We start from the raw sequence: 115,343 nt of genomic DNA on the forward strand, positions 1-115,343 counted from the left end.
GGGCAAAGCCGCTCAACTCGGCCTGGCCGCTACGCCCGGCGAAATCTACCAGCAAAGAGGCCCATTCGAAATGGTGGCCGGGCTCGGTCCATGACCCTTTCTCGCCGGTGGAGGGTTTCCATTCGGCATCGAAATACTCGCCAAGCGTCCAGCTTTCCGGATCGAAGAAATGACTGCGGAAGAGGTCGATGATACGTGCCGCGCGCCGCAGATGGGCGCGCTCGCCGGTCGCCTGGTGCCAGGCGAGAAAGGCCTCGAGCAGGTGCATATGCGGGTTGGAGCGGCGCTCGCCTTTGCCGTCCGATGTCTCAAGAAAGCCGGTCATGCGGCTGTCTTCGAGATGCGCATCGAGAAAGGCGAAGGTTTCCTCGCCGAGGCGCAAGGCGTCGGGATTGCCTGACATATGCGCATGCGCCAGTGCCAGGAGCACGCAGGAATGATCGTAGGCATCCTCGGTGGCGTCGGCGACCGAACCGTCGACATTCAGCGTGCGAACCCAGCCGCCTTTGTCGGTGCGGCCCTTGCCGGCCATGAAGGCGATGCCGTGGCTGATCAACCGATCGGCCGGGCCGTCCCAGCCGCGCGCCCGGGCGACGGCGAAAGCATAGACCTGTCTTGCCATGGTGCGCATGCGCTTGGGCTTCATCAACGGCGAGGCGTCCAGGCCGAGCGCTTCGTGAAAGCCGCCATGGCGTTCGTCGACCCCCGATGTCGACCACAGCGGCAAGGTCTCCTGAAACAGCCAGTGATGCACGCGCCGGCGCCAGGCGCCGCTTTCGATGACGCGGTCATGCGCCGGCGTGAACCTGGTTTCCAGGCGACCCGATTTTTCGAGCTGCTCGACGATCTTCTTGACGTGTTGACTGTGGCTGACCGGGGCAACGAAGGTGGCATCCGATGTCGAAACGATGGCGATGTCCTTCATGCCGATCGCCGACAGCAGGCGGCCGTCACTGCGAATGTAGGAATTCTCGCAATCGATAGCGACGACATCGCCGATGATGACATTGCCCCGGTCGTCGGCGGGGCCGACATCGAGCAGCGACTGCCACGAGCCGAGATCGTTCCAGCGGAAGCCGGCCGGCACCATGGCGATGTCTTTTGCCCGCTCCATGATGGCGTAGTCGATCGAATTCGACGGAATGGCGGCGTAGAGTTCCAGCGGCATGTAAAGGCCGGACAGATCCGATGTCGCTGCCTTGTAGGCTGCTTCGGTGGCCTGCCAGATATCCGGCTGCAACGCTATGAAGGCGTCACGCATGGTGCGGGCGCGAAACAGGAAGATGCCGGTGTTCCAGTAGAAATTTCCGGCCTTGAGATAGCTCTGCGCAGTCGCAATATCCGGCTTTTCGACGAAGCGCGACACGTCGAAGGTGCCGCCGCTTTCGGCCGCGACCTCGATATAGCCGTAGCCGGTCTCTGGTTGCGTCGGCTTGATGCCGAACACCACCAGCCTGCCCTCGCGTGCTGCCTCGGTGCCGGCTTCTACGCTCTGCCAGAATTGGCTTGCGGTGGATATTTCGTGATCCGATGGCACCACCAGCACCAGGCTATCGCCGAATTCGGACAGTGTGCGCAGCGTCGCCAGTGCGACGGCGGCGGCTGTGTTGCGCCCGGTCGGCTCGAACAGCGGACCGCCGCCGGCGAGGTCGAGACCAGCAAGATCGGCGTGAACGCGATCAGCATGGCGCTCCGCGGCGATCAGGAAGATCGGCGTTCCGCCTTCCAGCCGGGCGGTCAGCCGACGCAAGGTCTTGGCCAGCATCGAGCCGTCGCCGGACAGATCGTGGAACTGCTTGGGGTTGTCCTCGCGCGACAGCGGCCACAGCCGCGAGCCGACGCCACCGCTCATGACAAAACTGACGATCCGCTCGGTCATTCAACTACCATTCAAAAGGTCTGGTTGTAGGCGCCCACCTCGGAGCTGCGGCGCAGCACGGCGTCGACAGCCTCGAACATCTCCCGTCGACGCTGCGACGACACCGGGCTTTCGACCACCACGACCAGTTCCGGTTTGTTCGACGAGGCGCGCACCAGCCCCCAGGTGCCGTCGTCGGCGACGACGCGCACGCCGTTGACGGTGATGAGGTCTGCGATCTTCTGCCCAGCGAAAACCCTTCCATCCCGCTTCATGGCCTGAAAATCGGCAACCACCCGTTCGACCACACCATACTTCACCTCGTCCGCGCAGTGCGGCGACATGGTCGGCGTGCCAAAGGTCAGCGGCAGCGCGCGATAAAGATCGGCCATCGAACTGCCCGGGCTGCGATCCAGCATCTGGCAGATGGCGATGGCGGTGACCAGGCCGTCGTCATATCCGCGCCCGATCGGCGGATTGAAAAAGAAATGACCCGACTTTTCGAAACCGGCGACAGCACCGAGTTCGGCGACGCGGCGCTTGATGTAGGAATGGCCGGTTTTCCAATAGTCAGTGACGGCGCCATTGGCGCGCAGCATTGCGTCGGTATGGAACAGGCCGGTCGATTTGACGTCGACGACGAAGGTCGAGTTGGGATGCTGGCTGGAAATATCCCTTGCCAGCATCACACCGACCTTGTCGGCAAAAATTTCATTGCCTTCATTGTCGACGACACCGCAGCGGTCGCCATCGCCGTCGAAGCCAAGGCCCATGTCGGCGCCTGATGCCAGCACCTTGTCCCGGATGGCATGCAGCATCCGCATGTCCTCGGGATTGGGATTGTAGCGCGGAAATGTATGGTCGAGCTCGACGTCGAGCGCGATGACCTCGCAGCCGATGCGCTGCAGCGCTTGCGGCGCGAAGGCGCCGGCGGTGCCGTTGCCGCAGGCGGCGACCACTTTCAGCTTTCGCGTGATGCGCTTGTCGCGGGTCAAATCGTCGAGATAAGTGGCGCGAAAATCGCGGACGAAATCGTAGGAGCCGCCGCCGACGAGATCGAAATCACCAGCCAGCACGATCGCCTTCAGCGCGCTCATCTCTTCCGGTCCGAAAGTCAGCGGCCGCGCCGCGCCCATCTTGACGCCGGTCCAGCCATTCTCGTTATGCGAGGCGGTGACCATGGCGACCGAAGGCACGTCCAGTGCGAACTGGGCGAAATAGGCCATCGGCGATAACGCCAGTCCGATGTCCCTCACCCGTGCGCCTGCTGCCATCAAACCGGACACCAGCGCCAGTTTGATCGACAGCGAATAGGAGCGGAAATCATGCCCGGTGACGATATCGGGACCGGCACCGACACGGCGAATCAGCGTGCCAAGCCCCATGCCGAGCGCCTGGACGCCGATCAGATTGAGCTCCGGCAGTTGCGCGGAACCGGGATGGCCGAACCACCAGCGCGCATCATATTCGCGAAAGCCGGACGCCTTGATCAGCGCTTCGGTTTCGAATTCGAAACTGTTGGGCCGGGCGTCGCCAACGATGCTGAAGGACAAGACTGGAAAACTCCGAGTGACGGAAATTACGAGTTGTCGAGGACTGCGGCTTAGCACAGAAGGCTTTAAGCCACGTTTATCCCAGGAGGGAATCCGAGCCTTTAGGGCTATGCTCGACGAAAGCCTACGAAATGCGACAGAAGTGCCGCCATGCCGCTTGCAGGAACGAAGTGTGGCGGCTATAAGCCCGCGGTCTGGTCACGGAGTGTAGCGCAGCCTGGTAGCGCACCTCGTTCGGGACGAGGGGGTCGCAGGTTCAAATCCTGCCACTCCGACCAGAAAAAACAAAGAGTTAGCGCATCCCGACTTCGGCGCTCCACCTGCCCCTCAAGCGAGATTACTCTCGTCCCCCGTCAGTCGGATGGGCGAATTTTTATTCGCGTGCCCGGCTGACAGCGATGCTGTTGCACTGGACAGTAACCAGACGGCCTCAACCGGCCGCCTGATGCTTTCGTGCGTGCGCTTCGCGGACAGATTCCGGAAAACATCCCGACTGGCACGCGCGTCCGCTCAGCGGAGGCCAAAAAAGCTCAAGATCGCTATCACGATGACCACAGCTCCGACGAGCCAAATGATATTGTTCATGATCTCTCTCCTGTTGCCTGGGGGAGCCCGCGCCTCTGGTAGAGAACGCGGGCCGACCAGCCTTTGCCGACTGATCTGCAGCAGACACCAAATCGTGATCCTGGCTGCGAGAAATAAACCGTCAGGCACGCCTAATGTTCCGTCGTGGCGTTCTATGATCATGGGCGCCGGCATCATCACCACGACAGCGCTGCCGTGACGGGCTCCGTCCTAACCCATCGGCACCATCCCGCGGTGATCGAACGACGGGTACTAACGCAGGGATCCGGCCCCGATTCTTGATGGGAGTCGAGTTTGGATGGGAGTGGGGCCACGAGAGGCCTCTTGGCACGCGTCCCGATCATGTGCCCACGACCAGACTTAGGTCCGGCCCTTGCCCGACCGAAGTCCAGGTTGGAAACGCTTGCCCTTGCCCCAAATTCGGGTGGCGGGCAAAAAATGGTCAATGAAACTAAGAGCAGCAGCATGTCGAACCGTGAGACCAAAAGATCCCATGCCCTGAGCATGCGCATGACAGAGATCAAAGCCAGGATGCAGGAAGCCCAGATTACCGAAGACGAGATGAAGACCTTCCAGAAGGTCGCGGCCATCATGGAGGGTCGCGAGGGGCGAATCGAGGTTGACGACCTGATTGCCGCGTCATTCCTCACCGACACGCAGCTGAACAGCCAGAAGCGTTAAGCGACCATGCCGACGATTAGCAGACTTTTTGATTCCCCCGCCGATGCGGCGCGGGTTGCCAGCGACTTGGTGGCGGCCGGAATTCCTCGCGTACAGATCGCGATCATCGGGCCTTACAATGACGAGGCGGGATCTCTTCGGGTTTCCGCTTTGGGATCGTTATTTGGCGCTGCCGCCGGCGGGTTGGTCTGCCTGAGTGCCGTTGCGGCCTATGGCATCAATCCTGTTGCTGCGGGCGTATTGCCAACAGCGGTGGCTGGCGCGTTCTGTGGCGGCGTTGCCGGCGGTCTGTTTGGAACATTCGCCATAGCCGCCATAAAAGCGGATGATCAGGAGGTTGCCGAGGGGGTGGTTCTGGTGACGGCGCATGTCGATGAAAATGACGCCGACATCGCTCAGACAGTGCTCGGCGGTCGCCCCCCGTCGACGCTCGTGGCCGAAGCAGCGTAGGAGCCGAAGCAGCGTAGGAAAGGCGTCACGACGTCCCCGGAACTCTTCCTTTGCCAGAGATTGAGCCCAACACTCGGCAGATAGCAATTCGAGTGACTGAAATGTTCCTGCGTCGACCGAAAGGTCGGCCCCAGTGGCAGGTTCGCGGCCGCATATTTTGACGAAAAGGTGCGTCGGCTTTAGGGTCGATGGACCTGATGAAAGACTGAAACGGCGGGCCGAGTGCGACATGAATTTGAATTCAACCACAATCCCGCCCTTGATCCTTGTGATGACGCTGGTTCTCGTCGCTGGCTGTTCATCGCTCGGAAGAACCGTCGATCCAGCGAAATACGATTCGATGACGTGCACCGACCTCAACAGTGCGATGGGAGACGTCGCCCGTGACATCTCGCAAACGGCAATCACGCGCGGCAAGGTCACCAACACCAATGTTCCACGCTGGCTGCTCGGCGGCTCACGCGTGAAGACCGCGGTGGCCAACCGCGAAACAGCCAGGATCGACCGGCTTAAGCAGCAACAGGATGCCATTGCCGCTGTGCGAGCGCGCAAGTGCCCGAGGTCCGCGAATTGAGCGGACAGCCAATGCCTTGGTGCGGAGCCCGGTTCAGGCGCTCAGCCGAAATCGCGTCACGTCGATCGCGGCCGCCATCAGCGTCTGCGTGTAGGCGTGCTGCGGATTGCTGAAGATCGCCTCGGTCGGCCCTTCCTCGACGATCTTGCCCTGTTTCATGACGATGATGTAGTCGGCCATGGCGCGCACGACCGACAGATCATGGCTGATGAAAAGATAGGACAATTCGTGGTCCGCCTGCAGCTTGCGCAGCAGTTCGACGATCTGTTTCTGCACAGAGCGATCGAGCGCCGAGGTCGGCTCATCCAAGACCACCAGCCTGGGCTTCAGGATCATGGCGCGAGCAATGGCGATGCGCTGCCGCTGGCCGCCCGAGAATTCGTGCGGGTAGCGATTACGTGCGTTGTGGTCGAGGCCGACCTCGCGCAAGGCCTCGACCGCGCGTTGATCACGCTGCTTGCCTGAAAGATCAGGCTCATGCACCAGAAGTCCTTCAGTGATGACCTGGCCAACGGTCATGCGCGGCGACAGCGAGCCGAACGGGTCCTGGAAGACGAGCTGCATCTGGCGCCGCAGCGGCCGCATCGCCTGCCGGTCGGCTTGGGAAATGTCGCGATCGCCGAAACGGATGAGCCCGTCGCTCGGCAACAGCCGCAGCAAGGCGCGGCCGAGGGTCGACTTGCCCGAGCCGGATTCACCGACGATGCCGATGGTCTGGTTGCGCTGCAGCCGGATGGAGATGTGATCGACGGCACGCAGCATCAGCGGTTCACCAGCAAGAAACCCGCCGCCGATCCTGAACGTCACTTCGACATTCCTGCCTTCGAGCAGCACCGGGGCATTGGCGGGCGGCGGCGCCTTGCTGCCGGTCGGCTCGGCCGCCAGCAGCATTTTCGTGTAGGCATGCTGTGGGTTGGCGAAGATCGCCTCCGCCTCCCCCTCCTCGACAACCTCGCCCTGGCGCATGACATAGACCCGGTCGGCAAAACGGCGGACGATGCCAAGATCGTGGGTGATGAAGATGATCGCCATGCCGAGCTTGCGCTGCAATTCGGCCAGAAGCACCAGGATCTGCGCCTGTATGGTCACGTCGAGCGCCGTCGTCGGCTCGTCGGCGATCAATATGTCAGGGTCGTTGGCGAGCGCCATCGCGATCATCACACGCTGGCGCTGGCCACCGGACATTTCGTGCGGATAGGATTTCATCCGCCGCTCGGGATCGGGAATATGCACCAGCCGCAGCAGTTTGAGCGCCTCTTCACGCGCCTCGGCGACATTCAGGCCCCGATGCCGGCGGATCGGTTCGATCAACTGATTGCCGATCGAATAGAGCGGATCGAGCGAAGTCATCGGCTCCTGGAAGATCATGCTGATCTTGCGGCCACGGACCTTGTTGAGCTCGGACTTGCTGAGCGTCAGCAGATTGCGGCCGCGATAGTCGACGTGACCTGTCGCCTCGCCGTTCGATGCCAGCAGGCTCATCGCCGCCATCATCGTCTGGCTTTTGCCGGACCCGGATTCGCCAACCACGGCAACGGTCTCGCCAGATTTGACATGGATGTTGATGCCCTTGACTGCTTCGACGGCGCCGTCAAGCGTGCGGAAGCGGACACGCAGATCCTTGACGCTGAGGATCGTTTCGGAAGCAGCCATCTCGGCGATCCCCATCTTAGCGATCCCTTGGGTCAAGTGCGTCGCGCAGGCCGTCGCCGACGAAATTCAGCGCGAACAGCGTCGAGACGAGGAAGAAGGCGGGGAACAGGAGCAGCCAGTTGGCGGTGCCGATGTTCTTGGCGCCGACCGAGATCAGCACGCCCCAGCTGGTCATCGGCTCCTGCACGCCGAGGCCGAGAAACGACAGGAAGCTTTCCAGGATGATGACCTGAGGCACCAGCAGCGTCATGTAGATCACCACCGGGCCGAGCAGGTTGGGGATGACGTGGCGCAGCAGGATGCCGCGCTGGCCGACGCCCATGGCTTCCGCCGCCTGGACATATTCCTGCCGGCGGATCGACAGCGCCTGGCCGCGCACGATGCGCGCCATGTCGAGCCACAGCACGGCGCCGACCGCCAGGAACATCAGCACGAAGTTGCGGCCGAAGAACACCACCAGCATGATGACGAAGAAGATGAAGGGCAAGGAATAGAGCACGTCGACGATGCGCATCATCACCTCGTCGACCTTGCCGCCGGCAAAGCCTGCAGCGGCCCCGTAGACCACGCCGATCATCACCGCCACGACGCCCGCGAGCAGGCCGATGGCCAGCGATATGCGCCCGGCCATCAGCGTGCGCGAGAGAAGATCGCGGCCCGTGTTATCGGTGCCGAACAGGAAATATTGCTGCTTGATCGAGGCGCTCATCGTCACTTCGAGACCGTCAGGCGACTTGCTCTCGATCTTGGTGCCGTCAAAGGCATCGGAACGGTCGAGATAACGGATGTTGCGATCGTCGATCGGCCTGGTCGACTTGACGGTGACGAAGACCTGGTTGCCTTCCTGCCGCCACTCCTTGATGTCGACCCGCATGCGCTTGATCGCTTCGGTAAGCGCCGTCTCGACCATGTCGGCCTTCGGATAGGCTGACAGGCTTGGCGGCATGCGCACATAGTCGGCATAGATGGTAGTGTATTGATGTGGCACGAACCACGGCCCGAACACGCTGACGACACCGATCAGGGCAAGGTAGTACAGGCTGAACATGGCGGCGCGATTGGCCTTGAGACGCGCCCAGGCATCCCCCCAGAGTGAACGGCCGATGACGGCGGGGGCTGTGGCTGCGATGTCAGTCATAGCGCACCCTCGGATCGACGACCGCGTACATGACGTCGACGATCAGGTTGAAGACAATGGTAAAGATGGCGATCACCACCACCGTTCCCATCACCAGCGTGTAGTCACGATTGAGCGCGGCATCGACGAAATAGCGGCCAACGCCTGGAATGGAGAAGATCGTCTCGACAATGACCGAGCCGGTCAGCAATGCCGCCGCCGCCGGACCGGTGAAGGAGACGATCGGCAGGATGGCGCCGCGCAGCGCGTGCTTGACCACCACCGACCAATCGGACAGGCCGAGCGCGCGCGCCGTGCGGATGTGATGGGACCGTAAGGATTCGATCATCGAGCCACGCATCAGCCGGGCGACGATGGCGATCTGCGGCAGAGCGAGCGTCAACACCGGACCGACCTTGTTGATGAAAGCGCCATCGCCCCACCCACCGATCGGCAGCAGCCTCCAGGTCAGCCCGAACAGGAGTTGGATCACCGGCGCGATGACGAAGGTTGGGATGGTGCTGCCGGCCGTCGCCAGCGCGATCACCGTATAGTCGCCAAGCTTGTTCTGGTTAAGCGCCGCAATGGTGCCGAGCACACAACCGAGCAGCAGCGCCAGGACGAGCGCCGAGGCGCCGAGCTGAACCGATATAGGCAGGCCCTTGGCGAAGAGTTCGGTGACGGTGAAGTCCGGCATGTTGTAGCTCGGGCCGAAATTGCCGCGCAGCAGATTGCCGAGATAATGGACGAATTGCAGCCAGAGCGGGTCGTTGAGGCCGAACTGGGCTTCGAGATTGGCCTTGATCTCGGGGCTCAGCCCCCGCTCTTGGTTGAATGGGCCGCCCGGCGCGACGCGCATCAGGAAAAACGCCATGGTCACGATGACGAACAGCGTCGGGATGGCGGTCAGAAGCCGCCGTAATACGTATCGCAGCATCGGTGCCCCGCTTGATCCAGAGCAACGCGCGTCCAGCCGGACGGTTGCGCTCTAGCCTTCAAATCTTCGCACCGACATACCGAAAATCGATTCCGGTTTCCGGACCGATGCGATGGCAAACCAGCACCGCCGCGCATTGAGTTGCGCGGCGGCCCGGCTAAGGATCAGTCCTTACTGATGAAGCGGGACGGATGGATATCCATCACATTGTCGTCGAAGCCATGCAGCTTCGAGGAAACGATGTCGTGGAAGCTGTAGTAGAGAAGCGGAATGTTACCGACGTCATCGACAAGGATGCGCTCGGCCTCAGCGAGGTCCTTCATGCGCTCTTCCGGCTTACCGCCGGCAGCCGCCGCCTTGTCCATGGCCGCTTCATATGCCGGGCTGACATAGCTCGAATAGTTGTTGCCGCTGGCCTTGCGGGTGATGCCGAGGAAGGTCTCCGGATCCTTGTAGTCGGCGATCCAGGCGGCACGCGCCACGTCGTAGTCGCCCTTCTGCTCGAGGAAGGAGTAGTGGGTCTTGGTGTCGGTGTTGACGAGCGAGACGTCGACGCCGAGCGGCTTCAACTGTTCCTGGATGGCGACGGCCGTGTTCTTGTGGTTTTCCGACGTGTTGTAGCGGATCTCCATCTTCAAGGGATGCTCGGGCGTATAGCCGAGTTTCTCGAGGGTCTTCTTGGCAGCGTCCTCGCGGTCGATCTGCGACATGTCGGCGTATTTGGCCGTTGCCGGCGAGTAGCCCGCGATGCCCGGAGGCACCATCGAATAGCCAGGCAGCATTGAGTTCTGCCAGACCTTCTCGGCGAGGAAGTCGCGGTCGATCGCCATCGAGATGGCGTTGCGCAGTTCGACATTGTCCCACGGCGCCTTGTCGGTCTTGATCGCATAATAATAGGTGCCGAGATAAGGTCCGACGCGGACCTGGTCGCCGAACTTGGTCTTGAGGTCAGCGAGCTGTTCGGTCGGCAGGTCGCCGTAGCTGTCGAGTTCGCCGGCCTCGAAGCGCTTCATCGCCGATGAGCGGTCTTCGGTCGGGATATAGTTGACGACGTCCATCTTGACGGTCGCGGCGTCCCAGAATTTCGGATTCTTGACCAGCTTCATGTGGTCGTTGGGAATCCACTCGGCCAGCGTATAGGCGCCGTTCGAAACGAGATTACCCGCCTTGATCCAGTCGGCGCCGAGCTTGTCGATCGAAGCCTTGTTGACCGGATAGGTGGCCTGATGGGTCAGCATCTCCAGGAAGTAAGGCGTCGGCGCCTTCAGCGTGACTTCGAGGGTATTTGCATCAATCGCTTTGACACCCATATCCTCCGGCTTGCCCTTCTTGGTGTTGACGTCCTCCGCACCCTTCACCGGGTACAGCATCGAGGCGTATTCGGCAGCGGTGGCCGGGTCTTCCAGCCGACGAAACGAATAGACGAAGTCGTCCGCCGTCACCGGGCTGCCATCCGACCAGAGGCCATCCTTGCGCAGCTTGAAGGTGTAGACAGTGCCGTCGTCGGACACTGTCCAGCTTTCGGCCGCGCCCGGAATGAGGTTCGTCTTCTGGTCATGCATGACCAGGCCCTGGAACAGGTCGCGTATGATATCGGCTTCGTAGACTGTCGAGGTCTTGTGCGGATCGACCGTCTCCGCTTCGGCGGCGCTGCCTCTGTTATAGACGGTCTCGGCGAAAGCCGGCGTGTAGAACGTGCCGGCGGCCAGCGCCATGGTCGTGGCGAGCACCGTCGCCTTCAGCATGTTTTTCAGCATGAAGTTCTCCCTGTCGGCGCTGCCGTTGGCGCGCCTATTAAGTGTTGACGCCCTGGAGCCGATATCTGACCCCTTTGAGCGCGCCGCTGGTTCCCGTCCTGCGGCTCGTGCCCAGACACTAACGCGGAGAATTTTTATTTCAACAGACTCTCTGGGTCACCCAAAGTAAGGCGGACGAAAGCTATGGCGTGGCCGCTGAAACACCAGCCGAAACCAGAAGCTTGACTTGGTTTCTTCACCTCGACGCCATTTTTCACCGCGAATCGGAGCCACGCCAGTTTGCCGGAATGTCTTAATGCGTTCTTAAGCAACCACAGGTTACATTACGATTGCCTTCTATACAGTTCGATCTCAGACGCGTGGCGGCTATGAGCAACGGAGCAAGTAAATTGCCCAAAGTCTTTCAATTGGTGCGAAAATTTCAAGAAGAACGTGGAACTTCTGCGGTTGAATTTGCCTTACTCTCGCCGATCTTCATTCTTCTTCTACTCGGAATGGTTGCATACGGTATATATTTCGGCGCCGCCAACTCGATCCAGCAGATAGCGGCGGATGCGGCCCGCACGGCCATTGCCGGGCTGAACCAGACCGAGCGCCAGACGCTCGTGGCCAGCTTCGTCACCAACAATGCCGGCGGATATCCCTTCGTGGATGTCAGCAAGTTGACCTACCAGGCCAACGACAGCGCGGCCGATGGAAGCCAGTTCGTGGTGGCCATCCAGTACGATGCCCGCAACCTGCCGATCTGGAACCTTTTCCCGGGCATAGCCATGCCCGGGACCACCATCAAGCGCCAGTCAACGATTAGGGTCGGGGGCATTTAAATGCTGCTGCATGCGTGCAATGGGATCGGTCGGCTTGCCCGGTTGATGCTGAGTGACAGGAAAGCGAACTTCACCGTCATGGCGGCATTGAGCGCGCCGGTGGCGCTGGCGCTGGCCGCGGTGGCCATCGACGAAGCCTCGATCTACACCGAGCGCCGCGAAGCACAGGCAATGGTGGATCTGGCGGCGATCACCGCCGCCTCGAACATGACCAAAGTCAACACAGCGGTTGTCACCACGCTGACCGACAACGGCATGCCAGGGGTTGTCGTTCAAAGCTCGGGACAGACGATCGAGCCGGCGGCCGGCAAAACCGTCGTGACGGTCACACCCGGGCGATATGTGGCATCCGGCGCCAATGTGGGCCAGCGTTTCCAGGCCAGCGTAACACCCTACAATGCCGTCCGCGTCACCCTGAAGAAGATCCCTGCCCGCTATTTCGCGAGTTCGCTGATCCCCACTCCCGTCATCGGCACCCAAGCCACCGCCAGCATGACGCCGCAGGCGACGTTCTCGGTCGGATCGAGGCTCGCCAGCCTCAATGGCGGCATCCTCAACGCGCTTCTCGGCGGACTTCTCGGCAGCAACATCTCGCTCAGCGTCATGGACTACAACGCGCTGATCTCGGCGGATGTGAGCGTGCTCTCCTTCGTCGACGGCGTTGCCACACAGCTGAACCTGACCGGCGTGTCGTATTCGGATGTGCTGGCATCGAAGGCGACCGTCGGCCAGATCGCCACGGCCATGGCCAATGTGCCCGGGCTTGGCAACACGGCCAAGGTCGCCCTGCAGACGATCGCGTCCAAGTCGACCAGCACGGTCAAGATCCCGCTCAGTCATCTGGTCGATCTCGGCTCCGTCGGCAAATTGGGCCTCGGGCAAAGGCCCGCCGGCCTCGGCGTCGATGCCAGCGCCTTGGGAATGCTGACGGCCGCTGCCGGACTGGCAAACGGTTCGAAGCAGGTCGACGTCGCCCTCGGCGCCACCATTCCCGGGGTGCTGTCGACCACGCTCGCCATCGCCATCGGCGAACCGCCGCAATCCTCGCCATGGCTGGCGGTTGGAGAAGCCGGCACCGTGGTGCGCACCGCGCAAACGCGCATCAAGCTGCTGGTCACGGTCGGCGTCGGCAATCCAAACCTGGGCGGCGGCATCAGCCTGCTGTCGGTCAAGCTGCCGCTGAATGTCGAAGTGGCCTACGCCGAGGCCAAGCTGACCGACATCAGCTGCCCGACCGGCCCCGACAGCCTGAAGGTTACCATTGCCGCGAAGCCCGGCGTCGCCGCGGTGAACCTTGCCGCCAGCGACGCCGATAACAGCCCCACCGCTTTCGCCGATTTCAGCAACCCGCAGTCGTTCTCCGACGCCAACATAGCGAATGTCAGCCTCAATCTGTTGCTGCTAAAAATCCCGCTAATACTGGTGAAGGGGTCGGCGGGTGCCGATATCACCAACGTCAGCCCGACCAACCTGGTCTTCAACAAAACCGAGATCGCCGCCAAAACCATCAAGACGACGCCGACACGGGACCTGACTCAGACGCTGACAACATCACTGGTCGACAAGTTGTCACTCTCCGTCAACGCGCTGGGTATCCTCGGGCTTGACGTAACCGCCCTGCTCGGCGCAGTGAAACCTGCGGTGACGACGCTCTTGAAAACCGTGACCGCACCAGTCGACACATTGCTTTACAATCTGCTCGATACGCTCGGCGTGCATCTCGGCGAAGCCGATGTCCGGGTCACCGGCGCGACATGCGGACGTGCGGTGCTGGTGCAGTAACGGTCCGGGTATCAGTCGAGCCTGCCAACAAAGGCTCCGAGCGCTGGCAGCAAAAGCTCGGTCTCGACGACCGCGGCATTGCCATCCAGCTGTACAACCGCTCCGATATCCCCCGGCAACGGCCAACTGGCCGGTCCCTCGGCGAAATTGAAGACACAGAGCAGTCTTTCGCCGCCGCCCTCGCGGATGAAAGCCAGCACGTCACCCTCGGCGTCGAGAAAGCGGATCGAGCCTGATACCAGCGCCTCATGCTCCCCGCGCAAGGCCAGCGTGGTCCGATAGGACTTCAGCACCGAGGCCGTGTCGGCATTCTGGGCGTCGACCGCGCGGGTGCGATGGCTGGCCGGTATCGGCAGCCAGGGCTTGGCCGTGGAGAAGCCTGCATTGTCGGCGCCGGCCTCCCAGACCATTGGCGTGCGACACCCATCCCTGCCCTTGACGCCTGGCCAGAAGCGGATGCCGACGGGATCGCGCAGATCCTCATAGGCCAGCTCCGCCTCCTCCAGGCCCAGCTCTTCGCCCTCATAGAGGCAGATTGAGCCGCGCAGGCAGGCGAGCAGCATGATCGAGAATCTTGCGACCGCGTCGGGATCGCTGCCCGGCCTTGTCCAGCGGCTGACATGGCGCACCACGTCATGGTTGGAGAACGCCCAGCAGACCCAGCCGTCGGAGACGGCCGCTTCGAAGGCTTCGACACAGCCACGCACATGCGCGGCCGAGAACTGCGGACCGAGCAGGTCGAAGGTGTAACACATATGCAGCTTGTCGCCGCCTGAGGTGTAAGCGGCGAGCGTCTGCAGCGAGCGGCCTTCATCGCCGATTTCGCCAACCGCGGCGCGGTCGGCGTATTCGTCGAGCAGCGCCCTGAAGCGGCGCAGGAACGCCAGGTTTTCCGGCCGCGTCTTGTCGAACAGATGCTCCTGGTAGAGGTAGGTGTTGGTCTCGCCGTTGGTGCCGGCGACGCTCGACGCCAGCGGCGGATTGCTGCGCAGCCAGCGGTCGTGGACATAGTAATTGACCGTATCGAGCCGAAAACCGTCGACGCCGCGCTCCAGCCAGAAGCGCACCGTGTCGAGAAGCGCGTCCTGGACATCCGGATTGTGGAAATTCAGATCGGGCTGCGAGGCAAGGAAATTGTGCATGTAATACTGCCGGCGGGTCGAATCCCATTCCCAGGCAGGGCCACCGAAGACGGAGAGCCAGTTGTTGGGCGCGCCGCCATCGGGCTTGGTATCGGCCCAAATGTACCAGTCGGCCTTGGGGTTATCGCGGCTGGCGCGGCTTTCGACAAACCAGTCGTGCTTGTCGGACGAATGCGACAGCACCTGGTCGATGACGATCTTCAGGCCGAGACGATGCGCCTCGGCGACCAGCGCATCGAAATCCTCGAGCGTGCCGAACATCGGATCGACATCGCAGTAATCCGACACGTCGTAGCCCATATCGGCCATCGGCGACTTGAAGAAAGGCGACAGCCAGACCGCGTCGACACCAAGAGAGGCGACATGGGCGAGCCTCGATGTGATGCCTCTGAGGTCGCCGCTGCCGTCGCCGGTGGTGTCCTGGAAGGAGCGCGGATAGATCTGGTAGATGACGCAACCGCGCCACCATCCGGTCCTGTCACCTGCCGCCATTGCGCTTCTCCCCTGTGCCGGCTTGCGCTCGTTCGATCATGAAGATCACCGCCCGTCCCGATATCGGTCGCGAACTGTCCGCCGCATCCGGCGCTTTGATGGCTGGAGCCCAGAAGAAGCCGTCTCGCTCAGGCAAGGTGAACATGCAGGCCCGGCGATCGCCGTTGATGATGACGGCAAGGCGGCTGACGCCACCCAGGATCATGACGAGGCGGTACCGCTGCGGGTCCTGCCAGCACTGTTCATTGAGCGGCGCGCCTGTCTCGGTCAGCCATGCGACGTCCGGCATCCCCGAACCTGCCTGCGGCTGGCCAGTTAGGAAGCTTGTATCGAAGAGCGCCGGCATCGACCGGCGCAGCCTCGAGAGTTCCACCGTGTAGCGCTCCAGCGCCTGGTCACGGCCGGCCCAGACGAGCCAGGTGATCTCGTTGTCCTGCGCATAGGCGTTGTTGTTGCCTTGCTGGGTGCGGCCGAATTCGTCGCCCGCGGTCAGCATGATGGTGCCGCGTGAGGCAAACAGCGTGGCGAGCAGCGCGCGCTGATCGTTCAGGCGAGCAGTTGGTACGGCCGGATCGTCCGCATCCCCTTCGACGCCGTTGTTCCAGGACAGGTTTTCATTGTGGCCGTCGCGGTTCTGCTCGCCATTGGCTTCGTTGTGCTTGCGCTCGTAGCGCACGATATCGGCGAGCGTCATGCCGTCATGGGCGGCGATGAAATTGACGGTCCGACTGGCGTTTTGCCTGTCCGTTGCGAACACATCGGACGAACCGGCAAGCCGGGTCGCCAGCGCACCGACCATGCCGGCGTCGCCGCGCCAAAAGCGTCTGACATCGTCGCGATACTTGTCGTTCCATTCGAGGAAGGGCGGCGGGAAATTACCGAGCTGATAGCCGTCGGAACCGATGTCCCACGGCTCGGCGATCAACACCCGATCGGCCAGCAGCGGGTCGTCGCGCATCGCTCTCAGCAGCGGCGCCTCGGCATCGAATGTTCCCTCGACCCGCCCCAGAATGGGAGCGAGATCGAAGCGGAAGCCGTCGACGCCGGCATCCCTGACGAAATGGCGAAGCGTGTCGAGGACCATCTCCTGGACGACAGGATGGTCGCAAGCGATCGTGTTGCCGGTGCCGGTGTCGTTGGCCAGCCTACCGTCAGGCGTGTGCCGGTAGTACGCCTGGTTGTCGAGGCCGCGCAGCGACAGCGTCGGGCCAAGCCAGTCGCTCTCGCCGGTGTGGTTGAAGACGAGGTCGAGGATGACGCCGATGCCAGCCTCGCGCAGCACGGCGACCGTGTTTCGCAACTCCATGACGCCGCCCGGCGCCAAACGCGGATCGAGGGCCATGAAAGTCACGGGATTGTAGCCCCAGGCATTGCGCAGCCCGAGCGGCGGCAAATGTCGCTCGTCCATCGACGCGGTCACCGGCATCAGTTCGACCGCGCCAACCCCCAGTTTTTTCAGATGCTCGATAACCGCCGGGTGAGCAAGTGCGGCGACTGTTCCGCGCAATTTTTCGGGAATGTCCGGATGCAGCATGGTGAAGGCGCGCACCGGCACTTCGTAAATAAGGCCGCCCGGCTGGAACAGCGGCGGGGCAGCCTGCACCGGCTTCGGCAGCGCAGCGGCAATCGCCTTGGGCATCAGCGGTGCGGTATCAGCGCCCTCGCCCCGGCGCTGGGCCAGCCGCCAGTCATAGACATAGGACCTGTCGATCTCGACGGCATAAGGATCGGTCAGGAGCTTGGCGGGATCGAACCACAGTCCGCGTTCCGGCGCGTAGTCGCCATCGGCGCGAAAGCCGTAGCGGATGCCCTGGCCAAGGCCCGCAACGAACAGCGCATGGACGCCCTCACCTTCCGGCTGCAGTTCGAGCCGTTCGATCTCCCGGTTGCCCCGCTCGTCGAAGATCGAGACCCAAAGCCGACGGGCGGCCTGCGACCAAGCGGCAAAGCGGATGCCGCCCTCCGAGACAAGTCCGCCAAATCGCGACCGATCAGCGGCCGGCATCGCAGATTTCATCAAGTAATTACGCTTGGCTTGGGGCGGCCGGTATGGCTGTGAATCCCGGCAATATCATCGGCCGCGGCTATCAGATCGGCAAGGGCGGCCTGGGTGTCGAGGTCGTGCCTCGACTTGTCCGACTCGTAGCGCTCGATATAGACGCGCAGCGTGGCACCTGACGTGCCGGTGCCGGACAGCCGAAAGACCACCCGCGAACCACCTTCAAACAGCACCCTGATACCCTGATGCTCGCTGATCGAACCGTCGACGGGATCGTGATAGGCAAAGTCGTCGGCGCTGGCGATTGTCATGCCGCGCACGCTGGCACCCGGCAGCGCGCCGAGCTTGGCGCGCAGTTCGTCGACCAATGCGTTGGCGCGGTCGCTCTCAACCTCTTCATAATCGTGCCGCGAATAGTAGTTGCGACCGTAGTTCGCCCAGTGCTCGGCGACGATCTGCTTGCAGCTTTCGCCCCGCGCGGCAAGGATGTTGAGCCACAAAAGCACCGCCCAAAGGCCGTCCTTTTCGCGGACGTGGTTGGAACCGGTGCCGGCACTTTCCTCGCCGCAGATCGTCGCCATGTCGGCGTCGAGCAGATTGCCGAAGAACTTCCAGCCTGTCGGCGTCTCATAGAGGGCGATGCCGAGTTTTTCGGCGACGCGGTCGGCAGCGCCACTGGTCGGCATCGAGCGGGCGATGCCCTTCAGCCCGCCCTTGTAGCCGGGCGCCAGGCGGGCGTTGGCGGCAAGCATGGCAACCGAGTCCGACGGGGTGACGAAAATGCCCTTGCCGATGATCAGATTGCGGTCGCCGTCGCCATCCGAGGCAGCGCCGAAATCCGGCGCGTCTGGTCCCATCATCTCGTCATAGAGGTGCTTGGCATGGACGAGGTTCGGGTCCGGGTGATGGCCGCCGAAATCCGGCAGCGGCTTGAAATTGCGGCAGGTACCGATGGGCGCGCCGAGTCGGTTTTCCAGGATCTCCTTGGCGTAGGGGCCGGTCACCGCGTGCATGGCGTCGAAGCGCATGCGGAAGCCGGATTTGAACAGTTTGCGCAAGGCATCGAAATCGAACAGGCTTTCCATCAGTTCGGCATAGTCGGCGACCGGGTCGATGATCTCGACCGTCATGCCGGCGGCCTTGACCGTGCCTGTTGTGTCGATGTCGATCGGATCGATGTCGGCGATCTTGAAGCTCGAAATCGCCCTGGTCTTTTCGAAGATCACGTCGGTCAGCTTTTCCGGCGCCGGGCCGCCATTGCCGGCATTGTACTTGATGCCGAAATCCTCATGCGGACCGCCCGGATTGTGGCTGGCCGACAGGATGATGCCGCCAAAGGTCTTGTATTTGCGGATGACATGCGAGGCGGCCGGCGTCGACAGGATACCGCCCTGCCCGACCATCACCTTGCCGAAGCCGTTGGCGGCTGCCATGGCGATGGCCTTCTGGATGACCTCGCGGTTGTAGAAGCGGCCATCGCCGCCGATCACCAGGGTCTTGCCCTTGAAACCGTCGAGCGCGTCGAAGATCGACTGGATGAAATTCTCGGCATAGTGCTCCTGCTGAAAGACAGGCACCTTCTTGCGCAGGCCCGACGTGCCGGGCTTCTGGTCGGAATAAGGCTTGGTGGGGACGGTGCGTATCATGCTTCAGGCAACCCTTTTCGAAAGCAGAGAGCGATAGAGTTCAACATATTTGTCCGCGCTCTTGTCCCATGACACATCGGCCTTCATGCCCTGGCGCTGCAACGATTCCCAGACCGCCGGACTGGCATGGGCGTCGACGAGGCGGCGGATGGCATGCAGCAAGGCACCGCCATTGTTGGGCGCGAACTGGAAGCCGGTGGCGACGCCGGCAGAGACGGCGGCCTCATTGGCGTCGATGACCGTATCGGCCAGACCGCCGGTGCGCGCGACCACGGGCACGCAGCCATAGCGCAGGCCGTAAAGCTGCGTCAGCCCGCACGGTTCGAAGCGCGAGGGAATGACGATGGCGTCGCAGCCGCCTTGCATGATGTGCGACAGCCCCTCGTCGTAGCCGACGACGACCCCAATGCGGCCGCGATGCCGGGCGGCGGCGGCGAGCAGCGCGCCTTCGAGGCCGGCATCGCCCGAGCCGAGGATGGCCAGGCGCGCGCCGGTCGCAACAATGCCGTCGACCGCTGTCGCCAAGGTATCCATGCCCTTTTGCCAGGTCAGGCGGCTGACGACGCAGACGATCGGGCTGTCGTCGCGCTCAAGGCTGAAGCGGTCTTCCACGGCAACCCTGTTGGGCGCGCGCGCCTTCAGCGTGCTAGCCGTATAGGTGGACACCAGGTGCTTGTCGGTTTCCGGATCCCAGATGTCGGTGTCGATGCCGTTGACTATGCCATAGAGATCGCTGGAGCGCATGTTGATGAGGCCGTCGAGGCCCATGCCGAATTCCGCCGAGCGGATCTCCTGCGCGTAGGTCGGACTGACCGTGGTGATCGCCCAGGCGGCCTGCAGGCCGGCCTTGAGGAAGCCGACACCGCCATAATATTCGACGCCGTCGAGCGCCATCGCCGCTGCCGGCAGGCCGAGTTCGCCAAAGATGGCGGCGCCGAACTGGCCCTGGAAAGCGAGGTTGTGGACAGTCATCATCGATGGCACGCCGACCGCCTTGCCGTAGCGCATATAGGCCAGCGTCATCGCCGACTGCCAGTCATGGGCGTGGACGATGTCGGGCTGGTAGCCCGAGATGGCGCCACCGGCAATGTCGCCGCCGACCTGGCTCAACGCCGCGAAACGCCGCCAATTGTCTGGCCAGTCCACGCCGGTGGCGTTGCCGTAGGGACCGCCGGGACGGTCGAACAGATGCGGCGCATCGAGCACGAACAGTTCGAGCCCGGCGAGTTGGACTGAATGGACGGAGGCCTTGCCGCCCTGCAGCAAGGGATATTGCAGAACCGCCCGCTTCTTCTTGAAGGCGGCCATGACGGTCGGAAACCCTGGGATGAGCGTGCGCATGGTCACGCCCTTGGCCGCCAGTGCGATGGGCAGCGCGCCGGTCACGTCGGCAAGCCCACCGGTCTTGATCAGCGGGAAAATTTCCGGCGTAACCGACAGAACCTGCATGCGTTAGAGCCCCAGCTTGTCGATCATGTCCTGGGTGACCAGGCAGATGCCCTTTTCGGAAACGCGGAAGCGCTTGGCGTCGAGAATAGGATCTTCGCCGACCACCAGCCCTTCCGGTATCCTAACACCATGGTCGATGACCACACGCTTCAACTTTGCGTTCCGGCCGACATGAACGTCGGGCAGCATGACGACTTCTTCCAGCGTCGAATAGGAATTGATGCGCGCGCCGGTGAAGATCAGGCTTTTTTTCAGCGAAGCCCCCGAGACGATGCAGTCACCCGAGACAAGCGAGGAGATGGCCGAACCGCGGCGGCCGTCCTCGTCATGCACGAACTTTGCCGGCGGCTTCAACTCGGCATAGGTCCAGATCGGCCAGTCGCGGTCGTAGAGGTCGAGCTCAGGCGTGATATCCGTGAGGTCGATATTGGCTTCCCAATAGGCATCGACCGTTCCGACGTCGCGCCAGTAGGCCTCGTTCTCGGCGGTCGAGCGGACGCAGGACTTGGCGAAGCGGTGCGCGATCGCCTTACCGTGCTGGACGATATAGGGAATGATGTCCTTGCCGAAGTCACGGCTCGAGCCCGGCTCGGCCGAATCGCGGCGCAACTGCTCCATCAGGAACTTGGTCTTGAAGACGTAGATGCCCATCGAGGCCAAAGCGAACTCCGGCTTGTCGGGAATGCCGGGCGGATCGGCGGGCTTTTCGACGAAGGCGATGATGTTGTCCTTGCCATCGACATGCATGACGCCGAAGCCGGTGGCTTCCATGCGCGGCACTTCGAGGCAGCCGACGGTGACGTCGGCATTGGCGTCGACGTGCTGGCGAAGCATCATCTCGTAGTCCATCTTGTAGATGTGGTCGCCGGCCAGGATGACCATGTATTCGGGCCCGTAGGCTTCGATGATGTCGATGTTCTGGTAGACGGCGTCGGCCGTGCCTTCGTACCACTGCGTTTCCGAGACGCGCTGGCTGGCCGGCAGGATGTCGAAACTCTCGTTTCGCTCGGGCCGCAGGAAGTTCCAGCCGCGCTGCAGATGGCGGATCAGCGAATGTGCCTTGTACTGGGTGGCGACGCCGAGGCGTCGAATGCCGGAGTTAAGCGCGTTGGAAAGCGCGAAATCGATGATGCGCGTCTTGCCCCCGAAATAGACGGCCGGCTTGGCGCGCCGATCGGTCAGTTCCTTGAGGCGGCTGCCACGGCCGCCGGCCAATACATAGGCCATGGCATCGCGCGCCAGCGGCTGGGTCCGTTTCAAGTCTGCCATTTCTACCCTCCCAAGTTACTCGATCTCGACATGTTACTCAGTGTCGATGGGTTCAGTCGGCGACGAGCTCGAGCATGATCGTGGACAGCGGCGGCAAAAGCATCGTCGCGGAGATGCTTCCTTCCTCCGCCCGCGCCTCGACCATGCCGCCATTGCCCTTGCCGGAACCGCCATATTCAGAAGCGTCGGTGTTGATGATCTCGCGCCATTTTCCGGCCGTCGGCAACGGCACGCGATAATTATCGCGCGGCACCGGCGTGAAATTGGAAATGACGGCCACCGGGCTGCCGCCCGGCGCGCTGCGCAGCCAGGCAAAAACCGAATTCTGGCTGTCGTCGACGATCAGCCAGGAGAACCCTTCCGGTTCGCAGTCGCGGCCATGCAGCGCCGGACGCGAACGGTAGAGATAGTTGAGATCGCGCACCGTCTGCCACACGCCGCGATGCGGCCGGAACTCCAGCAGGTTCCAGTCCAGCGCGCGCGCCTCGCTCCATTCGCGGCGCTGCGCGAACTCCTGTCCCATGAACAGCAGCTTCTTGCCGGGATAGCCCCACATGAAAGCGTAGTAAGCGCGCAATGTCGCGAATTTCTGCCAGTCGTCACCGGCCATCTTGCCCAGCAGCGTGCCTTTGCCGTGCACGACCTCGTCATGCGAGAGCGGCAGCACGAAATTCTCCGAGAAGGCGTAGGTCAGGCCGAAGGTGAGGTCGTTGTGGTGGTGCTTTCGGAAGATCGGTTCCTTGGAGAAATACTCCAGCGTGTCGTGCATGAAGCCCATATTCCACTTGAAGCCGAAGCCCAGCCCGCCTTCATGCACCGGTGCCGAGACCTTCGGCCAAGAGGTCGATTCCTCGGCGATGGTCATCACGCCCGGATGGTGGCCGTAGACCTCCTTGTTCATCTTCTGCAGGAAGCTGACCGCCTCAAGGTTCTCGCGGCCGCCTTTCTCGTTGGGGATCCATTCGCCGGCCTTGCGCGAATAGTCGAGGTACAGCATCGAGGCGACCGCATCGACGCGAAGTCCGTCGACATGGTATTTCTCGGCCCAGAACAACGCATTGTTGACCAGGAACGACACCACCTCGCGGCGGCCGAAATTGTAGATCGCGGTGTTCCAGTCGGGATGAAACCCCTTGCGCGGATCGGCATGTTCATAGAGCGCGGTGCCATCGAAATTGGCCAGGCCGTGCTCATCGACCGGGAAATGCGCCGGCACCCAGTCGAGAATAACGCCGACGCCGGCACGGTGGGCGCCGTCGACGAAGCGGGCAAAGCCGTCCGGATCGCCAAAGCGGGCCGATGGCGCGTAGAGCCCGGTCGTCTGGTAGCCCCAGGACGGGTCATAGGGATGTTCAGAGATCGGCATGAATTCGATATGGGTGAAGCCGGTCTCGACCACATAGGGGATGAGCCGGTCGGCCAGTTCGTCCCATGACAGGAACGTACCGTCGTCGCGAAGCTGCCAGGAGCCGGCATGGACCTCGTAGATCGAAATGGCTTCGCGCCGGTGATCGGCATTGCGCCAGAAATTGCGATGCGCCTCATCGCCCCACTCATGCGCCGGCGGCACAGCAACGACCGAAGCGGTGGCCGGACGCAGTTCGGATTTGAAGGCGAACGGATCGGCCTTCAGCGGCAGCCTGACGCCGTCGGGGCCGATGATCTCGTATTTGTAGGGCCGGCCAGCACCGATATCGGGAATGAACACCTCCCAGATGCCGGTGTCGCGGCGGTCGCGCATCGAGTGCCGGCGGCCGTCCCATTCGTTGAAATCGCCGACCACAGAGACACGCCGCGCATTGGGAGCCCAGACGGCGAAATGCACGCCCGTGGCGCCTTCGTGCTCGATCACATGGGCGCCGAGCTTGTCGAATAGCCTGAGATGCGATCCCTCGGCGATGTAGTAGTCGTCCATCGGCCCGAGCACCGGACCGAACGAATAGGGATCGGTCAGCCACCAGTCGCCGCCGGCATTGCGCGCGTGATAGCGAAGCGGTTGCCGCTTCTTGATCGAGAGCTTGCCTTCGAAAAAGCCGCCATCGTCGCGCCTGGACAATTCACCCGCGATGGTGCCGGTCAGCGTATAAGCGGTGACGAATTCGGCATTCGGAACAAAGCAGCGGGCCACAAAACCCTTCCCAGCCTCCTGAACACCGAGAACGGCAAACGGATCGCCATGCGTGCCCGCAACAATCGCCGCAACATCGCTGGCTGCCGCCAGTCCGTCCGGCCCGCTTGTCGCAGCGGTCGCGCGCGGCTTCTTCATCAGGCAGTGTCCCTCCCCAGGCACCGAGTGTTTGTTTCTAGTGGTGTGATCCGACCTTTAAGTTCACACCACCGGGACCACATTGTTTGCGGCCTCATGCAATCACATCAGGCAGGCACGTTCCAGATTTCTTTCGCATATTGGCGGATCGTGCGATCGGAGGAGAACCAGCCGACACGCGCCACATTGCGGATTGCCCTGGCGTACCAGTCGGGACTGTTGCGCCAGACCGCATCGACCTCGCGCTGGGCGGCGGCATAGGCATCGAAATCCGCTGCGACCATGAACCAGTCGCTGTTGTAGAGACCGTTGATGAGGTCGCGGTAACGCTCCGGATCGTCCGGCGAGAAGACGCCTGACGAAACAGCCGCGACCGCTTGCGCCAGCTCGGGCGATCCTTCGATGACGGCGCGCGGATCGTAGCCGTTGTTGCGCCGCTCGGCGACCTCGGCGGTGGTCAGGCCGAAGATGAAGATGTTGTCGTCGCCGACGCATTCCTTGATCTCGACATTGGCACCGTCGAGCGTGCCGATGGTCAGCGCACCGTTCAGTGCGAACTTCATGTTGCCGGTGCCCGATGCTTCCATCCCGGCGGTCGAGATCTGCTCGGACAAGTCAGCGGCCGGCATCATGATCTCGGCAAGGCTGACATTGTAGTTCGGCACGAACACCACCTTCAGCAGACCGCGCACGGCCGGATCGCGGTTGATGACTTTTGCGACATCGTTGGCGAGTTTGATGATCAGCTTGGCATTGTGGTAGCTGGGCGCCGCCTTGCCGCCGAAGAATTTCACGCGCGGCATCCAGTCGCGCTCGGGGTGCGAGCGGATCTGGTCATAGAGGGCGATTGCCTCGAGGATGTTCAGAAGCTGGCGCTTGTATTCGTGGATGCGTTTGATCTGGATGTCGAAAAGCGCCGAAGGATCGACCTTGATGCCGAGCCGGTCGGCGACGAGGTTGGCCAATCGCGCCTTGTTGGCGCGCTTGACGGCTGCGAACTTGTCGCGAAAGACGGCATCGCCGGCGAAACCGTCGAGATCCTTAATGGCGTCGATGTCATCGAGAAAACGGTCGCCGATCGCCTCGCGGGCGAGCGACGTCAGTCCGGGATTGCATTGGATCAGCCAGCGCCGCGGCGTGATGCCGTTGGTCTTGTTGTTGATACGATCGGGATAGAGCTTGTGCAGGTCGGCGAACACCGTCTCCTTCATCAGGTCGGTGTGAAGAGCCGAAACGCCGTTGATGGAATGCGAGCCGACAAAGGCCAGATTGCCCATGCGCACCCGGCGGTCGCCATTTTCCTGGATCAGCGAGATGCGGCCAATCTGCTCGTCCGAGAACTGGTTGGAAGCACGCGCCTCCAGAAGCACTTCAGCGTTGATGGCATAGACGATCTGCATGTGGCGCGGCAAAAGCCGCTCGAACAGCGGCACCGGCCAGCTTTCCAGCGCCTCGGGCAGCAGTGTGTGGTTGGTGTAGCCGAAGGTGCGCTGGGTGATATCCCAGGCCTGGTCGAAGTCCATGCCGTGGACGTCCATCAACAGGCGCATCAACTCCGGCACGGCGATGGCGGGATGGGTGTCGTTCAAGTGGATCGCAGCCTTGTCGGGCAGCGACTTCAGGTCGCCATATTGGCTCAGATGGCGCTGCACGATGTCCTGCAGCGAGGCGGTGGAGAAGAAATACTCCTGCCGAAGCCGCAGTTCCTGCCCGGCCTTGTGGGAATCGGCGGGGTAGAGCACGCGCGACAAGGCATCGGCCTTGTTGCTTTCGGCTAGCGCGCCGATGTGGTCGCCGGCATTGAATTTGTCTAGCAGGATCGGATCGACCGGCATCCCCGACCAGAGCCGCAGCGTGTTGACGCGGTTGGCCCGCCAGCCGACGACGGGCGTGTCATAGGCGACGGCCAGCACATGCTCGGTCGGTTTCCAGACATGGCGTTCGAGGCGCCCGTCCTTGGAGGTGATCGATTCCACCGAACCGCCGAAACCAACCTCGAAGGAGCGTTCGCGACGTTCGAATTCCCACGGGTTACCGTGATCAAGCCAGGTCTCTGGCAGTTCGACCTGCCAGCCGTCGTGAATCTCCTGCCGGAACATGCCATTGGCATAGCGGATGCCGTAGCCATGCGCCGGAATGTCGACGGTCGCCATGCTTTCCATGAAGCAGGCCGCGAGCCGGCCGAGGCCGCCATTGCCGAGCGCCGCATCGGGCTCGAGTGCTGCAATCAAGTCGAGGTCGACACCCAGCGACGACAGCGCCTCGCGCATGTTGTCCATCAGGCCCAGATTGGAGAAGGCATCACGCATCAGGCGGCCGATGAGGAATTCCAGCGACAGATAATAGACGCGCTTTTCCTTCTGGTCGTAAGCCTCTCTCGTCGCCTGCATCCAGTGATCGACGATCCGGTCGCGCACGACCTTGATCGAGGCGGTCAGCCAGTCGTACTGGGTCGCAACGGTGGTGTCCTTGCCGACCCTGTATTTGAGGGCCACCAAGACTTCACGTGCGAGTGTCTTTGGATCAGGATTTTCGAGCAGTGGCGGAAGGGGTTCGGATGTCATCGCGCTCGTCATGATGCCTCTCGTGCGGTTGCCATGATCATACCGGCTTTCATCGCTCCTCCCAGCCCATGCTAGCTGATACCGCCATATATTCAATCGATTTAAACAGGTTCGATCCGGCTTGCCCCCTGCGGCAATTTGGCAATTCTGAAGTGTGACGCGTCAAGACGGCCCGCGCGACGCGCTTCAAATTCCTGTTCCGTGCTTGCCGCTGTTGCCAAGCACCAGCCACTTTGGGCGACATGTATCAAGCCGCCAGCGCCGCCTCCGGCGGGGCCTTGGCTCCTGTCATGAAGGCGACGGCATCGGACATCGTATATTGCTTGGGGTCGATGACGGCGAGGCGACGGCCCAGCCGATGGATGTGAATGCGATCGGCCACTTCGAAGACATGCGGCATGTTGTGCGAGATCAGCACGATCGGGAGGCCGCGCTTCTTGACGTCGAGGATCAATTCGAGCACGCGGCGGCTTTCCTTGACGCCAAGCGCGGCCGTCGGTTCGTCCATGATCACCACCCGACTGCCGAAGGCGGCCGCACGTGCCACGGCAACGCCCTGTCTTTGGCCGCCCGAGAGCGTCTCCACAGCCTGGCTGATGTTCTGGATGGTCATCAGGCCAAGTTCGGTAAGTTTGTCGCGGGCGCGCTTTTCCATCGCCGGGCGATCGAGCATGCGAAGCCAATCGCCCAGAAAACCCGGTTTACGGATTTCGCGGCCAAGGAACATGTTGTCGGCGATCGACAGCGCGGGCGACAGCGCCAGGTTCTGGTAGACGGTCTCGATGCCGGCTTCGCGGGCCTCCATCGGCGATTTGAAGGAGACGGGTTTTCCTTCAAGCCGGATCTCGCCTTCATCGGGCACGGCAGCGCCGGAAATCGCCTTGATGAGCGACGATTTGCCGGCGCCATTGTCACCGATGACCGCAAGGATTTCGCCGGGGTAAAGGTCGAAGTCGGCGTTGTCGAGGGCGGTGACGCGGCCGTAGCGCTTGACCAGGCCACGCGCGGTGAGAATGGGTTCCTGGGTCGTGGTCATGCCGAAACCTTTCTGATCCATTGGTCGACTGCCACGGCGCCGATGATCAGCACACCGGTGAGCAGCACCTTCCATTGCGGATCGGCGCCCAGCATGTTGAGGCCCATGGAGACGACGCCGACGATCATCGCGCCGAACAGCGTACCCAGGATCGAGCCACGTCCGCCGAACAGGGAAATACCGCCGATCACCGTCGCGGTGATCGCCTGGAGATTGTAGTCGGTGACGGCGGCCGACGGCGAGATCGAGCCGTTGCGGCCGATGGAGACCCAGGCAGCGAAAGCGGCGATCAGCCCGGCAAGGGTGTAGACCGTCATCAGCACCTTCTTGGTCTGGATGCCCGACAGCTTCGCCGCCTCCTGATCATCGCCAACGGCGTAGACATGGCGGCCCCATGCCGTGTGATTGAGCACGTACCAGAGGATCATCACGAGCACGACCGTGGCAATGACGCCGAGCGTCAGCACCGCCGTGCCGACCTTGAAGCTGATGGCAAAGAGATGCAGCAGCGGCGCCTGGGTGTCGACATCGGTGTCGCGGATCGTCTCGTTGGCCGAATAGATGAAGTTAGTGGCCATGACGATGTTCCAGGTGCCAAGCGTCACGATGAAGGGCGGCAGCTTCATGTAGGCGACAAGCACCCCGTTGAGCAGCCCGCAGGCCGCGCCGGCGGCAAGCCCGATCGCCACGGCGAGCGCGCTCGGCATGCCATAGCTGACCGCGCAATTGCCCATGATCACCGCTGAAATCACCATGATCACGCCAATCGACAGGTCGATGCCGGCGGTCAGGATGACCAATGTCTGCGCAGCACCCAGAATGCCGATGATGGCGATCTGCTGCAGGATCAGCGTCAGTGTGTAGGACGAAAAGAACCGCCCTCCGATGGTGATGCCGAAGACGATGATCGCCAGAACCAGCACGATCAGCGGCACCGCGGCCGGCGTCGAATGCAGGAAATGCTGGATGCGCTTGACGGCCGATTTGTGCTCGTCAAAAGCGGCAACGCTTGTATCGCTGCTCGAGAGAACCTTCTCGAATTCCTGAGCTTGAGCCATGTTTACTCCCCGTAGGCTTCAGCCAAACGCCGACGCCAGTCCACGCCTTTCCGGTCTGCTGCCGGGATTGTTCGCGGTCACGCGAGCCATCGTCCACCCGAAGCGGCCGGGGATCAAGCCCCGGCCGCTCAGGTTCCCTGGATGCCTGTCAGACCGGGATCAGCCCCAGCACTTGGCGAGGCCTTCCTTGGTGTCGATGGACTTCACGCCGGTGGCCGGCTTGTCGGTCACCAGGTTGACGCCGGTGTCGAAGAAGTTCTTGCCTTCGGTCGGCTTCGGCTTGGTTCCGTCCTTGGCGAAGGCGGCGATCGCCTCGATGCCGAGCGCTGCCATCTGCAGCGGATATTGCTGCGACGTGGCGCCGATGACACCTTCGGCCACCGACTTCACGCCGGGGCAGCCGCCGTCGACGGAGACGATCAGCACCTGGCTTTCGAGGCCGACAGCCTTGAGCGCCTGGTAGGCGCCGACAGCAGCAGGCTCGTTGATGGTGTGGATGACGTTGATGGTGTTGTCCTTCTGCAGGAGGTTCTCCATCGCCTTGCGGCCGCCCTCTTCATTGCCGTTGGTGACGTCGTGGCCGACGATGCGCGCATCGTCCTCATCGCCGATCTTGTTGGGATCCTTCACGTCGATGCCGTAGCCCATCATGAAGCCCTGGTCGCGAAGCACGTCGACGGTCGGCTGCGAAGGCGTCAGGTCGAGGAAGCCGATCTTGGCGTCCTTGGCCTTGTCGCCGAGCGTGGCGGCTGCCCAGGCACCGATCAGCTTGCCGGCTTCGAGATTGTCCGTTGCAAAGGTCGCGTCGGCGGCGTCGATCGGATCGAGCGGCGTGTCGAGCGCGATCACCAGCAGGCCCGCATCGCGCGCCTTCTTCACGGTAGGCACGATGCCCTTGGTGTCGGATGCAGTGATCAGGATACCCTTGGCGCCGTCGGCGATGCAACTCTCGATGGCCGCGACCTGGCTCTCGCTGTCGCCGTCGATCTTGCCGGCATAGGTCTTGAGGTCGACGCCGAGTTCCTTGGCCTTCGCGGTGGCGCCCTCCTTCATCTTGACGAAGAAGGGATTGGTGTCAGTCTTGGTGATCAGGCAGGCACCGACACCAGCCGCGGATGCGGACGACGCAGACGCCATCAGCCCCAGAGCCGCGGCGGCAAACACGGTCGATTTCAACAGTTTTGTATTGGTCACGATTTCCTCCCAGTGGAACTATCCGGATGCCGGCCAACCGGCACCTGCAGCGCGTCCAACGAAATTCTCCCAGCGTGGACGCCGTCTCAACAGACACCAGCACGAAGCCCCTGTCAATAATTAAATCACTCTTATTTATTATTGACAGCCTTGCTTCGTTCACCCATTCTGGCCCAAAAGCATTGAGGGGAAACGACGGGAGGAACAGGGTGGAAACGGCCATTGCGAGGCACGGTTCGCCCGAGGTGAATGACAGTCTCATTCACCGCGGCACCAACCAGAGCGGCATGCGCGACCACAACGAGCGGTTGGTGCTGTCGCTGGTGCGCCAGCACGGCAGCCTGGCAAAATCCGACATCGCCCGCATGACCGGCCTTTCGGCGCAGACGGTTTCGGTCATCATGCGCGAGTTGGAGGAAGAAAGCCTCCTGCTGCGCCAGGCGCCGTTGCGCGGCAAGATCGGCCAGCCTTCCATCCCGATGGCGCTCAACCCCGAAGGCGCTTTCTTCATTGGCCTGAAGATCGGCCGCCGCAGCGCTGAACTGGTATTGATAGATTTCCTTGGCCATGTCCGTTCGATGCTGCAGCATTCCTATCGCTACCCGGCGCCGCGCGAGACGGTGGACTTCGTCACCAACGGCATGCGGCAGATGCGCGGCGAGCTGACGCCCGCGCAAGACAAGCGCATCGCCGGGCTCGGCATCGCCATGCCGTTCGAATTGTGGAACTGGGCCGATACCGCCGGCGCCCCGCGCGATGTCATGGACGAATGGCGTCACCGCGATATCAGGGCCGACATCCAGGCGCAATGCGATTTTCCGGTCTATTTGCAGAACGATGCCACGTCGGCCTGCGGCGCCGAGCTCGTCTTCGGCCAGGCTGGCGCCGCGCGTGACTTCGTCTATTTCTATATCGGCGCCTTTGCCGGTGGCGGCATCGTGCTGAATGGCCGGCTTTTTGGCGGCCCGACCGGCAATGCCGGAGCGCTCGGCTCCATGCCGGTGCCCGGGCCGGACGGCAAGCCGGCCCAACTGATCGATGTCGCTTCCATCGCCATGCTCGAAAAGGCGCTCAATGCGCGCGGCATCGAGGCCTCGCATCTGTGGACCTCGCCGGAAGACTGGGGCGAGATCGGATCCGAACTCGACGACTGGATCGCCAGCGCCTCAAGGGCGCTCGCTTACGCCATCGTCGCCGCATCCTCGATCATCGATTTCGAAGCGGCGGTGATCGACGGCTGGATGCCGAAGGCGGTGCGTCGCCGGCTGGTCGACGCCATCATCGCGGCAATCGCCACGATCGATGGCGAAGGCTTGAAGCTGCCCGCCATTCGCGAGGGAACCGTCGGCATACATGCCCGGGCGCTCGGCGGCGCCAGCCTGCCACTTTCCGAACGCTTCCTGATCGGCTCGACGACGATTTCCAGGAGCGCCTGATGCTGATCGGAATTCCGGCGCTGCTCGGCCCGGAGCTTCTGGCGATCCTGCGCGGCATGGGGCATGGCGACGAAATCGCCCTTGTCGACGGAAACTATCCGGCGGAACAGCAGGCAACCCGGCTGGTACGCGCCGATGGCCACCCTCTTATCCCCGTACTCGACGCGATATTGAGTGTCCTGCCTGTCGATGACGCCGTGCCGGAGGCGCTGTTTCGCGCCTCGGTCAAGGGCGATCCCTCGCTTGCCGATCCCGTCCATCATGAGATCGAGGCGATCTGCGCCAAACGGGCGCCAGGCCGCAAGGTGGTTGCGCTGGCCGGCGCCGACTTCTATGCACGGGTCAAATCGGCGCACGCCATCGTCGCGACAAGCGAGCCGCGGCTCTACGCCAACATCATCATCCGCAAGGGTGTGATCCATCCGCCGGAGACCAGGAAGCCATGATCCTCTGCTGCGGCGAAGCCCTGATCGACATGCTGCCGCGCACGACGACAGCGGGTGAGCCGGCCTTCGCGCCTTATGTCGGCGGCGCGGTGTTCAACACGGCGATCGCGCTTGGCCGGCTCGGCGCGCCGGCAGGCTTCTTTTCGGGCCTATCGTCGGATCTGTTCGGCGGCCAATTCCGGGATGCGCTGGGGGCAAGCAAGGTCAGCTCCACCTATGCGCACACCTCACCACGGCCAACGACGCTGGCCTTCGTCAAGCTCACCAACGGCCAGGCGACCTACACTTTCTATGACGAGAACACCGCCGGCCGCATGCTGACCGTCGACGACCTGCCGCAGCTTGGCAGCGAGATCGAAGCCATGCTATTCGGTGCCATCAGCCTGATTTCGGAGCCCGCCGGCAGTGCCTATGAGGAATTCATGCGGCGCGAGCATGAAAGTCGAGTCATGATGCTCGATCCCAACATCCGGCCGAACTTCATCCCGGACAAGGCCAAGCACCTCAGGCGCATCCGCGCCATGATGGCGATGGCCGACATCGTGAAACTGTCGGACGAAGATCTGAACTGGTTCGGCGAGGCCGGCTCGCACGAGGATGTCATCCGCAACTGGCTGGATCGAGGCCCGAAGCTGATCGTCGTCACCCATGGCAGCGAAGGCGCCGTCGGCTATACCAGGGAACATGCCGTCACCGTCATGCCGGAAAAGGTCGAGGTGGTCGACACGGTCGGTGCCGGCGATACCTTCAACGCCGGCATCCTCGCCTCCTTGCATGAGCAGGGCCTGCTGACCAAGGCGGCGATTTCCGGCTTGTCGAAAGACGCCATCCACAAGGCGCTGGCGCTCGGCGCGAAGGCGGCGGCAGTGACCGTGTCGCGGGCCGGCGCCAATCCACCCTGGCGACATGAAATCGCCTGAGCAACGCTCAACATAAGCTGAGCCCAATCGATCACTTTATGTTTCGCAGGGGCTCTTTCCAGGGCTATGAGGGCGGGATGGCGCCCGACGAAGCCCGGGTTTCCGGCATCTGGCTGACATTCGCCGGGAAATACTGGTAACGGACTGCGACACTTGGGCAATTTAGGGCTCCGCCTGCCCGGCTTTCTCGGCAAGCGCAACTCTGGTACCAGCGGCCGATTATCTGGCTAACCCGTTTTGAGGCCGACATGCAGTTCATCGATCTTGGCGCGCAGCGCGAACGAATCCGCGACCGGCTGAAGGCCGCGATCGACCGTGTCGTCGACGAAGGCCGTTATATTCTTGGCCCGCAAGTCACCGAATTCGAGAATAAGCTTGCCGCCTATATCGGCACCAAGCATGTCGTGGCCTGCGCCAACGGCACCGACGCGCTGCTGTTGCCGCTGTTTGCGGCCGGCATCGGCCCGGGTGACGCGGTGTTCGTGCCGAGCTTCACTTTCGCCGCCACCGCCGAAGTGGTGGCACTGGCCAAGGCCGAGCCGGTGTTCGTCGATGTCGACCCGCATAGCTACAACATCGACATTGCCAGCCTCGAAGCGGCCATCGCCATGATCAAGAAGCAAGGCCGGCTGAAGCCGAAGGCAATCATTCCCGTCGATCTGTTCGGCCTTGCCGCCGATTACGAGGCGATCATGGCGATCGCCAACCGCGAAGGGCTGATGGTGATCGAGGATGCCGCCCAGTCGATGGGCGGTTCGCTCGACGGCAAGATGTGCGGTGCTTTCGGCCATGTCGGATCGACCAGCTTCTATCCGGCCAAGCCGCTTGGCTGCTACGGCGACGGCGGCGCGATGTTCACCAATGACGATGCTTTGGCCGAGCAGCTTCGCTCCTTCGCCTTCCATGGCAAGGGCGAGACGCAATACGACAATGTCCGCGTTGGCATCAATTCGCGACTCGACACGCTGCAGGCGGCGATCCTGATCGAGAAGCTGGCCATCCTGGAAGACGAGATGATCGCCCGGCAGGTGGTGGCAAAACGCTATGCCGAAGGGCTTGGCGACATCGTCACCGCCGCCCGCAATCTGGACGGCACCCGTTCGGCCTGGGCGCAATACGCCATCGAGACTCCCAAGCGCGACGGGCTGAGGGCGCATCTCGGCGAAAAGGGCATTCCGTCTGTCATTTACTACGTGAAGCCGCTGCATGCCCAAGTCGCTTATCGCGACTACCCACGCACGCCGAGCGGCCTTGCCGTTTCGGAAGACCTGCCGAAGCGCATACTCTGTCTGCCGATGCACCCTTATCTCAGCGAAGCCGACCAGGACCGCATCATCGAGACGATCCGCAACTATATCGGCTCGAATTCGGCGCAGGCCGCGGCGGAGTAAGCTGCCGAGCCTTTCTCAGCCGGGGCCCGCCGCCCTGCCGCTGGCAATGAAATGCGGATTGGCAAAATCCTCGTCGTCGCTTTGCCTGCGCTTGCCATAAACCAGAGGCTGGCCATCGAGCGTGCGCGTCATGCCGCCGGCGGCGCGCAGGATGGCGTCGCCCGCCGCTGTGTCCCATTCCATGGTGCGGCCGAAGCGCGGATAGACATCGGCCTCGGCACTGGCGAGAAGGCAGAATTTCAAGGACGAACCGACCGAAACGATTTCGGCGGCACCCAGGTCGCGAATATAGGCCTCGGTTTCCGGTGTGTTGTGAGACCGACTGGCGACGACGGCCAGCGGCGTCGCGGCCGTTCTCACCGCGATCGACCGGCGGCCGATGATCTGGTAATCGCCGTCGATTTCGAGTGATTCCGCCCTGCCCGGCTGGCCGGAAAAGAAGCGCCCCGTACAGGGCGCAAAGACGACGCCGACTTCCGGCACTCCATCGCGAACCAGCGCGATGTTGACGGTGAAATCGGTGCGGCGGTTAACGAACTCCTTGGTCCCATCGAGCGGATCGATCAGAAAAAAAGCCCCGTCCAGGTCGGGCGGCACGATCCCGGCGGAAGCTTCTTCTTCGGCCACGCAGGGGATATCGGGAAATGCGGCACGCAGTCCGGCGAGAATGATCTTTTCGCTCTCGCGGTCCGCCTCGGTCACCGGCGAGGCGTCGGACTTGCGGTCAACCGCACAGCCGGCGTGGAACACGCGCATCACCTCACGCCCAGCCGCCAGGGCCAGGCGCTCGAAGATTTCAAGCATCAGCCTGTCGTCAGATGCCGCCGCCGCTATCGTATTGGTCTTCGGCAATGTCGCGCTCGTTCAGCCAGTGTTCCAGGGCGTCGACCATCTCTTCGGCCGATTTGCCGAGTGTCTTGAGATGGATTTCCGGGTCTTCCGGCGCTTCGTAGGGAGAATCGACGCCGGTGAAATTCTTGATCTCGCCATTCAATGCGCGCGCATAGAGGCCCTTCGGATCGCGCCTGGCGCATTCCTCGAAGGGCGTATCGACGAACACCTCGATGAACTCTCCGTCGGCCATCAATTCGCGAGCCATGCGCCGCTCGGCGCTGAACGGCGAAATGAACGAAACAATGACGATCAACCCGGCATCGGCCATCAAACGCGCCACTTCGGCAACGCGGCGGATATTCTCGACGCGATCGGCGTCGGTGAAGCCAAGATCGCGATTGAGACCGTGACGGACGTTGTCGCCGTCCAGGATATAAGTGTGGCGGCCGGTGGCGAACAGCTTCTTTTCGAACAGGTTGGCGATGGTCGACTTGCCGGAACCCGACAGCCCGGTGAACCAGAACACGGCGGGCCGCTGGTTCTTCATGTCGGCGCGCACGCGCTTGCCGACATCGAGCGACTGCCAATGGATGTTTTCGGCACGGCGCAACGAGTGCAGGATCATGCCGGCGCCGACCGTGGCGTTGGAGATGCGGTCGATCAGGATGAAAGCGCCGGTGGTGCGGTTTTCGGCGAAGGGATCGAAGGCGATCGGCGTCCGCGTCGAGATGTTGCAGATGCCGACTTCGTTCATTTCGAGCGACTTGGCCGCTTCATGGGCAAAGTCGTTGACATTGATCCTATATTTCAGGTCGGTGACGGTGGCGCTGGTCTGGTCGGTCTCGGTGCGCAGGATGTAAGAGCGGCCTGGCAGCAACGCATGTTCGTCGAACCAGACGATGTTGGCGGCGAACTGGTCGGCGACCTGCGGTCGTGCTGCAGGCGAAACCAGCATGTTGCCGCGCGAGATTTCGACTTCGTCGTCGAGGACGAGCGTAACGGCCTGGCCGGCGGCCGCCTGGGCGAGATCGCCGCCATACGAGACGATCCGCTTGACGCGCGAGGATTTGCCGGACTTGGCGACAACGACCTCGTCGCCGGGCGCAACCGAGCCGGAGGCGACCGTGCCGGCAAAGCCGCGAAAGTCGAGATTGGGACGATTGACATACTGGACCGGGAAACGGAACGGCAGCTCGACCATCGCTTCGTCGACCGATACGGTTTCGAGATGCTCGATCAGCGTCGGGCCGGAATACCATTCCATGCTTTCCGACCGACGGCTGACATTGTCGCCATAACGGGCCGACATCGGGATCGGCACAATGGTCTGGAAGCCGAGATCGCGCGAGAACTGCCCGTAGTCTTCGACGATCCGGTCGAAAACCGCCTGATCGAAACCGACAAGATCGATCTTGTTGACGGCCAGCACGACGTGGCGGATGCCGAGCAGCGAGGCGATGATCGAATGCCGCCTTGTCTGGCGAAGCACACCCTGCCGGGCATCGATCAGCACGATCGCCAGGTCGGCGGTCGAGGCGCCGGTGGCCATGTTGCGGGTGTATTGCTCGTGGCCAGGTGTGTCGGCAACGATGAATTTGCGTTTCGGCGTGGCGAAGAAGCGGTAAGCGACGTCGATGGTGATACCTTGCTCGCGCTCGGCCTCCAGACCGTCGACCAGCAGAGCGAAATCGATGTCGTCGCCCGTCGTGCCATGCTTGCGCGAATCGCGTTCGAGCGCGGCGAGCTGGTCCTCGAAAATCTGCTTGGTGTCGGACAGCAGGCGCCCGATCAGCGTCGACTTGCCGTCATCGACCGAGCCGCAGGTCAGGAAGCGCAGCAGCGACTTTTTCTCCTGCGCAGCCAGATAGTCGCGAACGTCGTCGGTGGGAGCGAGGCTCTTTGCCATGATGTGGCGCATGGTCAAAAGTACCCCTCGCGCTTCTTCTTTTCCATCGAGCCGGCTTCATCGCGGTCGATCAGGCGACCCTGCCGTTCGGACGTGCGTGCCGTCAGCATTTCGCCGACGATGGCTTCCAGCGTGTCGGCATCCGATTCGATGGCGCCGGTCAGCGGATAGCAACCCAGCGTGCGGAACCGCACCAGCCTGTTCTCCACTGTCTCGCCGGGGCGCAGTTTCATGCGGTCGTCGTCCCGCAGGATCAGCATGCCGTCGCGTTCCACCACCGGCCGTTCCTTCGCGAAATAGAGCGGCACGATCGGGATACTTTCCTGCAGGATGTACTGCCAGATATCGAGTTCGGTCCAGTTCGACAGCGGAAAGACGCGGATCGATTCACCCGATGCGATGCGGGTGTTGAATATCTTCCACATTTCGGGGCGCTGGTTCTTTGGATCCCACACATGCTGGGCGTTGCGGAAGGAAAAGATGCGCTCCTTGGCGCGCGATTTCTCCTCGTCGCGACGAGCGCCGCCAAAGGCCGCATCGAAACCGTATTTGTCGAGCGCCTGGCGCAGCGCCACGGTCTTCATGACATGGGTGTGGGTGTTCGAACCATGGTCGAACGGATTGATGTTGTCGCGCACGCCGTCTTCGTTGACATGAACCAGGAGATCGAAGCCGAGTTTCTGCGCCATCTGATCGCGAAAGGCGATCATCTCGCGGAACTTCCACGTCGTGTCGACGTGAAGAAAGGGGAACGGCGGCTTGGCGGGATAAAACGCCTTCATCGCCAGATGCATCAACACGGATGAATCCTTGCCGACCGAATAGAGCATGACCGGTTTGGCAAAAGCGGCCGCAACCTCACGGAATATATGGATGGACTCGGCTTCAAGCCGCTGAAGATGCGTAAGCGCTGTTGTCATGGGCCGTGGGCGTTCTTTCGTATCTTCCAACAGAAGACCTTGCCTCAAATCATCGAGCTCTTCGCGCCCGGTTCGAGCCTTGTTTCCGGACAATCTTTCTCGTGCCGGCGTTCTAGCAGATCGCCATTGTCAAGAACAATGCAAGACTGGCCCGGCCGCACATGGTTCGAGAATGAATTTTCCACAGATGCCGGCAAACCCGGAAATTCCTGCCCGCAAGCTCAACGGCCCAGAAAACGCGGGGAAAATATTGCTTGAATGGACCAGTTGCGGCTTTCAAGGGACTTCCTCTGGTCGGCCCGCGCCTGCCGCCGATTTTCGGTGGCAATCTGCCCTATACACTATCGAAAATGGGGGGCAGCCGCTATACCAGCCTCGGGAAGCGGGCAAGTGCATCTTGAGGCATGGGCAATTTCGAGGCGAGCGCATTCAACTTCGCTAAACAGATCCGCCGCATGAAACTTGCCGAAGACAGCGAGCCCGAAAATTGACCCGGCTTTCATCCCTGAGACAGCAATTCACGCCTTCGCGGATCAACAACTACTTCTCCATCCTTTGCTTCTTTTTTCCACCGGTTCTGGGATCGGTGGTCAGCTTTGTATTCAATGGCGGAGGCCTTTCGTCAGTCCTGCTGATTGCTTTACGGAAAAGGCGCTTCAACGCCGACCGGCCCATGATCTGGATGACGGTCGCGATCTATGCCTACTGCGCCGCCAATCTCCTGGCGTCCATCGTCAACAACTCGTTCGTCCGGGATGCGCCACATCTTATCCCGCTCGTCACCTTCCTGTTTTTTCCCGTTTCCTATTCGACCTGGAGCATCACGCAGAAAACCACGCTTGCCCGCATTGTCGTGCTTTCCAGCATGGCCGCCTGCTTTGTCGCGCTGCTCATGGCCGTCATCCAGCAATATTGGATTGGCGTCAGGGCCGAGGGGGGAGCTGGAAATCCGATCGTCTTCGCAACCGTCGTCTGCCTTTCCGTGGTCATGTGTGTGGCTGGCGCCTTGTCCGGTATTGAGCAAGCGCGGACACCCCTCTTCTACGCGGCACTGGCCGGGACGATCGCCGTCATCTATTCCGGCTCGCGTATCGTCTGGCTGGCACTGCTGATCGCCGGTATCGCCGTCATGCTGATCAACCGGCACAGGCTCAGAGGCAGGAATGCCGTTCGCCTGCTGCTGCTGCTGGCGGCGGTCGGCGTCGTGATCGCCGCTTCCAGCTTCCAGGCGATATCCGGGCGGGTCGACTTTTTGCGCTCCGATTGGGGTGCGCTTGGAGCCAGCGGCAACTACGATACCTCGCTGGGAATACGTGTTGCGCTTTGGGAGATCGGCCTCAAAGCATTCCATGACATGCCACTGTTCGGGCACGGTGTGGGTGCAACCCAGCTTCTGATCAAGCAGGGCTTTCATGAGCAGTTCGCGATGGACACAGGCTTCAACCATTTTCACAACGGCTTCCTGACCGCCTTGGTGCAAGCGGGAATTCTGGGCGCCGTGACGCTGGCGGCGATCTTTATCGTTGCCGCTGGAAATGCCGTCCGGGTCTTGCGAAACAGCAGCGATCCGAGCGAGCGGTTCGGCGCGACCATGATTGTCGTCGTGGTGATCACCTATCTGACGGCCGGAATGACAGGCATCCTGATCGGCCATGACATTCTGGACTCGGTGCTGATGGTCTTCCTGGTGAGCGGAACATATCTCGCCTCCGGCCGCCAGGTTCCATTGTTGGAAGAGCAGGCACCTGCGCCAGTGATGGAAGAGCGAGTAGTCAGCAAAGAGCTGTTTCGGGCAAGACCATGAAGGTTCTGGTCACGGGAGCGACAGGTTTCATCGGGCGTCTTGTCGTGCGCCACCTTCGCGAAGCCGGTGCCGAGCTTCGCCTCGCCTCCCGCCATCCCGAGAGGCTGGGTTCGGAAAACGAGACTGTGCCGATGCCCGGTTTCGACGCGCCGGCCGCCGCCTTCCTGGAACTGACCCGGGATATGACTGACGTGGTCCATTGCGCCGGCCTCAACAATGATCAGGGAAATGCAACCGAAGCCGATTACAGGGCAGTCAATGTGGAATTGAGCGCGCGGCTGGCGCATGCAGCGGCCGCCCAGATAAGCGGACGCTTCATCCATCTCTCCTCGATCCGAGCGGTAATCGGCGCGCACGTCAGCGCAACGATCGACGAGGACACGCTTCCTGCCCCACAATGCGCCTATGGACGCTCGAAGCGCGAAGGCGAGATCAAGGTTTTGGACGCCTACGCGTTACACGGCCGCTCGGACGCCGCCGTGTTGCGCCTGCCTCCGGTTTATGGAAGCGGCATGAGGGGAAATCTGGCAACGCTGATGCGCCTTGCCGATACGCCGCTGCCGCTGCCGACGGGTGCCTTGACCGGAATCCGCTCGCTGATTTCTTCCGAGGCCGCGGTGCGAGCAGTGTCGCACCTGCTCAGCCATTCCGGACCGCTTCGCCCGATCTACGTCGGCGCCGATGTGCCGCCGGTCACCGTCGAGACCGTTATCGTCGCCTTTCGCAGAGGTTTGGGGCGGCCTGTGCGTCTGATGGCTGTGCCGGCCGGCCTGATACGGCCGGTCGTGGCCGCGCTCGGCAGGCGGGCGTTCTGGGACAGCCTGACTGCGACACAGATATGCGACCCCGCCCTGCTGGTATCGCAGGGGTGGACGCCTGAAGCTCGCACGGTCGAGCGGCTGGCCGAGCTGGCGCGGCTCGGTAGATCCTGACTCCCTGGTGACCTATCCGCTTCGGTAGAGCGTTCCAAACAGGATCCGAAAATCGAGCCAGAACGACGCAGTGCGGAGGTAGGCAGCATCCGTTTCGGCCAAAAGCTCCGGGTTCGACATGTCGATGCCCCTGATCTGGGCCAGGCCGGTTATGCCCGGCAGCGCCGCCAAAACCCCCAGCCGCCTGCGACACTCGATCAACTCCGTTTGGGTCGGCAGGCAGGGGCGCGGCCCGACCAGGCTCATTTCGCCCTTCAGGACGTTCCAGAATTGTGGCAGCTCGTCGAGCTTGAACTTCCGTAAGACCTTCCCGACCGATGTCACGGAATCCACCGGCGCCTCATGCGAGGGCAGTGACGGCGTCCCGACATACATCGTGCGCAACTTGTGGCAGCGAAAAGGCCGACCGTCACGGCCGACCCGCACCTGTGAAAAAATAGCCGGGCCCGGCGACGATGCCCGAACGGCAAGGACGGTGAGCGCCAAGACAGGAGATGTGGCCACCAGCAGCAGAGCCGCACCGGCAATATCGAAGATTTGCTTGGCTGCCTTCATGAACGGCCGATCATGCTCCCTGCCAAAGTCCCGAGGCAACGCCGCAGGCAAATGCCGTCAATCCGGTCGACGTAGCATGAGCCGATCTTTTGGCCAAGCGTGCCACGCACTCGTGCCAATGTTCAGATGCGCCCCAGGACGAAAGCGAGATAGAGCCCCAGGTTTCCGGAAACGGTCTGCCGATAGACGCCGCTTTGGCGCAAGCCCGCCAAACGCCGGAAAAGACCGCCGTTGCGCCCGCGGGTGAAAAGGTCGAGGCACGCCGTCGCGTCCTCGGTCAGGAGGTCGCGATTGAGGGCGAGACCGTCGAGGTTAAGGTCTGTCCAGCCGGCGAATTCCCCCTTGAACAGGCGGCCAAGCCGGGAGAACCTTGCTTTCCAGGACACGTTGGCGCCGACCAGGTTCGCCGCGTGCTGCCGGTAGCGCACCAGCGGCCGCGGATCGTAGCGGACGATGCCGCCGGCGGCGGTCACGATGAGATAGGCCCACCAGTCATGGCTGACGAACCCGGTCCGCGTGGAGGCCCTGGCCAGCAGGTCGCGTGCCGCAGCGTTGAGCAGGATTGTGTTGCCGCCGGCGATGCTTTGCACAAGCGCGTTGCGAAAGGTTGGCGGCCGGGCAAACAGCGGCGAATGGCCGACAAGGCTTCCTGTTTCCGTCATGGTGGCGGTTCGCGAACAAAACATCAGCGGGGTTTTCGCATCCTGGGTCCGCATCCAGCTGATGGCGCTCTCCAGCCTGTCGGTCTCCCAGATATCGTCCTGGTCGCAGAAGGCATAGCAGTCCGCCTCGATGCGTCGATCGACGATCATGGAGCGGAAATTGGCGGCGAAGCCTTGCCGCGGCCCCTCTACCAGCGTCATCCGACCTTTGGGCCGCCAGCGGGATTTCCATGTCTCGATGATGGCGGTCGTGCCGTCGACGGAGCCATCGTCGGAAATCCACAGGTCGACCAGAGGGTGCGACTGCGCGAGCAGGGACTGCAGCTGTTCATCGATGAAGGCCGCGCCATCCTTCGTGCCCATCAGGACCGCGACGCGCAGATCTGCTTTGCTCACGACCAAGACCGCTTTCTGAATTCTGAACCTAGCTCGCCTGCCCCGCCGTTTTCGGGATCGCGCCCTGATGAGGGCTTTCCCGGGCCTTCTTGGCGCGGTCGAGACCTGCCAATGCGGCGAGCGCGGCAGCCTTGTCCTGGTTTTTCGCCGACTGCTGCAGGGCCGTGAGCGCGACCTGGACATCCGACCATTCCACGACGTCCGTGCTGAGGCCGAAAACCTTCGAGATGCCGAGTTCGACGAGTTCCTCGTCTTCGCCATGCAGCGTTTCGTGAAGTTTTTCGCCCGGCCTGATGCCGGTGAACCGGATCGCGATGTCCTTGTATGGGCTCTTTCCGGACAAGCGGATCATCGTTTCGGCCACTTCAAGGATCGGCACCGGCTTGCCCATGTCGAGCATATAGACGGCATAATCGTGTCCGCTCTGCCGCGACGCGGCATCGGCCGCCGACATGATGACGAGATCGACGGCTTCGGCCACGGTCATGAAATAGCGCGTCATGCGCCGGTCGGTGATGGTGACGGGCCCCCCAGCCTCGATTTGCGCCTGGAATATGGTCGCCACCGAACCATTGCTGCCGAAGACATTGCCGAACCGCACTGCAATAAACTTGGTGGCCGGGTCACGCCCGCCCGTCTCGCCATGCAAGGCGCTGATGATCTGTTCGGCGGCCCGCTTCGTCATGCCAAGCACTGATGAGGGATCCACCGCCTTGTCGCTCGATATCAGGACAAATTGCGCAACCCCGCACTTGGCGGCAACTTCGGCGCAGACGAGCGTTCCGAAAATGTTGGTTTGAACGGCTGAATCCCAGTTTTCCTCGAGCAGCGGAACGTGCTTGAGCGCCGCGGCATGAAAGATGATGTCCGGCCGGAATTCCGTGACGACACGCGTTATCTGGCGCCGGTCCGCGACATCGACGATGCGGACCTTGAGCCGGTCATGGTCCTTCTCGTCAACATACTGGCTCAACTGGAAAATGCCGAACTCGGAGTTGTCGGCGACCAGCACCGCCTCGGCTCCCAGTTCCAGCGACCGCCTGACCAACGTCTGGCCGATCGAACCGGCACCGCCGGTCACCAGAACGCGTTTGCCGCTGACAAAGGCGCCGATGCGCTGGATGTCGGACGCGACCGCCGGACGGCGCAGGATCGTTTCCATCTCAACGGTGTCGAGAACCAGCTTTCCGTGCTGTTCCAACTCCGAAAGGCCTGAGAACTGCACCACATTTATGTCGCCGTGCCGGGCAATGCGCACGAGTTCCGAATAGTCCTCGATTTCGTGCTCGGCGCCGCTGCCGAAAATCAGCAAGTCCAGGCTTTTGGTGCCGGTCGCATAGTCCTCCAGGACATCGATCAGGCGCGGCATGGTCGCCACCACGGGAACACCTTGAATCCGCGTGCCCAACGGTGCGCCGCGCTCGGTCGCCATGATGCCTGCGATGGAATAGTCCGCCGGTTGCGCCGTGCGCGTGAAGCGAATGATCAGGTCGGCCTCGTCGAGCCGGCCGACGAACAGAGCGCGCTTGGCCTGCCTGATGTCGGTCTTGCGGCTCAGAATCCCCCAGCTCGCGCCGTCACGCAGGAAGCGGTAGAATAGCCGGGGTGCCGATATGATGGTGAAGGAGACGAGGAAGAAGACGATGAACTGACGCTCGTTGAGCCCCGCGACCGGCCGGTAAAACCGCAGCAGCAGCGACGCCACATAAAGAGTGAACGTCAAGATCGCGCAGCTCTTCAGGATGTTGAAAAAGTCCGGCGTCGAGGCGAAGCGCCAGACGGTGGTGTAGAGGCCACTGTAGCGGAACAGCAAATGGCTGATGACGACAATGCCCGCCCATGTCGCCAGACCCTCCTCGGAGAGCGCGTCGAACGAAAGATTCGACCGCGAAAGCACGAGGCTGAGTGCCACGGCGACCAGGACCATGACCACGTCCTGGACCATGATGAAGGCGCGCCGCATCTGTGGCCTGAGCCCGAACACAGCTTCGAGGTGGGAATTCATTGGACGGCACTAGACTCCAGGCTCAGGGGCATCGACACCAGCGAGGTGCGACACGAAGATACTTCGCGACCGATCACCTTACTCAAGTGCCATCCCCGGCCCCCGCCGTGCTGTATCGCATACTGCGGGGGCGAGGGCATAGCCAGAGTTTTTTTCGGACAAGAAGCGTCCAGTGGAGAACATGGATCTTGCTCGGGCGGTTGCCGCAAAGTCAACATTATCAAAAGCTAAAGTAAGCTAGACAGCATGCGTTCAGTTTTGCCGCAGTTGACTCTGCTCCCCACCGCGTTACGACGCAATGCGTTGCCATATGCCCATCGAAATGGCTATTAGAGACGGGCTTGGTGGTTCGCTATGGCCAGCGAAGAATAATGCGCCAGAACAACGGATTGCGATACTCCCAGCTATGATTGCGGCACTAAACGGCGCTTTTGACGACATCTCAAAGGCCATGAGATTACACCGGGTCTGGATTGCGCTTGCCCATGAGGACATCGGCGACCAGCACAGACGCACGACGCTCGGCCCGCTTTGGATGCTGGTCAATTATCTGGCATTCATCGGCACTTTCATCTTCGTTTTCAAGACCAAGGACACGGATTCGGCCGGATACACGGCCTATGCCTCGATCGGCCTAGTTGTCTGGTTCTACCTTATGGAGATGATCAGCCTGAGCGTGCCCCTGTTCTCGCGCGAAGCCAGTTTCATTCAAGGTACGAGGCTGCCACTCTTCGTGTATGTGATGCGGCTGACGGTGCAATGTATCATCCGAGCGAGCTATTCGGTCGCGGGTTGCATCGTCATCCTGCTGCTGAGCGGTTTGGGAATCAGCGCTGAGTGGCTTTTGTCGATCCCGGGGTTGTTGCTGATTGTGCTCGCGACCCCTGCAATCGTAATGGTTTTCGCATTCCTGGGCGCATTCTTTCCCGATGCTCAGTTCATCGTCGGCAACATCATGCGAGTCGGCACGTTTCTTACGCCAGTCTTCTGGGCCTATCATGGGCAAGGCGGTATACAGAACTATGCCTATCATTGGAATCCGTTCACATATTTCCTGGAAGTGGTGCGTGCGCCAATCGCGAGCGGCGAATTCCCAACGCATCCCTTTGTTGTGACAGCCTACATCTCCTTGGCTTTCTGGGCGGTTGCGTTGCTGCTGCTGGGCGGATATCGCAAGCGCGTCGTTTTCCTGATCTGAGCTCAAAATGATTTCCATCAAGCTGGACAATGTCAGCCTCGCCTACCGCCTCTACGAAAAATTGACGCTTACGGCGCCTGACCGGCGCCTGGGTGGTCTTGGAGGCAAAATCGGACGATCCGGCGGCAAGCAGGTCGTGCAGGCGCTGGAAGATGTCAGCTTTGAACTCAAAGCGGGCGACCGTTTGGGCTTGGTCGGCCCAAACGGGGCCGGCAAGACGACACTGCTCAAGGTGTTGTACGGCATCTATCAGCCATCGGCCGGCACAGTAGCCATTGAAGGCAAAGTCGACGCTTTGTTCAACATCAACATAGGATTTCGCCCCGAAGCGACGGGGCGGCGAAACATTGTTCTGAGGGGTTTGATCAGCGGGTGGACCGAGGCCGAGATCCAAGAAAAAATGCCGGAGATCATCGCCTTCAGCGAACTTGGCGACTTTATCGATGTCCCCTTCAAAACCTATAGCCAGGGTATGGCCGCTCGCCTTGCTTTCTCAGCGGCTACAGCCCTTGACCCCGAAATTCTGCTGATGGACGAGTGGATCGGCGCCGGCGACGCCCAATTTCAAGAAAAAGCCAAGCGACGCATGGATGAACTGGCAGAGAAGGCAGGCATCATCGTCCTGGCGACCCACAATGAGAGCCTGCTCGAAAGCGTATGTACGAAGAGAATGACGCTTAAGAACGGAAGGGTCGAAGCCTTCACGACGAAACCTGCAAAGAGGGCTGGAACGCGAGCTAAGTCTTAAAGGTACTCTTCCCGGATACTATATGCTCGCAGTTCAGATTCCCAATTCGTCGCACCTGCTGTAGTTGAGTATGCCAACGTTGCGCCCTGCGGACGTTACTAAAATGAATTGCGCTCGAGCCGTTGAGTTACCGATGACGAGACAAGAATCTGTTCCCATGAATGATCTGAAGCGCCTGTATCAGCGCTACCAGGTCGAAATCGAGAGTGAGGTAGTGAACACGCTACGTTCGGGATGGTGGCTCAATGGCGCTATCGGCAAAAGATTTGCGGCAAATTTTTCCAGATTCATAGGTGTTTCGGAATGCGTTCTCGTGGCCAATGGGACGGATGCGCTCGAACTTGCATTGGCCGCAGTGACCAAGCGCTACGACGGGCGCGAGGTGATCGTCGCCGCCAATGCGGGGGGCTATGCCAGTTGTGCCTGCTGGCAGAATGATCTCGTTCCGCACTACGTCGATATCGAACCAGCCAGCCAACTCATAGCCCTTCAATCGGTACTGAAAGCAGCCAGCGCAGACACCGCTGCGATCGTCGCCACCCACCTCTATGGTGGCGTCGTTGATGTCCGCGCCATCCGGGACGGACTTGAGCAGGCTGGCCTCTCGCACATTCCAATCGTGGAAGATTGCGCGCAGGCGCACGGGGCGAGAATCGGAAGCGACGTTGCAGGCTCGCTGGGGGATATCTCCACGTTCAGCTTTTACCCAACCAAAAATCTCGGAGCCATGGGGGACGGCGGCGCTGTTCTTACCTCCGACACGGCAACCGCCGCGCATGTACGGCAACTGCAACAATATGGCTGGAGTTCAAAATATCATGTCGGCGTGCCCAACGGCCGCAACTCCCGCATGGATGAAGTTCAAGCCGCGATACTGGACGTTTTGCTGGGCGATGTGGATAGACGCAACCAGCAGCGGCGTGGCATCCTAGACCAGTACAAGTCGGTTGCCGGGCGTCGATTCCAGTTCCTGGAAGGTGGCGAAGGCGCTGTCGCGCACCTCGCGGTCGCGCTTTGCGACGACCGGGACGCCTTCAGGGCGTTCATGAAAGAGCGCGGCATCGACACTGACATACACTACCCTGTGCTGGATTGCGACCAAGTCGGCTGGGCGGACTTACCGATGATGGGGAGCGAAAATCTCACCGTTTCGAGGGCCAGCGTCAGCCGTCTCTGTTCGGTCCCCTGCTATCCCGATATGAGGGACGACGAGGTAGAGCGGGTTTGCCTGGCCCTCCGCGAATGGGAGACAATGTGACAACACGCTCGATCGTTTTCCCGATCTATCGAAATCAGGCGAACATCCCTTCCCTCCTGGGCGCAGTCGCCGATTTCCACTCCAGATATCATAGCGACATCGAGTTCGTCTTCGTCGTCGACGGGTCGCCGGACGAATCCGGCCCGCTGCTGATCAAGGAATTGAAAGGCTCGGGCTATGATTACAAGATCATCTTCCATAGCCGGAACTTTGGTTCGTTCACTGCTATTCGAACCGGGCTCGAACACGCTTCGGGTGACCAGGTCGCTGCGATGGCCGCCGACCTGCAGGAGCCGCCTGAACTGATCGTCGAATTCTTTTCGAAGCTGGAAAAGGACGAGGCTGACGTCGTGTTTGGGCAGCGAACCGGGCGTAGCGATCCGCCCTTGACCAAATTTCTGTCGAGGGCTTTCTGGTCGGCCTACCGCAGGCTCGTCCTGCCCAGCATGCCGAGTGGCGGAGTGGATATCTTCGCCTGCAACCGTCAGGTTCTGGAAGCGATCCTCTCGATCGAGGAGCCGAACAGCTCGCTTGTCATACAACTTTTCTGGGTCGGCTTCAGGCGGGAATTCGTGCCTTATCGGCGGCGCGAACGAAAGCACGGAACAAGCGCCTGGGGCATGGCACGGCGGTTCCGATACATGATGGACAGCATTTTCTCGTTCTCTGATTTTCCGATAATGCTCACCCTCTGGGTAGGATTTGCCGGCTGTGCGCTAAGTCTCCTATTTGCAGTCGTTACCGTGATTGCACGGCTGCTTGGCAATATAGACCCCGCTGGCTATACGACACTGGTGCTGCTGATCACGGGCTTCGGTTCGGCCAGCCTTCTAGTCCAAGGGATTCTTGGTTGCTATCTCTGGCGGGCAGTTGAAAACACCAAATCGCGCCCACTTCGGATCATCAGCCGCGTCGTTGACGGAACAGCGAAATGAACGCCAAGCCATTTTTCGTGCACGAACGGGGTATCTGCGAAAGCTCCCATGTCGGCGACGGAACGCGTATTTGGGCCTTCGCTCACGTGCTGCCTGGGGCCGTGCTCGGCTCGAACTGCAACATCTGCGATCACGTCTTCATCGAGAACGACGTGATCGTCGGCGATGACGTGACTGTCAAGAGCGGCGTCCAACTGTGGGACGGGGTGCGCCTGGGCAATCGTGTGTTTGTCGGCCCGAATGCGACCTTCACCAATGATCGCTTCCCACGCTCCAAGGAATATCCCGAGGCGTTTCTGCTGACCATGATCGAGGACGGCGCTTCCATCGGCGCCAATGCCACAATCCTGCCGGGCATAGTCGTCGGCCGCCAGGCGATGGTCGGCGCCGGCGCCGTGGTGACCAAGAGCGTCCCTGCCAATGCCGTCGTGGTCGGAAATCCCGCAGTCATCGTCGGCTACCAGACCGGCCCGAAGATCGTGCCAGCCTTGACGCAAACCCTCCCCGGCGCAGTGGGCGAGAAAATGTCGCTTGGGGTCGGTGGTACCGAGCTCTGGCGGCTGCCGCATTTTAGCGATCTGCGAGGCGAACTCGCCCCGCTCGAATTCGGTGCAAACCTACCGTTTAAGCCGGCCCGGTCCTTTCTGGTTTATGGCGTTCCCTCCGACAAGGTCAGGGGTGAGCATGCGCATCGCGAGTGCCATCAATTCCTGATCGCGGCCCATGGCCGCCTGTCCGTTGTCGTTGACGACGGCCATGAGAGAAAAGAGGTTTCGTTGACCGAACCCTCGATCGGCCTCTACATTCCGCCCGGCATTTGGGGAATTCAGTATAAATTCCAACCCGATACAGCATTGCTGGTCATGGCTTCGCACAACTATGATGCTGGCGATTACATCAGGGACTATGCGGATTTCCTGGATACGGTCAGGCAGGATGACCGCTGATCGCATTGGCGGAGACGCCGTCCGGTTTCTTGTCGCCGGCGGACTGAATACCGCCCTGACCAGCCTTGTCTATTTTGCCGGCCTTGTCGTCCTGCCCTCAAGTTTGTCTTACGCGCTCGCTTGGCTGACAGGACTTGTGTTCGTAATGGTGTTCTATCCCGATCGCGTCTTTCCCGGCGGCCGCACGGGCATCGCCGATCGACTGGCAATCGGGGCGTCGATTGCGGTCGTGTTCGTGCTCGGCCTAGCAGCCCTCAAAACGCTTGAAAGCGTTCTGCAAAATGCTGCAGCAGCCTTCTTTGTCACCCTTGCCATCACGACCATCCTCAACTTCGTGATTTCTCGATGGATACTCCGCAGATCATGCTGACGCGACCGAGCACAATACGACCAGCCATTAATCTCTTTGCGATTTTCGTCGCGATGTATTTTTCCGAATTGGCTTCCTTTCCGCTGTCAATCGATGACGAAGTAACCGCCTTCAGAACGGACGCGTCGATCTGGATTCTTCAGGGACGCTGGGGCGCGTATCTGATCGAGAGATTCCTTATTCCTCATCCGGTCATGCCTTTCCTGGCTCCGGCCGTCTTTGGCGCCGGTTGCGTGGCCGCCTACCTCCTCGTCATGGATGTCATCAACAAGCAAGAGCTCTCCATCGCTGAGTACGCATGTTTTGCGATTTTCTGTGCTTTCCCGACCTGGTTTTTTATCGTCGAATTTTATTCGAACATTGCCGCTATCGGCGTCGGCCTGTTCGCGACCGCTCTAGCGCTTTGGCTGATCCGAAAGGAGGAGGTTTCCCCACTCAGCCCTCGCTTTCTCGGAGCTGTGGGAGTCGGCGCCTTCGCAATCTCGATCTATCAGAGTTTCGCACCGGCAATTCTGGTCCTGGGCATTGCGATCTCAATTCTGCAAGCACGGTCCGGCAGCAGCGTATCGTTGCCGAAAGACCTGCTTCGGATCGGTATTCTGCTGGCCGGCGCAATATTGTTCTATGTCATCGGCGACATCATTTTCAGATCGTTCGCCCCCGGCAGAAACGAGTATTTCGACTCGCTTTCCCAGCCAAACTTTCTGCTTCAACATCCTATCACCGTTGTCGGGCGCGTGATTGAGGCGATAGGCGGGATCTATGGCCTGGACCAGCGCACATACGGCGTTGCATTGTGGGCAATCCCGCTCTTGTTGCTCCTGGGCGGCTGGGCGCTCTTGAAGGAATTGCCCCGCACGAAATTGCTGTTGACGGCAGTTGCCTTCGTTTCATTGCTTGTTCCCTTCGGCTTTCACTTCCTTGCCGCGGGCAGCATGCCTGTCAGGAGCCTCATCGGGGTGCCGATTGCCGTATGGCTGTTTGCCTATGTCGCGGTGACGAGCAGAAACTCCAGAATCCGCGCAGCCTCGGCCATCTTGCTGGCGGTGGCGCTTTTCCAGATTCAGGTCGTTCAGAACTATCGCCAAGCATCCAATTATCTGGTCGACAAGCACGATACTCTCTTGGCGGGAGCCATATACGACAGGCTGTCGGCCACGCCCGGTTTTGACGTAAAGCGCAGTTATGCTTTAAGTGTGTTTGGCGCGCAGCCATTTGTGACCAACTATCCGAAGCCTTCCGACTCGACGGTCGGTTATTCTTTCTTCGAATGGAATGGGGGTAATTCCTGGCGGATCGCCTACTATATGAAATTGCTTGGCTATTCAAATTTGAGTGGTTCTAACCAAGAACAGGTACTTCAAACGATCGTCAATCTTTCGACCATGCCTGTTTGGCCGGCTCCCGGTAGCGTGGAAATCAAAGACGACATCGTACTGATACGGCTCGGTGAGACGCCCAGCTCCTCAAATCAGCAAGCTCTTGAGGGAGCAGCTAGCCGTTGAGCGTCGTGAAGCAGTGTGGGAATTATTAAGGTCGCTGCAAGATAGTCGAGGGCAGAATGAACGTCGAGATCGATAGGAGATTCGTAGTAAAGGATGCGCATTCGCGAATTGAGCTCCCGGGACTTCTGGCAATGCGTTGCTACGCGGCGTTGTCGATTGTCCTTGTTCATCTGATTGCGCTGCCAAAACTGCAGATCCCCGGCTACCTATGGTTCGTGCCGACGCATTTCGGCAACGGAGTGCCGCTGTTTTACATAGTCAGCGCATTCGGTCTCTTTGTCGGGTATAGTGGCAGGATCGAGACGCGGCAGGAATTGCGAGAATTTTACCTTCGGCGTTTGCTGCGCATCGCGCCTCTATTCTATTTCATAATGCTGTTCTACATACCGTTCTGCTGGATAGTATGGAAGACGACAGTCCCTCTTTCCCAATTCCTCAGTTCAGCACTGTTCATCTTCAACTTTGTGCCGAACCACGTGACCGGATTCGTCATGGCGTCATGGTCCATCGGTGTCGAGATGGCGTTCTATGCCATCCTGCCGCTGCTGGTGTTTGCCATCACCGGTCTAGCTCGTTCTGTGGTGTTTCTTGCGGTAGCAGTATTCTTGGCGGCCAACTGGGCGTTGGCATTCCAAGGAACGGGGGGCGCGTTAGCGCTCTTTGGCCACTTTTCTCTAGTGGCTCAACTGTTCTATTTTGCTGCTGGGATAGCGGGATATTATGTCTGGCTGGGGGTTTGTCGCACTTCCCCCCAGATTGGCCGAATAGTCTTTGCTGCCAGTCTTCTGACAATCGTTGGCCTGATCTGTTTCACGAGCCAGATTGCCGTACTCTTCGGAACGATACTTGGGTCAAGCGGCGGTTCCGGCGTCAAAACCGCTTGGGCGGTGACGTTGGCGAGCGCTGTCGTGGGAGTTTCCCTGTATCCGCAAAGATGGTTCGTGAATCCGGCTGCGAAGCTGCTCGGCAACGCCAGTTTCAGCATTTACCTCTGGCATCCGGTCGTTATCGTCATCCTGGATCGGGTGGGCCTGTACCGGACGGTTTACGCATCCTTCGATGGAGCATCCTTGCCGTTCCTTGCCTCAGTGGTAGCAACTCTTGCGATGTTGATACCACTATCCTTGCTGAGTTATCGGTATATAGAAAGGCCCGGCATGGCCTTACGATCTCGCTTCGGTCGAGTCTGGCCAGCTTAATGGCCTTTTCGCTTTCGAACCTTGGCGTCGCCGATATCGCCCGGCTGCGGCAGCGTGTTACATTTAGGGTACGGAGAACCCTCGATTCGAGATTGTTAGTCCAACCATTTGGATCGTGGATCAGCGAGTCCAGCTGGGCTAGTATTCTGTGGTGATTTCTTTGACTATTAATTCGTTGACCGCAATCCGTCGCATGTTAGACGGCTATGTGTTCCCAGGCAGCGCCAGAAAGAGCAAGAATATTAGCATGTTCTCAACAGCCTTCCCACATTTGAATGCCGCCGAACGCGAGGCGGCCAACGGGTGCACAACTGAAGAGGCTCTCGTTTTTCTTCGCCGAATGAGCCTGGACGACTTCGGCCTCTTCATGATTTCCTTGCCGAACAAGGATTATCCCAGTTTGTCACGTCTTCTGCCCGCGATGGCCAGTGACGAAGTCCAGAAGACCTGGACCGGGGCATCCGGTCTCGATCTGTACCGGCAAACCGCGTCGTTCGCCCGACAACTTGAAAACAATTATACCCGACATACCAAAAAGCCGCTGGCGGGCTCTGATATTCTCGACTTTGGATGTGGCTACGGACGCATCTTGCGCATGATGTACTACTACAGCGATCCATCGTCCATATGGGGTATTGACGCCTGGGATAAGTCTCTCAGCTTGTGTAGAGAGGCAAGATTGCCTGGCATGTTCGCTCAATCGGAGCGGATTCCTTCCGTGCTACCAGTCGACGACCAGAAGTTCGATCTGATCTTCGCATTCTCGGTATTCACACATCTGGCGCCTTCGAGCGCGAAAGCCTGCCTTATGGCAGTTCGCAAACACATCAAGCCTGGTGGATTGTTCGTGGCCACTATTCGACCAATTGAATTCTGGCCTTTTATCGATGGGATTCGAAAGACTTCGGTCGCTGCGAAAATGCAGTCGAACCATCGCCTTAACGGATTTGCTTATCTTCCTCACGGTGGCGTCGAAGGCGAAACCTATGGGGACATCTCTTGCGAGATCGACTTTTTGGGCGGTGACGGTTGGGATATAGTGGGACATGATCGATCGATCATTGACCCGTTCCAAGTGTCGGTGCTGATGCAGCCCTCCGTTTAGCGACTGGGCTTTGGCAAGCAACGAAGGTGGGTCGCCGCACTTTGGGGCAACTCTCCCAAATGGGCACACCTTTTCTACTTCGCGGCAGGGATAGCGGGAGATCGCGTTTAACCGAGACGGCGGCGCACTTGGCGTGCTCGCGCGGATCGGTTCGCATCGCGAAAAAGTACCACTTCATGGTGCTATTCCAGCCTGTGGTTGGCTCCATTGTTCGAAAGGAACTGGGCAAAACGATCATATAGAACGGTGTACTTGCGCTGAAAGGCATCATAGTCGCCAGCCTGCACGAGCTCGCGGACGTCCAATTGTCCCACTTTACCGACAGGGACGTGCGGGATGCTCATAAGTTCCGCCATCTCCGTGGTCCTTGAGTCATGGGAAATTATGGTCGCGGGAACGCCGTTGGTCAACGCGATCAGGTTTCCGTGGAAGCGTGTCCCGACAGTGTAATCAAACCTTGATATGTAACTATCCCATTCCGCCAGGTCGAAGAACATTTTTGCGTTCTCTTTGATATGCTTTACATAGAGCGACGGGTCCATGCCCATATTCAGCTGCTTGATAATTGCCTGAGCGTTCTCTAAATCGGTTTTATTCCCCTCTCCAGAACGGAGCATTGCCATTTCTGGTTCTTCGTTCTGCAGGACGTAGGGATACTTTCTATCGATAGATAATTTCAAAAGATCAGCTTCAACGCGCCGGGCAGCTTCGGGATTGGCCGAATGCAAAAATACGTTTCGTGATCCGTTCACCGAAACCCTCAGGCTGGCGTCTGTTCCCGGCCGCTTTATTTTCAGGTCACGACGCAATTTGCGAAACAGACTGGGACATCCTACCTCGCTGACGTTTTTTATCCCAAAGTCATTCATGACCTCGGCCGTAAAATGACCTCGCACGCCCACGGTCTTGCTGCGTTCGGATATTATATGAAGAAAGCGTTTACTGCCCTCGGGAATATCTGTGACTTTGTTGCCGATGGCGGGTGCTTGCGCACCGAGGCCGGCGACCACGCATGGCAGCTTGGTCGGTTCTATGAAGTCAGCCAAATAGGACAAATCAAAATTCTTGAAAATGAAATTTGCCGCTGAGATAGCTATGATGTCGAAACGTTCGTTTGCCTCTTGCGGGGAATAGCCCAACCCCTGCCCGAATTCTTCAAAGCGAAGTTCCTCGAACAGAGACTGTCCTATCAGAAGATTTCCGGTGTTATATCCAATGACTTCGAATTTCTTTTCAAAGGCAATCTGCGGGTCGGGATGCGGAGCTATTGACGCTCCCAGAAAAAGAACTCTCACTAAAGTCTCCTCGACGCTCTGTAGACATCTAATTCCCCACAGTCACCAGCGTCGTCATTCTTGAATTGGAATACCAAATCGTTCACTGAGTTCACGGCTGTAGATGCTCGCTCGTTCGAGCGCGGCAGGTCCAAGATCGTGGCTGCGGATTGTATCGGCCTGTACCTGCCTGATCTCCTGTAGGTGCCTGAGATCGAAATTTCCTATGGTTACGCTCGACTGATGCCGGCGGTGTGAATTGAGCGAACGCGGGGAAAAAGCGATCGAACCATTTTCGAGCAGACGCAAATATGTCACCCAATCCCCGGCGTTGCGCAACGACATGATCTCTTCGCTGTGTTTGGCCATCGCATTCCTGAGCGCCTCCCTTCGAAACAAGACGCCGCTGACGTTCGGAATGGTGTTCTTGAGGTAAAGTGCCTCGGCGATTTCCCGGCGGCCGTCCACGACGTAGGGTTTCGTCCAGCGAGACCGGTCGATGTCCGACACATAGTCGAGATAGTGTTCGGACAAGACCCGGCCGGCGCCGTCCATCTGTCGCGACTGGCAATAGCTCATCACCACCTCCTCGCGTTCGAAGGCGGGCAGAAGCTCGGCCAGAAAATCGGGATCGGCGAGGTCGTCGGCTTCGGCGATCCAGACATAATCGCCGCGCGCCATTTCGACCCCCCGCATCCATTGGCGGAATACCGATCCTGAATTCTGCGCATTGGCCACCAGCCGGTATGGAATGTCGCAACCGGCCAGAAATTTCTCGATGACTTCGACGCTATCATCGGTCGAAGCATCGTCAAGCACGATCAACTCGTAGGGCTTTATCGTCTGATCGACAATGGAGCCTAGACGTGCGCCCAGGTATCGGGCGTAGTTGTAGTTAGGCACGATGACCGACACCCGCGGCAATGGCTTTTCGGCGTAAATCAGCAGATCATGCAGGTATTGGCTGAAGCTGAACTCCTGGCGGACGATATCGCGGCCAACGCTGGCGAGACGCCGGGCTTCACTTGGATTGTCGAGCAGATTGCCAATGACCTCGGCCATCGCATCGGTGTCGAATGCCTGCACGAGGATTCCGCAATCCCGCTTCAGCAGATCCTGGAAGCCACCAGCGCCCTCAAAGGCAACGACCGGCACTGTGGCATCCAGCGCCTCAAGCACCACCGAAGGGAATGGATCTTCACGCGAGGTCAAGGCGTAGATATCAGCGGCGAAATAGTATTCCTGCGGATTTTCCACCAATCCGACAAAGACGAAGCTGCCCTCAAGTCCCGCTTCCTTCACCCGCCGCATTTGCTTGGCGTGAAAGACAGTATCGACATGACCGACCCAGACTGCAACCGCATCCGGCCTGGATGCCACAACCTTGAGGCAAGCATCAAGGAAAAGATCGAGGCCCTTGCGATGGTCGGCATAGCCCGCGCACAGGATGATGCTCGCGTTTGTCGAAAGCCCTAATCTTGCGCGAACCGCCTCGCGGACCTGTCGGCGATCATCGGCGAGATAGGGCGTACGCAGATAGAGTCCTTGCGGCCTGACTACCGACTGGCTGACCGGTTGGCCAACAAACTCTTCGAATCCGGCTTTGACGATCTCGGCTGGGAAAACGACCGTTTCAGCGTTCTCAACAATGGCTGCGGCTGCGTCAGCAAGACCGTAGGACGCCAATATTCCGGGCAGTTCATGGACGAGGCAAACGGTGCGGAACCCTGCCTGCTTCAGCAGCGGGATGAGCTTTCCGGATACGGTGGTATTCACGACGGCGACCTCGGCACCGTTGTTTCTAATGGTGGCCAGACGTTTCAACACATCGGCATCGCCTTGTTCAGGCAAGTCGATCCTGTGCACGGTCGCGGCGTGGGCGAAACGGCCGAGCAGCGGCCCGTCGCCCAGCACGATGAGATCGGGCTCAAAACCAAGCTGCTTGAATCCCTTGGCCAGATTGAGAGCCAGCAATTGCGCCCCATGCGGGTGGGCGTCGTGGGAAACGATTGCAATCCTGGCCTTGGACTTCCCCTTCGCCGCCTCCAAAGCGTCGCGGGTCGCTTGCAGATAGGCGTGGCCGTTAACGCTATCGGGCTCCAGGTGAGCGCCTTCCGCCCACTCGTTCCAGGCATTGACGAAAACCACCCGCTCGGATGGCTCGCTAATATGGGCCAAGGTGTCCTCAATGGCATTGTCCAGCCATCTGCGATACAGCTCGGGGGTGTTGTTGATGAACACCGTGCCGCCGCGCTTGCGGCGTGCGGTATTGTCCCAGCCCGGGCAAACCGAACGGAAGAGCTTGTATTTGCGGGATGAATAGGTTTCGCTGCGTTGTGGGAATACCGACCAGTCATAGACGGTCGTGGCAAAATCCTCATGCAGCGGCGTCACTGTATGCGTGACATTTGGCGGCGCGGAATTGTTTGGCGGAAATTCCACGGCGGCATCGAACCCGTAGCGATGGGGGGGCACAGATTCGAAGGACTGGGTGTAGGCCAGGAAAATCTCGCCGATGCCGTTCTCCCGGCACCAAGTCCGCCAGCGCCGCGCTGTCTCAGCCGCCGCCGGGAGCAGGCTTGGCCGATAGACGAGCAACAGCGGCTTGCCATTGATGCGGATGTAGCGAGGGTCACGAAGATAGGGCGCGACCTCGGCGATGAACGCGAGATCATCCTGGGGGGAGTGATCCTGAGCGATCAGGATCTCCTGGTCCATTCCGTCCCAGCGGCGCGACCAATTCTCGTTGGCCCAGCAGACGCAGAATGGCATGTCGAGGCGCTTATCCTCGAGCCAGTTTTCGAGCGGCTTTTCCAGGAGCCTCTTGCCGCCGAACCAATAAAAATAGAAGCAGAAGCCTTCCACTCCATAGAGCCTTGCCATTTCGATCTGGCGATGCTGCACAGCAGTATCGCGCAAGTCGTAGTAGCCGAGCGTATCCGGCACGTGCGGCTGGTGGTGACCGATAAATTGCGGCTCAGCGGGCCGGACATTAGACCATTCGGTGAAGTCCTGTCCCCACCATTCATCGTTTTCGGGGATCGGGTGGAATTGCGGCAGGTAGAACGCGATGACGCGCACCGGCTTCTGGAGCAACGGCGGCGCATCGAGAAGCGGCACATAGACTGGTTCGGGCGAGAAGATCGGGCCGGAACTGACCAGCGCCCCGCGCAAGACCATCTCGTTGCTGCCCACAGGCGCTTGGGGTGCCTCCATGCTTCTCCAGGCGCGGTAGGCATTCGTAACGCCAAACAGCGAAGGAAAGGTCGAAAACGCCGCTCTCTTCAATTTTCGCTTGAGGTCGATGGAGAGCGGCAGATTGTGCCAACAACCGTAGGCACCCCGAATCGCCAAGCGGCGGACCCGTATGCGAACATCGCCGATAGCGCGGACGCGGCTCCCAATCCCCCGCAGAGGCTTGGTCACTCGCCAGGATGTGCTGGCATAAACGGCATCGAGAACCTCATGCAACCGGATTTCCTCGGATCGCGCCTCGTCGCGATCCGCAAGCAGCGCACTCGTCGCCCTGTGCGCCATCGACAAATTTTCTTGCAAGAGTTCGATCTCTTTGTCTCTCGCAATGATCTGTGCCCGTTCTCGAGCGATCTCTTCGTCTCTCGCGCTGACTTGTGCCCTTGTGCTTGAGATCTCGTCTTTGTGGGTCCGGATCTGTTCACGCATTTCAGCTATCTCGCTGGAGAAAGCCTCGATGCGTGTCCCGTGATGCCCCAACAACTTCCTGTTGGTTTCGATCTCCTCCTCCATGGTTGTTGACTTCAACGACCATGGATTTCCGGTTTGATCGATCGCCTTGCTCTTCGTGTCGTCGAGAGGAACCACGCTCCCGTCGGCGAGCGCGACCTGCCCGTGCACGTTGCGCGCGCCGAGGACGTTTTCCGGAATAGGCAGCTTCGTTACAATGCAAAGCGAGTTCAAGAACTCGACGGAATGAACCGACGCGAGAGAAGCCTCATCGAATGTGACTTTGTGCCTGTCGGCGAAAGTGGCCAAGGCATCGACCCGACGACGATCCAGTCCCCAATGCTCATGGTTGACTACGTCAAGCAGGCGTTTGAAAAACGAGATTGAGGAAAGCGGATCGTAGAGACCGCCCTCGAACTCCTGCCAGTAACTGCAATGCAGATCTTCGGCGATGTACATGCCCCCTTCGGAAAGGTGGGGGAAATATCGCGCGAACGAGCGTATTATATCCGAGGATAGGTGCGATCCGTCATCAATTATAATATCATATTTTTCCGACATCGAGATGATGTCGCGCTCCGTTTCATCAGTATTGGCGTCACCTACGGAGATCTTTATCTTCCGGCTGTCGAAAACGAGATTTCCGCAAGCCAGATTGACGTCACAGCCAACGATTATTTCAGCATTGGGGAAATATTTCTGCCATATCTCCAGGGATCCGCCATTCTGAACTCCGATTTCCAGGATTCGAACCGGCCTGTCTCGATACTCTGAAAAAATATGGTCATAGGTGCTGAGATAGATCGACCATTTATCCGACACTTTGCCGCGATGCGCGTCGTACAGGTCACGAAGTGAAACGTCCTGCTTTGCAGGCCGTGCCGTTTTCGCTTTGGCGCGTGCCTTGCCAGCAGGCATCCCATCGCGCACGGTCTCGGGTGACGAGTGCTTGTTCATGCCGTCAATGCCTGTTTCGTCTCACCCTCGAGAAGCCGGTGCACCACCGCTTCCGTCGATTGCCGCCAGTCCGGTGCATTCCAGCCGAACGCCGCCGCGAATTTCGCGCTCGACAGCCGGGAATTGGCGGGGCGGCGCGCCTTGGTTGGGTAGTCCATCGTAGCAATGTCCCGTACCCGCGCCCAGGGACCACCCAACACGCGGCTTGTGTCGAGGATGTGGCGGGCAAAGCCGCTCCAGTTGGTCTCGCCCGTGCCGGCCAGATGATAGATGCCGAACGCGGCGGAATCCCTGTTTCCATGCAGTTGTGCCGCCGCATGCAGGATCGCGTCGGCGATATCAAGTGCCGATGTTGGATTTCCCCACTGGTCCGCCACCACCGCGATCTCGTCGCGGTCGGCGGCCAGCCGCAGCATGGTCTTGACGAAATTCTTGCCGAACGGGCTGTAGACCCATGCCGTGCGCAGGATCAGATGGCGCGGATTGGCCGATGCAACCGCCTGCTCGCCGGCAAGCTTGGAGGCGCCATAGACGCTGCGCGGGGCGGTGGCGTCGGTCTCGACATAGGCGCCAGGGGCGGTGCCGTCGAAGACGTAGTCCGTCGAAAGATGGATGACGGGAACGCCCAGGCGGGCCGCGGCTTGCGCCACCTTGCCGGCGCCGACGGCGTTCACCGCGAATGCCAGATCGGGCTCGTCCTCGGCCTGATCCACCGCCGTGTAGGCGGCAGCCGACACGACGAGATCAGGCTTCGCGGCCGCGATCACTTCGATCACGGTGTCGGGTCTTGCGAGGTCGAGTTGCGGGCGGCCAATGGCAACGACCTCCACGCCGGCGCTTCGCCGGCCGGCCTCCAGAAGGCTTGCCGCGACCTGCCCATCGCGTCCGGTGACAACCAGCCTCACGCCGCCCCCTGGCGCGCTTCGCCCAGCCGTTCACCGGCATAGCGCTGCTCGCGGATCGGTCCCCACCACCATGTGTTGTCGAGAAACCAGTCGACGGTCTTGGCGAGGCCGCTGTCGAAATTCTCATTGGGCGCCCAGCCCAGGTCCCGGCCTATCTTCGAGGCGTCGATGGCATAGCGGCGATCGTGACCGGGGCGGTCGGTGACGAAGGAAATCAGGTCGCGATAACTCTTGCCCCCTGCCCGCGGCCGCCTGCTGTCGAGGAGATCGCAAATCGTTTCGACGACGCCAAGGTTCGTCCGCTCGGAATTGCCGCCGACATTGTAGCTTTCGCCCGGCAGTCCCCTGGTCGCGACAAGTTCCAGCGCGCGCGCGTGATCCTCGACGAACAGCCAGTCGCGCACATTGGCGCCGGCGCCATAGACCGGCAGCGGCTTTTCATCGAGCGCATTGAGGATGACCAGCGGGATCAGCTTTTCGGGAAAGTGATAGGGCCCGTAATTGTTCGAGCAATTGGAAAGCACGACCGGCAGGCCATAGGTTTCGTGCCAGGCCCGCACCAGATGGTCCGAGGCCGCCTTGGAGGCGGAATAGGGCGAGGATGGGGCGTAGGGCGTTTCCTCGACGAACATGCCGCCATCGAAGGGAAGATCGCCGAACACCTCATCGGTCGAGACATGATGGAAGCGGAAATGGCTCTTCCTGTCTTCGGGCAGGCCGCGCCAGTATTCCAGCGCGGCATTGAGCATCTTGTAGGTGCCAACGATGTTGGTCTCGATAAAGGTGCCCGGCCCATCGATCGAGCGGTCGACATGGCTCTCGGCGGCAAGGTTCATGACGATGTCGATATCGTCGCGCTGGAGGATGTCGAGCACGGCCCTTTCGTCGCAGATGTCGGCCTGCGCGAAGCGATAATTGTGTGCATTCTCGATCGGCCGCAGCGAGGCCAGGTTTCCCGCATAGGTAAGCTTGTCGAGATTGGTCACCCGATAGGCCGGGTTGGCGCATAGATGCCGGCACACCGCGGAACCGATAAAGCCAGCACCGCCCGTCACCAGAAAATTCATGCCGCTGTCCTCACGTAACCCATCAGGCGAACACCTCGGCGGCAGCCAGTAGCGGCGCCTTGAGGTCCTTGTCCGAGAGTTGGAACCCGCCGGTCAATGACGGCCATTCGATGCCGATGTCGGGATCGTCAAAACGGACCGACCGATCATGCGCCTGCGAATAGGTGTCGGTCACCTTATACAGGACCTCGGTGTCGGGCACGAGCGTCACGAAGCCGTGCGCGAAGCCTTTCGGCACCAGAATCTGGTTGCCCTTCTCGGCCGATACTTCGAGAGCGACCCATTTTCCGAAGGTCTTCGAACCGCGGCGAATGTCGACGGCCACATCGAGAATGCTGCCCCGGATGACGCGCAGCAGCTTGTCCTGCGCGCGCGGCGCAAGCTGATAATGAAGCCCTCGCAAGACGCCCGCCGCGGCGGAATAGGAATGATTGTCCTGCACGAAAGCCAGGTCTATGCCGGCCTGCGAAAAGCGCTCGGCATTGTAGGTTTCCACGAAGAAGCCGCGCGCGTCGCCATGTCGCTTCGGAACGATTTCCAGCACGCCATCGATGCCAAGGGGCCTGACCTCCAACGCCTAGCCCTCCGACAGGTCGACGACACGCCGGCGCAGATAGGCGGCATATTCATTCTTGCCCAGGTGGTCGGCGCGACGCAGAACCTGGTCCACTGTCAGCCAACCCTGTTCAAAGGCGATCTCTTCGGGACAGGCGACCTTGATGCCCTGGCGGTGCTCGATGGTGCGCACGAATGACGAGGCCTCATGCAGGCTGTCATGCGTGCCGGTGTCGAGCCAGGCAAAGCCGCGCCCCAACCGATGCACATGCAACTGGCCGCGCTCGAGATAGACATTGTTGACCGCAGTGATCTCGAGCTCGCCGCGCGCCGAGGGACGGATGGCAGGGGCGATGTCGACGACGTCGTTGTCATAGAAGTAGAGACCGGTGACCGCCCAGTTGGATTTCGGCGCCTGCGGCTTTTCCTCGATCGTCAGCGCCGTTCCCGTGGCCTTGTCGAAGGAAACCACGCCATAACGCTGGGGATCCTCGACATGATAGGCGAACACTGAAGCGCCCTTTTCGCGCGAGGCAGCGTCGCGGCAAAGCTGCGACAGCCCATCGCCGAAATAGATATTGTCGCCGAGGATCATCGACACGTTGTCCTTGCCGATGAAATTGCGGCCGATGATGAAGGCTTCCGCCAGCCCGTTGGGCTGCGGTTGCTCGGCATAGGACAGGTCGAGGCCGAACTCCGATCCATCGCCAAGCAGATCGCGAAAAATCGGCAGGTCACGCGGCGTCGAAATGATCAGAATTTCACGGATACCCGCGAGCATCAGAACGCTCAGCGGATAATAGATCATCGGCTTGTCGTATATCGGCAGAATTTGCTTAGAGACTGCTAATGTTAGTGGATAAAGACGCGTTCCACTGCCTCCAGCAAGGATAATTCCTTTCAAGAAGCTCTCCTTGACATGCCTGAACCCCCCGGCCCTAGCCGCCCGTGCTTAGGTTCCATGCAATGGCTTGTCAATCTCGGCGTTCGGCAAACGACCGGGTCACGGTCCAGCGCCAATCCATGGCCAATTCCAGGCGACGCATTGCTATCGTCTTGCCAAGGCCGGCCTGACGGGAACAAGCAGATTGTCATCATGGGCCTCGGTCGACTCGCCTCTCTGGCTTAACCGCCCAGCGAATCCCTTGTGAAAGATGATGCCATTCATATAGGCGAAAGTCATCGCAAGCGCCGCCGTTCGCATGGGATAATCGACCAGGGAATGAACGAGCAGAAACGATACTGAGAGAAATGCCATTTTCTGCAGCGGATCTCGCCGTGCCGCAAGGGAAAACGCAAAAAGCAATACCGAGTAGGCCGCGACCAGAAAGACAACAGGCGCGCCACCTTCAAGTGCCAGTTCCAGATAATCATTGTGGGCGTGATTGACATAGGGCTTGAAGATCATCTCTCCCTTTTCGTAAATCTGGTAGACTTTCGGAAAACTCCCAAAGCCGACGCCCGTCGCCCAGTTCTCTTCAATTCCCGCGATCGTCGTGCGGGCAAATTCGGCCCGTCCAAAGGCCGGGTCAACCACTTCCGCATCGATCTTCGTCCACGCCCCGATCGTGTAAAGCGAAAGCCCGATGAAGACAGCGGGTATTCCATACCCGCCCAGCCTCGAGCGCGCGGACAGAAAGACAACCGATATTATTGTGATCGCCAGCCCTATCAGAATACCGGCGCGCGAACCGGCGGCCAGAAGCAGCAGCAGCAGCGTTATCAAACCGAGCGACCCGGACAGAAGGTGCCCGCGAAACAGGCCGTAGTAGACGACGAAGGGGATGGAGACGAAGAGCAAAGCTGAAAAATGGTTTTGGTTGGCAAACAGTCCCGCATTGATCGTGAACGGCAGCAAACCCTGTATGGCAACCGTGTCGGAGAGCGAATACTGGATCGCCGCAGCCAATCCGTTACAGATGACACCCATCAAAAAGAAGGGCAGAAGACCGTAGACCTGATCTGGGCGCAGGCGGGTGACGCTCAGAAAGAATGCAGCCATCGCCACGAAGTACAACAGACACTCGATCGTCCGTCCCACGCCGACACTGACGAAACGCAGCCCGGTTTCACCGCTCAGCCATGGATTTGTGCCGCAGACTTAGAGCCTTTACCGCTTATTTCGGCCGTACCAAGTTCCCTTGCCGGTTCCATGTTGAGCCAGATGGTTCGCTTCCACCAGAGCGGCTAGGTGTTTTTTGACGGTGTTTCGGTTTGCGCCTGTCAGGTTGACGATCTCGCTGATGGTTATGCGCCCGCGGTCCTTGATGGCTTCAACAATCTGAAAAGAGAGTTCGGGCAAAGTGCCGAGCACAAGGCGTTCCCGCTCGATTTTTTTCTCAAGCCGCCGCTTTTGCTGTTGAAGAGCGCGCAGGAAATACACAGCCCATGGCTGCCAATTGGGGTTCGGGCTGCGGATCGTCTTCTGAGTCTGGCGTAGCGCCAGATAGTAGCCTCCCTTGCTGTTCTCAATCACGCTTTCGAGGGAAGAGTAAGGCACATACGCATATCCGTTGCGCATCAGCAGGAGCGTCGTCAGAACGCGCGACAGCCGTCCGTTCCCGTCCTGGAATGGGTGTATCTCCAGAAACACCACCGTGAAGATTGCAACGACGAGCAGAGGGTGCAGGCTTTGCTCGCTGAGTGTGTTGCGAGTCCACTCGACAAGCTCCTTCATCCGCTTGGGTGTATCGAAGCGCGTCGCCGTTTCGAAGATGACGCCAATCTCTTTCCCCTCGGCATCGAACGCACTGACATTGTTGGCGAGTGTCTTATATGCGCCGCGATGGCGCTCGTCCTTGTTGCTGAACGCCAGCAGGTCACGGTGTAGTTGTGTCAGGTGGTTTTCGGTCAGATCAATCGCATCGAAATGCGCGAAGATCATTTCTATGACCTGTGCATATCCGGCGACTTCCTGCTCGTCTCGGGATTCAAAGAATTTGATGTCGAGGTTGGCGAGCAGCCGCTCTACTTCGCCGTCAGTGAGCCTGCTTCCTTCGATACGGGTAGAAGAGCCAATGCTCTCGATGGTCGCAACGCGGCGCAGAGCCGATAGGCGCTGTGGCGCGAGCGCTCCCAGCGCTCGCCAAGTCCCTTTGAATTCTTCGATCTCCGAGACCAAGGCAAGGATTTCGGGGGTAATTTGCAAGGAACCTACCTTCAGAGCCATACCCAAAAAGATACCCAAAAATACCCAAAACTCAATCGCCCCCAGGCCCGCCGCTCCCGAAAGGTGGCGGGGTTTCTTGTTGTCCCGGAACCGAAAACGATGGGGCTAGTTAGAATGCGGCCCATATCGCGTCACGCTGAATTCGGCCCGGCAAACTGGTGCAGCATGCCGTCGACCTCGATACGCAAGTTCGACTATGAGCCGAACACCAGGATTCTCTCGGTCTGGTTTGTAGCCAGCGGGAAGCACTATGAGTTTTTGGACGTACCGGTTGAGACCTTCACCGCGTTCAAAGCTGCCTTTGCCAAGGGCCGATATTTCAACGACCACGTCCGCAATCGCTACCCATTCCGGCTCGTGACATAGAGCTCCAGTTCCAACGGCTCATGTTGGGGCTGATCGTGCCAAGCGACCTGGCGGAAGTCACGCATGTCGAGCCGCTGGCCGCATACCGGGCAAATCATGAAATTCTCTTGATCGTCGGCAGGCTCGCCGTCGTGCTGCTTGCCGGGAATCGGCGGGCCAAGGTCGGATAGTTTCGTCACAGCTATCAAACATTCAATTCGTCTAAAATGTTCCGGAACCATTTTAGCGCGCGCTAATTGAATCGCACTATGCGAGTCAGCGCATGCCTCTGAAGTTCATCAAGCCAATGGAGCCCGAGCTGGTCGACAGGCCACCGCAAGGCGACGAATGGCTTCATGAGATCAAATTCGACGGGTATCGGACCCAGATTATTAAGGATGAAAACGGGATCCGGCTGTTCACCAAGAACGGATACGATTGGACCGGCCGCTATATCGAACTTGCCGGAGAGGCGGAGGCGATCGAGGCGGAAAGTTTCATCATCGACGGCGAGGCAATCACCGTCAACGAGGCCGGCCTGTCCGACTTCCACGCCCTGCAATCAGCCGTCACCCGCCGTAAGCCGTCGCGCGACTTGTATTTGGTGGCGTTCGATCTCCTGCACCTGAACGGACATGATTTGCGCAACATGCCGGTGGAAGACCGCCGCGAAATCCTGCAGGCACTGATTCCAGCCGTCGGCCGCATTCAGGTCAGCAAAGCCATGCCCGGCACCGGCGACGCGGTTTATCACCTGGTCGACAAGGCGGGGCTCGAGGGCATGGTCTCGAAGCGCAAGGACAGCATCTACCGTAGCGGGCCGACGATGAACTGGCGCAAGATCAAGTGCTATGCCGAAAAGGAAATGGACATCATTGGCGTGCAGCGCGAGGCCGGAAAGCCCGCAATGGTGCTCATGGCCGACAAGGGCCAATATGCCGGCGGCGCGTTCGTTGCCTTTAAAGCCGACAAGCGTCGGCAACTATGGGATCGTGTTCAAGGGAAGGTCGGGGGACCAGTTCCGATGGGTCTAAAGAAGGAAAAGGCCGAATGGCTGAAGCCTGGTCTCGTCGGCCGCGTCAGGTTCCTGAAGGGCGAGGAAAGGCTACGCCATGCGAAGCTGCTCGATTACCGAGAGGAGGAATGACTAACGCTGGCGACGAGGGCTCCCCCTGCGGAACAGAACCGTGTGCCTGGCGTTGTGCGGAACATCGGCACGTCTAGGAGAAACGGCATGGTGGCGCCACGCGCGGTCTGGAAGGGCTTTCTGAGGGTCGGTTCCGTGTCATGCGGGGTGAAGATAGTGGGTGCCACAAGCGAGGCATCCAAGATCCACTTCAAGATTTTGAACCGCAAGGACGGTTTACCCGTCAAAAGCGCCTATGTCGATGAAGAGACTGGCGACGTTGTCGAAGCCGAGGATCAGATCAAAGGGTATGAGGCGGACAAGGATGATTTCATCCACGTCGAGCCGGACGAGTTAAAGAAACTGAAGCTTACGTCGCAGCATACACTTGACGTCGATTCCTTCGTTCCGGTTGCCGAGATCGACACACGTTATCTGGAAAAACCATACTACTTGATCCCGGCAGACGGCGCCTCCCTGGAGGCCTTTGCCGTCCTGCGCGATGCGATGGCGAAGAAGCGCGTCGCGGCACGCTCCTGCGTCGTACTCTATCAGCGCGGGCGGGAAGTGTTGATACAGCCGTTTGAAAAAGGGATGCTGCTGACCGAGTTGCGCACCCACAATGAGATGACGTCGGAAGACACCGTCTTCGACGATGTGAAGAGCCCGAAATACGATGCGGATTTGCTCGAAATCGCGGGGCTCCTTATCGACAAGAAGGTGACGAAGTTCGATCCTTCGAAATTCGAGGACACCTACGAGGATGCGTTGATTGCCATGATCGACGCCAAGCGCAAGGGCAAAAAGCCCCCTAAACCGGCGCCGAAACCTAAGGAGAACGTGGTCGATCTGGCCTCGGTTCTTCGAAAGAGCCTCGCCAACGAAGGCATCAACCAAGACCGGCCAAAGGCGAAGGGCCGCAAATCAGCATAGTTAGAGAGGATTGATAGGCCCGACCAAGGAGGGATGGTCATTGGGCTGCTTGTTGATTAGCGTCGAGTTGACGTCGCGACCGACGCGATTGAACTGCAGTTGACCGTCGATGTCGTGGCTGAGAATGTCTTTCAAGTCGTCCTTGGGCGTCGCCGGATCCAGCCACGCGTCATAGTAGGCTTGGTCGAGGATGACCGGCTGCCGATCGTGCAAGTTCTTCATCGGCTCGCCGGCCGGCTCGGTGATGATGGTGCAACTGGTGATTTCGAGGTTGGAATTGTAGGCCCACAGGCCGGCAAACGAGAACGGCGCGTGATCGGGCAAGTAGATGTGCCAAGGGTCTTTTTTGCCATCTGCTGGAGAGATGGTCCATTCGTAGAAGCCGTCGGCGGGGATCAGACAGCGCTTCGACTTGAAGGCATCGCGGAAGGCCGGCGCAGTGTCTATGCCTTCGATCCTGGCGTTGAACATCGCCGCCTTGGGCATCTCCTTCGCCCAGAAAGGAACTAGCCACCAGCGACCCTCGCGGAGCTTGTGGTTGCCGTTCTCGCCGGCGGTGACGAATGGGACTTCCTCAGTCGGGGCGATGTTGTAGCGAGGGGCATCATTGCGACCGGTTTCTGCGGGCGCCGTCAGTCGATATAGCCGGTGGATTTCCGACCAGGTCAGATATCTCGTGTAGCGTCCGCACATGCTCACTCTACCAATTCAAGGAAGAGAAAGTTCTCAGGCACCGCATCGGCAGGCCAATTGGCGCAGCACGCCGCGACGGCAGCCTTGTTGGCATCCATCCAGATTGATGCTGCTGCATCCTCGTCTTCCGTCGGTGCTTCATCGTCCTGAAAGTTGGCATCGTCCCAGCCCTCTAGCGCGAACATTCCATCGGCTGCCTGCTCGGCTGATATTCCCGCAGCGGCAAAGACCGCCCGCGCAGCTTCAATGCCGCGTTGCTGCTCATCGGGCGAAGCGCCCGTTATCTCCAAGCGAAGCTTCATAGCCCGCCTCCTGTGACTTTCCTGCCTGTCAGTGAACAAAATAGGAACAAGAGAGTCAAGAGCCCCTTGACCAAAGAGGAATATGTTCCTCTTTTAGGGCTATGGCGCATGATCCGATCGACACGCTGGGCAAAGCGACCCGGCACAATATGCTTGTGAAAGCAGAGTGCAGTTGCGGCAATGTTCGCTACTGCCGATCGGTCGATTTGATGATGGTCTACGGGGGCGGCGTCGATCCGCTCTCGCTGAAATTCGATTGCAGCCGATGCAAGCCACAGATCAAGATCACTCTTCTAGAGGTGCATCCTGAGCATTTGCCAAAGCGCCTAGTGGTTCACAAGCCGATAAAGGTCGGGGGGAAGATCACCTGGTACACAGAGCGGTTTAGGGGGTAGCAATGGCTAGGTCAAAGCCGTCAAAGCAATTATCGAAGGCTGAAATCGAGCGCTTTCTGATGGCAGCAGAAGCGCTGCACCTAAGCATCGTCAAGCCGTTCATATCTCCGCATTGCGATCACTACAGGCAGACGCGCGTCTTGCATGAGGTACTGTTAAAGGCGGTGCGGGAAGTCACCGGGAAGGAAGTCGAGTTCATCCGGTGGAACACTACTGGGCCAGTGCTGCCGCCTACGGCTGGGTAGGTTGGCGACGGCTTTGCCCCATAGCGGGTCAAAACAGTTGGCATCTAAATTGCATTGACTGGTATGGGGTGGGCGAGAGCCCGTCGCTTCGAAAATGGAGCGGCGGGTTTACTCTACCAGCTTGGGAGGAGTGGCCGGCGCCTCAGCTTGATGTCGAAGCTTTATCCCCGCCCGAAATACGCCTGGTACCAGTCGACGAACCGCCCCACCCCTTCGGTCACTGTCGTCGTCGGGCGGTAGCCGACCGCCTGCTCCAGCGCCGAGGTGTCGGCGAAGGTATCGGGCACGTCGCCGGGCTGCAGCGGCAAAAGTTCGACGATGGCTTTGCGGCCCAGTGCGTTTTCCAGCGCCTCGACATAGGCGGTCAGCTTCACCGGGTTGTTGTTGCCGATGTTGAAGATGCGCCAGGGGGCGCTGCTCGTGGCCGGATCGGGACGGCTGGAGTCCCAGGCGGCGTTGCCCGTGGGCGGGCTGTCGCTGGCGCGGATCACGCCTTCGGCGATGTCATCGACATAGGTGAAGTCGCGCGTGTGGTTGCCGTTGTTGAACAGCTTGACCGGCTCACCGGCCAGGATGTTCCTGGTGAACAGGAACAGCGCCATGTCCGGGCGACCCCAGGGACCATAGACGGTGAAGAAGCGAAGCCCGGTCGTCGGCAATCGGAACAGATGGCTGTAGCTGTGCGCCATCAGCTCGTTGGCGCGCTTGGTCGCGGCGTAGAACTGCAGCGGATGGTCGGCCGGACGATGTTCGGAAAACGGCATGTCGGTGTTGGCGCCGTAGACACTCGAGGTGCTGGCATAGGTCAGGTGCGCGACGGCGCTGTTGCGGCAGGCCTCCAGCATGTTGGTGTAGGCGATGATGTTGCTTTCGACATAGGCATGCGGGTTTTCCAGGCTGTAGCGAACCCCGGCCTGGGCGGCGAGATGGATCACCCGGTCGAATGCATGGTCGGCAAAGCAGGCGTCGACCACGCTCTTGTCGGCGAGATTGCCGCGGATGAAATGATAGCCGGCATTGGTCTTGCGGCTCGCCTCGTCCAGAAGCCGCAGCCTCGCCTCCTTGATCTGCGGATCGTAGTAGTCGTTGACGTTGTCGATGCCGACGACCTCGTCACCGCGCTCCAGCAGCCGCTTCGCTACGTGATACCCTATGAAGCCGGCCGCGCCGGTGACCAGAACCCTCATCAGAAGCGCCCATCCGTAACATGCCTGGGGAACAGACCCTTGATGTCGTAGATGACGCCCGGGGTCTTGCAAAGCGCCTGCAGGCCGTCGACGCCCAGCGCGCGGAACTGCCTGTGGCCGACGGCCACGATAACGCCGTCATAGCGCTGATCGGGAATGTCCTTCATGCTGGCTATGCCGAAGGCACGCGCGCATTCCTGCGCGTTGACCCAGGGGTCCCATATGTCGATGCCGGCATTGTATTCCTTCAGTTGGGCAAGGATATCGGCGACCTTGGAATTCCTCAGGTCCGGACAATTTTCCTTGAAGGCCGCGCCCATCACCAGAATCCGGCTGCCAACGACAGGTATTCCCTTGCGCATCATCAGGCGGGCCGTCTGATCCGCCGCGTGCTGACCCATGCCGTCATTGATACGGCGGCCGGCAAGAATCACCTCCGGATGATAGCCGAGTTCCTGGGCCTTGTGGGTGAGATAGTAGGGATCGACGCCGATGCAGTGGCCGCCGACGAGACCAGGCGTGAAGCGCAGGAAATTCCATTTGGTGCCGGCGGCTTCCAGCACTTCGGACGTGTCGATGCCGAGCTTGCCGAAGATAAGCGACAGCTCGTTCATCAGCGCGATGTTGAGGTCGCGCTGAGTGTTCTCGATGACCTTGGCCGCTTCGGCGACCGCAATGCTCGAGGTACGGTGTGTGCCTGCCGGCACGATCGAGGCATAGAGCGCATCGATACCTTCGGCCGCTTCCGGCGTCGAGCCGCTGGTGACCTTGACGATCGTTTGCAACCGATGCTCGCGGTCGCCCGGATTGATGCGCTCGGGACTGTAGCCGAGGAAGAACCCCTCATTGTAGCGCAGCCCCGAATGTTTCTCGATCAGCGGCGCGCACACCTCTTCCGTGCAGCCGGGGTAGACCGTCGATTCGAAGATCACCACCGCGCCTGGCGATATGACCTCACCGACCAAAGTCGATGCCATGATCAGCGGTTTCAGATCCGGACGATTGGCCCTGTCGATCGGCGTCGGAACCGTGACGATGAAAATCCCGCAATCGCGCAGATCGGCCTTGTCGGTGGTGAATGTCAGCCGCGACGCAGCACTGATCTCATCGCTGCTGGCTTCCAGCGTTTGGTCGTCGCCACGCCTCAGCGCGTCCACCCTCGACTGGTCGATGTCGAAACCGACGACATCCCTGCCGGCACCGAAGGCGACCGCCAGCGGCAGGCCGACATAGCCAAGCCCGATGATCGCTATTTTCCTGGAGGCGAGATCCATCTGCTTCCTGCGCTTGCTATTCCAGAGCCATGCTTCGCATTGGTTATCTCGCACCAAAGCCGGTAAGCATCGTTTTCATTGCCTTGAGGGTTATCAAAACGTCCAGCCAAGGCGAAAAGTTTTTTATGTAATAGAAATCATAGTGCAATTTTTCCATAACGTCATCGACGGCAGCCACATGCCCCTGATTTACTTGTGCCCACCCACTTATGCCTGGCCTGACGATATGCCTGTAGCGATAGAATGGCAGCTCAGCCTCGTACCACTGTGACAGCACGACAGCTTCCGGTCGCGGTCCGATCCAACTCATTTCGCCACGCAGGATGTTGATGACCTGCGGCAGTTCGTCGATCCTGGATTTTCGCAGGAAACGCCCGACTCGGGTGATGCGATCATCATCGCGCCTGGTGATCGCCCTCTCCTTGTCGCTGCCGGCGCCAGAGTGCTGGCGCATCGAGCGAAATTTGTAGACCGTGCAGATCTTGCCCCGGTAGCCCATGCGCTGCTGGCGAAACAGCGCAGGACCATCGGAATCCAGCCGGATCAGCAGTGCTATCAACGCCAGAACCGGGGAAAAAACGATAATCAAGACAAGTGCCGAGACCCAGTCGACCGCCTGCTTGATCTTGAGATAGGCTTGGTTCGGATTGAGCGAACCAAGCGTGTTTTCCGACAGGTGCTCGATCTCGACCCGACCGGTCAGCGACTCGCTGACCTGCTTGACGTGGTATACGGGCGTTCCCGAAAGGGCCCGATCCGCGATGTACCGTTCCCATTCCGCGCCAAGATCGGCACGCAGATCAACGACCACGCCGCTGGCTCTTTCGATTATCGTACTGGTCGACTTGATCCAAAACCAATGCACACCCGGTAACGTCTTGAGGCGCTCGACATCTCCGCCGGGAATCACCACGAGCCGGTACGGATCGAGACGCCGCGTCAACAGGCTCAGGCCGAAGTACCAGAGCGTGGACTGCGTGAAACTGGCAGCGGCCTGAAACCGGCTGTACTCGAACCGAAAAAAGAAGATGGTCAGGAAAACAGCCCCGTAGGACAGGGCAAATGTCGGCAAGATGTAACTTGCCGCGGCCACGCCCGGGAAATTTCCGATGCGGCGATAGGACAAAAAGCCCACAAGGTGCGCGATGACCGCAGCGGCCACCGTGACCTGAAGATTGGCCGAATAGATAAATTCAGGATTGAAGACAATCCGGATGATCGCCGGCGCAAAAATCGCGAATGTCAGTCCGCCAAGCAGTTGAAACCGAATCCTGAACAGGAAGTGCCGGCTTCCGACAATAGTCGACGCTGCGACATTCAACGTCTTCCCCCCTTCCCCGAAGCTGCCGTGTCGGCGACAGACCAGCGCGATAGTGCATCTGACCTAATCGCTCACAACAACGAATCGGACGTCTCGCCCCCCGGCGATTCGATACAGTCGAAGACCAAGAGCTACGACAGCGCGGCTGCGCCAGCAAGCATCTATTTCTTAGGTCAACAGTTCGGGAATTGAAAAGCCTAGGCTAATAAAGCGGCTTGATGATCATTACTGAAGATGTCGCAGCGTCTAGGGCGATATAACCGACAATCTATCGAGGTTGGCGGACACCAGACCGGAAATCGGCCAGTCACGCCGCTCCGGCCAGTGGCTTGATTGCCCCTGGCCGTTTCTTCGATCGCGCGCTTCAGCCGCGCTTGAGCAGCGTCCAGACGGCCGGCACCAGGCTTGCCGCCAGAGCCACCTTGATCAGGTCGCCGACGATGAACGGCACGACGCCGAACTGCCACGACTTTTCCGGACCGATGAGCAGCGCCAGCCAGGCAAAGCCCATTGCCATCATGACGACTTCGGCAACCAGCATGGCGTTGAAAAGCTTGATCGGATGGTGGTCCCAGCCGCGATCCGCGGCCCAGCCGACAATGGCCGCCATGACCACGAAGCCGGCGAGATAGCCCCCGGTCGAGCCGAGCATGTAAGCAATGCCGAGACCCTTTTCAGGCGTGCTCTGGAAGACGGGGAAGCCCATGGCGCCCTCCGCCATGTAGAGCAGCAGGGTGGCGACGCCGAGACGCATGCCGAAGGCGGCGGCGATCAGCAGCACGGCCAGCGTCTGCATCGAAATGTCGACCGGCCCGAGCATAACCTTGGTCTTGGCCGACAGGGTCAGCACAAGCGTTCCGGCGATGGCCAGGAAAAGCTGCGTTGCCAGCCGCGCCGCGCCATTTTGCGGCAGAGCCAGAGAAACAAGCGGACGCATCGTAGTTGCAATTGCCATGGTATTTCCCCAATCCGATTGCCGCACACCGATGTTCGCGGCCTCACATCCTCCTATATTGGCTTGCGTGTTATGCGGCAATCGGTTTTGCCGTTTCCCGAAACAAGGCACCGATGCATGGCACTGAAATTCGATACCGGCTTCGACCCCTTCTATGGCCAGGGGGTGAACGTCGCGCCCGATGTCCAGCGCATCACGGCCCGCAATCCGAGCCCCTTCACCTTTCACGGCACCAACAGCTACATAATTGGCCGCGATACGCTGGCGGTGATCGATCCGGGGCCGGATGACGAGGCGCATCTGCGGACCCTGCTCGGCGTGATCGCAGACCGGCCGGTCAGCCATATCTTCGTCAGCCACACGCATCGCGACCACTCCCCGCTGGCGGCCCGGCTGAAAGAGCGCACCGGCGCCCTCGTGCTGGCAGAGGGGCCGCACCGGCCGGCAAGAGCCCTGCATATCGGCGAGACCAATGCGCTCGATGCCAGTGCCGACACGGGTTTCGTCCCTGATGTCGCCCTGCCCGACGGCGAGGTGGTCGACGGCGACGGCTGGTCGATCAGGACGGTTCTGACCCCGGGCCACACCGCCAATCATGCGGCATTCGCGCTGGAAAGAATTGGCGCGCTGGAGGGAACCGGCATCCTGTTTTCGGCCGATCATGTCATGGCTTGGGCAACCTCCATCGTCGCCCCGCCGGATGGAGCGATGGCCGACTACATGGCCTCGCTGGATCGCTTGATCGAACGCGGGGACCGCTTGCTGTTGCCCGGACATGGCGGGCCGGTGACAGCACCGCGCGCTTTCATGCGCGGGTTGAAGACGCATCGCAAGATGCGCGAGCGCGCCATACTGGAGCGGGTCAAAGAGGGCGACCGGACGATCGTGGACATGGTCAAGGCGATCTACAGGGACACCGACCCGCGGCTGCATGGCGCCGCCGGATTGTCGGTGCTTGCCCATCTCGAGGATCTGACGGCGCGCGGCCTGGTTGTGACCGATGCCGCACCGGCCATCGACGGCATTTTCACGCCGGCTGGCTAAGCTATCGGCGCCATTCGCTCTAGAACCGGCTGGAGCGCTCTGCTGGCTGAGGCGACTTCAAGCCCTGGCAAGAGCATTCGGGATCCGTTGGAAGACGTGCCGCGGTCTCCAGCGCAACCCGCGAGGCTGTCATGGAGAGGCTCGGCAGCACGTGCTCCTGCAGCAATTTCTGGCGCTCGCGGTCCATATAGTCGTTGAAACCGGCCGTGACGAACGCCAGGGGCACGAAACAGGCGCCGATCTCGCGCGATAAGGTGGCCTCAGGGGCGATCGAGTGGTTGAGCACGTCCGCTCCCATGTTTCGATATGCCAGAGCTTCGGCGGGAGTTGTCAGTCGCGGCCCGTAGCAGTGGGCAGCCACCAACTGCTGCTCGATGCCATGGACGCGGCATTCGGCTGGCCAATGGCGCCGGGCGGTCTCGGCCAACAATGCCGCACATCTTGGACATACGATCTGCTTGCCCGAGCAGTCGAAGCTCTGGCGGCCAGGCAGCAGCGAAAACGGGGTCTGCGACAGTTCGATGATATCGGCGTTTACGACTATGTCGCCGGGCTGGATCGCCTTGTTGACGGCGCCAACAGTCGAGCAGGCCAGCACTTGCCTTACACCCGCTTTCATCAAGACCCAGAACGCGCGGCGATGACAGGAATGGTCGATATGGTCTCGGGGATTGCCGTGCGAATACATGCACAAGGCACGTTTCGTTTTGCCCTCGACGGTAATAGATGCATCGAATTCGAGCAGCTTCCAATTGTCGCTGGGACCGAAAGGCGTTTGGAAACTCATGTCTCGCTGCAAGGTGCGGACGCCATCAACTTCGACATCTTCCGGAAAGGCGAGACCCCAATTCGCCGATCCGGTGATGATCGCCAACCCCACTTGGGGTATGTCCGTTGAATGATCGGCCAGATCGTCGGCTGCATGATGATTGTTGGGCATGTTTTCAGTCTCGCTCAGGATTTTTGGCGAAGGGTCACGACCAGGACAACGACCACGACGATGACGGTCCACAAGGTCGAAATCGCCGCGATGGTCGGGTCGATCTGATCGCGCAGCGACAGGAACATGAGCTTCGGCAGCGTGCTGTTTTGACCACTCGCGACGAAGATCGAAATGACGGATTCGTCTAGCGAGGTCAGGAAGGCCATCAGTGTGGCCGACAACAGACTGATCTGAAGTTGGGGGACAATTATTCCGCCAATGGCTCTCGCCCAGTTTGCGCCCAGGCTGCGCGCCGCCTGAACCTGGTTCCAGTCAAAGCGGGCCAAGGCGGGCAACAACACAATGCACGCGACCGGAATGGCTAGTACCACATGTCCGACCAGGACACCGAACAGCGTTCCGACAAGACGTTGCGCCGCCAGAACAAAGAAGAGACCGATCGCGAGCAGGATCCCCGGCACAATGGACGGGGTGAGCAGAACGCCCTGAATGGTTACGGCGGCCTTTCCGCCGAGCCGGTTGATCGAGATGCCGGCCAGAAGCCCCAGCGGCACTGTGATCATCGCTGTCAATGTGCCGAGGATCAGGCTCGTCCTGAGTGCGGCCATCCATGTCGCCGAACCGAAGAAAGTCTCGTACCAGCGCAACGAGTATGCGCGCGGTGGGAACTCGAGAAGATTGGACGCCGAAAAGGAGAGCGGGACGACGACGAGCGTCGGCAGCATCAGGAACGCCATAACGAGCGCACAAAAGCTCCACAGGAGGATGCGGGCCAGCCTGCTGTCTGGATAGGCTTCAAGCATGGGCTGTGCCGATGCTGCGTCCGGCAATGAGCCGCCGCGCAGCCAGGAACATCACCCCCACCAACGCCATAAGAACGAGGAGCAGAATGCCCAGGACGCTCGCCGAGCCCCAATCCTGGAAGGTCGATAGCGTGCGCTCGATCCGGGTGGAAAGCGGATTTACCTTGCCGCCGCCAAGCACCGCGGGCGTGATGAAGAACCCTATGGTGTAAATGAAGACGATGATCGAACCCGAGAAGATGCCGCCGGCCGAAAGCGGCAGGACGACCGTGCGGATCGTTTGCCCGAGAGTGGCGCCCATGCTCGCCGACGCGCGGACGAGGTTTGCATCGATATCGCGCATCGCCGCATAAACGGGCAGCAGAAAAAGCGGCAGCATGTAGTGAACCATGCCGATCAGCGTTCCCGTGAAATTGTAGACCAGCGGCAATGGCTCAGCTGTCAGGCCTGAACCCGTCAAAGTTGCGTTGATCAGGCCATCGCGCCGCAACAGCACGAGCCAGCCATAGGTGCGCACCAGAATGGAGGTCCACAACGGCAGCATGACGAAGGCCATCAGCAAATTGGCCACCCTTGGTCTGGCGCTGGCCAGGGCGAGCGCCAGGGGAGTACCGAGAAGAATGCAGATCGCCAGCGTGCCCAGGGACAGTTCAAGGGTTGTGACCAGTGCCGACCATGTCAGCCCGCTCGAAAGCACCTTCTCGTAGTTGCCGACGGTGTACTCGCCCCCCGTGGTCAGGAAGGATTGCCGGATGATCCATAGGATAGGCAGTATCGCCGCCAGTCCGACGATGAACAGCGCAGGCAGTGAAAGCGAGAGGAAGAACCGCCGCTCGCGTCGCGCGTCTGCCGCGAGCGCAGGATCGGCAAGGACGGTCACGCTACCACTCCCGGTATCGCGTGAACTTTCGCTGCTGGTGCATAGGCGGTCACCCGCTGACCGGCGGCTAGTTCGGCGCAGCCGCTGGCCAGCGCCGCCGGAATGCAGACAAGTATCTCTTGCCCGCCGTCAAGCGCCAGCGTCAAAAGCCAGTTCTCGCCACGAAACGCCTTGGCGCGCAGCGTTCCCTCAAGGGCCACCCCGTCTGGCCCGACGAGCTTCGCATCAAGATGGAAGCATTCCGCGCGGATCATCAGAGCTTCGCGTGACGCATCGGCGCCGTCTATTCTGCGCGCCGAGCCCGGGGCCACAATGTTGGCCTCGCCCATGAACTCCGCGACGAAGCGGGTCGATGGACGATCATAGATCCGCTGTGGCGTATCGATCTGCTGGATGCGGCCGGAATTCATCACCGCGATCCTGTCGGACATGATTAGCGCTTCGCGCTGGTCATGCGTCACATAGATGGTGGTGATCCCCAGATCATCGTGCAGACGCCGGATCTCGTACTGCATGGTTTCGCGCAGGTTCTTGTCGAGCGCCGACAACGGCTCGTCCATCAGCATCACGCGTGGCTCAAAGACGATCGCCCGCGCCAACGCCACCCGCTGGCGCTGGCCGCCGGACAATGCGGCAATGTTGCGCTCCGCCAAACCTTCAAGCTTCACGCGGGCCAAAGTGTCGAGTGCCCTCTGGCGGGCCTCGGCTTTCGGCGTCTTGCGCAGCACCAACGGATACTCGACATTTGCCAGAACGTTCATGTGGGGAAACAGGGCGTAGTTCTGGAAGACTATGCCGATGTCGCGCTTGTTGGGGGCCAGGCGGGTAATGTCCCGATCGTCCAACAAAAGTTTACCGGAATCGGGCCGGACAAATCCGGCCAAAGCCATGAGCAGCGTGGTCTTGCCCGATCCGGACGGCCCCAAGAGCGTGAGAAATTCGCCAGCCTGAATGTCGAGCGAGACATCGTCCAGCGCGACGTAAGATCCGTAGGTCTTGCGCACGCTGTCGATGGTGATCGGGAGCGACTTCATCATGTGCTTCAGCCTTAAAGCTGAGACTCAGCGGGCCATCATCTCATCGAAGGTTTTTTGAGCAGCTTCGCCATTCTTGACCCACCAGTCCGCATTCGAAAACACCGAAGTGCCGGCATTTTCAGGCGCGGTCGCAAGGGTCTTCAGACGGTCCTCGGGAATAAGGCCACCCTCATAGCCAGCAGGATTGACCGGGCCATAAGCGATGAAATCGGTCAGCTTCGCCACGCGCGCGGGCTGTGTCATCGCCGCGATGAGTTTCATGGCCGCTTCCTTGTTCGGCGCCCCCTTCGGTACCCCGAGGCAATCCGTACCGATGACGGAACCCTTGAACGTGTAATCGACCGCGCCGCCATCCGCTTTCACGGTTTGGGCCCGCCCGTTCCAGGTAACGACCAAATCCGCCTCGCCATCTTTCAGCAACTGCGCAGACTGAGCTCCCGAAGTCCACCACACCGCGACATTTGGTTTGATCGCTTCAAGCCGCTTGATCGCGCGATCCAGGCCCTCCGGCGTGCTGAGCACGGAATACACGTCGGCCGGTGCTACGCCGTCCGAGAGCAGCGCGATCTCGATCGAGTCCTGTGCATTGGCGCGGAGGGCGCGACGGCCCGGAAATTTGGCAACATCCCAGAACTCCGCCCATGTCTTTGGCGGGTTCTCGCCATAGGTCTTGGTGTTCCAGGACATGACGGTGCCATAGGAGTCGAACGGATAGCAGTAGTCGGACTTTGCGCCATCCGGCACGGCCTTTGGATCGATGATCTTGTAGTCGAGCGGCTCCAGCAGCGACTGTGCGGCGGCCTGCGCGCCCTCCGGTGAGCCCAGGTGAATGACGTCGGTTGTGACCGCGCCCGAGGTGACCTGCATCTTCAGGGCGGCCAAGCCGTCGCTGAGGGTCTCCTCGCGGACATCATAGCCAAGCTCTTTTGCAGCGGGGGCCCACATGGCTTCCTTCATGGCGTTGCCATAATCGCCGCCCGCGGTCGTGATGGTGACTGATTGGGCATAGACCGGCACGGCGGCCGAGAATGCTAATGCCGTCAAGGAAATGCGTAACCAAGACATAGGTTCTCCTCCCTAGAATTTGTTGAGACGCGCTCAAAATGGCCAATTGTTGACAATCGTAACGTTACGATTGCATCCAATTGCAGGAGAGTCAAGCTGCTTTAGCGAGAGCTTGGATTGACTGTGAGGTGGAATTCGGTCACGTAGTGGAAGTTAGCAAATCAGCCGGCGCTTTCGCAAATGAGGTCGGGCGACATGACCAACCTGAAACAGATCGCGGCGGAACTTTCCCTTTCGGTCACCACGGTATCCCGCGCGCTGAAGGATGGGCCGGAGGTTCATCCCGCCACCATCGCTCGCGTCAAGGAAGTGGCGCAGCGGGTCGGCTATGTGCCAAATCATCATGGCTTCGCGCTCAAAACTGGCCGCACGCTGACGATGACAGCAATATACCCGATGGAAACAAAAGATCATCTGTCCGATCTGTTGAAGCTTCCGTTAATCGAAGGCATGACGCTGGCGGCGCGGCAAGCGGGTTATAGCCTATCCATCTACTCCACCACGCCCGATGATGATCCCATCGAGAGTGTGCAGCGACAGCTTCAGGCGGGCAGCACAGACGGACTGATTATCACACGCATGGTCTCGGGTGATCCGCGCGTTAAGCTATTGCTGGATAGAGGCATGCCATTCGTCGCGTTTGGAAGAACTGACCTGGATACAGCATATCCTTATGTCGACATCGACAATGAACAGATTGCCTACGAGGCGACCCGGCGGCTCATGGACAAGGGCTGCCGACGCATTGCGCTGCAACTTCTCGTTCCGGGCGACCAGGCGAGTGCCATGCGTCTTTCCGGGTATGGAAGGGCAATGGCCGAGGCTGGTATTCCGATCGACCAGTCGCTGATCGGTCATGGAATGTTCACCATGGAATCGAGCGCAGCCTGGTTCGATCGCATGCTGGCCTGGTCAGATCCGCCGACGGGCTTGGCATGCGCCAACGAACTGGGCCTTCTGGGGGCATTACACGCTCTCGGCAGAAGAGGTCTCGCGCCAGGGAGTGACATCCACATTGTCACTCGGGACAGCACGCGGCTATCGCGCTTCCTGCCTGCGAAGATCGGCGTTCATTTCGTGGACATAGCGGGTGTCGGACGCAAACTTGTCGAAGTCCTGGAGAGCCGGATCGCCAATCCGATTGGACCGGTCGCGACAGTCTTGTTCAAAGGAGAGTTCCACCCTGGCGAATAGCCTCCCCTGGGTCTCATTCGACCGGAGCGGCGCCAACCTGACCGGCGACTTCCTGGTCGAGTTCCGCGAGAAATTCGGTGATGCGCGCCGCATTGTCGCCGAGGTCGTAGCGGCCGTAGCGGGATGCCGACCGCATGTCGACGATGACCGTGTCGCCATCGTCCGTCACGCGGATCGCCACGTCGGCGGGAAGGCCGATCACGAAGCCCTTGGCGACGGCGGTGATGGTCACCTCGCTTTGCCCGGCGAGATCGGGATAGGGTTCCGACAGCTCCCAGTCGCGCCGGTCGAGCACGGTTTCGACGGCATTGACGACGGTCTCGAACGGCAAGTCGTAGCTGCGTGCGCTGACCAGCGGATAGCTATCGGTCTGCAGCCGCTGTTCCCCAGGCGTCGACGGCGCAAGCACGTTCATATCCTTCCTCCGGTCGCTCACGTCGAGCGCCGGCGGTTCGTCGAAATCCGTCGAGATATCCCTGAGCGGCGGATAGATCGTCGCCCAGTAGGCGGCGACGCCATAGGGTGCGAGCACCAGCAGTGCCAGCAGCGCGCCGACCGTCAGGTCGCGACCGCCGCGGTCGCCGAAATTCCAGAGCCGCGAAAAGGCAAACCCGGCAAACAACAGCGCCATCGCCGCCAGCAGCGCGACAATGCCCAGCACCCACAGAAAGACAGGTGTTTCGACGAGATCGAAGCGATGGCCGACGAAGACCGTCAGCAGCAGCACCAACGAAAAAGCGGCCGTGCGCCGCGACCAGCCGGCCGCCTTCGACGTTTGCCGTTCAGGAATGCTAACCATCGTTTTCCGTGCTGCCCCAACCCGAACGGAGACTTAGTGCCTTTTTGCGATGGCATGAAGCCGAAACATGCACCATCGCGTCAATCCGTCGGCAGGCGATAGTCCTTGAATTGCTGGCGCAAGGTGATCTTCTGGATCTTGCCGGTGGCGGTGTGCGGAATTTCACCGACGAAAGCGACATCGTCCGGCATCCACCATTTGGCCACCTTGCCGTCCATGAAGTCGAGAATGTCAGCCTTGGTCGGTTCCTTGCCCGGTTTGCGGACGACGACCAGCAGCGGCCGTTCGCCCCATTTCGAATGCTGAACGCCGATGGCTGCCGCCTCGGCGACATCGGGATGGCCAACAGCCAGATTCTCGAGGTCGATGGTCGAAATCCATTCGCCGCCGGACTTGATGACGTCCTTGGCGCGATCGGTGATCTGCATGTAGCCGCCGGCGTCGATGTGGGCGACGTCGCCAGTGTCGAACCAGCCATCCTCATCGAACTGCTCCACGCCGGCGCCGCCATAATAGGCACGGGCAACGGCCGGCCCACGCACTTTCAGGCGGCCAAAAGTCTTGCCGTCCCAAGGCTGCTCGTTGTTGTCGTCGTCGGTCACCTTCATTTCGACGCCGAAGGGCGGATAGCCCTGTTTCTGCTGGACATCGAGCCGGGCTTCGCCCTCAAGACCGGCATGGTCCGGCTTCAGGGTGCACAGCGTGCCGAGCGGCGACATTTCGGTCATACCCCACGCATGGATGACCTGGACATCGTAGTTCTGCTGGAACTTGGTCATGATCGCGCGCGGGCACGACGAGCCGCCGATGACAACCTTGTTCAGATAGGGAAGCTTCTTGCCGGTCTCCTCCAGATGCTGCAGCAGCATCATCCAGACGGTCGGCACGGCGGCGCTGAAGGTCACCTTCTCGGTGTCGAGCAATTCATAGATCGAGGCGCCATCCATCTTGCAGCCGGGCATGACCAGCTTGGCACCGATCATCGGCCCGCTCTGGCCAAGGCCCCAGGCATTGGCGTGAAACATCGGCACGACAGGCAGGATCGTATCGCGCGACGACAGTCCCATGGCGTCGGGCATGGCAGCGATCATGGCGTGCAGCACGTTCGAACGATGGCTGTAGACGACGCCCTTGGGATCGCCCGTGGTCCCGGACGTGTAGCACATGCCGGCGGCGGTGCTTTCGTCGAAGGTCTTCCAGGCGAAGTCGCCATCCGCCTCGTCAAGCCAGTCTTCATAGGCGACCGCGTTGGGCAATGTCGTCGGCGGCATATGCGCCCTGTCGGTCAGCACGATCACCTGTTTCAGCGATTTTACGGCGCCGGCGATTTTCTCGAGCAGCGGCACGAAGGTCAGGTCGACGAAGACTGCCTTGTCCTCGGCATGGTTCATGATCCAGACGATCTGCTCGGGAAACAGCCGCGGATTGAGCGTGTGGTAGATGGCGCCGATGCCCATGATGCCGTACCAGGCCTCGATATGGCGTGCGGTGTTCCAGGCCAGCGTCGCGATGCGGTCGCCCAGCCCATAGCCGTCGCGCTCCAGCCGCTGGGCGACCTTCAGGGCACGACGATGGATGTCGGCGTAAGTGGTACGCACGATCGGCCCCTCGATCGAGCGCGTCACGATCTTACGCACGCCATGCTGCCGCTCGGCATTGTCGATGAGCTTATGGCAAAGCAGCGGCCATTCCTGCATCAGTCCCAGCATTCGGTCCTCCCTCACGCTTTTGCGTTGTGCTTTTCGGGCTATTGTGGAGCGAACCGGCCGATTGTCCAGCCGCCAGCACCACCCAGCGCCGCATTGGTGGAAAACCGCCACAATCCGGCCATCGTCCGCGTTAAGTTTCGTTAACGGGCAAAGGGGGTGCGATTGGCGACTGAAAGAGGTTCGCATGGACGCGCAGCTCGACGACAAGGCTCTCGAGAGTACGCTTGCCGAAAGTCTGGCCGATGTGGTGCCGGACACAAAGACTGTTTCCGAAGATGAATTTGTTGAAGTTGTCGGCGGCGCGCTGGAAGCGGTCGGCGGCACGCTGCTGTTCAAGATGTGCGTCCAGAATCAGGGCGAGGACCAGCACGTCGCAGCCGCGTCAGTCGGCGATGGCGGAAACCGCCAGTTCCTGCTGCTCACCTTGCCTACCGGCGGCGGTTCCTTGAAGGTCGAGACCGTATCGAGAAGCAGCAACCCGGTCGCCGGGATCGCTGCCGCCTATGCCGGTCTCATGGACGTGTTCAAGGCCGCTGCCTGACAGCTGACGACAAGTATCTCGAGGGTTCCAAGGCGCGATCCATCGGCGTCGGCCCGGCAAGTTTTGCGTACTGGATGGCGATAGCGGCTTGCACAATGCGCTTGCGCGACACACCTTAAAGTCGACGCAAGGAGAGCCCCCGCATGGATCAGATCGCCAACCCCGCACCCGGTTTCCAACGCAACCCAGACAAAATCATCACCATCGAGTCCTATGCCGGCACCGTTACCGTGCGTGCCGGAGACGTGGTCATCGCTTCAACAGCGAAGGCCAAGGTGCTGACCGAGGCCCCCTATCCGGCGGCGTTCTACATTCCGTTCGCCGACATCGATTTCGGCAAGCTCGGCCGCACCGACCACTCGACCCATTGCCCCTACAAGGGCGATGCAAGCTATTGGAGCGTGCTGCCTGCCGGGGAAACCGGCCAGAACGCCATGTGGGCCTATGAGCGGCCTTTCGACGAGATGGCTGAGATCCGCAACCACGGCGCATTCTATGCCAGCAAGGTCACGATCGAAGCCAAACCGGACTGAGCCGACGCCGAAGGCATCGAGCTCCGCTCGGCTGGCCACTCACTCCGTCGTGCCGTTGTTGCCGATGCCTTCGGCATCGTCGAGCCGCACAAAGGTCAAGCCCTTGGCCTTGAGCGCCAGCAGCCCCTGCACCACGCCTTCGCCGGCCGCATGGGTCGGCTGGTTGATGTGCGAGATGATGACGTCGCCGTCCTTGGCCGCCGCGATGCGCCGGGCGGTTTCCTTGGCGCCGAGCAAAGAGCCACCGTCGCCGTTTATCGAGAAACCCGCGACCTTGAAGCCAAGCTTGCGGATCATGGCGATTGCCGACGGGCTGTATTCGGCGGTTGCGCCACGGAACCATTTCGGTGCCGGCTCGCCGGTCCCGGCAAGAGCGGCGGCTCCCGATTCGACCTCGGCCAGCACCGCGTCCGGGCTGCCGGCACTGCGGATGCCATAGATTTTCCGCGGCGTGTCGACCGCCGGAATGTGGTGGCCGCCGTGATTTTCCAGTTCGAACAGATCGGGATGCGCCCGCATGATCTCGACAGCGGCGGCATTTCGCTTCAGCCAGATGCCGGTGACGAAAATGGTGGCGGGGATCTTATTGTCCACCAATGCCGAAAGGATCCGGCTGTCGGTCTGTCCACCGCACGCGTCGAGCGTAAGCGCCACACGGCCGGCTCCGCTCGCCTGCGACTTGATGTGCAGCGTCGGCTCGACGAGCGGCGCGGCATGGCTGGCGGATGCCATCGCCCACAACATGGCGATCATACAGAGATTTTTTTGCAGCAGGCGCATCAAACCGATTCCCGGACCCGTCATTTCAAGCAGGCATCCCAACGACCCGCATGAAGGCGGAAATCGGGATGATGCATAGCTGAAAAGCGCTCCGCGACAATGTGACCGTTCCTGTGGGCGACAGGTCATTCCACCGCGTCGAGAGCGGTCGTGCATGCGGCGCATGATCTCAGATGGCGCGTTCCAGCTTCATTTCGGTGCGCGAAAGAACCTCGCGCACCGCATCGACCACAGGCTTGACCTCTAGGCCCCAGACGCAGCATGCTTTGCTCGGATCCGGCGCGCGGCAGAGGTTTTCGGCCATGCAGGCGCAAGGCATCGGCGGCTGGAGCGAGATGCTGGGCACGCCGACGGGCCCCCAGCGCGACGGCTCCGTCAGACCGAACAATCCGACAACCGGGGTTCCGGTGGCTGCGGCCATGTGCATCGGGCCGCTCTCATTGCCGAGAAACAGCCGAGCCTGTTTCAGCAACGCCAGCAGGCTTTCAAGCGACAGGTCACCGACGAGATTGACGACCGAGGGCGCGGTTCTGGCGACGATACGTTCGGCGATCTCGCGCTCGTCCGGGCCGCCCACCAGGACGACATCCAGGCTGGTCTCGCCGGCAATCTCGACGATCACTGCTGCAAACCGCTCCGGCTGCCAACGTCGGCCCTCGAAGCTTGCACCCGCATGCACGGCGATGAATGCGTTTGGCCGCAGATGGTGCTTACCCAGCAGCGCCAATGCTTTCGCCGTCTCCGATGGCAGCGGCTGAAGGTTCGGAATCACCGTGCGAAGTTCGATGCCGAGCGCTTCGAGCGGCGAGAGGTAGCGGTACAGGAAATGCTGACCATCAAAGCCGTAGGGCTTGGCAAAGACATTGGCGGGTTGCCGCTCCAACATACGCAAGGGTCTTTCGGAAGGATTGTAACCGACACGGGTCTTGGCGTTGACGAGCCCGGTGACCATGCGCGACGTCTTCGAATCGGTCAGGTCGATGGTCAGGTCGAAACGGAAGCGGCGCAACGCCCGCACCATGGCGTAGAGCTCCTTCCCGCGCTCCAAGGGCGTTCCGCGCATGCGGTCGCGCCTGAATGCGACCACCTCGGAAGCGATACCATGGGCCATGACGAAGCTCTCGAAGCGGGCCTCGCACAGAAAGACGATGCTGGCGCCGGGGAATTCGAGCCGCAGGTTTTTGGCGAGCGCCGAGGCGAGGACGAGATCGCCTATGAACTTGGTTTGGACGACCAGGATCGAGTGGAACGGCGCGGGAGAAATCTGCAGCATGTGTTTCCGGGAGCAATTTGCGGATGGCCGCAAATTGGGCAGGAACAATGTCGAGATTACGCGACGCCGCCAGCACGTTCGCGTGAATTGCCTTACAAAACGGTAAGCTGGATGGATCCTATCCTCGGCCTGCCTTCGCAACCAGCACCGCTGCCTGCGCGGCCGCCAGCCTGGCGATCGGCACGCGATAGGGCGAACAGGACACGTAGTCGAGGCCGACCTCTTCGCAAAAGCGGATCGAGGCCGGATCGCCGCCATGTTCGCCGCAGATACCGAGCTTGATGTCTGGCCGCGTCGCCTTGCCCTTTTGCGCGGCCATGCGCACCAGTTCGCCGACGCCGTCGATGTCGAGCGAGACGAACGGGTCCTGATCGATAATGCCCTTCTGGCGGTAGGTTTCCAGGAACGAGGCCGCATCGTCGCGCGAGATGCCGAAGGTCGTCTGGGTCAGGTCATTGGTGCCGAAGGAGAAGAATTCGGCCGACTCTGCAATGACATGGGCGCGGATCGCGGCGCGGGGGAGCTCAATCATGGTTCCCGTGAGATAGTCGATCTTGACGCCGGTTTCCTCCATGACGCTCTTGGCAACCGCATCGATGCGCGCCTTGACGTAGTCGAGCTCCTTCACCAGGCCGACGAGCGGCACCATGATCTCGGGGACCACCAGGGCGCCGGCCTTCCTGCCGGCCTCCACGGCCGCCTCGAAAATGGCGCGTGCCTGCATCTCGGCGATCTCGGGATAGGAGACGGCAAGTCGACAACCACGATGGCCGAGCATCGGGTTGAACTCGTGCAGCGCCTCGGTGCGCTGCCTGAGCTTGTCCGGCGACACCTTCATGGCGGCGGCGACCTCGGCCACCTCCTCCTCGGTCTTCGGCAGGAATTCGTGCAACGGCGGATCGAGCAGGCGGATCGTCACCGGCAGGCCGGCCATGATCTCGAACAGTTCGAGGAAGTCCGAGCGCTGCATGGGCAGAAGCTTGGCAAGTGCGGCGCGCCTGTCCTTTTCGGTGTCGGCCAGGATCATCTCGCGCATCGCGACGATGCGCTCGCCGTCGAAGAACATGTGCTCGGTGCGGCAAAGGCCGATGCCTTCAGCGCCGAAGGAACGCGCCATGCGCGCGTCGAGCGGCGTTTCGGCATTGGTGCGCACCTTCATGCGACGCACGGCGTCGGCCCATTCCATGATGGCGGCGAAATCGCCGGAAAGTTCCGGCTGCAGCATCGATACGGCGCCCTTCAATATCTGGCCATTGCTGCCATCGATGGTGACGATGTCGCCCTTGCGGAAGGTCGAGCCCATCGCCATCAGCGTGCCGGCCTTGTAGTCGACACGCAGCGAGCCGGCCCCGGAGACGCAAGGCTTGCCCATGCCGCGTGCCACCACCGCGGCGTGGCTGGTCATGCCGCCGCGCGTGGTCAGGATGCCTTCCGCCGCATGCATGCCGTGGATGTCTTCGGGGCTGGTTTCGATGCGCACCAGGATCGCCTTGCGGCCCTGCGTCTTCAATTCCTCGGCGTCGCCGGAGGAAAAGACGATCTCGCCGGTGGCGGCACCGGGCGACGCCGGCAGGCCAATGCCGATGACATCGCGCGCGGCCTTGGGGTCGATGGTCGGATGCAGCAACTGGTCGAGCGAGGCCGGGTCGATACGGGCGACGGCTTCCTCTTTCGTGATCAGTCTGTCGCGCGCCATCTCGACGGCAATTTTCAGTGCCGCCTTGGCGGTGCGCTTGCCGGAGCGGGTCTGCAGCATCCACAATTTGCCGCGCTCAATGGTGAATTCGAGATCCTGCATGTCGCGATAGTGCTTCTCCAGATTGTCGGAGATGGTGACAAAGGACTGGAACGCGTCAGGCATCAGCTTCTGCAGCGACGGCTTGTCCGAGCCGGCTGCGATACGCGCCGCTTCGGTGATGTTCTGCGGCGTGCGGATGCCGGCGACGACGTCCTCGCCCTGCGCGTTCACCAGGAACTCGCCATAGAGCATCTTTTCGCCGGTCGAAGGGTTGCGCGTGAAGGCAACGCCGGTGGCCGAGGTTTCGCCCATATTGCCGAACACCATGGCCTGGACGTTGACCGCCGTGCCCCAGCTTTCGGGAATGTCGTGCAGGCGGCGATAGGTGATGGCGCGGTTGTTCATCCAGCTCGAGAACACGGCTGATATCGCGCCCCAGAGCTGCTCATGCGGATCCTGCGGAAAAGGCCTGCCGAGCTCTTCCTCGACCTTGGCCTTGTAGAGCGCGATGACGCCCTGCCATTCGAGCGCCGTGAGTTCGGTGTCGAACTCGTGCCCGAGCCCGCCCTTCTGATCCTCCAGGATTTCCTCGAACACCTCATGATCGAGGCCCATGACGACATCGGAATACATCTGGATGAAGCGGCGGTAGCTGTCATAGGCAAAGCGCGCATCGCCGGAATCGGCGGCCAGCGCCTCGACCGTCTCGTCGTTCAGGCCCAGATTGAGCACGGTGTCCATCATGCCGGGCATCGAGGCGCGAGCGCCCGAACGCACCGACACCAGCAGCAGTTTCGACGGGTCGCCGAACCGACGGCCGGTCAGCCGGCCGATGTGATCGAGCGCGACCGCGACATCGGCTTCCAACCCGGCCGGATAAATACGGCCGTTGGCGTAGTAGGCGTTGCAGACCTCCGTGGTGATGGTGAAGCCCGGCGGCACCGGCAGCCCCAGGCTGCACATCTCGGCCAGGTTGGCGCCCTTGCCGCCCAGGAGATTCTTGTCGCTGGCACGGCCTTCCGCCGCACCATCGCCAAAGGTGAAAACCCATTTGGTCATGCATCGCTCTCCGGTTGCAGGAGATTGGAAAGATTGGCGAAACGGAAAGTTCCGCCGGTCCGTCCTTGGAGCGATATGATGCTGCAGTGCGAAAGGCAAGCGCCGGCAAAGCGGTCGGCCTTCTACAATCGATTAAGCAAAAGCCGCGTCCGAAGATGCGGCAAAATGACTTGCCATTCCGAGGTTTTTGATGTAGAACATAAAGGGAACAAACAGGTGCGCCATGAAACTGCCCGGAAAACTCGACTATCTGGAAATGCCCGCGACCGGTGGAACGCTGGACCGGCTGAAGGCTTTCTACAGTACTGCCTTTGCCTGGTCGTTCACCGATTATGGGCCGACCTATTCGGCCTTTGCCGAAGGCCTGGACGGAGGCTTCCAGGCAGATGCCGCGGAAGCGCCATCAAAGCCGCTGCCCGTGCTCTACAGCAGGGATCTGGAGCAAACCCTCGACGCTGTCGAAAGCGCCGGCGGCACGATCGTCAAACCGATCTTCCCGTTCCCCGGCGGCCGGCGCTTCCACTTCGTCGATCCAGCCGGAAACGAGATGGCGGTGTGGTCCGAATAGCCCGCTGCATATCATTTGGCAGTGCTGCGTTGCCTGCCCAATTCGAGCGTTCCAACCGTCACTCATAAGGATTGTGCTTTTTGGCTGCTCTGCTAATAACGCGCCGCACAAGCGACTCTGACGGCAATTGGGGCGTCGCCAAGTGGTAAGGCATCGGTTTTTGGTACCGACATTCCCAGGTTCGAATCCTGGCGCCCCAGCCAAACACCTTTCTAGTGATGGCGGAGCGGCCGCCCATAGCACAGGCATGCCGGTGTCGTTGCAGACCAGCCTGGCGCCGTTCTCCTCTGACAGGAGATCGTGCTCGACAAACAGTCCGTTCCAACCCGCGCCGCTTTCTGCTTGAATACCCTCGACGTCCCGCAATGGAGCATCGCCCTATCTCAAACGATCCCTTCGCTTCCTTGCAGCAACGTTTCCTTGCCCGGTGTGCGGATCGGCTCGTGGAGTTGAAGGCCGCCCGTGAGAGGAGGGCTGTGCCCGGCAGCAGTTCCGACGATACGCTGATCGGGATCGCCCACTCGCTGGCGGGTGGGGCCGGAACGTTCGGCTTTCCGGGTATCAGCGTGCGAGCGTCCGAGCTTGAGACGCTGCTGATCGAGCGATCGGATGTCGCACATACTGCGCTCGATGCGCTTATTGCGGAGATCGAGCGGACGCTGAAGTGACTCAACCGAAGAGGCTCACTTCTTCGGTCCAGTCAGGCCGGTCCTGGTCATCTCGCCCCAGCTCTGGTCGGCGCGCAGATATTGCCACCAGCCCTTCACGCGCCAGAAATTGTTGAGCTGGCGGTAGCCGAAATTCTCGATCACCGCCACGGCCGTGAGCACGGCAAGGTCCCGCGCGCGCGGAAAACGCTGAAGCTCGGCTTCTTCGAGAACCAGCGAACACACGCTCACGCAAACGCCGTAGGTGAAAACCAGCGACGTGAATGCCAAGAGATATTCGGTCGAGAGGATGCCGAGTAGCCAAAAGGCTGGGATCAGCACATAGCCCAGCACCTCCGATATCGGCCCAAGCACATCGACAATCAGTATGTGGCCAAAGCCGAGGAAGCCGACCCGCCCATAGCGGGGATTGAAGAGCATGGAGCGGTAGCGGAAGAAGCACTCAAGCGCACCGCGCTGCCAGCGCGTGCGTTGCCTGGCTAGAACGCGCAGTGACTCTGGCGCTTCTGTCCAGCACACCGGCTCCGGAATGAACTGGATGCGGTATTTGCGTTTGGTGTCCATCATGTGGCGATGCAGCTTGATCACAAGGTCCATGTCCTCGCCCATCGACCCCTTGGTGAAGCCGCCAACCGCCACCACTTCGGCGCGGCGGAACACGCCGAAGGCGCCGGACACCAGCATCAACGTGTTGATGCGGCTCCAGGCCAGCCGTGCCATAAGGAAGGCCCGCAGATATTCGACCACTTGGAGCAGTGCCAGCAACCGGCTGGGCAGGCGGATCTCGCGCACCCTGCCCGCTTCGATCCTCGATCCATTGGCGATGCGGATCGTGCCGCCGACGGCGATGGTGCGCTCGGGATCGTCGATGAAGGGCTGGGCCGCGCGCATCAGTGCATCGGGCTCGAGGATGGAGTCGCCGTCGATCACACAAAAGAGAGGCGCGCGGCAGACATTGACGCCGGCATTCTGGGCATCGGCCTTGCCGCCATTTTCCTTGTCGACCACAAACAGCCGTTCTGTCATCGGCGAGGAATAGAGGCCGCGGATCGGCTTGTGTGTCAGGGCCTCCTCATAGGGCCGGTGGAATTTCACCAGCTTGAAGCCTTCGATAAGGCGCTGCAGAGTCTGATCCTTCGAGCCGTCGTTGATGACGATAACCTCGAAATTCGGATATTCGAGCGCCAGCATCGAGTGCACGCTCTCGACCACGTTCACTTCCTCATTGTAGGCGGGCACCAGCAGCGCGATCGGCGGCGCTACGTCGCCATAGCGGTGCCACAGCAGAGCCGAACGCGCGACCGGCGGGCGCTTGGACAGGGCGTAGGCGGCGATGATGAGCTGCAGCAGGTAGATCGCCGTCTGCGCCAGCCCCGCCCCGATGATGAACCAGGACAGGATGGAGGCCCCCAGAACGATCTCTTGGCTCCAGTCGAACATCAGGTGGCTGGCCCCTCGGCAAGGATCAGCGAGGCTGTGCGCTGCCTGCGCGAGACGTCGCTGGCGGCGATCTCGCGCAGCACCTGCTCTCCCTTCTGGCCAAACGAGCGGAGCGCGTTGGCAGCGGCATAGCGCACAGTCCATGCCTCGTCGTCCATAAGCTGCGCGAGGGGCGGGGCGAGTTCAGACAGGCCGAGGCGGCCCGCCGCATCGGCAGCGTCGGCGCGTACATCCCAGCCGCCATTTTCCATCGCCTTGATCAGGATGGCCGGCGCATTGGCATGTCCGGTCAGGCCGAGTGCCCGCAATGCGGCTGCGGCAACCTCCGATGACGGATCGCCGGCCGCGCGAGCAAAGAACTCACCAAACCGGAACCCGCCGTTGCGGGCAAGCGCATCGATTGCGGCCGCCCTGATGAAAGGCACCGCGTCCTGACGTCCGGCGTAATCCCTGAGTTCGTCGAACCGCTTTGGCGGAAAGCGCCTGAAAAGCTCGATCAGGCGTCGCGAGCGCTGTCCCGCCACGCCGATCTTGCGCAGCGTTATGACGAGCGGCGGCAAAGCGCCGAGATCGCAGAGCGCGATCGCGACGGCGATCCTGACCTCACGTGATCCGTCGCGGTCGAGTGCCGAAAGCAGGCTTGCCACCGCGTTTTCCGAACGCAGGGCCGCCAGCATCTCGGCCGCGTGGATGCGTTCGGCGCCGTTGCCTTTTTCCAGTTGGGTGCCGACAAGCGCCGGCAGGCCACATTCGTTGAAGGCTGAGAGGAGCTCGTCGTGCTCCTCGCCGCGCAACAGCGAAATAAACTCGAAGCCGGCATCGACCGCCACCCTCGCCGGCACCGCGAGCAGCGCCGTCTTCAATGCCTCGCGATCCCGATTTTCGGTGAAGGCGATCAGCGCCGTCAGAAGAAGGCGCCGCTGATCGGCGCTCGCCGTCCCCCGGCGCTCGTGCAGCACTCGGCGCGCGATCAGCAGAAGCATGATCGCCAGGGAAAGGGCACTGAGCAGGATGGATAGGTGCCAGATGTACAACATGATCAGAACCGCGTGGTTAGGCCGAGCCCGAATATGGTTCGGTCGAATGTCGGGCGCTGCTCATGGGCGAGGCTGCCGCGCAGCGTCAGCGGATCGGTGACGTCCCAGGAGATTCCGGTAAAGACGGTACGCGTCGGCACCAGCGTGCCGTCGGAGATCTCGGGGGCATCCGCATAGCCACCGAACACATTGACTCTCGGGGTAACTGCAAGATCGGCCCGCAGCACATAACCATCGGCGCGCGTGCCGATATCGTCGGCTGCGTGGACCCAACGTGCCGAAAGCCCCAGCCGGCCGTCCAGGACATAGACTTGCACCCAGGGCGAGATTGTGGAGACCTCGGCGGTGGCGAAATTGTCATAGCGAGCATCGATGTTGAGCGAGAACGGGCCGAGCGCTTTCGCGGGCGCCATGATCCGCCACGAAGCGCCGGCCCCGACCGAATATCGTGCCAGGAAGTCGGCATCCGGCGTCGCCGCTGCCAGCACATAGGCCGAAACCGTGGGCGAAAAGGCCTGGTCGATACGGCCATCAATCTGAACATCGGTGCGACCGTAGCGAGTCGCCATCCGGGTGCGGCCCGAAATGGTCGTCTGCGGGGTGAGCCGATAGGCAAGGCCGGTCGAACTGTCTGTCCAATCACCAAGTCCATCGGTGAGGTCGCTCACTTCGCTACCGATATCGAGCCGCCATTTGCGCGGCGGTGACGCAGCTAGTCTCTGCTCGATGTCGCGCGAGCCGGGTTCGAGGGCAAGCGCCTGCCGGTAGGCATCGCGCGCGGCGTCGTCGTCGCCACGGGCGCGGCGCACATTGCCGATTCCCACCAGCGCTTCGGCATTGCGAGGATCGATCGCCAGAACCCGCTGAAACGATTGCTCGGCCCGCGTGTAATCCTGCTCGATCAGGGAAATCCGCGCGTCGAGGCCGAGCGCCTCGGCATTGTCAGGCACAGTGCCAAGCACGTCATCAACCGTTGCGCGGGCGCGCGGCACGTTGCCCTGCCAGATCGCCAGGCGGACCTTGCCGAGGCGGGCGTCGAGAAGGCCGGGCCTGATTGCCAGCGCCTGGTCGAAGAAATGCCCGGCCTCGTCGAATTTCTGTTGGGAGCCCGCCACGAGACCCATGGCGACCAGGATGTCGGTGTTTTTAGGCGCCAGCCGCAGCGCGCGGCGATAGGCGTTCTCCGCCTCGGGCAATTGTCCCGCCGCCCGCAATCTCTGGCCCTTCTCCATCAGGCCGGCGACAGGATCCGGCCGCGGCGGGCGCAGCTTCTTCCTCGCGGTCGCAGGCTTCTGCTTGCTGCTGTCGGCCTGCTGGGCCTTGCGGATGTTGGCGACAAGCGTCGCCGCGTCGGCATTGCCCCGCTCGGCACGCGACACCTCTTCTGCCAGTTGCAGCGCGGCGTCCAGATTGCCTGAGCGGAACTCGACCTGAGCGATGCCGAAGCTGGCATCCAGATAGGTCGGCGCAAGCGCAAGCGCCCTGGAAAAGGCTTCACGCGCCGCCGGCAGATTGTTGCGGCCAAGCTCGGCGAAGCCAAGTTGCACCAGGGCGTCGGCATTGTCGGGCTTGAGCGCCAGCGCACGCCGCAACAGCTCCGCCGCCTCGTCGAAATGCTGGGCTTGCCTGGCCTTGACGCCGGAAGCGTACAGTTCATCGACCGCCTGGGCCAGCGCGGCGGCAGGCGCCGATTCAACCGCCAGGAAAACGCATGCCGCAAGGACAGCGCGACGGCCACGCCACATCAGCGTTTGCCGCTCTTGCGCGCCAGCAGGCGCGCAAGCCGGGCCAGGAGCTCCTCGGGAATGAAGGGCTTCACAAGGTAGTCGTCGGCTCCCTTCTCAAGGGCCGAGACGATGTCCCTTTCGCCCTTGCGGGCGGTCAGCATGACAACCGGGATTTCCGACAAAGCCGGGTCGCTCTTGATGCGGGCAAGAACCTCCAGGCCGTCGGCCTTGGGCATCATCGCATCGAGCACGATGATGTCCGGCGCCTCATGCTCCGCCTTCAAGAGCGCTTCCGCCCCGTCTATGGCCTTGATGACCTCGTATCCCTTTGCCCTGAGCCTGAATTCCATCAGTTCGAGCAAGAGGGGATCGTCATCGCAAATCAGAACTCTTGCCTTCGCTCCGTTCACCAGCCTTGCTCCGGTTCGCGCCTCGTTTTGCCGCTTGCCCCCCGGAGTGATTGATCCATGAACCGACGTCCGCCAACGCGGTTCATGCAGACAGACACATTCTTCTCAATCTCTCGCCTAGCTCCGCCGATGCCGCGCGATTATAGACAACCTGATTCGCTACGCCTGCACCTCGGCACAATCAGTAGATGAATAAGGCGACATGGTATAGGAGCCGTGAACGGCGTCGCACAGTCTGCAGCCAGACTGCGCTCGGTGCCCACGCCAAACGTCGGCTCAGGCGCGCGATAGAAGCAATCTTTTGACTTCACCGGCAAGCGCAAGCGGGTCGAACGGCTTGGCGATCACCCCTACCGCCCCCATCGCCAGATAGCGTTCGACTTCATGCGTCTGGGTGCGCGCGGTGATGAACACCACAGGTATCGAAGCCGTCGGCCCGGACTCGGCCAGGCGCCTCAGCGTCTCCGGCCCATCCATGTCCGGCATCATTACGTCGAGCAGAATGAGGTCGGGCCGCCATTCGGCGGCATCGACCAGCGCCTGCATGCCGGACGGGCAGGACCGCACCTCGAATTCCGGCTCGAGCTCCAGCGACATCTGGGCGATTTCGCGGATATCGTCCTCGTCATCCACATAGAGAATCCTTGCGGGCATGAGCGTCACTCCTTGGCGTGCGCGGCAGGTTGAGTGCGGGGCGAAACCAACATGCTCCTGACCAGCTTTGCCACATCGATTTCCGACGCCCTGGTCTTGGTCATGATGGCCTGCACGCGATCACCTAGTTTCTGGTCGAGCTCCGCCGCCGAAAACACTATGACCCCGGTCTCGAGCGGCAGATCGGCCAGCAGGTCCAACCCCGAGCCGTCGGGGAGTGCAATATCCAGGATAACCAGGTCGAAGAGATGCCGCGCGATCGCCTCCCGGGCGTCCTTGAGCGTCTTCGCCGAAGTAATCGAGACACCCGAACCCAACCCCTCCGACATCACCGCAAGCACGCCCTCATCGTCCTCGACATGGAGAATCTTCGGCCTCTGCTCGGTCCTGCCAGCAAGGATCTTGGCAAGGGCGGCGTGAAGCCGCTTTGAATCCACCGGCTTCTCCAGCCAGTCGACGATACCGACGGCGCTGCCGTTGAGCGAACGCCTGGCCTCATCGGCAACGGCGGAGATGACGATGACCGAAATGTCGGAATTCACCGGCGATGCCCTAATGTCATGGAAGAGTTTGATGCCGGATTCCCCCGCCAGCTTGATATCGAGGGTCAAGGCCACGTATTCGCGGGACCGCAGAAGCGCCTTTGCGGTGGCGATATCGGGTGCGACGTCGCTGGAAAAGCCTTCCGCATCCAAGAGTGCCGCAATCACTGCGGCGACGTCGGTCTCGTCTTCACAGATCAGAACCCGTAGGCGGCCATCGGGCTTCCGTGTCAGGTGCGGTGGCGGATACGGCCTTGGGTGGTGCCTGCGTACTTCTGCAAGGTCCACGTGGAACGAGGTTCCCTTGCCTTCCTCGGTTTCGAAGGAAACGGCTCCGCCCAGTTTTTCGGTAATGGCCTTGACGATGCTCAAGCCCAGGCCGGTGCCGCCTATCTTACGGGTGCTGGAGGCGTCGGCCTGCTCGAATTTTCCGAATATACGGCCGCGGAAAGCCTCCGGGATGCCAGCGCCCTGGTCCATCACGGAAATCCGCAGCATGTCGTGGTCATGACGCTGGAATTTCACTGTGACAGTACCGTCGGCATGCGAGAACTTGATCGCATTCGACAGGAGGTTCGCCATCACCTGATGCAGGCGATCCGGATCGATGTTGGCCTCGGCGCGCGGGGCATCGTCGATCAGAACGATCCTGATCCGGCTGTCAGCCATGTAGTTGGAGCTGGCGGCAATGGCCTGCTCCAGGACCTGACGGACAGGCATCTGCTTGATCTTGAAGGTGATCACGCCCGATTCGATCTTCTCCATATCCAGAATGTCGTTGATGAGAAGAACCAGCCTTTCGCTGTTGGTGTGCGCGATGTTGACGAGATTGGCGGCCTTGGGCGGCAGTTCGCCGGCCACACCGGCCGCGATCAGGCCAAGCGAGCCGCGGATGGAGGTCAGCGGGGTCCGCAATTCGTGGCTGACCGTGGAAATGAAATCGTTCTTGAGCTGGGCGGTGCGCTTCTGCTCGGTGATGTCGCGATTGTAGGTGATGACGCCGACGATCTTGCCGGCCTCGTCGCGAAAAGGGGCCTTGAGCGTGTAGAGCCAACCTTGCCGCCCATCGGGGAAAAGCGCGGGCTGGTCGATCCGCAACGTCTGCCCGGCCTCCAGCGCGCCCATCTCATCCTGCCGGAAGCGTTCGGCCACCTCCCTGGGGTAGAAATCGAAATCCGTCTTGCCGATCAGATCGTCGACCGAAGCGGCGCGAACCATTTCGGCGGTGGCGGGGTTGGCGGCGATGAAGCGGCCGTCGACATCTTTTATGTTCAGGCAATCCGGCAGTTCGCGAACCATGGCCCGGTAGGTCATGTTGGACATCAAGAGCTCCCGCCGGCGCTGCTGCCGGTCGAGCAGGACGCCGATGATGATTGTGCTGAGAAAGCGGAATACGAGGGAGGGGAACGTGCTCTGCTGCACAAGGCCCGTGACGGCTTGCGCCGGGATGACCAGGAGCGTGATCAGCCCGGCGAGAGCGACCGTTACGCCCAGACCGAATATGTCGTACATGGTGCGCGATCGGGCCGCGACGATGTGGTGCCACGCAATGCCTACGATTGCGGTAATGAGGATACCCATGACACCAGCACCCGCACCCTGCCCGCCGAGATGGACGCGATAAACAATGGAGCCGACCGTGGCGATGAGCATTGCCGGCCATCCGCCAAAGAACGCGGCAGCAGCAATGAAGGCGGCGCGCAGATCGACGACGAAGCCGGAGACGGACAGGGCAGTCGCCATGGAAATGATCGCGCCCACGCACATGACCATGCCGAGAAGCAGCGACTGCATCCGCCGCGAGAGACGCCCGGTGAAGTCCGCCACAAGGTCCCAGGCGACCACGAGGATGGAGACCAGGGCAAGGTTGGCGAGGAGTGAGTGCCAGATGTCGGTCATGACTTCGGCTCCTTTTTTCCGATAAATACCGACAAAACCTATCCGAGGTCTAAAGAACCTGCCCGGCCATGCCGTTCTATTCCCTTTGGGGCACATGGGACCCGAGAGTACCTTCCATGAAGCCGATCAGCTAATATTCGACTGCGTCATAAAATCAGATGAGCCAACGCCATGCGGCAAATTCGGGTCAGCATTTGCACATGATCTGGACAGTGTCGCCTTGAACATCTCCTTCTTTCCATACATAGGTCGGCCAGGTGGGTGGCGGCTCAACATGGAACTTCAATGAACCTTCCTATCTTCGCCATCAACCTCGATCGCGAGACCCAGCGCTGGAGCGAATTGCTCGCCAGCGCCGAAGCGGCAGGACTGACCTTGCAGCGCATTGCCGCCGTCGACGGTCGGGCGCTTGCTGAAAAAGACTGGACGGAGATCGATCTGCCAGCCGCGCGCAAGCTGAGCGGGCGCGACATCCTTTCGGGCGAATATGCCTGTTACCGCAGCCATATCCAGGCGCTGGAGGCATTCCTCGCGGGTGGCGGCGCCTATGGCCTGATTGTCGAGGACGACGTCCTCTTCAGCGAAAACACCATACGGCGCATCGAGGCCATCATCGCGGCGGTGCCGGATTTCGACGTCATCAAGCTGACCAACCATCGCATGAGCTTCTTCATGCGCGCCGTCGAGACGACGGAAGGCGACGAGATCGGTCGTGCGCTGCATGGCCCGCAAGGCTCGGCCGCCGCCTATCTGGTGACGCGGGAGGGCGCGCAGGGTCTGTTGTCGGCGCTCGCCGTTATGAAAATGCCATGGGACGTTGCACTCGAGCGCTTTTGGGATACCGGCCTGAAAGTCTATTCGGTCCGCCAAAACGTGCTTGGCTTCGCCGCCAGCAGTGGGATCTCGGGCATAGCCGGCCCCTCGGGAAGCTACAAATCCGCAAGGCTGGGCGGGCCGAGCCGGCTACGTGCCGGGGTGTTGCGGGCCAGCGACGAGCTGCGCCGCCTGCATCACGTCCTGCTGCCGCCCCCTCTGCCGCGAGATGCCCTGGATGATGCCAAGGACAACGCGCCGCGCCACACCTTGCTTCTGTTGCTTGCGGCACTCGCCATTCTCGCTTTGGTCTCCGCGGTGTGGCGCGAGGCCGACACCTACCGCTATGCGGGCCTGGCGCTGGCCCTGTTCGCGGTCATCCGCTGGTTCAGAGTGGATTTGTGGACCTACAGCAAACCGCTGATCGGTTGGGTCGGCTTTCTGTGTCTGGGCTGGTCGCTCTATGTCTTCATCCGACTGGCGATCGTCTATTTCGGCACCCACCAGTTGGGTGGCGCCGAAGGCATTTACATGTTTCCGCTGTTCTACGCGACGACCGGCTTCGCGTTTCTGCTGTTTGTCAGGCAACCCGCACGGCTCGTGCTCTGGTTCATGATCCTCAGTCTCGTCTTCCTGGCTGCGGACACCTTCTATTCGGACATGTTTCAAGGCATCCAACCGGCCCCGTGGCTTTTCAACAATCCCATCCACGCGTCGGTAGCGGCCGGTTTCATCTTCCTCTGCACGCTGCAATTCATGGCCTACTCGGCCCAGAGAACGGACCTCGGGAAAGCAACCAAGAACCTGCATTGGGTCCTGTCGACAGCCGTCCTGCTGCTTGCCCTCGTCAATATCATCGAGATGCGGTCAAAGGGAGTGTGGCTTGCGCTTGCGCTCGCTCTGCTCTTGTTGGCGGTCATGACCCTGGCGAGAGGCCATCGTCGCGAACTGTTGGTTTCGGGTGGCGTGCTGGTGATCGGGGCGGCCGGCATTGTCGCAGCACACAACATCTTCTCGTCCACCGCCGACGATACCATGGCCTTCGTCAAAACCTTGGTTCCGGATGTGTTCAGGCATGGCATCCTCCCCGCCTTCGATCGCGCCATCGCGAGCGATGCGGTGCCACTTGCAGCCAAGGAAAGGCTGATGCTGTGGGCGGATGCGATCAATATCTGGAAACGCCACCCGATCTTCGGAGCCAGTTCCAGTTGGCTGACCGAGTGGGAGAACAGAACCTATCATCCCATGATCTTCAACGTCTTCCACAATGGTTATCTGGAGATTGCCGTGCGCTATGGTGTGGTCGGACTGGCGTTCTTTGCCTTTCTCTACACCTGGTCGGCCAGGCAGGTTCTACTGGCCATGCGAGCCAAGCTTGTCGCTCCGGCCGCATGGTCCTGCTACATCTCCACACTGGTCTTCTTCGCCCTAACCATCCTTACCAATTCCAACAACCGGCTGGCCATGGGTGAGGCCTTCATGTGGTTTGCCGCGGCGTTCGGCTTCTACTGTTTTTATGTTCGCCAGCAGAAGAACCTTGCCGCGCCGCGGACCTATTTTTAGGGCCTGCCGGCGCAGCACGTATCTGACCAGCCGATTGCGACCAATGCACCTTTGACGCCCCGCTCAATTTCCCGATAATCGGGAAAGTCGATGCCAAAATCCATGGCTTATCGCCGGCAACCCCTTCGTTACGATCGACACAGATCACAGACGGGGGTTGTCACGGACATGCTGACGGACAGGCAGGCACGCGAGGCGGTGGAGCAGTACCGCGAGGAAGGATACGCGGTCGTTCGACAATTCGTCGACGGCGACGAGATGATCCGGCTGAAGAAGGAAACCGATGCGGTCTATGCCGAAGGCCTCAAGCATCACGCCACCTTCCGGAACGGCAACCTGAATTTCCAGATCCTGCCTGAATCGGACTTTGGCCAACGCTATGTGCTGCAGGCTTACTGGTTTTCCTGGATCAATTCCTATTTCGAAGCATTCCGCCGCAATCCCGACTATCTGAAGCTGCTCGAGGGCCTGATCGGCCGTGACATAAGGCAGATCGCCCAACAGCTGCACTGGAAGCCGCCCGGCGCCAATGTCACGGGTTATCGCTTCCACCAGGATCTGCGCTTCCGTAACCAGGCCGCCTTCGACAATGTCGCCGACGCCACCGTGACAACAGGCCTCGCGGTCGATCGGGCGACGCTGGACAATGGCTGCCTTCAGGTCGTGCCCGGCAGCCACAAGCTCGGCTATCTCGGCCTGTCGGACGAGGGAACCGGCGAACTGATGAAGGGCCTGACCGCCGAAGAAGAGTTGCGCAAGGTCGGCATCGACCCGGCGACCATCGTTCCGCTGGTGCTGGAGCCGGGCGACCTTGCTTTATGGGGGCTGCTTACCGTGCACGGCTCCTCGCCTAACAAATCGCAGCACGACCGGGCCTTTGCGCTGTCCAGCTATGTGCGGGCCGATACGACGCAACGTGGCGAATGGGCGTTCAGGGACGGTGTTTCGGTGCCGCTCGGCAAGACGCCGGCACTGTGCAAATACGAAAAGCTCTTCGAGGAGCCGGGGCCGATGTACGACACCACCGCCTGGTGGAAATGACGCTGCCGCGTCGGGCGACGGGGGCAGAGGGGGCCAGGCTTTCGCGCCCGGCCCCTGACGGCGTTGGCCATGGGCAATCGCGCAGCATTTCAGGCGGTGAAGTCGGCCGACAGTTCGCGGATCAGGAAATCGACGAACGCGCGCACCTTGGCCGCAATATAGGTGCGGTGCGGATAGAGCGCGTAGATCGGGCTGGAGCCAGGGCGAAACTCATCCAGCTGCACTTCCAGCCGGCCGTCCCTGATCGCAGCGTCGACCAGCAGGCTGGGCAGGTTGCCGATGCCGAAACCGGCGTTGGTCATCTGATAGGCGGCCTCGACGCTGTTGGTCGAGATGCGCCCGCCGACAGCCGCATCGAAAGGGCCGTCGGGTCCGATGAATGGCCACGTGCCAAGGCGCTTGGCGAAATTGCTCAGCACGCAGGAATGGCTTGCCAGCTCATCCGGGTGGACCGGACGGCCGTTTGCATCCCAATAATCGGGCGTGGCGCAGACATAGTTGCGGACTTCACCAAGCCGGCGGGCAATCAGGGCGGAATCCGCCTGACCGCCGAAGCGGATGGCCACATCGTAGCCTTCCTCGACAATGCCGACGACATAACGCGCGGTGAGGTCGAACTCGATCGTGGTGAGCGGGTTTTCTTCGAGGAATTTCGGCACCAGCTTGGTTATGCGCGTGTGGCCCAGAACATTGGAGCAGGAAACCCGGATCAGGCCGCGCGTCTCCTTGTGCAGGCCGCGCGTCGAATCCTGCAGTTCGGAAATGTCGTCGAGCAGGCTGCGCGCACGCGGAGCATAGTCGCGGCCCGCCTCGGTGAGGCTAAGACGCCTTGTGGTGCGATTGATGAGCCGGACGCCGAGGTCGTCTTCCAGTTCCTTGATGGTGCGGCTGACCGCCGTCGTCGACATGTTGAGATCGCGCGCCGCTGCCGACAGGCTGCCCAGCAGGCAGACCCGATCGAACACCCGCATCGCCGTCAGAAGATTCATCTTGCCTTCCCCTCGCCGTCGCGGCCCCGCCGCCATCGGCTGCGTCCTGTAGAAAACAGCGCCCAGCAACGACGCGGCAAGGGCATTCCACCGAATTTGGGCGTAAAATCAACAATGGGAGAACCGATATGACATCCAGACCTCTTCATCCCGCGATCGGCACATTTGCGAAAGGCGCGAAGAGCGGCGCGCTTGGCCGCCGCGAGTTCCTGGCGCTGGCCAGCGCCTTCGGCGCCAGCACCGCGATTGCCTATGGGCTCATCGGTCAGCCGGTCCCGGCGCGGGCCGAGGAAGCCGCCCAACCCAGGAAGGGCGGCGTGCTGCGTGTTGCCATGCAGGTGATGGAGCTGGAAGACCCGCGCAAGTTCAAGGTTTCGCAGATGGGCAACATCGCCATGCAGTTTCTCGAACCGCTGGTGCGCTGGAAGCCGGATTTCACCTTCGAGCCGGTGCTGCTGCAGAGCTGGGAGATCAATGCGGACGCCACGGAATATGTGCTCAAGGTGCGCCCGGGGGTGAAATGGTCGAACGGCGACGATTTCACCGCCACGGATGTCGCCTTCAACATCACGCGCTGGTGCGAGAAGGACGCCGCCGGCAACTCGATGGCCGGGCGCATGACCGCGCTGATCGATCCCGACACCAAGGTGGCGCGCACTGGTGCCATCGAGGTTCGCGATGAGCACACCGTGGTCCTGAAACTGTCTCAGCCCGACATCACCATCATCCCGGCGATGACCGACTACCCGGCATTGATCGTCCACCACACCTTCAATCCGAAGGCAGCGCCACTGTCGGCCAACCCCGTTTCCACGGGTCCATTCGAGCTTAAAAGACTCGATGTCGGCGTTGCTGCTTCGGTGCGCAAGCGGCCGGACGGGTCGTGGTGGGGCGGCGAGGTGTTCCTCGACGGCATCGACTGGACCGACTACGGCACCGACTCGGCCGCCACCGTCTCCGCCTTCGAATCCGGTGAGATCGACCTGAATGGGCAGACGCAGTCCTATGACGTCGCCATGCTCGACAGGCTGGGCCTGAAGAAAAGCGAGATCGTCACTGCCGCCACCCTGGTCTCGCGCTGCAACGTCAACGCCAAACCCTACGACGACAAGCGCGTGCGCAACGCCATACAGCTTGCGGTCGACAACGAAGCGGTGCTGCAACTGGGCGCCGACGGCATGGGCGTCGTCGCGCAGAACGATCATGTCGGACCGATGCATCCCGAACACGCCGACTTGCCGCCGATCAAACGTGATCCGGTCCGGGCCAGGGCATTGCTCGAGGAAGCCGGCCAGCTCGATTTCGAGTTTGATCTGATCTCGGTCGAAGCCGATTACCGCAAGGAAAGCTCCGATGCCGTCGCCCAGCAGATGCGCGACGCGGGCTTCAAGGTGAAACGCACCGTCATCCCGGAATCGGCATTCTGGAACGACTGGACGAAGTATCCCTTCGCGACCACCAATTGGAACGCCCGACCGCTCGGCATCCAGACCTATGCGCTTGCCTACCAGACCGGTTCGGCATGGAACGAGACAGGGTTCGCCGATCCCGACTTCGATGCCAAGGTCCACAAGGCCAACGCCATCGCCGATCCAAAGCAGCGCCGTGCGGTGATGAAGGAACTGCAGGTCATGCTGCAGGATTCCGGCATCATCGTTCAGCCCTACTGGCGAAAGCTGTTCTGCCATATGAAACCTGCCTTGATGGGTTACCAGATGCATCAGGCCTATGAGCAGGATTTCACCCGGGCCTGGCTCGCCGCCTGATCGCGGGCAATCCCTCCGACAGGGTGGCGCATTTTCGGCGCCGCCCTTCGCCTGCTCACCGGGAAAGTTGCGCCGAAGCGTCGGCATCAAGGGCATTCGAGGAGCAGTGCGGGCTTCGCATCGGGCATGATGCGCAGGTGCGGCCACACGCGCCATGCCTTGGCAGGTCGGCCGGGATTCCGGGCCACCGCACCGGACCGGTTGGCACATCAAGCGGGTGAAACTTTTTGGTTTCCGCCTCTGTCATCATCAAGCTCCGGTTCATGGCTGGAGCTTACTTTTGACTGATGGAAGTGAAACCCGCTTTCCCGGGCAACGACCTTCCCGAAAACCGGGAGAATTGCGCTCCTTGGTGCCGACGGGGAACCGAAGCAGCAAGACGACCCGCATGAGCGGTCAGCCGCACCGGGTGTTTTTGCCGGATCTCAACAGGTCTCTGCCGCTCAGTTGAAGTGAATTCGCCGGCCTGTTGTGCGGAACTCCAGCCTGTCTTGGACGTTGGACACATCTGCAAGATATTTCCTGCTGACGCGATAGGCAGTATTATGAAGCGGGTGGGACGCCCCGAGCCACACGGCCTGTCGGACATGAAGCAATTTTCCGGTTGAGATCGCGGAACATGCAGCGTTATTTCCATCCGATCTGGAGATCTTAAATTGCCAGCTCGAATATGCTGCGTCTTTGGCAGCTGGCAATTGCTCAGCCTGGTTGCCTCACTTCGCCAATCAACAATGGATGGAAGCTCCCCGGCGGATGAGGAGCATGAGGATTACCTTCTGCTCTATGAAACGGCCGGCGTTTCCGAGCATTTCAAGACCGGTCTTGCTGAACTTGCGTCTGCAGTATGGACCTGGAGACGGATCATATGGGCGTACGACCTTCTGACGTCCGAGCGTAAATATGGGCAACTGCAAATTTTCCGGGTCCATCGTCTGATCCGAGAGACAATTGGTCTCGACGCGAGTACCGCAGCTGAAATCTGGGCCTGCTTCGTTAACCGGCCATCGGAAAAAATACTGCTGGACTCATACCCAGAAGCCAAGATCATTTTGTATGAGGATGGCTTGACGTCATACCTTCCATTCGAAATGTCAACCACGTCACGGCCGCCAGGCACCAGGTTTAGACGGCGCATCACCGGAGCCTTGATTGCAGGACTCTCTACAATTTCACCGGCGTTCCGACTGAGGAAAGCGGCCGACAAGATAGAAAGACACCATCTGAGGCGGGTGACAAAGTTTTATTCTTTGCTTCACGAAATCCCCATTCACGATGCTCTGGAGAACGTACCAAGATTTCAGGTCGGCGCTTCGCTGATGCGCGACGTAATAGATGAAGCCTGCAGGGATGCGCTTTCCGGCGGCAAACATTGCCGTGCGTCAGCCAACCCACGGATCCTGCTGCTCGGCCAAGCATTGTCGCGAAACGGCATAATGTCGTACGCGCAAGAGGCGGCGATCTATAGACGAATTGCGGAGCAGATCGTCGAGAGGGGATACGACGTCGTCTGGAAGGAACATCCAAGAATAAGCACGCCCTTCTTCCCCGAATTGCTGGATACGGTCGGCAATGTGACGGCCGACGCCAGCACCAGGATCATGGAGGCGAGCCTCCCACACATATATCCGATAGAGCTTGTCGTATCCCGGATGAACATTGTTGGGTGCGTCTCCGGCACGTCAGCTGCCCTTCTCTACCTGAAGTGGCTTTACGGCATCAAAACATATACATTCGCGGAAACCTTGATCCCCCTGATGACCGGCGCGGATATTCTAATGAGCGAAATGGTGAAAGCCCATGCGGAGCCCTTTTCAGGGCTCCAATCTTTGAACGCAACCAAGGATCCGTTGAAAGGCGGCAGCCCGAACAGGTTGAACACGATCCTCTGAATCCAACTCAGGCAAACTCGATCTGAGACACCATCGATGTCAAAGCCGCTTTCAGTCCTTCAACGTGCCACCAGGGCCGACGTTCGATCGGAGCCGTTTCCACACATCATCCTGCGCGACGCCCTTCCCCTCGATCTCTACCAGGAGTTGGCCGACACGTTTCCCGCTCCGGAAGCGCTCGAAATCGATACGCGCCGCAACAACACCAGATGGGACTATGAGGCCCACCGCATTCGGTCGAACGAAGCTGTGCCGCAAATATGGCGCGATTTTATCGCCTACCATGTATCTCAAGCATTTTTCGCCGAGATCGCCGAACTGTTCTACGACGATATTCACAAGCTTTACCCTGATTATTACCCCAATTATGAACGCCTCAAGAATATGAAAGCGGGCATCAGGTTTAGTGACACCTATGCAACGCGCGACATACTGATGGATGCGATGCTCAGCGGGAACACGCCGGTAACCGATGCCGGATCGGTGCGGACAAGCCACATCGACAATGGCGACAAGCTATTTTCTGGCCTGTTTTATATGAGGCCGGAAGATTATGATGCCGTTGGCGGGGACCTGACAATTAGTCGTTTCAAGTCCAAATACGCCACACTGAAAGCCAAAGCGACACTCTTCAATGATGCCTATGTCGACGACACCCATTTGGAATGCATCGAAACAGTTAAATACGACAAGAACATTCTTGTATTGTTCATCAATTCGATTGAATCGGTCCACGGCGTCACAGTCCGCCAACCCACCAACAAATCCCGGCTTTTCGTCAACCTGGTTGGAGAAGTCGAAAAGCCATTCTACATCAAAGGAAAAAAGATACGGCCGCGCTACGTCCCGGCGCATCAAAACCAGGATGAGGCGGAACAGACCTGGCTGAAAAGGCTCAAGCAAAAATTGCGGCTTTGAAAGACAACGCCGTCGATCTGAGTTTCAGCCTGAACCGCCAATACCGAGCCGGATTCGACCTTCGCGACGGCCAGGCACAGATTGAAACAGAATGAGATTCTATCCAGCCGCCGAACGGATCGCTTTTTTCGGCACGCTTATCGCTGTTGTTGCCCTTGCATTGCTGCCTATACCCCGACTCGAGGAGTATGGGATCGATATCGGTTTCCGGTCCGACAAGCTGAACCACGCCAGCGCCTTTGCCGTCATGACTTTCCTTGGAGGGCTCGGCTGGCCCGATCGCAAGACAAGGCTGATCGTCTTCCTCGCCATGGTTGGAGCGGCGATCGAGGTCCTTCAGGGCACGGCGCTGATACGACGTGATCTGGATGTGTTCGACTGGGTTGCCGATTGCGCCGGCATCGCATGTGGCCTCGTGGCCGTGATCTGTGTGAACTGGATCTTGCGGCGCAGAGGTTGACCCTGTTCTCAAGCCTTATGTGCACGGGCGCCGATAGCCACAGGAGTTCGCCCTCGGCTCCATTGACTCGGCGAAATGGGATTGCAACGATCCGATCCGAGAGTGGGCGATTTTTCTACCTTGGCCGGACAGATGAATCTTCGGGCGCGGCACCCAGGAAGCGCGCCATCAGTATTGAGGGACGATGACGATCAAGATCAGGCTTCCGGGCGGTGTGTTGAAGGTCAAGCAACGTCATGAGTTGCGGCGGCGGGAGCACAAGGGCGAAGTCCCGGTCTGGCAGTTTGGCAAATATTTCGTCATCTGGTGGCCCAGTACAATCCCTGATCGACCCTCCAAGAGCTCGAATACTGACGAGGAGCTTGAAATGAACCTTCCATCGACTGGAGAAAGCACGTAAGCTCTATGCATCATGGCTTTTCGAATCAGATTGCCGGGAGGCACACTGAAGGTGAAGACCTACCGCGAACTGCGTGATCGCGAACGGGATCGCAGGGTGCCTGTGCTGAAGCTGGGCTCGGTCTATTTCGTCTGGTCCTCGTCCAAACACCATTCACACAAACACAATTCGACGCTCTGACCATTTGTCTTTGAGCAATTCCGCGCGAAAAGCCCTTAGAGATTTTCTTGGAATCGCTCCAGAGCGACCCATTCGCTGGCAGCGCCAACGGGATCAGCTTGCCTCGCGCATCGCTTCGGCCGCCTGCAGGTCGACCGACACCAGCTGGCTGACCCCCTGCTCGGCCATGGTCACGCCGAACAGCCGGTTCATGCGCGCCATGGTGATGGGATTGTGGGTGATGATGACGAAACGCGTCTCGGTGATGGCCGCCATCTCGTCCATGAGATTGCAGAAGCGTTCGACATTGTGATCGTCGAGCGGCGCGTCGACTTCGTCGAGCACGCAGATCGGCGCCGGATTGGTCAGGAACACCGCGAAGATCAGCGACATCGCCGTCAACGCCTGCTCGCCGCCGGACAGCAGCGTCATGGTCTGCGGCTTCTTGCCGGGCGGGCGGGCAAGAATTTCGAGGCCAGCCTCGAGCGGATCGTCGGATTCGATCAGTTGCAATTCCGCCGTGCCGCCGCCGAACAGATGCGAGAACAGCCGCTGGAAATGGCCGTTGACGACGTCGAAGGCGGCCAGCAGCCGCTCACGGCCTTCGCGGTTGAGGCTCTGGATCGCCTGCCGCAACTTGCGGATCGCCTCGATGATGTCCTCGCGCTCGGATACGATTGCCTCGAGCCGGTCGGAAAGCTCCTTCTGCTCCTCCTCGGCGCGCAGGTTGACGGCGCCGAGCCGTTCGCGCTCGATCTTCAGCCGATCGAGCTGACGCTCGATCTCGGCCATTTCAGGCATCGGGCTGTCAGCCTCAAGACCGGTATGGCGAATGACCAGATGCGGTGGTGTGTTCAGCGTCTCCTGGATGCGCGCCTCGACCTCCAGCCGGCGTTCGTCGGCTGCGGTCAGCCGCTCTTCGGCGCGAACGCGGGTCTCGCGCGCCTCGGCCAGGAACTGGATGGCGCCGGTGGCGGCCTTGTCCAGTTCGGATTGCCGGTTCTCCGCTTCCTGCAAACGGTCGGCCGCCGCCTTGCGCAAGCTCTCGGCCTCGGTGAGTTGCGACAGCAAGGCACGCCGCTTGGCGTCGATTTCATCGGGAGCATCGGCCAGCCGCTCGCGTTCGGCCTCGGCCTCGGCCTTGCGTTCGCCGAGCGATGCGATCTGCGTCGAGGCGTTTTCGGCCCGCTCCAGCCAGTTGCTGCGCTCGGCGCCAATGGCATCGAGCCGGCGCGCGCGCGCCTCGGCTTCGCGCCGCAGCCCCTCATGCACGGCACGCGCATCGGCAAGCGCGGCGCGGTCGCGGGCGACATTGGCCGAGGACTGTTCGAGCTGCAATTGCAGATCGCCAAGATCGGGCGCGTCCTGCAGCAGCATTTCCGCCTCGGCGAAGGCGGCCGAAATCTCCTCATGGCTGTCGACGATGCGGGCGCGCGCTTCATCGAGTGCTGCGCGCCGGCTCTGCAATTCGCCGCCGGCCCTCTCGGCCTCGGCCAGCGCATTGCGGGCAGCGTCCAGCCGATGCTGGGCGTCACGACCGGCCTGGCGCGTGTTGCGCTCGGCCTCGCTCGCCAGACGGAGCGCCTGTTCAGCCTCTCCCAGCGCCTCCTCGGCCTGGCGCAGGACGAGCGTCGCCTGTATCGCCTCGGCATCGAGCTCAGCCAGCCGGTTCTTCTGCGCCAGCCGTTGTGCTGCGGCGGTCGGCGCATCGGCGCTGGCGGTGAAGCCATCCCAACGCCAGAGCGCGCCTTCACGGCTGACCAGCCTCTGGCCGGGAGCAAGCAGCGATTGCAACTGGCGGCCATCGCTGGCCTCGACAATACCGATCTGCGCCAGGCGGCGGGCGAGCTGTGCCGGCGCGTGGACCACGCTGGCCAGGCTTGTGACGCCTTCCGGCAGAGCCGCGTCGCAGGGCTGGATCGCGCTTTCGCCCCAATGCACCGGCGCGCTGCGGTCAAGCGGCACGTCGAGATCTTCGCCAAGGGCCGCACCCAGCGCCGTTTCGAAACCGCGATCGACGCTGATCTGCTCCAGCACGGCCGGGAAGAGATCGCCACTGGCGGCATTCAGGATTTTTGCCAGCGTGCGCGCTTCGGTTTCGATCCGCGCCAGCTCGGCCCTGGCATCCTGAAGTGGTGGCCGGGCAGCGCTTTCGGCAGCGCGGGCATCGATGACCGACTGCTCGGCCTCGGACACGGCAGCCTCGGCCTCCTCCAGCAGCGCCATGGCCTGTTCGACCAGCACGCGCTTCTCGGCCGGATCGGGCAGGCCAGCGACCTTGGAGAGTATCTCCGACAATTCCCGGTCGACATCGGCCAGCTGACGCGCGAAGCGGTCGCGACGCTCGGCGGTGTCGCGCAGCGTCCGTTCGATCTGGTTGCGCGAGGCGGCAGCCTCGGCCCGCTCGGCAGTCAGCGCGGCGAGCTTGGCTTCGCTTTGCGAAAGCGTAGATGCCGCTTGTTCGAAAGCAGCGCGGGTGGTGGCCTCGCGCTCGGCGGCACCAGCATTTTCCGAATTGAGTGCCGCCTCTTCGGTGCGAAGGCGCTCGAGAATGTCCGCATTGTCGCGGACCATGCGCTCTTCACGCGCGATATCGCCGTCGAGTTGCTGCAGCCGGCGCTCGAGTTCGCTCTGACGAGCGCGGATGCGGCCGGCTTCCTCCTCGATCTGCGACTTGGCGATCGACAGGCGCTGGAAGGCAGCGGCGGCGGCGGCTTCCGCGTCGCGCAGGTCCGGCAGCCTATGAGCACCGATGCCTTGCTCCCTGGCGGCGGCCATCTGGGCTGCGGCGCGGTCGCCGACAAGCGCTGTCGCAACGGCAAGCGCCGAGCGCGCCTCGCCTTCCTGCGTCTTGGCCAGTGTCCAGCGCAGATGCAAGAGCGTTGCCTCGGCCTTGCGGATATCAGCCGACAGGTTCTTGAAGCGGGAGGCCTGGCGCGCCTGGCGCTTGAGGCTTTCGATCTGGCTTTCCAGCTCGCCGACGACGTCGTCCAGTCGTTCGAGGTTCTGCTCGGCCGCCTTCAGCCGCAGTTCTGCCTCGTGGCGGCGGGTGTGCAGGCCGGAAATGCCTGCCGCCTCTTCGAGCAGCGCGCGGCGTGCCTGCGGCTTGGCCTGGATCAGTTCGCCGATGCGGCCCTGACCGACCATCGATGGCGAACGCGCGCCGGTCGACTGGTCGGCGAACAGAAGCTGCACGTCCTTGGCACGCGCCTCCTTGCCGTTGATGCGGTAGAGCGAGCCGGCCTCGCGCTCGATGCGGCGCGACACCTGCAGTTCGTCGGCATCGTTGAAGGCAGCGGGCGCCGAGCGGTCGCTGTTGTCGAGGAAGAGCGTCACTTCGGCGGTGTTGCGCGCCGGACGCGTGCCCGAGCCGGAAAAGATGACGTCGTCCATGCCGGACGCGCGCATGTTCTTGTAGGAGCTTTCGCCCATCACCCAGCGCAGCGCCTCGACAAGGTTCGACTTGCCGCAGCCATTCGGCCCGACAATGCCGGTCAGGCCGCGTTCGATGACGAACTCGCCGGGCTCGACGAAGGACTTGAAACCGAGGAGGCGAAGGCGCGAAAACTTCATTCGCCCCGCCCACTAAGCGGATTTCCGTGATTTTGCGAAAGGAATTCGCGGCACGACAGGAAGCCGCGCACGCCGAAGCTCCGCCGCCTCAGGGCTGACCGGACGTCAGAGCAGAGGGTCGATGATGGCCGACATTTCCTCAATCGACATCGCCCCTTTGTAGGTCTTACCGTTGATGAAGAAGGTCGGTGTCGAGTCGACCTTGAATTCATTGGCGCCGCGCTTCTGGACCGATCTCACATCGTCCAGAAGTTTCTGGTCCGTCAAGCAGGCCTCGAAGGACTCCTGTGTAAAACCGGCGAGCTTCGAGATTTGCAGCAGCGCATCCTTGGTATTCTGAACGCCAACCCAGTTCGCCTGCTGCCTGAACAGGACGTCGACCATGGGGTAATAGTTATCCTTGGCGCAGCGCGCCAGCATAAAACCGGCTTCGGCGCTCGGATCGAACGGGAATTCGCGCAGGATGTAGCGGACCTTGCCGGTGTCGATGTACTTGGTCTTCAGGTCCGGAAAGGTGGTCTCGGCGAAATGCGCGCAGTGTGGGCAGGTCATCGAGGCGTATTCGACGATGGTGACCTTGGCGTCATCCTTGCCAAGCTGCTTGTCGGGCAGCGCACCCGGCTTCATCAGTTCCGCCACATCCACGGTGCCCTGGGCCTCCGGCGCGGTGGCGGCGGCCGGCGTGGCCGCCTTCGCGGGGGCGGCCGGGGCCGCAGGCTTCACATCCGCGGCCTTCGCCTCCTCGCCAGAGTCGCTGCAGGCGGCGAGCAGGGCCACCGCCGGAATGGCGGCCAGCGAAGACAGGACATTTCTGCGAGACAAGCTTTGACCAAACGGGGGACGGTTCATACGAATCACCTGACAAGGGTTGGATTTTGCAATGCAAAGACACGAAAAGGCGAGAGTTGGCGCGAATTAAGGCATCTCGATCCCCAATCCAATCGCGAAACCTGACAAGGGCGATCACGAATGCGAGATATTGACGACGAATCCATGACTTTCTTCAAGACGCCTATGATTTTCTCTCCCCAATAATGGTCGCGCCAAGTTTCTCCAGCGAGGCGCGCAGTTCATCATTATCGACCAGGCCGACAGTTCCCGACAATTTCGTCTTCTCAGCCGCCGTCAGCGGCCTCAGGGCCGGTTTGCGCTTTCCTTTGTCGGCTGTCACCGGCTTCTGCAGGATCCTGATGCGGTTGATGGCGGTGAAGCCGAGGAAGGCGTTGACCCGGTTGATGATCTCGCCCGTCTCGTGCTGCAGATGAAGTGCCGCCATGCCTTCGCAGGCAATGACCAGCACGGCCGGCTCGAACGGATCGTCCTCATGCATACGGCGCGGCCACTGGATTTTTTCGGGGCGCGAATGGCTGGCCAGCCGCGGGCCGGCGATCTCGTCCCATGACTGGACGAGGCCGATCGAAATGCCGGCCCGCTTGCGCAGCACCGGATCGAGGATCCTGGTCGCGAGATCGCTGACCGGGACGGGATTGCCGTAGGGCGTTCTCCCTGCCATGTACGTCCTCCAGCGACGACCCAGCAGATACCGGCCAGGCCAATACAAGATCAATGGCACCAGCAGACCAGACCCGCAAGACCGCATCCTGGGATAGTGGCAAAGCCACATCCGGAGATAGCAGCACAGCTGCATCCGGTGTCAGCGACGATATCGCATCCCGCCTGCTCAGCTGGTACGATGTGCATCACCGTGAATTGCCGTGGCGCATCACACCAATTGAGCATGCGCGCGGCGTGCGGCCTGATCCCTACCGCATCTGGCTCTCCGAGGTCATGCTGCAGCAGACCACCGTCGAAGCGGTGAAGGCTTATTTCAAGGTATTCGTCGAGAAATGGCCCGATGTCGAAGCGCTGGCCGCGGCGCCCACCGAGGACGTGATGAAGGCCTGGGCCGGGCTCGGCTACTACTCCCGCGCCCGCAATCTCAAGGCCTGTGCCGATCTTGTGGCCGCGCGTGGCGGCCGGTTTCCCGACACGGAGACGGGTTTGAGAGAACTGCCCGGCATCGGCGCCTATACGTCGGCGGCCATCACGGCGATTGCCTTCGATCGCCCCGCCGCCGTTGTCGACGGCAATGTCGAACGTGTCATCTCCCGGCTGTTTTCGATCACAACCCCGCTCAGCGAAGCCAAGCCCGAGATCCGTGCCCATGTCGAGCGCATGGTGCCCGGGACAAGGCCTGGCGACTTCGCCCAAGCGATGATGGATCTCGGCGCCACCATCTGCACGCCACGCCGGCCGCGCTGCATGCTGTGCCCGCTGCGCGAAGACTGCAGCGCGGTCGTTTCAGGCGATCCCGAGCACTTCCCGGTGCGCCTGCCCAAGGCCGACAAGCCGCAGCGGCACGGCGCGGCCTTTGTCGCCGTGCGGGCCGACGGCGCCATCCTTCTGCGCAAACGGGCAGAGAAGGGTTTGCTCGGCGGCATGACCGAGGTGCCGACGACGGGCTGGACCGCGCGGATCGATGGGGCAACCACGGAAGCGGCCGCGCCCTTTCCCGCCGACTGGCGGCATGCGGGCCGCATTGCGCATGTCTTCACGCATTTCGCTCTCGAACTCGAAGTCTTTCACGCTCACATCAAAGGTGATGCGCCAGCCGGGCATTTCTGGTCGCTCGCTCACGAGATTTCCGGCGAGGCGCTGCCGACTGTCATGAAAAAGGCAATCGAGGCTGCGATACCCGGCGCGACGAAAAAGCCGTCGCCACACAGTGCAAAGAGGCCCCATGACTGAAATACGCCACATCGTTTTCGACATCGGCAGAGTGCTGATCCACTACGATCCCAACATTCCGTTCAGCCGCCTCATTCCGGATGCCGAAGAGAGAAAGTGGTTTTTCGACAATGTCTGCACGCATGATTGGAACATTGAGCAGGATCGCGGCCGCACCTGGGAAGAGGCCGAGGCGCTGCTGATCGCGGACCATCCCGATCACGCGGAAAACATCCGCGGTTTCCGCCGCCACTGGCACGAGATGGTTCCACATGCCTATGACGACAGCGTCGCCATCATGGTCGGTCTGATCGAGAGCGGCCACGACGTGACCATGCTGACCAACTTCGCCAGCGACACGCTGGCCGAAGCCCGCGAGCGCTTCGATTTTCTCAATCGTCCGCGCGGCGTCACCATCTCCGGCGAGATCGGCATGATCAAGCCCGATCGCGGCATTTACGATCATCACAGCGCTGCCTTCGACCTCGAACCGGCCGCGACGCTGTTCATCGACGACAGCCAGAAGAATGTCGACGGCGCCAAGGCGGCCGGCTGGCAATCGGTGTTGTTCACCGATGCGAAAACACTTCGAGCAGACCTTGAACGTCTCGGTATCAAGGCATGATTTGAATCGCTTCGAGCGATCCGTTGAGCCTTTGAATCAACGGAATTCGAAGCAACTGGCAGGGGTTCAGGCCCCTGCCCGCTCCATGCCAAGCCGTGCGATGCGGCGAAGCTCGTCGATCGGGGTCAGGCCACCGCTGCGCTCATAATGCCAGAAGGTCCAGCCGTTGCAGGCGTCCAGCCCCTGCACTTCGGCACCGATCTTGTGGATCGAGCCGGCGCTGTCGCCGATCGCCACAGTACCGTCGGCGCGCACCTTGGCGGCCCAGCGCTTCTTGGCGTCGTAGAGCGTCGCACCCGGCATCATCAGGCCGG

Annotated in this window: 97 protein-coding genes and 2 tRNA genes (2 of these 99 running past the window's edge); 42 read left to right on the forward strand and 57 right to left on the reverse strand. The window is 60.9% G+C overall.

What is annotated here, in order from left to right; genetic code table 11:
- Positions 1–1,879, reverse strand: partial view of a mannose-1-phosphate guanylyltransferase/mannose-6-phosphate isomerase gene (locus NKK51_RS01105; RefSeq protein WP_352550709.1) — the 5' portion only. 359 nt of this gene lie to the left of the window's left edge; 1,879 of the gene's 2,238 nt are visible here — the first part of the coding sequence; its start codon is at positions 1,877–1,879; the stop codon falls past the left edge of the window.
- Positions 1,880–1,890: 11 nt separating this feature from the next.
- Positions 1,891–3,411 (reverse strand): phosphomannomutase/phosphoglucomutase, encoded by a 1,521-nt coding sequence (locus NKK51_RS01110; RefSeq protein WP_352550711.1) that lies wholly within the window; start codon positions 3,409–3,411, stop codon positions 1,891–1,893.
- Positions 3,412–3,612: 201 nt separating this feature from the next.
- Between NKK51_RS01110 and NKK51_RS01115 the strand changes: the two genes are divergently transcribed.
- From NKK51_RS01115 to NKK51_RS01130, 4 genes are all read left to right on the forward strand, one after another.
- Positions 3,613–3,689 (forward strand) — tRNA-Pro (locus NKK51_RS01115).
- Positions 3,690–4,506: 817 nt separating this feature from the next.
- Positions 4,507–4,677, forward strand: a complete 171-nt coding sequence (locus NKK51_RS01120; RefSeq protein ID WP_430981656.1) for a hypothetical protein — start codon at positions 4,507–4,509, stop codon at positions 4,675–4,677.
- A gap of 6 nt (positions 4,678–4,683) precedes the next feature.
- On the forward strand, positions 4,684–5,127 hold the full coding sequence (locus tag NKK51_RS01125; RefSeq protein ID WP_352550712.1) for a hypothetical protein: 444 nt from the start codon (positions 4,684–4,686) through the stop codon (positions 5,125–5,127).
- A 229-nt stretch (positions 5,128–5,356) separates the two neighbouring features.
- Positions 5,357–5,701, forward strand: a complete 345-nt coding sequence (locus NKK51_RS01130) for a hypothetical protein (RefSeq protein WP_352550714.1) — start codon at positions 5,357–5,359, stop codon at positions 5,699–5,701.
- A gap of 33 nt (positions 5,702–5,734) precedes the next feature.
- Here the strand turns inward: NKK51_RS01130 and NKK51_RS01135 are convergent, their stop codons facing one another.
- The 4 genes from NKK51_RS01135 to NKK51_RS01150 form a co-directional block, all read right to left on the reverse strand.
- Positions 5,735–7,354, reverse strand: a complete 1,620-nt coding sequence (locus NKK51_RS01135; RefSeq protein WP_352550715.1) for an ABC transporter ATP-binding protein — start codon at positions 7,352–7,354, stop codon at positions 5,735–5,737.
- A gap of 16 nt (positions 7,355–7,370) precedes the next feature.
- The gene (locus NKK51_RS01140) at positions 7,371–8,492 is read right to left on the reverse strand and encodes an ABC transporter permease (protein WP_352550717.1); all 1,122 of its coding nucleotides are present in this window, start codon (positions 8,490–8,492) and stop codon (positions 7,371–7,373) included.
- Positions 8,485–9,408, reverse strand: a complete 924-nt coding sequence (locus NKK51_RS01145; RefSeq protein WP_027035849.1) for an ABC transporter permease subunit — start codon at positions 9,406–9,408, stop codon at positions 8,485–8,487. Before NKK51_RS01145 ends, NKK51_RS01140 begins: the two co-directional genes overlap by 8 nt.
- A gap of 164 nt (positions 9,409–9,572) precedes the next feature.
- A complete protein-coding gene (locus tag NKK51_RS01150; RefSeq protein ID WP_023808499.1) occupies positions 9,573–11,165 on the reverse strand; it encodes a peptide ABC transporter substrate-binding protein in 1,593 nt (530 codons plus the stop codon).
- A 368-nt stretch (positions 11,166–11,533) separates the two neighbouring features.
- Between NKK51_RS01150 and NKK51_RS01155 the strand changes: the two genes are divergently transcribed.
- Together NKK51_RS01155 and NKK51_RS01160 are read left to right on the forward strand one after the other, a co-directional pair.
- Positions 11,534–11,989, forward strand: coding sequence for a TadE/TadG family type IV pilus assembly protein (locus tag NKK51_RS01155; protein WP_164780233.1), 456 nt, complete (start codon positions 11,534–11,536; stop codon positions 11,987–11,989).
- A complete protein-coding gene (locus tag NKK51_RS01160; RefSeq protein ID WP_352441326.1) occupies positions 11,990–13,771 on the forward strand; it encodes a TadG family pilus assembly protein in 1,782 nt (593 codons plus the stop codon).
- A gap of 11 nt (positions 13,772–13,782) precedes the next feature.
- On the opposite strand, the gene bglA is transcribed toward NKK51_RS01160, so the two are convergent.
- The 10 genes from bglA to NKK51_RS01210 form a co-directional block, all read right to left on the reverse strand.
- Positions 13,783–15,405 (reverse strand): beta-galactosidase BglA, encoded by a 1,623-nt coding sequence (bglA, locus tag NKK51_RS01165; RefSeq protein WP_352550718.1) that lies wholly within the window; start codon positions 15,403–15,405, stop codon positions 13,783–13,785.
- Entirely contained in the window at positions 15,392–17,410 is a 2,019-nt protein-coding gene (gene glgX, locus NKK51_RS01170; RefSeq protein ID WP_352550720.1) for a glycogen debranching protein GlgX, read from the reverse strand. Before glgX ends, bglA begins: the two co-directional genes overlap by 14 nt.
- An 11-nt stretch (positions 17,411–17,421) precedes the next feature.
- Positions 17,422–19,050 carry an alpha-D-glucose phosphate-specific phosphoglucomutase gene (locus tag NKK51_RS01175; RefSeq protein WP_352550722.1) on the reverse strand — a complete coding sequence of 543 codons (1,629 nt, stop codon included), beginning with the start codon at positions 19,048–19,050 and terminating at the stop codon, positions 17,422–17,424.
- A gap of 3 nt (positions 19,051–19,053) precedes the next feature.
- On the reverse strand, positions 19,054–20,499 hold the full coding sequence (gene glgA / locus NKK51_RS01180) for a glycogen synthase GlgA (RefSeq protein WP_352550724.1): 1,446 nt from the start codon (positions 20,497–20,499) through the stop codon (positions 19,054–19,056).
- A 3-nt stretch (positions 20,500–20,502) separates the two neighbouring features.
- On the reverse strand, positions 20,503–21,768 hold the full coding sequence (glgC, locus tag NKK51_RS01185) for a glucose-1-phosphate adenylyltransferase (protein ID WP_027035857.1): 1,266 nt from the start codon (positions 21,766–21,768) through the stop codon (positions 20,503–20,505).
- Between the two features lie 52 nt (positions 21,769–21,820).
- Complete coding sequence (gene glgB, locus NKK51_RS01190; protein ID WP_352550726.1) at positions 21,821–24,034, reverse strand: 1,4-alpha-glucan branching protein GlgB; 2,214 nt, start codon at positions 24,032–24,034, stop codon at positions 21,821–21,823.
- A gap of 107 nt (positions 24,035–24,141) precedes the next feature.
- A complete protein-coding gene (locus NKK51_RS01195; protein ID WP_352550728.1) occupies positions 24,142–26,610 on the reverse strand; it encodes a glycogen/starch/alpha-glucan phosphorylase in 2,469 nt (822 codons plus the stop codon).
- Between the two features lie 235 nt (positions 26,611–26,845).
- Positions 26,846–27,655 carry an ATP-binding cassette domain-containing protein gene (locus tag NKK51_RS01200; RefSeq protein WP_352441333.1) on the reverse strand — a complete coding sequence of 270 codons (810 nt, stop codon included), beginning with the start codon at positions 27,653–27,655 and terminating at the stop codon, positions 26,846–26,848.
- A complete protein-coding gene (locus tag NKK51_RS01205) occupies positions 27,631–28,692 on the reverse strand; it encodes an ABC transporter permease (protein ID WP_127269995.1) in 1,062 nt (353 codons plus the stop codon). Before NKK51_RS01205 ends, NKK51_RS01200 begins: the two co-directional genes overlap by 25 nt.
- A gap of 159 nt (positions 28,693–28,851) precedes the next feature.
- Positions 28,852–29,829 (reverse strand): sugar ABC transporter substrate-binding protein, encoded by a 978-nt coding sequence (locus tag NKK51_RS01210; RefSeq protein ID WP_502895823.1) that lies wholly within the window; start codon positions 29,827–29,829, stop codon positions 28,852–28,854.
- Positions 29,830–30,095: 266 nt separating this feature from the next.
- Here NKK51_RS01210 and NKK51_RS01215 point away from each other — a divergent pair, with 266 nt between their 5' ends.
- The 4 genes from NKK51_RS01215 to NKK51_RS01230 all read left to right on the forward strand — a co-directional run bounded on the left by NKK51_RS01215 (position 30,096) and on the right by NKK51_RS01230 (position 34,079).
- Positions 30,096–31,322, forward strand: coding sequence for an ROK family transcriptional regulator (locus NKK51_RS01215; protein WP_352550730.1), 1,227 nt, complete (start codon positions 30,096–30,098; stop codon positions 31,320–31,322).
- Positions 31,322–31,768, forward strand: a complete 447-nt coding sequence (locus tag NKK51_RS01220) for an RbsD/FucU family protein (protein ID WP_023808513.1) — start codon at positions 31,322–31,324, stop codon at positions 31,766–31,768. The genes NKK51_RS01215 and NKK51_RS01220 overlap by 1 nt, the downstream gene beginning before the upstream one ends.
- The gene (locus tag NKK51_RS01225; RefSeq protein ID WP_023808514.1) at positions 31,765–32,688 is read left to right on the forward strand and encodes a carbohydrate kinase family protein; all 924 of its coding nucleotides are present in this window, start codon (positions 31,765–31,767) and stop codon (positions 32,686–32,688) included. The genes NKK51_RS01220 and NKK51_RS01225 overlap by 4 nt, the downstream gene beginning before the upstream one ends.
- 248 nt (positions 32,689–32,936) lie before the next feature.
- The gene (locus NKK51_RS01230; protein ID WP_352550732.1) at positions 32,937–34,079 is read left to right on the forward strand and encodes a DegT/DnrJ/EryC1/StrS family aminotransferase; all 1,143 of its coding nucleotides are present in this window, start codon (positions 32,937–32,939) and stop codon (positions 34,077–34,079) included.
- 15 nt (positions 34,080–34,094) lie between these two features.
- Here NKK51_RS01230 and cysQ read toward each other — a convergent pair whose 3' ends face one another.
- The 3 genes from cysQ to cysD are packed head-to-tail and all read right to left on the reverse strand — an operon-like array spanning position 34,095 to position 37,739.
- Positions 34,095–34,883 (reverse strand): 3'(2'),5'-bisphosphate nucleotidase CysQ, encoded by a 789-nt coding sequence (gene cysQ / locus NKK51_RS01235; protein ID WP_352550974.1) that lies wholly within the window; start codon positions 34,881–34,883, stop codon positions 34,095–34,097.
- A 10-nt stretch (positions 34,884–34,893) separates the two neighbouring features.
- Positions 34,894–36,831: a sulfate adenylyltransferase subunit CysN gene (gene cysN / locus NKK51_RS01240; RefSeq protein WP_352550976.1), complete on the reverse strand. Its 1,938-nt coding sequence runs from the start codon at positions 36,829–36,831 to the stop codon at positions 34,894–34,896.
- A 2-nt stretch (positions 36,832–36,833) separates the two neighbouring features.
- Positions 36,834–37,739, reverse strand: coding sequence for a sulfate adenylyltransferase subunit CysD (gene cysD, locus NKK51_RS01245; protein WP_023808519.1), 906 nt, complete (start codon positions 37,737–37,739; stop codon positions 36,834–36,836).
- 487 nt (positions 37,740–38,226) lie between these two features.
- Here cysD and NKK51_RS01250 point away from each other — a divergent pair, with 487 nt between their 5' ends.
- Positions 38,227–39,543, forward strand: a complete 1,317-nt coding sequence (locus NKK51_RS01250) for an O-antigen ligase family protein (RefSeq protein ID WP_352550734.1) — start codon at positions 38,227–38,229, stop codon at positions 39,541–39,543.
- Positions 39,540–40,475, forward strand: a complete 936-nt coding sequence (locus NKK51_RS01255) for an NAD-dependent epimerase/dehydratase family protein (RefSeq protein ID WP_352550736.1) — start codon at positions 39,540–39,542, stop codon at positions 40,473–40,475. The genes NKK51_RS01250 and NKK51_RS01255 overlap by 4 nt, the downstream gene beginning before the upstream one ends.
- A 12-nt stretch (positions 40,476–40,487) precedes the next feature.
- On the opposite strand, the gene NKK51_RS01260 is transcribed toward NKK51_RS01255, so the two are convergent.
- The 3 genes from NKK51_RS01260 to NKK51_RS01270 form a co-directional block, all read right to left on the reverse strand.
- Positions 40,488–41,030, reverse strand: a complete 543-nt coding sequence (locus NKK51_RS01260) for a sugar transferase (protein WP_352550737.1) — start codon at positions 41,028–41,030, stop codon at positions 40,488–40,490.
- Between the two features lie 122 nt (positions 41,031–41,152).
- Positions 41,153–42,088 (reverse strand): glycosyltransferase family 2 protein, encoded by a 936-nt coding sequence (locus NKK51_RS01265; RefSeq protein ID WP_352550739.1) that lies wholly within the window; start codon positions 42,086–42,088, stop codon positions 41,153–41,155.
- A 28-nt stretch (positions 42,089–42,116) separates the two neighbouring features.
- Complete coding sequence (locus NKK51_RS01270; protein WP_352550741.1) at positions 42,117–44,093, reverse strand: SDR family NAD(P)-dependent oxidoreductase; 1,977 nt, start codon at positions 44,091–44,093, stop codon at positions 42,117–42,119.
- A 310-nt stretch (positions 44,094–44,403) separates the two neighbouring features.
- Between NKK51_RS01270 and NKK51_RS01275 the strand changes: the two genes are divergently transcribed.
- The 9 genes from NKK51_RS01275 (at position 44,404) to NKK51_RS01315 (ending at position 53,358) form a co-directional block, all read left to right on the forward strand.
- Positions 44,404–45,291 (forward strand): ABC transporter permease, encoded by an 888-nt coding sequence (locus NKK51_RS01275; protein WP_245273030.1) that lies wholly within the window; start codon positions 44,404–44,406, stop codon positions 45,289–45,291.
- Positions 45,292–45,298: 7 nt separating this feature from the next.
- A complete protein-coding gene (locus NKK51_RS01280) occupies positions 45,299–46,039 on the forward strand; it encodes an ABC transporter ATP-binding protein (protein WP_352441343.1) in 741 nt (246 codons plus the stop codon).
- 157 nt (positions 46,040–46,196) lie between these two features.
- A complete protein-coding gene (locus NKK51_RS01285; RefSeq protein ID WP_164748809.1) occupies positions 46,197–47,297 on the forward strand; it encodes a DegT/DnrJ/EryC1/StrS family aminotransferase in 1,101 nt (366 codons plus the stop codon).
- A complete protein-coding gene (locus NKK51_RS01290; protein WP_206517162.1) occupies positions 47,294–48,232 on the forward strand; it encodes a glycosyltransferase family 2 protein in 939 nt (312 codons plus the stop codon). The genes NKK51_RS01285 and NKK51_RS01290 overlap by 4 nt, the downstream gene beginning before the upstream one ends.
- The gene (locus NKK51_RS01295) at positions 48,229–49,179 is read left to right on the forward strand and encodes a WxcM-like domain-containing protein (protein ID WP_352441344.1); all 951 of its coding nucleotides are present in this window, start codon (positions 48,229–48,231) and stop codon (positions 49,177–49,179) included. The genes NKK51_RS01290 and NKK51_RS01295 overlap by 4 nt, the downstream gene beginning before the upstream one ends.
- Entirely contained in the window at positions 49,169–49,549 is a 381-nt protein-coding gene (locus tag NKK51_RS01300) for a GtrA family protein (protein ID WP_164748973.1), read from the forward strand. Before NKK51_RS01295 ends, NKK51_RS01300 begins: the two co-directional genes overlap by 11 nt.
- Positions 49,543–51,054, forward strand: coding sequence for a glucosyltransferase domain-containing protein (locus NKK51_RS01305; protein WP_352550743.1), 1,512 nt, complete (start codon positions 49,543–49,545; stop codon positions 51,052–51,054). Before NKK51_RS01300 ends, NKK51_RS01305 begins: the two co-directional genes overlap by 7 nt.
- A gap of 56 nt (positions 51,055–51,110) precedes the next feature.
- Positions 51,111–52,253, forward strand: a complete 1,143-nt coding sequence (locus NKK51_RS01310; protein ID WP_352441346.1) for an acyltransferase family protein — start codon at positions 51,111–51,113, stop codon at positions 52,251–52,253.
- A gap of 193 nt (positions 52,254–52,446) precedes the next feature.
- Positions 52,447–53,358 carry a class I SAM-dependent methyltransferase gene (locus NKK51_RS01315; RefSeq protein WP_352441347.1) on the forward strand — a complete coding sequence of 304 codons (912 nt, stop codon included), beginning with the start codon at positions 52,447–52,449 and terminating at the stop codon, positions 53,356–53,358.
- Positions 53,359–53,540: 182 nt separating this feature from the next.
- Here the strand turns inward: NKK51_RS01315 and NKK51_RS01320 are convergent, their stop codons facing one another.
- From NKK51_RS01320 to NKK51_RS01355, 8 genes are all read right to left on the reverse strand, one after another.
- Positions 53,541–54,653 (reverse strand): polysaccharide pyruvyl transferase family protein, encoded by a 1,113-nt coding sequence (locus tag NKK51_RS01320; RefSeq protein WP_352550745.1) that lies wholly within the window; start codon positions 54,651–54,653, stop codon positions 53,541–53,543.
- Between the two features lie 54 nt (positions 54,654–54,707).
- Positions 54,708–59,291: a glycoside hydrolase family 99-like domain-containing protein gene (locus NKK51_RS01325; protein WP_352550747.1), complete on the reverse strand. Its 4,584-nt coding sequence runs from the start codon at positions 59,289–59,291 to the stop codon at positions 54,708–54,710.
- Complete coding sequence (rfbD, locus tag NKK51_RS01330; protein ID WP_352550749.1) at positions 59,288–60,196, reverse strand: dTDP-4-dehydrorhamnose reductase; 909 nt, start codon at positions 60,194–60,196, stop codon at positions 59,288–59,290. The genes NKK51_RS01325 and rfbD overlap by 4 nt, the downstream gene beginning before the upstream one ends.
- A complete protein-coding gene (gene rfbB, locus NKK51_RS01335; protein ID WP_352550751.1) occupies positions 60,193–61,263 on the reverse strand; it encodes a dTDP-glucose 4,6-dehydratase in 1,071 nt (356 codons plus the stop codon). The genes rfbD and rfbB overlap by 4 nt, the downstream gene beginning before the upstream one ends.
- A gap of 22 nt (positions 61,264–61,285) precedes the next feature.
- Positions 61,286–61,837: a dTDP-4-dehydrorhamnose 3,5-epimerase gene (gene rfbC, locus NKK51_RS01340; protein ID WP_352550752.1), complete on the reverse strand. Its 552-nt coding sequence runs from the start codon at positions 61,835–61,837 to the stop codon at positions 61,286–61,288.
- Positions 61,838–61,840: 3 nt separating this feature from the next.
- Positions 61,841–62,722 (reverse strand): glucose-1-phosphate thymidylyltransferase RfbA, encoded by an 882-nt coding sequence (gene rfbA / locus NKK51_RS01345; protein WP_127295711.1) that lies wholly within the window; start codon positions 62,720–62,722, stop codon positions 61,841–61,843.
- A 144-nt stretch (positions 62,723–62,866) separates the two neighbouring features.
- Positions 62,867–63,826: an O-antigen ligase family protein gene (locus NKK51_RS01350; protein ID WP_352550978.1), complete on the reverse strand. Its 960-nt coding sequence runs from the start codon at positions 63,824–63,826 to the stop codon at positions 62,867–62,869.
- A gap of 102 nt (positions 63,827–63,928) precedes the next feature.
- Complete coding sequence (locus NKK51_RS01355) at positions 63,929–64,966, reverse strand: Fic family protein (RefSeq protein ID WP_352550754.1); 1,038 nt, start codon at positions 64,964–64,966, stop codon at positions 63,929–63,931.
- 186 nt (positions 64,967–65,152) lie between these two features.
- Here NKK51_RS01355 and NKK51_RS01360 point away from each other — a divergent pair, with 186 nt between their 5' ends.
- From NKK51_RS01360 to ku, 4 genes are all read left to right on the forward strand, one after another.
- Complete coding sequence (locus NKK51_RS01360; protein WP_352550980.1) at positions 65,153–65,353, forward strand: KTSC domain-containing protein; 201 nt, start codon at positions 65,153–65,155, stop codon at positions 65,351–65,353.
- 35 nt (positions 65,354–65,388) lie between these two features.
- Positions 65,389–65,523 carry a hypothetical protein gene (locus tag NKK51_RS01365; RefSeq protein ID WP_352550755.1) on the forward strand — a complete coding sequence of 45 codons (135 nt, stop codon included), beginning with the start codon at positions 65,389–65,391 and terminating at the stop codon, positions 65,521–65,523.
- A gap of 92 nt (positions 65,524–65,615) precedes the next feature.
- The gene (locus NKK51_RS01370) at positions 65,616–66,479 is read left to right on the forward strand and encodes an ATP-dependent DNA ligase (protein ID WP_352550757.1); all 864 of its coding nucleotides are present in this window, start codon (positions 65,616–65,618) and stop codon (positions 66,477–66,479) included.
- Positions 66,480–66,566: 87 nt separating this feature from the next.
- Positions 66,567–67,391, forward strand: coding sequence for a non-homologous end joining protein Ku (gene ku / locus NKK51_RS01375; protein WP_352550759.1), 825 nt, complete (start codon positions 66,567–66,569; stop codon positions 67,389–67,391).
- Here ku and NKK51_RS01380 read toward each other — a convergent pair whose 3' ends face one another.
- Both NKK51_RS01380 and NKK51_RS01385 read right to left on the reverse strand, forming a co-directional pair.
- Positions 67,392–68,084, reverse strand: a complete 693-nt coding sequence (locus NKK51_RS01380; RefSeq protein ID WP_128305897.1) for an SOS response-associated peptidase — start codon at positions 68,082–68,084, stop codon at positions 67,392–67,394. It lies immediately after the preceding gene.
- Positions 68,085–68,086: 2 nt separating this feature from the next.
- Positions 68,087–68,386 (reverse strand): hypothetical protein, encoded by a 300-nt coding sequence (locus NKK51_RS01385; protein ID WP_128305896.1) that lies wholly within the window; start codon positions 68,384–68,386, stop codon positions 68,087–68,089.
- A gap of 397 nt (positions 68,387–68,783) precedes the next feature.
- Here NKK51_RS01385 and NKK51_RS01390 point away from each other — a divergent pair, with 397 nt between their 5' ends.
- Positions 68,784–69,026 (forward strand): hypothetical protein, encoded by a 243-nt coding sequence (locus NKK51_RS01390; protein WP_352550762.1) that lies wholly within the window; start codon positions 68,784–68,786, stop codon positions 69,024–69,026.
- A 161-nt stretch (positions 69,027–69,187) separates the two neighbouring features.
- Here NKK51_RS01390 and NKK51_RS01395 read toward each other — a convergent pair whose 3' ends face one another.
- From NKK51_RS01395 to NKK51_RS01410, 4 genes are all read right to left on the reverse strand, one after another.
- On the reverse strand, positions 69,188–70,213 hold the full coding sequence (locus NKK51_RS01395) for an NAD-dependent epimerase (RefSeq protein ID WP_352550763.1): 1,026 nt from the start codon (positions 70,211–70,213) through the stop codon (positions 69,188–69,190).
- Entirely contained in the window at positions 70,213–71,487 is a 1,275-nt protein-coding gene (locus NKK51_RS01400; RefSeq protein ID WP_352550765.1) for a nucleotide sugar dehydrogenase, read from the reverse strand. Before NKK51_RS01400 ends, NKK51_RS01395 begins: the two co-directional genes overlap by 1 nt.
- Positions 71,488–71,530: 43 nt before the next feature.
- Positions 71,531–72,808: a sugar transferase gene (locus NKK51_RS01405; RefSeq protein WP_352550767.1), complete on the reverse strand. Its 1,278-nt coding sequence runs from the start codon at positions 72,806–72,808 to the stop codon at positions 71,531–71,533.
- Between the two features lie 364 nt (positions 72,809–73,172).
- Positions 73,173–73,763, reverse strand: a complete 591-nt coding sequence (locus NKK51_RS01410; protein WP_352550769.1) for a biotin transporter BioY — start codon at positions 73,761–73,763, stop codon at positions 73,173–73,175.
- A 117-nt stretch (positions 73,764–73,880) separates the two neighbouring features.
- Between NKK51_RS01410 and NKK51_RS01415 the strand changes: the two genes are divergently transcribed.
- The gene (locus tag NKK51_RS01415; protein WP_352550771.1) at positions 73,881–74,807 is read left to right on the forward strand and encodes an MBL fold metallo-hydrolase; all 927 of its coding nucleotides are present in this window, start codon (positions 73,881–73,883) and stop codon (positions 74,805–74,807) included.
- A 19-nt stretch (positions 74,808–74,826) separates the two neighbouring features.
- Here the strand turns inward: NKK51_RS01415 and NKK51_RS01420 are convergent, their stop codons facing one another.
- Genes NKK51_RS01420 through NKK51_RS01440 form a run of 5 tightly spaced genes read right to left on the reverse strand, consistent with a single transcriptional unit; the run spans position 74,827 to position 79,535 of the window.
- Positions 74,827–75,747, reverse strand: coding sequence for a phosphorylase family protein (locus NKK51_RS01420; RefSeq protein WP_352550773.1), 921 nt, complete (start codon positions 75,745–75,747; stop codon positions 74,827–74,829).
- 14 nt (positions 75,748–75,761) lie between these two features.
- The gene (locus NKK51_RS01425) at positions 75,762–76,553 is read right to left on the reverse strand and encodes an ABC transporter permease (protein ID WP_128302516.1); all 792 of its coding nucleotides are present in this window, start codon (positions 76,551–76,553) and stop codon (positions 75,762–75,764) included.
- Positions 76,546–77,433: an ABC transporter permease gene (locus tag NKK51_RS01430; protein ID WP_352550775.1), complete on the reverse strand. Its 888-nt coding sequence runs from the start codon at positions 77,431–77,433 to the stop codon at positions 76,546–76,548. The genes NKK51_RS01425 and NKK51_RS01430 overlap by 8 nt, the downstream gene beginning before the upstream one ends.
- On the reverse strand, positions 77,430–78,467 hold the full coding sequence (locus NKK51_RS01435) for an ABC transporter ATP-binding protein (protein ID WP_128302533.1): 1,038 nt from the start codon (positions 78,465–78,467) through the stop codon (positions 77,430–77,432). Before NKK51_RS01435 ends, NKK51_RS01430 begins: the two co-directional genes overlap by 4 nt.
- Before the next feature lie 27 nt (positions 78,468–78,494).
- Positions 78,495–79,535 (reverse strand): ABC transporter substrate-binding protein, encoded by a 1,041-nt coding sequence (locus tag NKK51_RS01440; protein WP_023808560.1) that lies wholly within the window; start codon positions 79,533–79,535, stop codon positions 78,495–78,497.
- Between the two features lie 195 nt (positions 79,536–79,730).
- Here NKK51_RS01440 and NKK51_RS01445 point away from each other — a divergent pair, with 195 nt between their 5' ends.
- Positions 79,731–80,729, forward strand: a complete 999-nt coding sequence (locus NKK51_RS01445) for a LacI family DNA-binding transcriptional regulator (protein ID WP_352550777.1) — start codon at positions 79,731–79,733, stop codon at positions 80,727–80,729.
- A 13-nt stretch (positions 80,730–80,742) separates the two neighbouring features.
- Here the strand turns inward: NKK51_RS01445 and NKK51_RS01450 are convergent, their stop codons facing one another.
- Positions 80,743–81,528 (reverse strand): DUF1499 domain-containing protein, encoded by a 786-nt coding sequence (locus tag NKK51_RS01450; RefSeq protein ID WP_023808562.1) that lies wholly within the window; start codon positions 81,526–81,528, stop codon positions 80,743–80,745.
- A gap of 80 nt (positions 81,529–81,608) precedes the next feature.
- The gene (locus NKK51_RS01455) at positions 81,609–83,237 is read right to left on the reverse strand and encodes a fatty-acid--CoA ligase (RefSeq protein WP_352550778.1); all 1,629 of its coding nucleotides are present in this window, start codon (positions 83,235–83,237) and stop codon (positions 81,609–81,611) included.
- Between the two features lie 184 nt (positions 83,238–83,421).
- On the opposite strand from NKK51_RS01455, the gene NKK51_RS01460 reads away from it, so the two are divergent.
- On the forward strand, positions 83,422–83,778 hold the full coding sequence (locus NKK51_RS01460) for a hypothetical protein (protein WP_023808564.1): 357 nt from the start codon (positions 83,422–83,424) through the stop codon (positions 83,776–83,778).
- A gap of 143 nt (positions 83,779–83,921) precedes the next feature.
- Positions 83,922–84,311 carry a DUF427 domain-containing protein gene (locus NKK51_RS01465; protein WP_352550780.1) on the forward strand — a complete coding sequence of 130 codons (390 nt, stop codon included), beginning with the start codon at positions 83,922–83,924 and terminating at the stop codon, positions 84,309–84,311.
- 39 nt (positions 84,312–84,350) lie between these two features.
- On the opposite strand, the gene NKK51_RS01470 is transcribed toward NKK51_RS01465, so the two are convergent.
- From NKK51_RS01470 to ppdK, 3 genes are all read right to left on the reverse strand, one after another.
- Entirely contained in the window at positions 84,351–85,091 is a 741-nt protein-coding gene (locus NKK51_RS01470) for a polysaccharide deacetylase family protein (RefSeq protein WP_352550782.1), read from the reverse strand.
- Positions 85,092–85,260: 169 nt separating this feature from the next.
- The gene (locus tag NKK51_RS01475; protein ID WP_352550784.1) at positions 85,261–86,364 is read right to left on the reverse strand and encodes a glycosyltransferase family 9 protein; all 1,104 of its coding nucleotides are present in this window, start codon (positions 86,362–86,364) and stop codon (positions 85,261–85,263) included.
- Positions 86,365–86,482: 118 nt separating this feature from the next.
- On the reverse strand, positions 86,483–89,161 hold the full coding sequence (ppdK, locus tag NKK51_RS01480; RefSeq protein ID WP_352550785.1) for a pyruvate, phosphate dikinase: 2,679 nt from the start codon (positions 89,159–89,161) through the stop codon (positions 86,483–86,485).
- Positions 89,162–89,384: 223 nt separating this feature from the next.
- Between ppdK and NKK51_RS01485 the strand changes: the two genes are divergently transcribed.
- The 3 genes from NKK51_RS01485 to NKK51_RS01495 all read left to right on the forward strand — a co-directional run bounded on the left by NKK51_RS01485 (position 89,385) and on the right by NKK51_RS01495 (position 90,397).
- Positions 89,385–89,729, forward strand: coding sequence for a VOC family protein (locus NKK51_RS01485; protein ID WP_127290804.1), 345 nt, complete (start codon positions 89,385–89,387; stop codon positions 89,727–89,729).
- Positions 89,730–89,857: 128 nt separating this feature from the next.
- Positions 89,858–89,932 (forward strand) — tRNA-Gln (locus tag NKK51_RS01490).
- Positions 89,933–90,172: 240 nt separating this feature from the next.
- Entirely contained in the window at positions 90,173–90,397 is a 225-nt protein-coding gene (locus NKK51_RS01495) for an Hpt domain-containing protein (protein ID WP_352550787.1), read from the forward strand.
- Between the two features lie 15 nt (positions 90,398–90,412).
- Here the strand turns inward: NKK51_RS01495 and NKK51_RS01500 are convergent, their stop codons facing one another.
- From NKK51_RS01500 to NKK51_RS01525, 6 genes are all read right to left on the reverse strand, one after another.
- Positions 90,413–91,837 (reverse strand): glycosyltransferase family 2 protein, encoded by a 1,425-nt coding sequence (locus tag NKK51_RS01500; protein ID WP_352550789.1) that lies wholly within the window; start codon positions 91,835–91,837, stop codon positions 90,413–90,415.
- Positions 91,837–92,874, reverse strand: coding sequence for a HEAT repeat domain-containing protein (locus NKK51_RS01505; protein WP_352550791.1), 1,038 nt, complete (start codon positions 92,872–92,874; stop codon positions 91,837–91,839). Before NKK51_RS01505 ends, NKK51_RS01500 begins: the two co-directional genes overlap by 1 nt.
- Before the next feature lie 2 nt (positions 92,875–92,876).
- A complete protein-coding gene (locus tag NKK51_RS01510) occupies positions 92,877–94,619 on the reverse strand; it encodes a YaiO family outer membrane beta-barrel protein (RefSeq protein WP_352550793.1) in 1,743 nt (580 codons plus the stop codon).
- A complete protein-coding gene (locus tag NKK51_RS01515) occupies positions 94,619–95,011 on the reverse strand; it encodes a response regulator transcription factor (RefSeq protein WP_127270163.1) in 393 nt (130 codons plus the stop codon). The genes NKK51_RS01510 and NKK51_RS01515 overlap by 1 nt, the downstream gene beginning before the upstream one ends.
- A 276-nt stretch (positions 95,012–95,287) precedes the next feature.
- The gene (locus NKK51_RS01520) at positions 95,288–95,665 is read right to left on the reverse strand and encodes a response regulator (RefSeq protein WP_292566459.1); all 378 of its coding nucleotides are present in this window, start codon (positions 95,663–95,665) and stop codon (positions 95,288–95,290) included.
- Between the two features lie 5 nt (positions 95,666–95,670).
- On the reverse strand, positions 95,671–98,106 hold the full coding sequence (locus NKK51_RS01525; protein ID WP_352550795.1) for a hybrid sensor histidine kinase/response regulator: 2,436 nt from the start codon (positions 98,104–98,106) through the stop codon (positions 95,671–95,673).
- Positions 98,107–98,391: 285 nt separating this feature from the next.
- Between NKK51_RS01525 and NKK51_RS01530 the strand changes: the two genes are divergently transcribed.
- On the forward strand, positions 98,392–100,482 hold the full coding sequence (locus NKK51_RS01530) for an O-antigen ligase family protein (RefSeq protein ID WP_352550797.1): 2,091 nt from the start codon (positions 98,392–98,394) through the stop codon (positions 100,480–100,482).
- 168 nt (positions 100,483–100,650) lie between these two features.
- A complete protein-coding gene (locus NKK51_RS01535) occupies positions 100,651–101,523 on the forward strand; it encodes a phytanoyl-CoA dioxygenase family protein (RefSeq protein WP_352550799.1) in 873 nt (290 codons plus the stop codon).
- Positions 101,524–101,612: 89 nt separating this feature from the next.
- Here NKK51_RS01535 and NKK51_RS01540 read toward each other — a convergent pair whose 3' ends face one another.
- Positions 101,613–102,512 carry a LysR family transcriptional regulator gene (locus tag NKK51_RS01540; protein ID WP_352550801.1) on the reverse strand — a complete coding sequence of 300 codons (900 nt, stop codon included), beginning with the start codon at positions 102,510–102,512 and terminating at the stop codon, positions 101,613–101,615.
- A 128-nt stretch (positions 102,513–102,640) separates the two neighbouring features.
- Here NKK51_RS01540 and NKK51_RS01545 point away from each other — a divergent pair, with 128 nt between their 5' ends.
- From NKK51_RS01545 to NKK51_RS01565, 5 genes are all read left to right on the forward strand, one after another.
- Positions 102,641–104,278 carry an ABC transporter substrate-binding protein gene (locus NKK51_RS01545; RefSeq protein WP_352550803.1) on the forward strand — a complete coding sequence of 546 codons (1,638 nt, stop codon included), beginning with the start codon at positions 102,641–102,643 and terminating at the stop codon, positions 104,276–104,278.
- 656 nt (positions 104,279–104,934) lie between these two features.
- Complete coding sequence (locus tag NKK51_RS01550) at positions 104,935–106,167, forward strand: polysialyltransferase family glycosyltransferase (RefSeq protein WP_352550805.1); 1,233 nt, start codon at positions 104,935–104,937, stop codon at positions 106,165–106,167.
- Between the two features lie 36 nt (positions 106,168–106,203).
- Complete coding sequence (locus NKK51_RS01555) at positions 106,204–107,085, forward strand: hypothetical protein (RefSeq protein WP_128302504.1); 882 nt, start codon at positions 106,204–106,206, stop codon at positions 107,083–107,085.
- A gap of 91 nt (positions 107,086–107,176) precedes the next feature.
- A complete protein-coding gene (locus NKK51_RS01560) occupies positions 107,177–107,545 on the forward strand; it encodes a VanZ family protein (protein ID WP_352550807.1) in 369 nt (122 codons plus the stop codon).
- 184 nt (positions 107,546–107,729) lie between these two features.
- The gene (locus tag NKK51_RS01565) at positions 107,730–107,945 is read left to right on the forward strand and encodes a hypothetical protein (RefSeq protein ID WP_352550809.1); all 216 of its coding nucleotides are present in this window, start codon (positions 107,730–107,732) and stop codon (positions 107,943–107,945) included.
- 273 nt (positions 107,946–108,218) lie between these two features.
- On the opposite strand, the gene smc is transcribed toward NKK51_RS01565, so the two are convergent.
- The 3 genes from smc to NKK51_RS01580 all read right to left on the reverse strand — a co-directional run bounded on the left by smc (position 108,219) and on the right by NKK51_RS01580 (position 113,190).
- Positions 108,219–111,677 (reverse strand): chromosome segregation protein SMC, encoded by a 3,459-nt coding sequence (smc, locus tag NKK51_RS01570; protein ID WP_352550811.1) that lies wholly within the window; start codon positions 111,675–111,677, stop codon positions 108,219–108,221.
- Between the two features lie 105 nt (positions 111,678–111,782).
- Entirely contained in the window at positions 111,783–112,526 is a 744-nt protein-coding gene (locus NKK51_RS01575) for a DsbA family protein (protein WP_352442782.1), read from the reverse strand.
- A gap of 163 nt (positions 112,527–112,689) precedes the next feature.
- Positions 112,690–113,190, reverse strand: coding sequence for a DUF721 domain-containing protein (locus tag NKK51_RS01580; protein ID WP_127290824.1), 501 nt, complete (start codon positions 113,188–113,190; stop codon positions 112,690–112,692).
- A 53-nt stretch (positions 113,191–113,243) separates the two neighbouring features.
- On the opposite strand from NKK51_RS01580, the gene mutY reads away from it, so the two are divergent.
- Positions 113,244–114,425, forward strand: a complete 1,182-nt coding sequence (gene mutY, locus NKK51_RS01585) for an A/G-specific adenine glycosylase (protein WP_352550813.1) — start codon at positions 113,244–113,246, stop codon at positions 114,423–114,425.
- Complete coding sequence (locus tag NKK51_RS01590) at positions 114,418–115,029, forward strand: HAD family hydrolase (RefSeq protein WP_352550815.1); 612 nt, start codon at positions 114,418–114,420, stop codon at positions 115,027–115,029. Before mutY ends, NKK51_RS01590 begins: the two co-directional genes overlap by 8 nt.
- Before the next feature lie 66 nt (positions 115,030–115,095).
- On the opposite strand, the gene NKK51_RS01595 is transcribed toward NKK51_RS01590, so the two are convergent.
- Positions 115,096–115,343, reverse strand: partial view of a site-specific DNA-methyltransferase gene (locus tag NKK51_RS01595; RefSeq protein ID WP_127290830.1) — the 3' end only. 886 nt of this gene lie beyond the right edge of the window; the window shows 248 of its 1,134 coding nt (coding positions 887–1,134); its start codon lies beyond the right edge, outside the window — the gene reads right to left on this strand; the stop codon is at positions 115,096–115,098.

Source organism: Mesorhizobium sp. M0011 (assembly GCF_040324155.1).
GTDB lineage: Bacteria > Pseudomonadota > Alphaproteobacteria > Rhizobiales > Rhizobiaceae > Mesorhizobium.

Bases quoted from the DNA above. Each gene is read 5' to 3' on its own strand.
- NKK51_RS01580 (WP_127290824.1), bottom strand. From the start codon at position 113,190: ATGGCAGGGAGAACGCCCTACGGCAATCCCGTCCCGGTCAGCGATCTC.
- glgX (WP_352550720.1), bottom strand. From the start codon at position 17,410: ATGCCGGCCGCTGATCGGTCGCGATTTGGCGGACTTGTCTCGGAGGGC.
- NKK51_RS01470 (WP_352550782.1), bottom strand. From the start codon at position 85,091: ATGCGCCTGCTGCAAAAAAATCTCTGTATGATCGCCATGTTGTGGGCG.
- NKK51_RS01305 (WP_352550743.1), top strand. From the start codon at position 49,543: ATGCTGACGCGACCGAGCACAATACGACCAGCCATTAATCTCTTTGCG.
- rfbB (WP_352550751.1), bottom strand. From the start codon at position 61,263: ATGAATTTTCTGGTGACGGGCGGTGCTGGCTTTATCGGTTCCGCGGTG.
- NKK51_RS01135 (WP_352550715.1), bottom strand. From the start codon at position 7,354: ATGGCTGCTTCCGAAACGATCCTCAGCGTCAAGGATCTGCGTGTCCGC.
- NKK51_RS01325 (WP_352550747.1), bottom strand. From the start codon at position 59,291: ATGAACAAGCACTCGTCACCCGAGACCGTGCGCGATGGGATGCCTGCT.
- NKK51_RS01560 (WP_352550807.1), top strand. From the start codon at position 107,177: ATGAGATTCTATCCAGCCGCCGAACGGATCGCTTTTTTCGGCACGCTT.
- NKK51_RS01510 (WP_352550793.1), bottom strand. From the start codon at position 94,619: ATGTGGCGTGGCCGTCGCGCTGTCCTTGCGGCATGCGTTTTCCTGGCG.
- NKK51_RS01285 (WP_164748809.1), top strand. From the start codon at position 46,197: ATGAATGATCTGAAGCGCCTGTATCAGCGCTACCAGGTCGAAATCGAG.
- NKK51_RS01310 (WP_352441346.1), top strand. From the start codon at position 51,111: ATGAACGTCGAGATCGATAGGAGATTCGTAGTAAAGGATGCGCATTCG.
- NKK51_RS01230 (WP_352550732.1), top strand. From the start codon at position 32,937: ATGCAGTTCATCGATCTTGGCGCGCAGCGCGAACGAATCCGCGACCGG.
- NKK51_RS01535 (WP_352550799.1), top strand. From the start codon at position 100,651: ATGCTGACGGACAGGCAGGCACGCGAGGCGGTGGAGCAGTACCGCGAG.
- NKK51_RS01385 (WP_128305896.1), bottom strand. From the start codon at position 68,386: ATGAAGCTTCGCTTGGAGATAACGGGCGCTTCGCCCGATGAGCAGCAA.
- NKK51_RS01475 (WP_352550784.1), bottom strand. From the start codon at position 86,364: ATGCTGCAGATTTCTCCCGCGCCGTTCCACTCGATCCTGGTCGTCCAA.
- NKK51_RS01445 (WP_352550777.1), top strand. From the start codon at position 79,731: ATGACCAACCTGAAACAGATCGCGGCGGAACTTTCCCTTTCGGTCACC.
- NKK51_RS01435 (WP_128302533.1), bottom strand. From the start codon at position 78,467: ATGAAGTCGCTCCCGATCACCATCGACAGCGTGCGCAAGACCTACGGA.
- NKK51_RS01270 (WP_352550741.1), bottom strand. From the start codon at position 44,093: ATGAATTCCCACCTCGAAGCTGTGTTCGGGCTCAGGCCACAGATGCGG.
- NKK51_RS01125 (WP_352550712.1), top strand. From the start codon at position 4,684: ATGCCGACGATTAGCAGACTTTTTGATTCCCCCGCCGATGCGGCGCGG.
- NKK51_RS01225 (WP_023808514.1), top strand. From the start codon at position 31,765: ATGATCCTCTGCTGCGGCGAAGCCCTGATCGACATGCTGCCGCGCACG.
- NKK51_RS01465 (WP_352550780.1), top strand. From the start codon at position 83,922: ATGGATCAGATCGCCAACCCCGCACCCGGTTTCCAACGCAACCCAGAC.
- NKK51_RS01460 (WP_023808564.1), top strand. From the start codon at position 83,422: ATGGACGCGCAGCTCGACGACAAGGCTCTCGAGAGTACGCTTGCCGAA.
- NKK51_RS01410 (WP_352550769.1), bottom strand. From the start codon at position 73,763: ATGGCAATTGCAACTACGATGCGTCCGCTTGTTTCTCTGGCTCTGCCG.
- NKK51_RS01370 (WP_352550757.1), top strand. From the start codon at position 65,616: ATGCCTCTGAAGTTCATCAAGCCAATGGAGCCCGAGCTGGTCGACAGG.
- NKK51_RS01525 (WP_352550795.1), bottom strand. From the start codon at position 98,106: ATGACCGACATCTGGCACTCACTCCTCGCCAACCTTGCCCTGGTCTCC.
- NKK51_RS01500 (WP_352550789.1), bottom strand. From the start codon at position 91,837: ATGTTCGACTGGAGCCAAGAGATCGTTCTGGGGGCCTCCATCCTGTCC.
- glgA (WP_352550724.1), bottom strand. From the start codon at position 20,499: ATGCAGGTTCTGTCGGTTACGCCGGAAATTTTCCCGCTGATCAAGACC.
- cysD (WP_023808519.1), bottom strand. From the start codon at position 37,739: ATGACAACAGCGCTTACGCATCTTCAGCGGCTTGAAGCCGAGTCCATC.
- NKK51_RS01280 (WP_352441343.1), top strand. From the start codon at position 45,299: ATGATTTCCATCAAGCTGGACAATGTCAGCCTCGCCTACCGCCTCTAC.
- NKK51_RS01160 (WP_352441326.1), top strand. From the start codon at position 11,990: ATGCTGCTGCATGCGTGCAATGGGATCGGTCGGCTTGCCCGGTTGATG.
- NKK51_RS01175 (WP_352550722.1), bottom strand. From the start codon at position 19,050: ATGATACGCACCGTCCCCACCAAGCCTTATTCCGACCAGAAGCCCGGC.
- NKK51_RS01360 (WP_352550980.1), top strand. From the start codon at position 65,153: ATGCCGTCGACCTCGATACGCAAGTTCGACTATGAGCCGAACACCAGG.
- NKK51_RS01195 (WP_352550728.1), bottom strand. From the start codon at position 26,610: ATGACGAGCGCGATGACATCCGAACCCCTTCCGCCACTGCTCGAAAAT.
- NKK51_RS01380 (WP_128305897.1), bottom strand. From the start codon at position 68,084: ATGTGCGGACGCTACACGAGATATCTGACCTGGTCGGAAATCCACCGG.
- ppdK (WP_352550785.1), bottom strand. From the start codon at position 89,161: ATGACCAAATGGGTTTTCACCTTTGGCGATGGTGCGGCGGAAGGCCGT.
- NKK51_RS01440 (WP_023808560.1), bottom strand. From the start codon at position 79,535: ATGTCTTGGTTACGCATTTCCTTGACGGCATTAGCATTCTCGGCCGCC.
- cysN (WP_352550976.1), bottom strand. From the start codon at position 36,831: ATGCGCCACATCATGGCAAAGAGCCTCGCTCCCACCGACGACGTTCGC.
- NKK51_RS01295 (WP_352441344.1), top strand. From the start codon at position 48,229: ATGAACGCCAAGCCATTTTTCGTGCACGAACGGGGTATCTGCGAAAGC.
- NKK51_RS01395 (WP_352550763.1), bottom strand. From the start codon at position 70,213: ATGAGGGTTCTGGTCACCGGCGCGGCCGGCTTCATAGGGTATCACGTA.
- bglA (WP_352550718.1), bottom strand. From the start codon at position 15,405: ATGGCGGCAGGTGACAGGACCGGATGGTGGCGCGGTTGCGTCATCTAC.
- NKK51_RS01590 (WP_352550815.1), top strand. From the start codon at position 114,418: ATGACTGAAATACGCCACATCGTTTTCGACATCGGCAGAGTGCTGATC.
- NKK51_RS01260 (WP_352550737.1), bottom strand. From the start codon at position 41,030: ATGAAGGCAGCCAAGCAAATCTTCGATATTGCCGGTGCGGCTCTGCTG.
- NKK51_RS01255 (WP_352550736.1), top strand. From the start codon at position 39,540: ATGAAGGTTCTGGTCACGGGAGCGACAGGTTTCATCGGGCGTCTTGTC.
- NKK51_RS01130 (WP_352550714.1), top strand. From the start codon at position 5,357: ATGAATTTGAATTCAACCACAATCCCGCCCTTGATCCTTGTGATGACG.
- NKK51_RS01275 (WP_245273030.1), top strand. From the start codon at position 44,404: ATGCCCATCGAAATGGCTATTAGAGACGGGCTTGGTGGTTCGCTATGG.
- NKK51_RS01520 (WP_292566459.1), bottom strand. From the start codon at position 95,665: ATGCCCGCAAGGATTCTCTATGTGGATGACGAGGACGATATCCGCGAA.
- NKK51_RS01390 (WP_352550762.1), top strand. From the start codon at position 68,784: ATGGCTAGGTCAAAGCCGTCAAAGCAATTATCGAAGGCTGAAATCGAG.
- NKK51_RS01555 (WP_128302504.1), top strand. From the start codon at position 106,204: ATGTCAAAGCCGCTTTCAGTCCTTCAACGTGCCACCAGGGCCGACGTT.
- glgC (WP_027035857.1), bottom strand. From the start codon at position 21,768: ATGGCAGACTTGAAACGGACCCAGCCGCTGGCGCGCGATGCCATGGCC.
- NKK51_RS01545 (WP_352550803.1), top strand. From the start codon at position 102,641: ATGACATCCAGACCTCTTCATCCCGCGATCGGCACATTTGCGAAAGGC.
- NKK51_RS01485 (WP_127290804.1), top strand. From the start codon at position 89,385: ATGAAACTGCCCGGAAAACTCGACTATCTGGAAATGCCCGCGACCGGT.
- NKK51_RS01140 (WP_352550717.1), bottom strand. From the start codon at position 8,492: ATGACTGACATCGCAGCCACAGCCCCCGCCGTCATCGGCCGTTCACTC.
- cysQ (WP_352550974.1), bottom strand. From the start codon at position 34,883: ATGCTTGAAATCTTCGAGCGCCTGGCCCTGGCGGCTGGGCGTGAGGTG.
- NKK51_RS01150 (WP_023808499.1), bottom strand. From the start codon at position 11,165: ATGCTGAAAAACATGCTGAAGGCGACGGTGCTCGCCACGACCATGGCG.
- NKK51_RS01300 (WP_164748973.1), top strand. From the start codon at position 49,169: ATGACCGCTGATCGCATTGGCGGAGACGCCGTCCGGTTTCTTGTCGCC.
- NKK51_RS01565 (WP_352550809.1), top strand. From the start codon at position 107,730: ATGACGATCAAGATCAGGCTTCCGGGCGGTGTGTTGAAGGTCAAGCAA.
- NKK51_RS01400 (WP_352550765.1), bottom strand. From the start codon at position 71,487: ATGGATCTCGCCTCCAGGAAAATAGCGATCATCGGGCTTGGCTATGTC.
- NKK51_RS01145 (WP_027035849.1), bottom strand. From the start codon at position 9,408: ATGCTGCGATACGTATTACGGCGGCTTCTGACCGCCATCCCGACGCTG.
- NKK51_RS01420 (WP_352550773.1), bottom strand. From the start codon at position 75,747: ATGCCCAACAATCATCATGCAGCCGACGATCTGGCCGATCATTCAACG.
- glgB (WP_352550726.1), bottom strand. From the start codon at position 24,034: ATGAAGAAGCCGCGCGCGACCGCTGCGACAAGCGGGCCGGACGGACTG.
- NKK51_RS01205 (WP_127269995.1), bottom strand. From the start codon at position 28,692: ATGGCTCAAGCTCAGGAATTCGAGAAGGTTCTCTCGAGCAGCGATACA.
- NKK51_RS01415 (WP_352550771.1), top strand. From the start codon at position 73,881: ATGGCACTGAAATTCGATACCGGCTTCGACCCCTTCTATGGCCAGGGG.
- mutY (WP_352550813.1), top strand. From the start codon at position 113,244: ATGGCACCAGCAGACCAGACCCGCAAGACCGCATCCTGGGATAGTGGC.
- NKK51_RS01425 (WP_128302516.1), bottom strand. From the start codon at position 76,553: ATGCTTGAAGCCTATCCAGACAGCAGGCTGGCCCGCATCCTCCTGTGG.
- NKK51_RS01455 (WP_352550778.1), bottom strand. From the start codon at position 83,237: ATGCTGGGACTGATGCAGGAATGGCCGCTGCTTTGCCATAAGCTCATC.
- smc (WP_352550811.1), bottom strand. From the start codon at position 111,677: ATGAAGTTTTCGCGCCTTCGCCTCCTCGGTTTCAAGTCCTTCGTCGAG.
- NKK51_RS01315 (WP_352441347.1), top strand. From the start codon at position 52,447: ATGTTAGACGGCTATGTGTTCCCAGGCAGCGCCAGAAAGAGCAAGAAT.
- NKK51_RS01155 (WP_164780233.1), top strand. From the start codon at position 11,534: ATGAGCAACGGAGCAAGTAAATTGCCCAAAGTCTTTCAATTGGTGCGA.
- NKK51_RS01200 (WP_352441333.1), bottom strand. From the start codon at position 27,655: ATGGATCAGAAAGGTTTCGGCATGACCACGACCCAGGAACCCATTCTC.
- ku (WP_352550759.1), top strand. From the start codon at position 66,567: ATGGTGGCGCCACGCGCGGTCTGGAAGGGCTTTCTGAGGGTCGGTTCC.
- NKK51_RS01505 (WP_352550791.1), bottom strand. From the start codon at position 92,874: ATGTTGTACATCTGGCACCTATCCATCCTGCTCAGTGCCCTTTCCCTG.
- NKK51_RS01530 (WP_352550797.1), top strand. From the start codon at position 98,392: ATGAACCTTCCTATCTTCGCCATCAACCTCGATCGCGAGACCCAGCGC.
- NKK51_RS01120 (WP_430981656.1), top strand. From the start codon at position 4,507: ATGACAGAGATCAAAGCCAGGATGCAGGAAGCCCAGATTACCGAAGAC.
- NKK51_RS01220 (WP_023808513.1), top strand. From the start codon at position 31,322: ATGCTGATCGGAATTCCGGCGCTGCTCGGCCCGGAGCTTCTGGCGATC.
- NKK51_RS01575 (WP_352442782.1), bottom strand. From the start codon at position 112,526: ATGAACCGTCCCCCGTTTGGTCAAAGCTTGTCTCGCAGAAATGTCCTG.
- NKK51_RS01210 (WP_502895823.1), bottom strand. From the start codon at position 29,829: ATGGCGTCTGCGTCGTCCGCATCCGCGGCTGGTGTCGGTGCCTGCCTG.
- NKK51_RS01450 (WP_023808562.1), bottom strand. From the start codon at position 81,528: ATGGTTAGCATTCCTGAACGGCAAACGTCGAAGGCGGCCGGCTGGTCG.
- NKK51_RS01540 (WP_352550801.1), bottom strand. From the start codon at position 102,512: ATGAATCTTCTGACGGCGATGCGGGTGTTCGATCGGGTCTGCCTGCTG.